Below are 113,202 nucleotides of genomic sequence, written 5' to 3'. Positions count from 1 at the left end.
ATACCGCCCGTGCGGGCCCGCACGGCCGGTCTCGCGGGCCAGCGGCCCGCAACGACGACGGATCAGGGCTTCGCGCCGGCGGCGCCGGCCGGCGGCACGTCGGTCACGAAGCCGATCCGCGTGAGGCCCGCGGCCTGCGCGGCGCCCATCACCTGCGCGATCACGTCGTAGCGCGTCGCGCGCGACGCGCGCAGCCGCAGTTCGGGCGGCGCGGCGCCCGCGGCGGCGGCCCGCAAGCGCGCGGGCAGCGCGTCGATCGCGACGGGCGCGTCGTCCCAGTAGAGCTTGCCCGCGTCGTCGATCGACAGCGTGACGGATTGCGGCGTGTCGCGCGCGACGCCGGCCGCGACCTTCGGCAGGTCGAGCCGGATCGCGTGCGTCATCAGCGGCGCGGTGATGATGAAGATGACGAGCAGCACGAGCATCACGTCGATCAGCGGCGTCATGTTGATTTCCGCCATCGGCGCGGACGTCTTGTGGTGCTCGAGCCCGCCGAATGCCATGATCGTTCCTCCGGAGCCGGCGCGTCAGGCGCCCTGTGCGCACACGAATACGTGCAGATCGCGCGCGAAACCGTCGAGTTCCTCGGCGAGCTGCCGGACGAGCCGGCCGAGGATGTTGTACGCGAGCACCGCGGGAATCGCGACGACCAGCCCGAACGCGGTCATGATCAGCGCCTCGCCGACCGGCCCCGCGACGTTCTCGATCTGCGCCTGCCCGCTCGCGGCGATGCTGCCGAGCGCGTGATAGATACCCCACACGGTGCCGAGCAGGCCTACGAACGGCGCGGTGCTGCCGATCGACGCGAGCAGCACCTGGCCGAATTCGAGGCGCCGCTGCGAGCGCAGCATCGCATGACGCAACGCGCGCAGCACGCGCTCGCCGCGCTCGACGCGCGCGGCCAGCGCGGTGGGATCGTGGTCGCCGGCCGCGTCGCGCGCGGCTTCGGCGAGCGGCACGAACACGCGCTCGCGATCGGCGCCGGCGAGCGCGGCGATCCCCGCGTCGAGCGACGGCGCGCGCCAGAACGCGGCGAGCGCGCGCGGCCCCTGCCGCTTCGCGCGGACCAGCAGCCAGGCTTTCATGACGAGGAAGCACCAGCTGGCGACGGACATCGCCAGCAGCACATAGGAGACGGCGTGCGTGATCGCATCGCCGCTTTCGAGGTAGTGGACAACGCCGGTGGGAATCGCCATCGGAGTTTCCTCGCGGGGTCAGCGCAGGCCGAGCACGTCCTGCATGTCGAACAGGCCGGCGCCGCGCGCCGACAGGAACCGGACCGCGCGCAGCGCGCCCTGCGCGTACGACACGCGGCTCGACGATTTGTGCGTGATCTCGATGCGCTCGCCGATCCCGGCGAACAGCACGGTGTGGTCGCCGACGATGTCGCCGCCGCGCACCGCGGCAAAGCCGATCGACGACGGATCGCGCTCGCCCGTCACGCCGTGGCGGCCGTACACCGCGCAGTCGTCGAGCGAGCGGCCGAGCGCGCCGGCCACGGCCTCGCCCATCATCAGCGCGGTGCCCGACGGCGCGTCGACCTTGTGGCGGTGATGCACCTCGATGATCTCGATGTCGTAGCCGTGCGAGAAATGCTTCGCCGCGAATTCGAGCAGCTTCAGCGTGACGTTCACGCCGACGCTCATGTTCGCCGCGAACACGATGCCGAGCTTGGCCGCAGCGGCCTGAAGTTCGGCCTTCTGCTCGGCGGTGAAGCCGGTCGTGCCGATCACGAGCTTCACGTCGTGGCGCAGTGCGGCCTCGATGTGGGCCATCGTGCCTTCCGGCCGCGTGAAATCGATCAGGTAGTCGGCCTGCGCGAACACGGCGTCGAGATCGTCGGTCAGCTTGACGCCGGTGTCCTTGCCGAGGAACGCACCGGCGTCCTGGCCGAGGAACGGCGAACCGGCGCGGTCGAGCGCGCCGACGAGCTGCGCGTCGGCGTCGTTGAGAACGGCTTCGATCAGCATCCGGCCCATTCGGCCCGATGCGCCGGCAATCGCAATCTTCATGGCTTTCTACACGACAGGTCTAAAGGCGGGCGGCGCATGCCGCCCCGTTTCCGCACGCCGGCCGCTTACTGGGCCGGTGCGGTGAGCGGCTGGTTCTGCAGGTTGTCCGAGCCTTGCGGGCCGACCGGCGGCGACGCCTCGTTCGACACGTTCGGCTGCGGCGGACGATGGAACTGGAACTGCGGCTGGATCGCCGGCGCAGCGCCCGGCGGCTGGCCGCCCGGCACCGGCGCGCCGCCCGAAGCCTGCGCGGCCGGCGTGAACCGGCGCGAACCCGAACCCTGACCCGACACCTGGTTGGTCGCGCGGTTCGCCGCGCGCGCCGCCTGGGCGTTCGCATCCTGGTCGACCGCCGCGCCGGACGCCGGCACCGTGGCCGGGCTCGCGGCAGCGGCAGCCTCCGCGGCGCTCGCGGCGGCGGCTTCGGAAGCCTTCTTCGCCGCGGCAGCGGCCTTCGCCTTCTTGCCGCCGCGGTCGCCGTCGATGTCGGCCAGCAGGTCGAGCTCGGACGGCAGGTTGTCGGCGCCGGTCCAGCTCGCCACGCGATCGCCCGAGAAATTGACCACGAGGTCGCGCTGCTGGACGATCGACGTCGAGCCGCGCTTGAAGTAGAAAAGGTAATCCCAGCGATCCGCGTGGAACATGTCCGCCAGCAGCGGCGTGCCGAGCAGCGCGCGGACCTGCTCGCGCGTCATCCCGACCTGCAACTGTGCGGCCTTCTCCTGCGACACGAAGTTGCCTTGCACGACGGTGATCCGATACGGCGTGATGCTCTGCGCAATGCGCTGCGTCACGCTGTCGTACGACGAACAACCCGCCAGCGCGACAACGGCGGCGGCAGCGATGATGGCACTTCGCATGCGACTCCTCTGAAAGTGCGAAAGCGATTCTGGGATCATTTCCTTCACCGTGCTGGCCCGCGTGCAGGCCGCGCGTATATCTGGAACGGCGAAAAGCCGGTAACATTGAAGCCCTGCATTGTACTCTAGGGATGCCTAGCCATGACCAATCCGACGGATCTCAAGAATATCGGGCTAAAGGCCACCCTACCGCGCCTCAAGATTCTCGAGATCTTCCAGCAGAGCCCCGTGCGCCACCTGACGGCCGAAGACGTCTACCGCAACCTGCTCAACGAGCAGCTCGACATCGGGCTCGCCACCGTCTACCGCGTGCTCACGCAGTTCGAGCAGGCCGGCCTGCTCACGCGCAGCAACTTCGAATCCGGCAAGGCGGTGTTCGAGCTGAACGAAGGCTCGCACCACGACCACCTCGTGTGCCTCGATTGCGGCCGCGTCGAGGAATTCTTCGACGCCGAGATCGAGAGCCGCCAGCAGGCGATCGCGAAGGAGCGCGGCTTCCGGCTCCAGGAGCATTCGCTCGCGATGTACGGCTCGTGCACGACCGAGAACTGCCCGCACCGCAAGCACTGACTCGCGCCACCGGCGCACGCAGCACGGCCCGGCCGGCATCTCGCCGCCCGGGCCGTCTGCTTTTTTGGGCGAGCGTGCCGCGCGCCCGGGATGCTTACGAAAGCCCTTCGACGCCCGCGCAGGCCGACTCGAAATCGAGCGCCCACGCACGTTCCAGCGGAATCTCGTCGCAGTTCGGCTGCGGGCCGCCGCGATCGACGATCACGAAATCGCTGACCGCGTCGAGCGCGAGCAGCGGATGGTGCCAGACGCCCTTCGCATAATTGACGCCCTGCCAGCCCTCGGCCAGGAACGCACGCATCGCGTCGGGCCGGAATTCGCCGGCCGGCGCGACGACGATCGCGTAGCGCGACACCGCCGCGAGCGGAATGAACGCCTGGCTGCCGTGCGGGTGACGCTCCATCAGCGTGACCGCGACCGGCAGCGCACGCGGCTGCGCGCGAAACACGCTGACGAGCGGCCGGCCGCCGTCCGCGCACACGTCGATCGTCGCGAGATCGTGAAAGCGCTCGGTCGTGCCGCCGTTGATCGGGAAATGCCGCGCGCCTTCGAGCGCGATCACGTCGCCGAACGGCGCGAACGCTTCGCGGGTCAGGCGCTCGACGCGCAGAGTGGGAGTTCCGCTCATGCCGCCGCCCTCCTTCAAGCCGGCTCGCCCCACAGACGCAGGCGCGACACGCCGCCGTCCGGGAAGATGTTGAACCGCACGTGCGTGACGGGGCCGAGCGCCGCGAGCGAGTCGAACGTGTGCACGTGATCCATCTGCAGCTTCTGCTCGCCGAGCAGTTCGGCCCAGAACATCGCCTGCGTGACGAGCGAATCGTCGGTGCCGCCCGTCACGTGCGCGGCCTGCAGCGAGCAACGATCGGGGAAATTGCCCTTGAAGAACGCCGTATCGACCTCGACGCGCCGGATGACGCCCGGCCGCGCGAGCGCGACGATCGCCCAGTCGTTGCCGGGCTCGCGGCGGCGCCGCGTTTCCCACCCGTCGCCCATGTTCGCGCCACGCCCCGGCATCAGCATCTGCGACGCCGGCCCGAAATGCTGGTTGTTCGCGGCCACCAGGTAGCCGCCGTTCTCGATCGCCGCGAGATCGACGAGCTCGCCGGCCGGCACGTGGCGCCAGTCGCGCTGCGGCTGGCCGTACACGCGCAGCCGCGCGAGCCCGCCGTCCGGATACAGGTTCACGCGCAGATGCGTGACCGGCCGCGCATCGTCGACGCTCACGTAGTGATGCGCATTGCCCTGCAGCGTCGTCGCGGGAACGATCGTGCGCCATTCAGCGTCGTCCGGCGGCGTGTCGCCGTCCACCGCGCAGGCCTCGATCGACGCGGCCGGCGGAAAGTTGCCGGTGAAGTGGCTCGTATCGAGATCGACGCCATGGATCACGCCCGGCCGCGCGAGCCGGACCACGCAGAAGTCGTGGCCGGTCGTACGCTTGCGGCGGGTTTCCCAGCCGTCCATCCACTTGCCGTGGTCGTCGTACTTGCCGGGAATGAAGACGGCCGGCTCGGGATCGAGCATGCGCTCCTTCGGCGCGAAGAATTCGTCGCTGGCGAAGAGCGCCTGCGCGCCCAGGCGCGGGTCGGCGAGGTTCATGTAGCGCCGCGTGAAAGCCGGCGCGTTCGGATCGAGGATGGGGGCTGCCATGTCGTCTCCATTTTTTGACAAGCGCCGGCGCATCGGCGCGCCGGTCGCATGAAGTGCGCTCGCGCGGTGCGGCCGGGGAAGCCGCGCCGCGCGAGCGGCGTGTTCAGAGCGCGTGAGCCTGGTCGCCGGCGACCGGTGCGGCGCTGCCCGGCGCATCGGCCACGTAGCGCAGCTCGCGGTTCAGCACGCGCTGTGCGCGGGCGCGGTCGATGTCGTTCTCCCACACGGCGACCACCACCGTCGCGACGCAGTTGCCGATCAGGTTGGTCAACGCGCGGGCGATGCCGACGAACCAGTCGACCGGCAGGATCAGCACGAGGCCGAGCACCGGAATCGCGGGAATCGCCGACAGCGTCGCCGCGAGAATCACGATCGCCGAGCCGGGGATGCCGTGCGCGCCCTTCGACGTGACGAGCGACACGAGCAGCACGACGATCAGGTCGTGCGTGGACAGCGGCGTGTTGGTGGCCTGCGCGATGAACAGCACCGCGAGCGTCAGGTAGATCGAGAAGCCGTCGAGGTTGAACGAATAGCCGGTCGGAATCACGAGGCCGACGGTCGAATCCTTGATGCCCATGTATTCGAGCTTGCTCATCACCTGCGGCAGCACCGCGTCCGACGACGCCGTGCCGAGCACGATCGACAGTTCCTCGCGCAGATAGCGGATCAGCTTGAACACGGAGAAGCCCGCGAGCCGCATCACCGCGCCGAGCACGACCGTGACGAACACGAAGCAGCTCAGGTAGAACACCGCGACAAGGTAGCCGAGCTGCTTGAGCGACGCGACGCCGTACTTGCCGGTCGTGAACGCGATCGCGCCGAGCACGCCGAGCGGCGCGAGCTTGATGATGAAGCCGATGATCCGGAAGAACACGTGCGACAGCTCCTCGATCAGCGAATTGACGCGCTGCGCCTTGTCCCCGAGCAGCGACAGCGCGGAGCCGAACAGCACCGCGAACACGAGGATCTGCAGGATGTCGCCCTTCGCGAACGCGTCGATCGCCGTCTCGGGGATGATCTTCATCAGGTAGCCGGCCGTGTCCTTCAGGCTTTCGGCATTCTTCGCGTACGTCGACAGCGACGCCGCGTCGAGCGAGCGCAGGTCGATGTTCATCCCGACGCCGGGGCGCGTGACCCACGCGAGGACGAGCCCGATGCCGAGCGCGAGCGTCGTCATCACCTCGAAGTAGACGACCGCCTTCAGGCCGACCCGGCCGACCTTCTTCAGGTCGCCCGCATTGGCCATGCCGCTGACCACGACGCAGAACACGATCGGGCCGATGACCATCTTGATGAGCTTCAGGAAGCCGTCGCCGAGCGGACGCAGCGACTCGGCGAAGTGCGGAAAGAACGCACCGAGCGCCACCCCCAGGATTAATGCGACGACTACCCGGCCAAACAGCGAATTGAGGAATTTCGACACGGCGCTCTCCCGATCCAACGGTTGCAGTTTCGTCTGTTCATACTGGTAAGACCAGTGATGTTATGGGGGATAGTAGGAAGCCGATATAGTGGCGTCAAGGACGAACAAAATAGGGATTTCCCGCCCCCGCGCACGGGCTTGCGGCGCCCCGGAAAGGGGCGGATCGTGGCTTTCCCGCAGGCGGTCGTGCACCACTCGCGGGCGGATTACAATGCCGGTCAGACCGGCCATCGTTCACACCATGAAAAATGTTCCGCATACCGTGACCGACACCGCCATCGCGACGATCCGCGACCGGATCGAGACAGGCGTGTACCCGGTCGGCAGCCTGCTGCCGGCCCAGCGCCAGCTCTCCGAGGAGTTGGAAATCAGCCGCGCGTCGCTGCGCGAGGCGCTGTCGACGCTCGAGGCGCTCGGGATGCTGCGCATCCGCGCGGGCAAGGGCGTGTACGTCGAAAGCGCGCAGGCGTCGGCCGCGCATCCGTGGCAATTCGCCGAGCAGTCGTCGCCGCCCGACACCTACCAGATGCGCTATGCGCTCGAAGGCTTCGCCGCGCGGATGGCCGCGCGCGTGGTCAGCGACGCCGACATCGCGTGGTTCGAGGACAACCTCGCCGACCTGCACGTCGCGCTGACGGAGAACGCACTCGAAGAAGCCTCGCGGCTCGACTTCGACTTCCACATGCGGATCATCCATCTGGCCGGCAACGCAGCGATCGAATCCATCCTGCGCAGCAGCGCGGACATCATGAAGGAAAGCCAGCGCATGCCGTTCTACCGCCGCGAACTGCTGCTGTCGACCTGGCACGAGCACCGTGCGATCGTCGACGCGCTGATCGCGCGCGATGCGGCCGCCGCCGGCATCGCGATCGAAACGCACATCGCGAACGCCGCACAGCGCGCGGGCGTATTCTTCCCGACGCCCGGCACGTAATTCCCCCCGCGCCGCCGTCTGCCCGTCCGGCCGGCCGCGCCGGTCACCGTTCCGACGAATCGCGATAGGCGAGCACGCGCTCGATGAATGCGCGCGCCGCGACGCTGCGGTACGCGCCCTTGCGCGTGAGCAGCGCGGCCGTGCGCGTCGGCAGCGGCGGATCGATCTCCAGTGCGCACAGGTCGCCGCTCTCGCGCGCGACCGCGTCGGGCAGCACCGTCGCGAGCCGGCCGCACCGTACGAGTTCCAGCACCGCGCTGACCGTATTCGTCTCGATCGCGATCGACGGCCGCGCGCCGTGCTCGACGAAATACCGGTCGATGTGCTCGCGCGTCGCGAACGCACGGCTCAGCAGCACCAGCGGCTCGCCGCCGAGCTCGGCCGGCGTCAGCGCGCGGCGGCGGCGCGCGAGGCGGTGCGTGCGCCCCGTCACCAGCGCGAGCGGCTCGTCCCACAGCGGCAGTGCGTCGATGTCCGGCGCGCGCGGCGGCATGAACGCGAAGCCGGCGTCGAGCCGGTCGTCGGCGAGCAGCGCCTCGATGCGCGCCTGCGGCATCGCGTCGATCGTCAGCGCGACGTTCGGATGGTCGGCATGGAATGCGTCGATCAGCGAGCCGCTCAGGTAAGCCGCGAACGTCGGCATCATCGCGAGCCGCAGCGAGCCGCTGCCGAGATCGGCGACGTCGTGCAGCGCGCGCTGCCCGGTATCGAGCGCGTGCAGTGCGGCGCGCGCATGCCGCGCATAGACCTCGCCGAATTCGGTGAGCTGCACCGTGCGGCCCGAGCGGTCGAACAACTGCACGCCGAGCGTTTCCTCGAGCTGGCGGACCTGCTGCGACAGCGTCGGCTGCGACACGTGCAGCGCATCGGCCGCGCGCGTGAAACTGCGCTGCTCGGCGACGGCCAGGAAATAGCGGATGTGGCGGAGAAGCATCGCAACCAACGTATTGGTTTTGCCAATAGAGACCATAACGATCCAGTCTTGGACGCTATGGGTCGATACCCGCATCATACGCACATCCGCTTCCGTGCAGCGCCGCTGTCGCCGCATGAAAGCGGCACGCCCGGGCCCGCCCTGCTTCCGCCCGCCGCACGGCGATCCGCCGCCCGCCCGATCCGGGCTCGGCCGCGGTCCGCCCGGCGCGCTTCGGCTCACCGCCGATCCGCCGACGCCGGCCCCCGATTTCCTTCACCCCGCGCAACCGACGGCCCGTGCCGCCGGCCGGCGCCGCCGTTTTTCGCGATCATGGAACCGCATCACGACAACCACCCTCCCCTCACCCGCGGCATGACGCTGCTGTTCGCGTGCGCGTGCGGCATCGTCATCGGCAATATCTACTACGCGCAGCCGCTGCTCGCCGCGATCGCGCACAGCTTCGGGCGCGCGCCGACCGAGCTCGGCTATCTCGTCACGCTGACGCAGCTCGGCTATGCGGCCAGCCTGCTGCTGATCGTCCCGCTCGGCGACGCGGTCAATCGCCATACGCTGATCGTGCGGCTGCTGATGCTCAACGTCGTCGCACTGATCGCGGTCGCGTCCAGCACGAACTTCACGATGTTCGTCGTCGCGAACGTCGCGGTCGGCTTCGTCACCTGTTCGACGCAGCTGCTCGTGCCGTTCGCGGCGTCGCTCGCCGATGCGCGCTCGCGCGGCCGCGCGGTCGGCACCGTGATGAGCGGGCTCCTGCTGGGTATCCTGCTCGCGCGCGTCGCGGCCGGCGCGATCGCCGACTGGCTCGGCTGGCGCGCGGTGTACGGCATCGCCGCCGCGATGGTGCTCGCGCTGACCGCCGTGCTCGCCGTGAAGCTGCCGAAGGACCGCCGCGACGTGCGCGTCGACTACGCGGCGCTGATGAAGTCGCTCGTCGCGCTGGTGTGCGCGCAGCCGCCGATCGTGCTGCGCTCGACCTACGGCGCGCTCGTGTTCGCGTGCTTCAGCCTGCTGTGGACAGGCCTCACGTTTTTGCTGAGCCAACCGCCGTACAGCTATTCGGAAGGGCAGATCGGCCTGTTCGGGATCGTCGGCGCGGTCGGCGCGCTCGCGGCGACGTCGGCCGGCCGGCTCGTCGATCGCGGTCACGGCAATGCGGCCACCGGCCTGTTCGCGGCGGCCGTGCTCGCGTCGTTCGCGCTGATCGCGACCGGCTCGCATTCGCTCGCGGCGCTGATCGCGGGCATCCTGCTGCTCGACGTCGGCGTGCAGGGCATGCACATCTCGAACCAGAGCGTGATCTATGCGCTCGCGGGCAACGCACGCAGCCGCGTGACGACGATCTACCTGACGAGCTATTTCATCGGCGGCGCGTTCGGGTCGTTCGCGGCGAGCGTCGCGTACGGCCTCGACGGCTGGCGCGGCGTGTGCATCGCGGGCGCCGCGCTGTCGGGTGCGCTGATCGCGCTGTGGCTCGCATCGCAACGTGTCGGCACGCGACGGGTCACGCAGTGATGCGGCAGGCCGGCGATCCGTTTGCACCGCACGACGAGAAAGGCACGCTGCGCGCATCGCGGGCGTGCCTTTTCACCAGGGATGCCGCAGCCGTCGCGACGCGCCGACGCCGCACCGTCACGCGGCCTCGTTCGCGAAATCGATCAGCACCTTCATCGCACGCTGGCGGTCGCCCGCCAGTTCGAACGCGAGGTTCGCATCGCGCATCGGGAACACGCGCGTGACGGCCGGCCGCAGGTCGACGCGCCCCGCGTTGATCAGCTGCACCGCCAGCGCGAATTCCGCATGAAAGCGAAACGACCCGCAGATCGACAGCTCCTTCGCGACCACGACGTTCTGCGGCAAGCTCACGTCGCCGCCGAGCCCGAGCTGTACGACGACGCCGCGCGGACGCATCACGTCCAGTCCGTCGCGCAACGCGCGCGCATTGCCCGAACATTCGATCATCACGTCGAACGTGCCCTTGTCGGCGCTGTAGCGTTCGACCCAGCCGGCATCGGCCGCCGCGTTGATCGTGCGGTCCGCGCCGAGCGCGCGCGCCACGTCCAGCGGCGCGTCGACGACGTCGGTCGCGACGATCTCCGCCGCGCCGTGCACGCGCGCCGCCGCGATCGCCAGCACGCCGATCGGCCCGCAACCCGACACGAGCACGCGCTTGCCGATCAGCGCGCCCGCGCGCGACACCGCATGCAGCCCGACCGCGAATGGCTCGGCGAGCGCCGCGAGCGACAGCGGCACGTGATCGGCGACCTTCACGCACTGCACCGCGTCGCACACGAGCGCGTTGCGGAACGCGCCCTGCACGTGCGGCATGCGCATCGCGCTGCCGTAGAAGCGCATGTCCAGGCACTGGTTCGGCAGCCCGTCGAGGCAGTAGCGACATGCGCCGCACGGCCGGCTCGGATTGACCGCGACGCGATCGCCGACCTTCACCGACGTCACGTCCGGCGCCACTGCCGCGACCGTGCCGGCGACCTCGTGGCCGAGCACCATCGGCTGCTGCAGCCGGATCGCGCCGAAACCGCCATGCCGGAAGTAATGCAGATCGGAGCCGCAGATGCCGCCCATCGCGACGTCGACGCGCACCTGGCCCGGGCCGATCTCGCCCGCGTCCTGCTCCTCGACCCGCAGGTCGTTCGGCCCGTGGATCACGACACACATGCAACGCATACGCATGACACGCTCCTTGTCAGACGGCACTGGTCAGCCCGCCATCCACGAACAGCGTCTGGCCGTTCACGAAATCGGACGCGGCCGACGCGAGGAAGATCGCCGCGCCGCACAGCTCGTCGACCTGCCCCCAGCGGCCGGCCGGCGTGCGCTTGCACAGCCAGTCCGAAAACGCCGCGTCGTCGACCAGCGCGCGATTCAGCTCGGTTTCGAAATAGCCAGGCGCGAGGCCGTTGGCCTGGATGCCGTGACGTGCCCAGTCGGCGCACATCCCCTTGGTCAGCATCCGCACCGCACCCTTGGTCGCCGCATACGGCGCGATCGTCGGCCGCGCGAGCTCGCTCTGCACCGAACAGATGTTGATGATCTTCCCGCGGCCGCGCGCGATCATGTGCCGCGCGACGGCCTGCGCGACGTTGAACACGCCGTCGAGATTCACGCGCATCAGCGCATGCCAGTCGTCCGGGTCGAATGCGTCGAGCGGCGCGCGACGCTGGATGCCCGCGTTGTTCACGAGGATGTCGATCGCGCCGACGCGCGCCTCGACATCGTCGATCGCCATGCGTACCTGCGCGTGCTCGGTCACGTCGAACACCGCATGGTCGGCCGCGAAGCCTTCGTCGCGGAAACGGCGCGCGAGCGTCGCGGCCTTCTCTTCATTGCGATCATTGATGACGATCGCCGCGCCCGCTTCCGCGAGCCCGCGGGCAAGCGTCAGCCCGATCCCGCGGCCGGAACCGGTAATCAGCGCGCGGCGGCCGTCGAGGCGGAACCGGTCAAGCGCGTCAGTCATGGATGTCTCCTCGTACCCGACGAGCCGGCTGCCCGTCGCGGCCGGTCTCGTGTGAACGGTATCTTCCGTCGCAACCGGGGCGCCGCGCCAATGGTCTTTCTTGATCCGGTTATCATGAAAATTGATTACCGTCCTTTCGTGCCCGCCGCCCATGGAACTCAAGCAATTGCGCGCCTTCGTCACGCTCGCGGAAGAGCTGCATTTCGGGCGCGCCGCGCAGCGCCTGTGCATCGTGCAGCCCGCGCTGAGCATGCAGATCAAGGCGCTCGAGGCGGAACTCGGCGCACGCCTGTTCGAGCGCGACCGGCACAAGGTCGAGCTGAGCGACACGGGGCGCGTGTTCCTGCCCGAAGCGCGGGCGACGCTGCAGCAGGCTGCACGCGCGGAACAGATGGCGCGGCTGTCGAGCCGCGGCGAAATCGGCACGCTGCGGATCGCGTTCGTGTCGTCGGTATTGCCGGCGCTGCTGCCGGCCGTGCTGCGCGCGATGCGCGAGCGCTATCCGCTGATCGCGCTCGAGCTGAAGGACATGCCGACGCCCGACCAGATCGCCGCGCTGCGCGACCGGCGGATCGACTTCGGCATGATCCGGCTGCCGGCCGCGTATGCGGGCATCGATATCCGCGTGGTGCTCGAGGAAGGCTTCGTCGTCGCGCTGCCGCTCGGCCATCCGCTCGCCGCGCGCGATGCGATTTCGCCCGCCGCATTGCGCGGCCACCCCGCGTTCGTGCTCGCGCGCCGCTACGCGCCCGGCTTTCACGACGACATGCTGCTCGCGCTGAGCCGCGCGGGCACGACGCTCGAGATCGCCCAGGAGTTCGGGGAATTCACGACGATGCTCGCGCTCGTCGCGGCGGGAATGGGGATCGGGCTGATTCCGGCGGAAGCGGCCAGCGCGCTGCCGCCGAACGTGCTCGCGCGGCCGCTCGACCTGCCCGGTCATCGCAGTGGCATCGGCCTCGCGTGGACCGATCTCGACAGCCCGCTGAAGCGCGCGTTCGTCGCCGCGATCGAACATGCGACAGCGAACGGCGGGCAATAAAAAACCCGGCCGGGAAACCCGGGCCGGGTTCGTCCGCCACGCCGGCCGCGTTGCGGCGGCCGCGCGACGTGCGGGATTACTTCGCGTTCGCGAATGCGACGGCCGTATCCAGCATGCGGTTCGAGAAACCCCACTCGTTGTCGTACCAGCTCGACACCTTCACGAGGCGGCCCGACACCTTGGTCAGCGTCGCATCGAACGTCGACGAAGCCGGGTTGTGGTTGAAGTCGATCGACACCAGCGGTGCGTCGTTGTAGCCGAGGATGCCCTTCAGCGCGCCTTCCGATGCTTCCTTCATGATCGCGTTGACTTCCTCGACCGTCGTGTCGCGCTTCGCGATGAACGACAGGTCGACGATCGACACGTTGATCGTCGGGACGCGGATCGCGTAGCCGTCGAGCTTGCCGTTCAGTTCCGGCAGTACGAGGCCGACAGCGGAAGCCGCGCCCGTCTTCGTCGGGATCTGGCTGTGCGTGGCCGAACGCGCGCGGCGCAGGTCTTCGTGGTAGACGTCCGTCAGCACCTGGTCGTTCGTGTACGCGTGGATCGTCGTCATCAGGCCGGTTTCGAGGCCGATCTTGTCGTTCAGCGGCTTGACGAGCGGCGCGAGGCAGTTCGTCGTGCACGATGCGTTCGAGATGACCGTGTGCTCGGCCTTCAGCACGTCGTGGTTCACGCCGTAGACGATCGTCGCGTCAACGTCCTTGCCGCCCGGCGCCGAGATGATCACCTTCTTCGCGCCGCCCTTCAGGTGCGCGCTCGCCTTTTCCTTGGTCGTGAAGAAGCCCGTGCACTCCATCACGACGTCGACGCCCAGCTCGCCCCACGGCAGTTCGGCCGGGTTGCGGTTCGCGAGCACGCGGATCTTGTCGCCGTTCACGACGAGGTAGTCGCCGTCGACCGACACTTCGCCCGGGAACTTGCCGTGTGCGGTGTCGTACTGGGTCAGGTGCGCGTTGGTCTTCGCATCGCCCAGGTCGTTGATCGCGACGATCTCGATATCGTGCTTCTTGCCGTTTTCATAAAACGCGCGCAGCGTGTTGCGGCCGATACGGCCGTAGCCGTTGATTGCGACGCGAATCGTCATGGTCTATCTCCTGATGGCTGAAAAAATTCGTTTCGTGCAGCTTCACGGTGCGACGCGCGCATCGGGCGGCGCGCGTCGCGTATGCTTTTAGGCCAGCACGGCCTTCGCCGTCTCGACGACGTGCTCGACGGTGAAGCCGAAGTACTTGAACAGCACGCCGGCCGGCGCCGATTCGCCGAACGTGTCGATCCCGACTACGCCGCCTTCGAGGCCGACGTACTTGTGCCAGAAGCTCGTCACGCCCGCTTCGATCGCGACGCGGCGCACGCCGTGCGGCAGCACGCGTTCGCGGTATTCGGCGTCCTGGCGGTCGAACACGTTGGTCGACGGCATCGACACGACGCGCGCCGCGATGCCCTGCTGCGCGAGCGGCTCGACGGCCTTCATCGCGAGTTCGACTTCCGAGCCCGTCGCGATCAGGATGATCTTGCGCGCAACGATCTCGTCGTCCCAGTCCTTCAGCACGTAACCGCCCTTCTCGATGTTCGCGATCTGCGCATCGGTACGCGGGTTGAACGCGAGGTTCTGGCGGCTGAAGATCAGGCTCGACGGACGATCCGCGGCGATCGCCTGGGTCCATGCGACGGCCGTCTCGACCGTGTCGGCCGGGCGCCAGACGTCGTGGTTCGGGATCAGCCGCAGGCTCGACACGTGCTCGATCGACTGGTGCGTCGGGCCGTCTTCGCCGAGGCCGATCGAATCGTGCGTGAACACGAAGATCGACGGCACCTTCATCAGCGCGGCCACGCGCAGCGCGTTGCGGCTGTAGTCGGAGAACGTCAGGAACGTGCCGCCGAACGGCTTGTGGCCGCCGTGCAGCGCGAGGCCGTTGATCGCGGCGCTCATGCCGAATTCGCGCACGCCGTAGTTGATGTGGTTGCCGAGCCGCACGCCCGCGCCTTCCGGATTCGCGCGCACGGCCTTCGACGCCTTCCAGTTGGTCAGGTTCGAGCCGGTCAGGTCGGCCGAGCCGCCGAGCAGCTCGGGCAGCGCGGCGGCGAGGCCCTCGATCGCCTGCTGCGACGCCTTGCGGGTCGCGACCGTCTCGGCGCGCTCGTTCGCGCCGGCGATGATCGCGGCAGCCTTCTCGGCCCAGTCGGCCGGCAGCTTGTTGGCCATCCGGCGCTCGAATTCGGCCGCTTCCGCCGGGTACTTCGCGCGATAGGCCGCGAACGTCGCGTCCCATTCGGTCTCGGCGCGCTTGCCGGCTTCCTTCGCGTCCCATGCCGCATAAACTTCCTGCGGAATCACGAACGGCTCCCACTTCCAGCCGAGCGCTTCGCGCGTCTTCGCGATTTCTTCCGCGCCGAGCGCGGCGCCGTGCACGTCGTGGCCGCCGGCCTTGGTTGCCGCACCCTTGCCGATCACCGTCTTGCAGCAGATCAGCGTCGGCTTGTCCGACAGCTTCGCCTTCGCGATCGCCGCGTCGACCGCGTCGACGTCGTGGCCGTTCACGTTCGGGATCACGTTCCAGCCGTACGCTTCGAAACGCTTCGGCGTGTCGTCGTGGAACCAGTTCACGACGTCGCCGTCGATCGAGATGCCGTTGTCGTCGTACAGCGCGATCAGCTTGTTCAGCTTCAGCGTGCCCGCGAGCGAGCAGGCCTCGTGCGAGATGCCTTCCATCAGGCAGCCGTCGCCGAGGAACACGTACGTGTGGTGATCGACGATCTTCGCGCCGTCGCGGTTGAACTCGTCGGCCATCAGCGCTTCGCCGAGCGCCATGCCGACCGCGTTCGCGAGACCCTGGCCGAGCGGGCCGGTGGTCGTCTCGACGCCCGGCGTGATCCCGTATTCCGGGTGGCCCGGCGTCTTCGAGTGCAGCTGGCGGAAGTTCTTCAGCTCTTCGATCGGCAGGTCGTAGCCGGTCAGGTGCAGCAGCGAGTACAGCAGCATCGAGCCATGGCCGTTCGACAGCACGAAACGATCGCGGTCGGCCCAGTGCGGGTTCGCCGGGTTGTGCTTCAGATGGCGCGACCAGAGCGCCACGCCGATTTCGGCCATGCCCATCGGCATGCCGGGGTGACCGGAGTTCGCTTGCTGGACGGCGTCCATCGCGAGCGCACGGATCGCGTTGGCCATCAGGGTGGTGGAGGCGGGAGACGAAGTCGTCATGTCGAGTCCGGAGAACGAGTCGAGGAAACGGGAGCACGGCGGCATCCGGAAGCTCGAGCGTCAATCGTTCCCGGCGCGCGGTGCGGCGCCTGACGGACGCGAAGCGGACGGAGCCAACGGACGGGGCTGCAAAGCTCGTCATTTTAACAGATGGGCCGACATTTCCCTTGTCGGCGCGTCGTGTTCCGGCACGGTTTTCCGCCAAACCGGCCGCCGCCTATAATTCAGGCGTCGGAACTGCCCCAGCGGCCTGCCCGTGAGTACCACCCTTCTCTTTCACCCGACGCCCGACGCCACCTACGGCTTCCCGAATGCGCGGCGGCTCGCGCACGTCGCGTCCCCGCACCAGCAGATCGAAGTCTGGGACACCCCGCAGCTCGGCCGCCTGTTCACGCTCGATGGCCGGCCGATGACGTCGGTCGGCGACGAGTACGTCTATCACGAGTGCATGACGCACCCGGCCGCGCTCGCGCATCCGTCGCCGCGCAAGGCGCTCGTGCTCGGCGGCGGCGACGGCGGCGCCGCGCGGCAGTTGCTCAAGCACGCATGCATCGAACGGATCGTGATCGCCGAACTCGACGACGAGGTGGTCGGGATGGCGCGCCGCTATCTCGACGACGTGCACCAGGGCGCGCTCGACGACCCGCGTGTGGAAGTGGTGATCGGCGACGCCGCGCATTTCGTCGCGTCGACCGTCGAGCATTTCGATCTCGTGGTGTTCGACCTCACGCCGCCCGATTCGCCGGCGGCCGGCCTCTACACGCGCGCGTTCTACGCCCGACTCAAGCGGATCCTCACGCCGCGCGGCGCGATCTCGATGCATCTCGGCTCGCCGGTGTTCCACGCGACGCGCATCGCCGCGCTGCTCGACGACCTGCGCGCGAGTTTCGCGTTCGTCGATCCGTTGTCCGCCCATGTGCCGCTGTACGGCTCGCAGTGGCTGATGGCGATCGCGAGCGACACGCTCGACGCGGCCGCGCTGTTCGCGCACGACGTCGACGAACGGCTCGCTGCGCGCCGCGTGCAGGGATTGCGCTATTACGATGCACGACTTCATGCGGCCCTCTTTGCCCTGCCCCGCGCGCTGCGCGATACACTGGGCGTTCGCCGCTGAACGTCCGGACGGCCGCATCGCTCCGTTTTCCTTCGAGGCTTCGCATGGTTCGCCTGCGAAACGCGGAGCCGGAACGACCGGATGCAGCGAACGCCATTCGACCGACCGCGCCGCAACGCACCGTTCGACCGCGAAAACAGGAGATTTTCATGACCGATCCACGTCCGGCCGACGTGCCTTGGTTGACGCCGTACCTGACCGTGCGCAACGTGCGCGCGGCCATCGATTTCTTCAAGGCCGCATTCGGCTTCGAGCTGCGCGACGTGCACGACGAGGACGGCGCGATCATGCACGTCGAGATGACCTATCGCGGCCAGTTGATCGTGATGTTCGCGCCCGAGGGCGCGTTCGGCTCGAAGGCCCTGACGCCGAAGCGCGCAAACGCCGTCGCGCCGCAATCGTTCTATCTGTATGTCGACGACGTCGACGCCACCTGGCAGCGCGCGCTCGACGCCGGCGCGAAATCGCTGAGCGAGCCGCAGGATCAGTTCTGGGGCGACCGGTTCGCGCAGATCGAGGATCTCGACGGCTACCGCTGGGCGCTCGGGTGCCGCCTCGACGCATGACCGACACCGCCACACGCATGAACGAAGCCACCACCACCGCGGCCGTGCCGCGCTTTTTCGTCGACGCGGCATTGCGCGCCGACACCACGCTCGCGCTGCCGGCCGAGGTCGCGCGCCACGCGCAGGTGCTGCGGCTGCAGCCCGGCGACGTGCTCGCGCTGTTCGACGGCACGGGCGGCCAATACCGCGCGCGGCTCGTCGAGATCGACAAGCGCAACGCAATCGCACAGATCGAGGCGTTCGAACCGGTCGAAGCCGAGCCGCCCTATCGCGTGACGCTCACGCAAGGCATCGCCGGCGGCGACAAGATGGACTGGGTGATCGAGAAGGCCGTCGAGCTCGGCGTCGCGGCGGTCGTGCCGCTGTCGACCGCGCGCGGCGTCGTGAAGCTGTCCGGTGAACGGGCGGACAAGCGCGTCGCGCATTGGCGCGGCGTCGTGCGCGCGTCGTGCGAACAGTGCGGACGCAACCGCGTGCCGGACGTCGCGGCAGTACGCGGCTTCGGCGCATGGCTCGATACGCTGCCTGCCGCGCCGGGCGACGGCGAACTGCGGCTGCTGCTGTCGCCGCGCGCGAGCATTCCGTTTTCGTCGTTGCCTGATGCGCCACCCGCGGCATCGGTCACGCTGCTGATCGGGCCCGAAGGCGGGCTGTCGCCCGATGAGGAAAACGCGGCCCGTGCGCGCGGGTTCACCGCGCTGTCGCTCGGGCCGCGCGTGCTACGCACGGAGACGGCCGGCGCGGCCGTGCTCGCGGCGCTGGCGGCGCGCTGGGGTGGGTGGTGAAGCGCGTCAGCGCGCCGCGTTGAACGGCTCGATGTCGATGACGCCGGAACCCTTGAGCGCCAGCGCAAGCGCATCGATGCTGGCCGGATCGAACGAGAAGGTCGTCGCGGTGACCCGCAACGGCGGCGTCGCCTGGATCGCCTCGATCAGTGGGCCGCGATAGCGCAGGTTCATCAGCATCGGCACGACCTGTGCGATACCGACCGGCCGGCCGCCGTGCTGCACCGTGGCGGCATCGACCGTATCGTTCCAGCCCTGGATGAAGCCGCCGGCGTCGATCCGCGTGTTCAGCTCGATCCAGCGCCGCTTCTTCTCGTCCGGGCTGTCGCCCGATGCGCGCAATGCGGCGGCTTCGCGGCCGACATCCGTATCGTGCTTCGCGCGCCACGCCATGTAGCCGAGCGCGAAGACCATGTTGTCCGGCAGGATGTCGTCGTCATGCACGACGTGGGACAGGCGTCGCGGCGCCTGACTGTCGACGAAGGCCGGCGTCAGGATCCAGACGCTCCCGTTGCGCAACGCGCCGGATGTCCTGCCGAGAGCGGGTTCGCCGCTGTCGACCGCGATGCGCGTCAGCAGCCCCGCATCGACCAGTTCGTTCAACTGGCCGGCCAACGCCGCCGACGCGTGAATCGCGCCGGCCACTGCCGCGTATTGGCCGGGCGTCGAGCGCGTGCGCAAATCGGCCAGCAGCCGCTCTACCGCCGGATACGCAGCCGGCGTCGACGCCGGTTCGGCCGCGACGGCATTCGCGGCCGCCGCGCCCCCCATCGAAACCACGGCTGCAGCAACCAGCAGCCCTCGCGTGAAAGCGTTCATCGTTGATGCCCCCCGTTCGAATGTCCGGCGCGCCGGCGACGTGCACGACAGCCCGGACGCTGCCGATTACTTGCCGGCGTCGCCGTCCGCGTCCCGCATCTGGCTCATCAGCGCGTTGACGACCGGCCGCAGCACCTGAGCGGGGGAATCCATGATCCAGCCCTTGCCGTCCGCGCCATGCAGGTCGATCCGGCCCGTCATCGGCCGGCTCGTCTGCGCGTGGTCGAACACGGGTACCATGCCCTTCAGGAACGTCGCGAGGTATGCCGCGCGCGCGTTGTCGTCCTCCGAGCGCGGCTCGTCGACCTTCTCCCGCAGCGCCCGCAAGCCAGGCTCCACCTCGGCGACGCGGCACGCGAATTCGACCGTCGCGATCGATTCGCCTTCCACGGATTCGTTCGGTTTCCGCGTCGAGCCGGTGGCCTTGCACTCGGAACGCGCGAGTGCATGCTGAAACGACTCGATCGCCGCGGTGGCCGGCCCGCTCACCGTTGCGCGCACCGTCGCCGGCACCTTGTTCAGGATGGAGGCGACGATAGCCTCGCTCACCTTGTCGGCGAGCTTCGCAATTTCCGCCACGTCGAGCACACCCTTGCCGTCGAAGTGCGTGCGCGTTGCCTTGTTGAACTGCTCAGCCTTCGACGCGTCGCCATTGACGAATGCGCCGAGATACAGGTCGGCGGTTTGCTCGGGGGTCAGCAGCGCGGCCTGCGCGGCCGGCGGGATGCCGAACGACAGCGCGCACAGGGTCAGCGCGCATGCGAGCGGACGACGCGCACGCGTGCGCGCCGCAAATCGGGTAGCGGTCATGGGAAGACGGCCCTCTCTCGAATGATTGGTGTTGTGCGCCCGACGCGTCGTCCGCAGCCCGGGCCGACCGATTGTCGCGGAAAAAAGTGTGCGATGAAAGGCTTGTGTCGGGTCGCGTACCGCGCGCGACACGTGCAGACGCAAAAAAGCCCGCTCGAAGCGGGCTTTTGACGGGCGGTTCGGCGAATCGGCCGCAGGCCGATGCGCTTACGCGAACGAGTAGAACACGCGGAACGCGACCTTGCGCTCGGCCCAGAATTCGGCCGCCTCGCGGAACACGTCGAGCAGCGTCTCGCGCCCTTCCTTGTCGAATTTCTGCGCGATCGGCAGCCCTTCGAGGACGATCACGAAACCGGGCTGCGCGCCGGCCTTCGCGACGAGGTCGGTCAGGCAGTCGTACAGCGCGTCGTAGTTCTTCCCGAAATGCTTCGGAAACAGGAACGACGTCGCGATCGTTTCCATCACTTCCTGCTTCGACTGCGCGGCGCCGCAATACGCATACAGGAAATGCTGGCCGAGCCGACCGGCTTCGTCGGCGAGATCCTGCACGCGGAACGCGCGGATCGACTGCACGAGATTGGGTCGCACGGTCGTGAAAAGGCTCATAGGCTCCTCGTTCGATGAAAGCCCGGGCTCGGCTTCCTGTTGCTCCGGCGTGCCGCCGGCCTGCGCCGCCGCGTGCAACTGAATCACACGCTGAAACAGATTACCGTCGCCGGCCGCGAACAGTTCCGCCGCCGCCGTATCGTGCGCGTAGATGGAGTCGCTCATGCCATTCGTCCCGAAGTCATTCAACAATACGTTTAAAACTGTTGTAGTGGTCGCCCGTGTAATAACAGTTGTCGATCCGGCGCAACGGCCCGCCACAGACGATCCGGCGCGCGCCGCGATTGCGCGCACGCGGCGTCGGCACCGTGTACTCATGGTAGTAGCCGCGCTTCGCCTTCGGCAGGATCCGCTCGCGATTGCCGAATACGACGCCGTCTTTCTCGTACGGATAGGGGCCGCCGGCGGCGATCAGGCCCAGCGTGGTCACGGCTTCGCGCGGAAGACGGGCGGCCGGGATCGTATCGAGCCCGCTCGCGGCCACGTCGGCCGGAACGGCCTCCCGTGCGTAAGCGGCGGAAACCAGACTGCCCGTCGGCGTGCCGACGATACCCATCGCGAACATCGCGAAGACGGACGCGAGCGCGCCGTTGCGGAGCCACTTGCGTGCCATGAACCAGGGTTCCCGCTGTTAAATCAAGTAGTTGACGACCAACAAAGGCGTTAGCGTAGCGTTATTGGCCGCGCGAATCAATGTCCGTTTGGGAATCGAAAGCCGCGCGACACCGGTAATGCCGTATTTCTTACCGAATTTGCACTACATTTAACTTACATGGGATAAAATACGACCGGCATCTTTCATATGGCAAGACCCTGCCTCCTTGCCACACTTGCTACCCGGAGTGGAAAGATGCTGCTGTTGCTTATGGGAAGCGCGATTGCGCCCTGCCCGCGGCGTGCCCATTGCGGGCACGCCTCTTTTTGCTTTTGTTTACAATTTCGCCCGACGCGCGGCACCGGTTCGACCGGCGCCGCGTCGTTTCGCCTCAGCGCGCGGCGTTGACGTCGGCGACCAGCAGCGCCGCCATGTTGACGATGCGGCGAACGGTCGCCGATTCGGTCAGCACGTGCACCGGCTCCGCGGCGCCCAACAGGATCGGCCCGATCGCGATGTTGTTGCCGGCGGCCGTCTTCAGCAGGTTGTACGCGATGTTCGCGGCGTCGATGTTCGGCAGGATCAGCAGGTTCGCGTCGCCTTCCAGCGTCGATTCCGGCAGGATTTCCTTGCGCAGCGCCGCGTCGAGCGCGACGTCGCCGTGCATCTCGCCGTCGACCTTCAGCTCCGGCGCGGTTTCCTGCAGGATCGCGAGCGTATCGCGCATCTTCTTCGCCGAAGGTGCATTGCTCGTGCCGAAATTCGAGTGCGACAGCAGCGCGACTTTCGGCTCGATGCCGAAGCGGCGCACTTCTTCCGCGGCCATGATCGTGATCTCGGCCAGTTGCTCCGGCGTCGGATCGACGTTCACGTGCGTATCGACGAGGAAAATCTGGCGGCCCGGCAGCACGAGCCCGTTCATCGCCGCGTACACGCTGCAGCCCGGGCGCTTGCCGATCACCTGGTCGATGAAGTGCAGGTGGCGGTGCGTGGTGCTGATCGTGCCGCAGATCATCCCGTCCGCTTCGCCCTTCTTCACCAGCATCGAGCCGATCAGCGTCGTGCGGCGGCGCATTTCGACGCGCGCGAGCTGCTCGCTGATGCCCTTGCGCGCCATCATCTTGTGATACGTCTGCCAGAAGTCGCGGTAGCGCTCGTCGTGCTCGGTGTTGACGACCGTGAAATCGGCGCCGGGCGTGAGGCGCAGGCCGTAGCGCTGGATGCGGTGCTCGATCACCGACGGGCGGCCGATCAGGATCGGCTTCGCGAGTTTTTCGTCGACGATGATCTGAACGGCGCGCAACACGCGCTCTTCTTCACCTTCCGCGAACACGACGCGCTTCTTCTCTTCCGGCGCGGCGCGCGCGATCTGGAAGATCGGCTTCATCGTCGTGCCGCTGTGATACACGAACTGCTGCAGATGGACGCGATACGCCTCCATGTCCTCGATCGGGCGCGTCGCGACGCCGCCGTCCATCGCCGCCTGCGCGACGGCCGGCGCGATCTTCACGATCAGGCGCGGATCGAACGGCTTCGGAATCAGGTATTCGGGCCCGAACGACAGATCCTGGATGCCGTACGCGGTCGCGACGATGTCGCTCTGCTCGTGCTGCGCGAGTTCGGCGATCGCATTGACGGCCGCGATCTCCATTTCGCGCGTGATCGTCGTCGCGCCGACGTCGAGCGCGCCGCGGAAGATGAACGGGAAGCACAGGACGTTGTTGACCTGGTTCGGGTAATCGGTGCGGCCGGTGGCCAGCACGGCGTCGGGGCGCACTTCGAGCGCGAGTTCCGGCAGGATTTCCGGCGTCGGGTTCGCGAGCGCGAGGATCAGCGGGCGCTCGGCCATGCCCTTCACCATCTCCTGCTTCAGCACGCCCGCGGCCGACAGGCCAAGGAAGATGTCCGCACCGTCGATCACTTCGGCGAGCGTGCGGGCGTCGGTTTCGCGCGCGAAACGCTCCTTGTCCGGATCCATCAGTTCGGTGCGGCCCTTGTAGACCACGCCGGCCAGGTCGGTCACCGTGATGTTCTCGAGCGGCAGGCCGATGTCGACCAGCAGGTCGAGACACGCGAGCGCGGCCGCGCCCGCGCCGGACGCGACGAGCTTGACCTTCTTGATGTTCTTGCCGACGACCTTCAGGCCGTTCGTGACGGCCGCGGCCACGACGATCGCGGTGCCGTGCTGGTCGTCGTGGAACACCGGGATCTTCATCCGCTTGCGCGCTTCGCGCTCGACGATGAAGCAGTCCGGCGCCTTGATGTCTTCGAGGTTGATCCCGCCGAAGGTCGGCTCCAGCGCGGCGATCACGTCGACGAGCTTGTGCGGGTCCGATTCGTTCAGCTCGATGTCGAACACGTCGATGCCCGCGAACTTCTTGAACAGCACCGCCTTGCCTTCCATCACCGGCTTCGACGCGAGCGGGCCGATGTTGCCGAGACCGAGCACCGCCGTGCCGTTCGTCACGACGCCGACCAGGTTGCTGCGCGCGGTGAAACGCGCCGCGTTCAGCGGGTTCTCGACGATCTCCTCGCACGCGTACGCCACACCCGGCGAATACGCGAGCGCGAGGTCGCGCTGGTTGATCATCTGCTTGGTCGGAGCGATCGCGATTTTGCCGGGGGTCGGAAATTCGTGATAGTCGAGCGCGGCTTCGCGGAGCTTGGCTTTGGAGGAGGCTTGGGTGGACATGTGTCTCGTGACGTGCGGATTAGAATAACTGTTCGACGGCATTGTAGCGCCAATCATCGGCCGCCAGACCGGCGATTCGGGTGCAACAGCCGCGACCAAAATGTACTGGATGGTGCAGGAGCACCGCCGGTCGCCTCGTACAATGCCGTTCCTTCAACCGTTTCGGACCGCCCGCCGTGCCAGCCGCCCTCTCCGAGTTTTCGCTGATCGAACGCTTCTTCACGCGCCGCGCCGCGCAGGGCGCCCGCGCGTCGACGCTCGGCATCGGCGACGATTGCGCACTGATTGCGCCCCGATCCGGGAAATTGCTGGCCATTTCGACGGACATGCTGGTGGAAGGCCGCCACTTCTTCCCCGATGTCGCGCCCGACGCGCTCGGCCACAAGACGCTCGCGGTCAACCTGTCGGACCTCGCGGCGATGGGCGCCGAGCCGCGCGCATTCACGCTCGCGTGCGCGCTGCCGCGGGCCGACGCGGCGTGGCTCGAGGCGTTCAGCGACGGCCTCTTCGCGCTGGCCGAGCGATACGGCTGCGAGCTGATCGGCGGCGACACGACGAGCGGGCCGCTGAACCTGTGCGTGACCGTGTTCGGCGAAGTCGCGCCCGACGCGGCGCTGCGGCGCGATGCCGCGCGCGACGGCGACGACGTGTGGGTGTCCGGCACGCTGGGCGATGCGCGCGCGGGCCTTGGCGTCGCCCGCGGCGAATGGGCGGCCGGCGCGGATGAAGCCGCCGCGTTCCGGCGCGCGCTCGAGCGGCCCGAACCGCGCGTCGCGCTCGGCCTGGCGCTCGCGGGCGTCGCGCACGCGGCGCTCGACCTGTCGGATGGCCTCGCCGGCGATCTCCAGCACATCCTGACGCGCTCGAACGTGCGCGCCGAGATCGACGCCGACGCGGTGCCGCGCTCGGCCGCGCTCGCGACGCTGCCGGCCGACGTGCAGCGCCGCTGCACGCTGGCCGGCGGCGACGACTACGAACTGTGCTTCACGGCGCCGGTCGCGGCCCGCGCGGCGGTCGCGGCGGCGGGCGCCACGGCCGGCGTGCCGGTCACGCGAATCGGTACAATACGCGCGTTGTCCGCGCCGTCGGCGCAACCCGCCATCGCGTGGCGCGACGCGGCCGGCGCGCCCCTCGCTCTCACGTTGCACGGCTTCGACCACTTCCATGCAGACTGATCCGACGCCCACGCACGCCGCGCCCGAGCCCGGCGCCGCGCAGCCCGCGCCGACACGCGTGACGGCCCGCTTCATGCTGTCGCACCCGGCGCATCTCGTGTCGCTCGGCTTCGGCAGCGGGCTCGCGCCGATCATGCCCGGCACGTTCGGCTCGCTGTTCGGCTGGCTCACGTTCGTCGTGCTCAACCGCTACCTGACGGTGCCCGAATGGTGGGCGCTGATCGCCGTCGGCTTCGTGGCGGGCACGTGGGTCACCGGTTTCACCGCGAAGAAGGCCGGGATGGCCGACCCGGGCGCCGTCGTCTGGGACGAGATCGTCGCGATCTGGCTCGTGATGCTGTTCGTCACACCCGCGACCTTCGTCGGCCAGCTGTGGGCGTTCGTCGCGTTCCGCTTCTTCGACATGCTCAAGCCGCCGCCGATCCACTACTTCGAGCGCCGCCTGAAAGGCGGGCTCGGCATCATGGTCGACGACCTGGTAGCCGCGTTCATGACGCTGCTCGTGATCGCCCTGTGGCGCTCCATCGCCGGCTGACCGATTTTCCGACCGCTTCCCCGACTGTTTCCCGACGCGTATGCCAACCGATTCCGTCGTTCACCAGCTTGCGATCCGCGCTGGCAACAAGCTGCGTGACGAGCACCTCACGCTCGCCACCGCCGAATCCTGCACCGGCGGCATGATCGCCGCGGCGATCACCGACATCTCCGGCAGCAGCCAGTGGTTCGAGCGCGGCTTCGTCACGTACTCGAACCAGGCCAAGATCGAGATGATCGGCGTGCCGGCCGACCTGATCGACAAGCACGGCGCCGTCAGCGAGCCCGTCGCGCGAGCGATGGCCGAAGGCGCGCTGCGCAATAGCCGCGCGCAGGTCGCGCTGTCCGTTACCGGCATCGCGGGCCCGGCCGGCGGCAGCGAGAAGAAGCCGGTCGGCACCGTATCGTTCGGCTGGAGCAACCGGCTGCATACCGACGTCGAGACGTTAGTGTTCAAGGGCGACCGCGAACAGATCCGCACGCAGGCGGCCGCGCATGCGCTGCGCGGGCTGCTGAAGCTGCTCGACGAGCGCGAGCGCTGACCGGGCGGGGCGTGCCGCCCCGCCGCGCGCTTATTGAATCGCGTCGGGCTTCACGACGATCCAGTTCTTGTCCGCCGTCACCGGCAAGCCGAGCGACTTCTGCTTCGCGGCCGATTCGTCCGACCACGCGCGGATCTGCGCCATCTGCTTGTCCTTCTTGTCGACCCACACACGCACGCCGCCGCGCGCGACGTCGGTCGCGTTCAGCAGCATGTAGCCGTCGGACGTCGGCGTGTCGCCCGCGACGAGCACCGGCTTCTTCCACTGGTCGATCCAGCCGACGATCGAACCGAGCTTGCCTTCGTACCACGTCATCGGGTTCATCAGGAACGGCGTGATCACGAGGTGGCGGTTCGCGGCCTCGTCGTACTTGCCGGCCTTGATCTGCAGCCGCGACGTCGTCAGCGTGCCGGTCGCCGGGTCGCGCAGCAGCGTCGTCACGCCGATCACGTTCTGCGGCTTCACGTTGTAGCCGTACTTCGGATCGGACAGCACGAGCCGCGCGAGCTCCTCGTGCGCGGCCGTCATCACGTAGACGTCGATGCCGTTCTCGCGCAGCGCGTTGTACAGCTCCTGCATCCCGCGGAAGAAGCGCGGCGGGTTCACCGTGCCGTCGACGATCTTGTCGCCGTGCCAGTAGCGGATCGGAATCGGCTTGCCGTCGGCGAGCATCGCGTCGACGTGGCGCTTCAGGTCGGCGAGCGACTGCCCGGCGAACGCCTGCGCGATCCATGGATAGCAGACCAGATCGTCGATCTCGCACAGCCGGTAGTAGTAGCTCGTCAGCGATTCCTTGTAGTCGGCGGCATCCTTGAACGGGATCAGCTTCAGCGACGGGTCGAGCGAATCGCGCGTGAGCACGCCGCGGTTCTCGAGATACGGCAGCAGCGCTTCCTCGAGGTCGTAGCGGTAGGTCGTGTTGTCGGCGTCGAACACCGCGTAGTCGCCGCGGTTCGCGTGCGCGGCGATCATCGCGTTCAACGCCTTCGCGCTGTCGGCCGGCCAGTGCGACAGATCCGCCGCATGGGCGAACGTCATGCACAGCGACGCGGCGAACGCGCTCAGAAGACGGCGGGACAGCTTGGGCATGGCGTCGCTCCTTTTCTTGACATTTTCGTGACGGATCGATGACAAGAGGCAGCATCGCGCGAATAAATTAGCGACATGCGGTGCGGAAGCGACGGGAAGTTGTCGGCGTGCGCCAGGGACGATCGGGGAACGCGGAGGGGAACGGGAGGATGCAGCGCGGCCCGCGGGCGCGGGGCGGGCACCAACCGCCCAGCGGGCGGCCGGGCGGTGTGGTGCGATACGGTACAGCGATACGGTGCGGCGATACGGCGTCGCGCGATTCGATCAGCGATGCGCGTTGATCGCGTCGCGCGTCTTCTGCGCGGCGAGCGCCGCGGCTTCGACGAAATCCTCGCCCTTGCTCGCATACAGGATCGCGCGCGACGAGTTGATCATCATCCCGGTGCCGTCGGCCGTGCGCCCCGCGTTGACGGTCGCCTGCACGTCGCCGCCCTGCGCGCCGATGCCGGGAATCAGCAGCGGCATGTCGCCGACGATCCCGCGCACGATCTCGATTTCGTTCGGGAACGTCGCGCCGACCACGAGGCCGAGCTGGCCGCTCTTCGCATTCCACTTGTTCGCCGCAAGGTCGGCGACGACCTGGTACAGCGGCCGGCCCGGATGGCCGGCGCCGTTCGTGTCGAGGAACTGCAGATCCGAGCCGCCCGGGTTCGACGTGCGGCACAGCACGATCACGCCCTTGCCTTCGTGCTCGAAGTACGGCTCGACCGAGTCGTAGCCCATGTACGGGTTCACCGTGACGGCGTCCGCGCGATAGCGCTCGAACGCTTCGCGCGCGTACTGCTCGGCGGTGCTGCCGATGTCGCCGCGCTTCGCGTCGAGGATCACGGGCAGGCCCGGATGCTGGAGATGGATGTGCGCGATCAGGCGCTCGAGCTGGTCTTCCGCGCGGTGCGCGGCGAAGTATGCGATCTGCGGCTTGAACGCGCTCGCGTACTGCGCGGTCGCGTCGACGATCTGCCGGCAGAACTCGAAGATCGCGTCGGGCTGGCCGTCGAACTGCACGGGAAAGCGCGACGGCTCGGGATCGAGGCCGACGCACAGCAGCGAATTCGTGCGTTGCCACGCGGCGCGCAGCGATTCGATGAAAGTAAGCGGGGAAGACATGGCGGGTACTCGCGGCAAACCGTTGGTAGACCGCGTATTTTACCCGCGTCGCGGGCGGGCCTCGCGTGCCGCGGCGCTGCCGCGCGCATCGGCGCGCTCGACGGTGAACGCGAAGCGCCGCGTGAGCCGCTCGCCGGGCGCGAGCAGCGTCATCCCGTGCGCGGCCGCGCCGCCCGGCAGGTTCACCGCATTGATCGGATGATCGACCGGCTCGAAGCAGAAGAAATCCTCGCCCGGCGGCGTATAGAGCACGTACGCGTCGGCGTCGGCCGAGACGGTCAGCGACAGCCGGCGGCGCGGCCAGCTCACCGTCGCGTGGCCGCCCCAGCCGGTGAACGCGTGATTGACGAGCGTGGCCGGCAGCGGATACGCGACGCCGAACTGCCAGGCCGGCGGCACGCTGACGTGCCGCACCGGCAGGAAATCGGCGCCCGACAGCCACAGGCCGCCCGCCGCCGCGGCCAGCTCGGTCGCCGCATCCCGCACGAGGAACGGATGCACGCCGAGCCCGAACGGCAGCCGCGCGCGCCCCGCGTTCTCGATCGTCAGCGCGATCGACAGCGTCGCGTCGTCGAGCTCGAACGACTGGATCGCGCGGAACGCATACGGCGCGCCGGCGGCACGGTCGAGCGACAGTTGCAACGACGTGTCGGTCGCATCGTCCACCTGCCACGGCGCGAGCCAGCCATCGCCGTGGATCGGCAGCGGCTCGTCGCGGCGGTTGCGCGGCACCGCGACCTTGCGCCCCTCGCATTCGAAGCGCCCGTCGCCGATCCGGTTCGAGTACGGCAGCAGCGGATAGCACGCGAGCTCGTTCGGGTCCGTCGCCGTCTCCGGGTGCTCGCAACGACGGAACACCGGCATCAGCACGCCGTTGTCGCCGCGCCAGTCGAAGCGCGCGATGCCGCCGCCGAGGTGCGGCAGCACGTCGAGCCGCAGCGACGCGTTCGACAGCGTGACGGCCGCCGCATGCGCGGCGCCGACGCCCTGCGCGAACGCGGCCGTCTGCGGGCCGGGGCTGACCGGCTGGGCGGCGGCGGCCAGGCGCGCGCGGCGCGACTGGCTGGTGGACGACGATGCGCGCGAGGACGTGGCGGTCATGGTGAGCTCCTTTCCTTCGTCGAAGAAACGATGCAGGTCGTGCGAACGATCAGGCCCAGCCGCCGTCGACGATCACGTCCTGCGCGGTGATCATCCGGCTGTCGTCGGCCGCGAGAAACAGCGCCATCCGTGCAAGATCGGCCGGCAGCAGCTCGGCATCGATGCACTGGCCGGCCTTGATCGCCGCGCGGCCCGCGTCGTCGAGCCACAACCGGCGCTGCTTGTCGGTCAGCACCCAGCCGGGCACCAGCGAATTCACGCGGATGCCGAACGGGCCGAGCTCGCGCGCGAGGCCGCGCGTCAGGCCCTGCACGGCCGCCTTCGCCATCACGTAGACGGGATAGCCGCCGTTCTTCAGCATCCAGCTGATCGAGCCGAGATTGATGATCGCGCCGCCGCCCTGCCGCTTCATGTCGTCGATCACCGCCTGCGCGGCGAAGAACTGGTGACGCAGGTTCACCGCGATGCCCGCGTCGAACGACGCGGGCGTCACGTCGCCGATCGCATGGCGCGTGTCGTTCGCCGCGTTGTTCACGAGCACCGCGATCGCGCCGATGCGCGCGCGGATCGCGTCGATCGCCCGGCGCAGCGCGTCGATGTCGGTCAGGTCGCACGACAGGAACAGCGGCGCATGTCGCGCATGCGCGAAGCGCTCGGCGAGCGCGGCGCCGGCCGCCGCGTCGAGATCGACGAATGCGACGCGCGCGCCCTGTTCGGCGAAGTGCTCGACGAACGACGCGCCGATGCCGGTCGCACCGCCCGTGATCAGCACGGTGCGATCCTCGAGGCTCGGGTAGCGCGCGAAGCGCGCGTCGCTCGCGGCGTGCGGATCGGGCGCGGAAGTGTCGATGGTCATGCGGATCGTCTCCGTGGGAACAGGTCGGTCAGTCGCGTACGCCGCGGTTCTTGAGCTGGTCGAGCAGCACGGCCGCGAGCAGGATCGCGCCGCGCACGAGGTACTGGTAGAACGCGTCGATGTTCAGCAGGTTCATCACGTTCTCGACGGTGCCCATGATCAGCACGCCGATCACGACGCCCGAGATCGTCGCGCGGCCGCCCATCAGCGACACGCCGCCGAGCACGCACGCGGAGATCACGTTCAGCTCGAAGCCCTGCGCGGCGTTCGGCTGGCCCGACGTGATGCGCGACGCGAGAATCACGCCCGCGAGCGCCGTCACCGCGCCCTGGATCAGGAAGATGTACACGCGCGTGCGTTCGACGTTGATCCCCGCGAGCCGCGACGCTTCCGGATTGCCGCCGATCGCGAGCGTGTTGCGGCCGTAGACGGTCTGGTTCAGCAGCACGCCGAACCCGATGAAGCACAGCAGCGTGACCCAGATCGGCAGCGACACGCCGAACATCGACAGCCCGCCGAGCGCGATGAAGGTGTCCGACGACACGCCGACCGCCTGCCCCTTCGACACGATGAAGCCGAGCCCGCGCACGATCTCCATCGTCGCGAGCGTCGTGATCAGCGCGTTGATGCGCAGGTACGCGATCACCGCGCCGTTCACGAAGCCGATCGCGGCGCCGGCCGCGACCGCCGCGACGATCGCGACGAACGTGTTGTCGGTCGCGTTCAGCACCATCGCGCACAGCACGCCGGAGAACGCGACGGTCGAGCCGATCGACAGGTCGAAGTCGCGCGACGCGAGACAGAACATCATCGTGCACGCGACCATGCCGATCTGCGAGATCGACAGCGCGAGGCCGAGCATGTTGTCGATCGAGAAGAAGTGATCGACGGTCAGCGACATCGTGATGAACATCACCGCGAAGATCGCGATCAGGCTGTATTCGGTCAGATGCTGCCACCACTTCTGGCGGTCGCTCTGCTGCGGCACCAGCGCGTCGGCCGACGGCTTCGCGGCGGCGCTGGCAAGATTTTCGTTGACTTGCATGGTGTATCTCCTGCTCCTGCATCGCGCGGCCCACGCCGCGCGTGTTCGATTCGAATGTCGTATGCCGCGTCAGGCCGCCTCGACCGCACTCGTCTGCGGCAGCGCGAGGTTCAGCACCGCGTGCTCGTTCGCCTGCGCGCGCGGCAGCTCGCCGGCGATCCGGCCTTCGCGCATCACGACGACGCGGTCGGACACGCCGAGCACTTCCGGCAGTTCCGACGACACCATCACGATCGCGCAGCCACGCTCCGCAAGCCGGTAGATCACGTCGTAGATCTCGTGCTTCGCGCCGACGTCGATCCCGCGCGTCGGCTCGTCGAGGATCACGACCTTCAGGTCGGGCTCCGCGAGCCAGCGCGACAGGATCGCCTTCTGCTGGTTGCCGCCCGACAGGAAGCGGATCTTCTGGCGCCGGTTCGGCGTCTTGATCTTCAGCCGCTGGATGAAGCGGTCGGCCGTTTCGCTTTCGGTCTTGCCGTTGATGAAGAGCCCCGCGCGCAGCGAATGGCGGCGGCAGCTGATGTTGATGTTCTCGGCGACCGACGCGATCGCGATGATCCCTTCTTCCTTGCGGTCCTCGGGGCACAGCACGATGCCGTGCCGAATCGCGTCGCCGGTGCGTTTCACGTCGATGCGCGCGCCGTCGAGCGTCAGCACGCCCGCGCGCCGGCGGTCCGCGCCGTACACGAGCCGCATCAGCTCGCTGCGGCCCGCGCCGACGAGCCCGAAGAAACCGACGATCTCGCCCGCGCGCACCGAGAAGCTCGCGGGTTCGCGCAATGCCGGGCCGTCGACGCCTTCGGCGGAAAACCGCACGTCGCCGAGCGCGCGCGGCGCGTAATGGTAGATGTCCGAAATCTCGCGCCCGACCATCTCGGCAACCAGCCGCTCGCGCGGCACGTCGGCCAGCGATTCGTGCGACGCGATCTTGCGCCCGTCGCGAAAGATCGTGCACGCATCGCACAGCCGGTAGATCTCGTCCATCCGGTGCGAGATGTAGATCAGCGCGCGGCCTTGCGCACGCAGATCGTCGACCAGCTTGAACAGCACTTCGGTCTCGCGATGCGACAGCGAGCTCGTCGGTTCGTCGAGCGCGATCACGCGCGCGTTGCGCATCAGTGCCTTGCAGATCTCGACCATCTGCCGCTGCGCGATCGACAGCCGCCCGAGCCGCGCGTCCGGATCGAGATCGACGCCCATCTCGCCGAGCCGCTCGCGCACGTAACGCTTCGCCTCGCGCTTCCTCACCCAGCCGAACGCGTTCGGCAGGCGGCCGAGCAACAGGTTTTCCGCGACCGTCAGGTCGGGCACGTACTGCAATTCCTGGTGAATCACCGCGATGCCGGCCGCGATCGACGCGGCCGCACTCGCGAACTGCACGGGCTGGCCGTCGACCAGCACGCTGCCCGCATCGGGCTGGTATTCGCCGCCGAGAATCTTCAACAGCGTCGACTTGCCCGCGCCGTTCTCGCCCATCAGGCCATGCACCTCGCCCGCATGCACGTCGAACGAAATGCCGTCGAGTGCGCGCACGCCGGGAAATACCTTGCCGATATTGTCAAAACGCAGTGCCGCTGACACGTCGTCTCCCCACTTCCAGATCGATCGACCGCCGGCCGCCGCGTCGCCGCGGCAGCCGGCGGGCCGCTTACTTCGACGCGAGCCCCATCTCCTCGCGCACCTTCGCCACGTTCTCGCGCGTCGCGAGCATGCCCGTCGTCAGCGTCAGCGGCGGCGGCGCCTTGCCCTGCGTGATCCACGCGTACATCAGGTCCGAGGTTTCCTCGCCGTGGCGCTTCGGGCTGATGATCACGGTGCCGTAGAAGCCCGTCGGCTGCGGCTTCTTGAACTCGTTCAACGCCGAATCGGAACCGCCGATGCCGATGCCGATCATGTTGTCGGCCTTGAAGCCGCGCCCTTCGGCCGCGCGCACCGCGCCGAGCACGGCCTCGTCGTTCAGGCCGTACGCGACCCAGTGCTTGAACTGCGGATTCTTCGTGAGCGCGATGTTCGCCGCGTTGAACGCGTTTTCGGTGTCGGTCTTCGCCTGCGGCGCCGCGATCACGTTCGCCTTCGGGAAGCCGGCGGCGACCAGCGCGTCGGTCGCGCCGCTCGTGCGGTCGTGCGCGGTCGGCAACTGCTCGTAGGTGATGTCGATCGCGCCGACGTCCTTCATGTCCCAGCCGCGCTTCTTGATCTCGGCCGCGATGCCGTCGCCGACCTGCTTGCCGATGTTGTACGCGGAGATCCCCATGTGCGGCACCGCCTCGATCGGCTTGCCCGCGCCGTCGACGAGGCGGTCGTCGACCGTCATCATCTTCAGGTTGTGCGACTTCGCCTTCGCGACGATGCCCGGCCCGAGCTTCACGTCGGGCGTGCAGATGATGAAGCCCTGCGCCTTCTGCGCGGACAGGTTGTCGATCGCGCTCATCACCTTCTCGCCGGACGGCGCGCCGATCTTCACGAGCGTGAAGCCCTTCTGCTTCGCGGCGATCTCGGCGAATTTCCATTCGTCCTGGAACCACGGCTCTTCAGGCTGCTTCACCAGGAAGCCGATCTTGACCGGGTCGGCCGCGTGCGCGACCGGGCTGCCCATCACCACCGCGGCCGCAGCGGCCAGCGTTACGAACGTTCTGCGTTTCATCTCCAGTGTCTCCTTGTTTTCATCGAACAGGATGCAGCCGCTTGTTGGTTTCGACGCAGCATGCGCGCGGCCGTCGCACGTGCGGTCTTTCGAATCGTTGCGTCAGTCGTGATACAGCGCCGCGCGCCCGCCATCGACGGTGATGCACGCGGCATTGATGAACGGCGCCTCGTCGGACGCCAGGAACACGGCCGTCATCGCGACCTCCTCCGGGCGGCCGATCCGCTTCATCGGCTGCAGCGCGAGCGTCTCGGCGCGCGCGGCGGCCGGATCGGGCTGCGCGTCCCACCAGTCGCGCGTCAGCTGCGTCTCGATGTAGCCCGGCGCGATCGCGTTCACGCGCACGTTGCGCGCCGCGTATTCGATGCCGAGCGCCCGCGTGAGCCCCAGCACGCCGTGCTTCGCGACCGGGTACGGAAAGCAGCCCGGGATGATCCTGAATGCATGCGTCGACGCGATGTTCACGATGCTGCCGCACCCGCGCTCGACCATGCCCTCCAGCGCCGCGCGGCAGCCATGCCATACGCCGTCGAGATCGACCGCGAAGCAGCGCCGCCAGTCGTCGTCGGTCATCGTCAACGGATCGGCGAACACGTTGATGCCAGCGTTGTTCACGAGCACGTCGAGCGGGCCGAACGCCGCTTCGGTCTGCGCGAGCGCGTCGCGCACCGCCTGCTGCCGCGCGACGTCCGCCTGCAGCGGCAGCACGCGCGCGCCCTCGCATTCGTGTGCAATCGCGGCGGCCGTGTGCTGCGCCTGCGGGAAGTCGAGATCGACGAGCGCGACGGCCGCGCCTTCGCGCACGAACGCGCGCGCGATCGCGGCGCCGATGCCTCGGCCCGCGCCCGTCACCATCGCGACCTTGCCCGCGAGGCGGCCCATCATGCGGCTCCGCCGCGCGCGACGCGCAAGCCGGCCTGGAACGCACGCGCATTCGCCGCGGTCGTGTCGGCCGACTGGCCGGGGCGATACAGCGCCGAACCGAGCCCGAAGCCATTCGCGCCGGCGTCGAGGAACGGCCGCATGTTGTCCGGCGCGATCCCGCCGACCGGAATCAGCGGCACCGCGCGGTCGATCACCGCGCGCCACGCCTTCACGACCGTCACGCCGAGTTGCTCGGCCGGGAACATCTTCAGCACGTCGGCGCCGTTCGTCAGCGCCGCGAACGCTTCGGTCGGCGTCGCGACGCCCGGCGCGCTCGCCAGCCCGCGCTCGCGTGCGCGGCGGATCACGGCTGCGTCGCTGTGCGGCATCACGATCAGCGCGCCGCCCGCGTCCTGCACGCGGTCGACGTACTCGGCGCGCAGCACGGTGCCCGCACCGACGATCGCGTCGTCCGGCAACGCGCGCCGCAGCGCCGCGATGCTGTCGAACGGGTCCGGCGAGTTGAGCGGCACCTCGACGATCCGGAAGCCGGCGTCGTACAGCGCGCGGCCGTGATCGGCCGCTTCGGCGGGCGTGATGCCGCGCATGATCGCGATCAGCGGACACGCGTCGAACGCGCGCATCAATGCGGCGTGGGGCGTGTACGGCGCGGGCAATGTCAGGTCGGACGGCATCGAGGATTCCTCTGCAAGCGGTTCAGTGTTCAGTGGTCGGCGCAGACGGGTTTGCCGTCCGCGCGCACGAGCCCGGCGCGCGACGCGATCCGCCACAGGCCGAGCTCGGTCGCATGCGCGGCGACGCGCGCATGCGCATGGCCGAATACCTGGAGCGCATCGACGTAGCGCGAGCACAAGCCGTCGTCGCCGATCAGCAGCAGCGGCTGGTTCGCGAGCGCGATGCCGCGCTCCGCGAGCATTGCATCGAGCGCATTCAGCTCGTGGCCGATCAGCAAGCCGGACAGGTAGTCGCCCTGCGCATCGGGCGCGAGCCGGTCGGTCAGCCCCAGCGTGCGCGTGCTGAAAATCGTCGCGAGCAGCCCCGTGTGTTGCGCGCCGCGTGCGACCGATACGCCGCGCACGAACGCGTCGCGGTCGGGCGACGCGCCCGTTCGCATCGTGCGGCCGAGGATCGTGTGATCGCGCAGCACCGCGAACAGCTCGCCGGTCATGAAGGTCTGGAAGCGCTCGATCAGCCCGTCCTTCACCCACGCCCATTTCGCATGCGTGCCCGGCAAGCCGATCAGGACCCCTGAACGATCGGCGCCAAGCGTCGGGTCGCTCGCGAGCGCGCCGACGATCTGCGTTTCTTCACCGCGCATCACGTCGGGCAATTCGCCCGTCGCGATCACGCCCGGCACGATCGAGACCGTCGCGCCGCGCGCCGTCGTCACCGTGATGAGGCCCGCGACGAGCGCGTCGGCGCCGGCCGGCACCGCGACGTACGGCGCCTCGCGCCAGCCCTGCGCGCTGCCGACCATGCCGGCGGCGAGCACCGGCAGGCCGGGCGCACGGTCGAGCCAGTCGCCGCACGCTTCCTCGAACACCGCGTCGAACGCACGCGCGCCGCCGCCCGGCACGTGCATCACGCCGGCCGCCCGGCTGCGCGTGTCGATCGGCACGCCGTGCGCGTCGAACAGATACGCGCGCAGCGACGTGGTGCCCCAGTCGAGCGCGATCAGCGACGGGGAGGCGGAGCTGGCATCCGGAACGGGCCGGGTCGAAGTCGTCATCGTTTGATCCTGCGGGTACCCTGCGGCGGGCTCCAGCCCAGCTCCGCGGAAATGGCTCGCGCTTCGCGCTGCACGAGCGGAATCAGTTCGTCCATGCGGTCGTGCGGCATGTACGGAATCGTGCTCGCGACCGACACGGCCGCGACGATCGCGCCCGACGCATCGCGGATCGGCGCGGCCACGCAGCGGATCGACGCCTCGTTTTCCTCTAGATCGAACGTATAGCCGCCGGCCGCGTAATGGGCCATGCGCTGCAGGAACGCGCTCGTCTCGGGCCGGTTGTCGGGCTTGAAGTTGACGCCGGCCAGCGCGCGCCGCGCGGCTTCGAACAGCGAGCGCCACAGGTCCGGATCGAGGTCGAGCATCATCGCCTTGCCGATGCCGGTCGACGCCAGCGGCATCCGGTGGCCGACGCGCGAGCGCATCTCGAGGCCGCGCGTGCCGGGAATCTTGTCGATGTACAACACGTCGTCGCCGTCGCGCACGCCGAGGTGAATCGTGTCGAGCGTCGCTTCCGCGAGCGCTTCCAGATGCGGACGCGCCACCGCGGTGAGCGGCATCTGCTCGAGCGCGATCGTGCCCAGCTCGATCAGCTTCGGGCCGAGCAGGTAGCCGCCCTGCACCTGGCGCAGATAGCGCGCCTGCACGAGGCTGCTGACGAGCCGGTGCGTCGTGCTGCGCGTCGTGCCGAGCGCGGCGCCGATCGCGCGCATGTCGCGCGCGCCGTTGGCGATCGCCTCGAGGATCGCGAGGCCGCGCAGCAGCGTCTGCGTGCCGGCCTGCTGCGCGGCGAGGTCGAGCGGCGTGCTGGTCGCGCCGATGCTGTCGGTCAGCGACGCATTGACCGGCATCGCGCGCCGGGCGTCGAGGGCAAGGGAATCTGGCATCTTGGTCATGGGGCGGGCTTCTTCAACGGAATCGGTGAAGCCGCACGCGCGGCGCCGGAACTGCGTCCGGTGCTGCGGCGTGGCGGCGGTCGATGCACCGAGTAAAGCGCCCGGCGAACTTCATGGAAGGTGTCTCCGTGTGCGACGGGCGCCGCGCGATGCGTGGGTCCGAAGCTGTCGATGTGCTTCGGATTGTAGGAGCGCACGCACTCGTCTCCAATATTTGAATGCGTTGTCCAGATAATGAGATTGGGACGAAATCGGCCGCGGGCTCGACGCGGCGGCCACGCCATGCGCACGGGGGCGGAAAACCCGCCGCGTCGCAGGCTCCGCCCCCGTTTGTCCGACGCGTCCCGCGCTTACTGCTGGCTCGTGTCGCGCGTCTGCATGTAGCGCTGCACGTCGGCAAACGACACGCGACCGTTGCCGCCCGCGTCGATCTGCCGGAAGTGGTTCGCGACATAGCCGAGGCCGGCCGCGCGCGCCTGCGACTCGGTGATCGAACCCGTGTTCTGCGTATCGGCCGCGCTGAACTGCCGCGCGAGCTTGCGCACCACCTGCGCATGCAGCGCGGCGCCGGTCGTTTGCGTGCCGGCGGTCGGATGGCGGGCGGCCGGCGGCACGTACGGATCGCCGAGCTGCGCCTGGCGCGCACGCGCCGGCGCGGCGGCGTCGCTCGCCTGCGCGAACGCGGAGAGGGATGCTGCGGCGCCGACGCATGCGAGCGCCGCGGCAACGACGATGAAACGATTCTTCATGTCAGGCTCCAGTCTGGAATGAGGTCGACGGCCGGCGAGCGGCGCCGCCGGGGGCGCCCGTCGCCGACGTGGCGCAATCAGTGCGCGGCCGCGCTGTAGAAGGTCACGAGATCGGCTTTCTCCTGCGGACGCGACGTATCGTCGAGATAAACCATGTGCCCGCCCTGATAGTCCTTGATCGTCAGGTTCGGTTGCGTCCCGAGCCGCGCGAGGTCGAGCTCGGTCTGGTAGAACGGCGTCGCGATGTCGTGATACCCGTTCAGCGACAGCACCTTCAACTGCGGATTCAGTGTCAGCGCCGCGGCCAGATCGGGGATCGTGTCGGGCATCGCCAGACCGTCGTGCGTCCAGTCCCACGTGTTGATCGCATTGCTGCTCACCGAGTAGGCCGACTGCGCGGTGTACTTCAGCTCGTTCGGCAGGTAGCTGCCGATCGTGTCCGTGAACGGCTTCGTGATGAACGAACTGGACGGATCGCCGTCGGCCGCGAGCGGGCTCGACACGGGCACGTTCACGCGTGCGTCGTAGCGGCCGATCAGCGTGCCCGGGACCAGCGACAGCTGGAAGCTGTTGTCGAAGAAGGTCGGGACCACGTTGAAGTCCGCATTCCACAGCGCCCGCTTCACGCCGGTCGAATTCGCCATCGTCGTGACGAGATTCGGCGGCGGCGGCGTGTGGCTCGCCAGATACGCGTTCACGGCAGGCGCGTAGCTGCCGGCCGTCAGCAGGCGCATCTGGTCCGCATACTGCGGCAGATTCGACGGATTGGGGTTGTCCAGCTGGTAATACGCGCCGACCGTGCCGTACGACGGCACGAAGCCGGCGCAGCTCACCGGGCTCGCGCCGTTGTTCGAGTTGCCGACATAGTCGCTCGCCATGTCGCAGTTCGTGTTGTAGTTCAGGATCGACGATTGCAGCACGATGCCGTCGAGCTTCACGCCGGCCGTCTCGAGCAGGTTCGCGAGCACGTCGGTGCGCGGCGTGCCGTACGATTCGCCGAACAGGTATTTCGGCGAATCGTTGCGCTGGTTCACGCTCAGGTAGCGCGTCACGAAATCGCGGAACGCGCCGGCATCCTGGTCGACGCCCCAGAACGTCTGGTTCGTGTTCGGCGCGATCGCTTCCGAGAAGCCGGTGCCGATCGCATCGACGAACACGAGGTCGGTCGTGTCGAGCAGCGTTTCCTGGTTGTCGACGAACGGGAACGTCGACGTGTTCGCGTTCGGGTCGCCGGTCTGGATCCGGCGCGGGCCGAACGAACCGAGGTGCAGCCACACCGAGGCCGAGCCCGGGCCGCCGTTGTACAGGAACGTGACGGGCCGCTTCGCCGCGGGCTGGTTGTCGGCCGTGTACGCGACATAGAAGAATGACGCTTCGGGCGCGCCCGTCTGCGGATTGTGTGCGACGAGGTGGCCGGCGGTGGCCGTGTAGCGGATCGTCTTGCCGTTCAGCGTGATCTGATGGTGCGTGACGGCGGCTTTTTCGACCGCGGCGGATGCGTCGAGCGACGCGTTCGCGCTCGACGAATAACTGTTGGGATCGTTGTACGCGCGGTCGACCTGACCGGCGGGATCGGCCGAATTGGCGGCGCTTGCAGCAGCGGACGACGTCACGTCGTCGTTGCAGGCCGTCAGAATCAGCGAAGAACACACCACCCCCAACAACAGCTTCGCTTTGCTCGCTGGCATCGTTGCGTTCCTTCTCTCGGATGTTTTTTGTGTCGAGCAGCCGGATAAGCCGCCCCCCGCCTCGATTGCGGCCGATAAGCCGAGGCGCTGGCCAATATACGCGAGCCCGTCAGCTTTGAAAAATTTTGAAATATTTGGCGCGTGGGCGGTGCGGCGCACACCTTTCAGGAATGCTTCGATTCGCGAAACGTTGCATTTCACGTCGCTTTCATCGACTTTCGCGTTGACCCGCGAAGACTCGAAAAGCATGGATTTCATGCGCTGCGGGCCAACAAAATCGCACGGTCGCCGGCATTGCTCAGTCGAGAGAAATAGACGGATTCGTCTAAAGGATGCGGCCCGAAATGGCGGCGACACGAATCCGCTGCAGCGCACCAATCGCGCGTCGGCGGCGAAACGGACAATGCAGCGGCGCGGACGCGCCGCTTACTCGGATTGCGGCAGCTCGGCCGCGCCCATCCGGCGCGCGATGACTGCCGCACGCTGCGCCTGGTACGCCGAGCCGCGATGCGCATCGAACCAGCGCGGCTTCGGCAGCATCACCGCGAGACGCGCCGACTGCCACGCGCCGAGCCGGCTCGCGGGAATCCTGTAGTAATAGCGTGCGGCCGCTTCGGCGCCGTACACGCCGCGCCCCCACTCGACCGAATTCAGGTAGATCTCGAAGATGCGCTCCTTGTCGAGCACCGTCTCGAGCATCCACGTGATGATCAGCTCCTGCCCCTTGCGGATGTAGCTCTTCTCGCGCGACAGGAACAGGTTGCGCGCGAGCTGCTGCGTGATCGTCGAGCCGCCCGCGACGATCCGGCCGCGCGCCTTGTTCTTCTCCCACGCCTGCAGGATCGCGTCGACGTCGTAGCCGTTGTTGGTCGCGAAGGTCGAATCTTCGGACGCGATCAGCGCACGCTTCAGGTTGCGCGAGATCTGGTCGTACGGCACCCACTGGTGCCGGATCTGCGCGGGCGGCGTGTCGCGCGACAGCCACCACGCGTCGGTGCGCATGAACGCGGTCGAGCCCGGGTTCACGAACGACCACAGCGCGATCTGCGCGAGATAGAACAGTTGCGTCGCGAGCCATGCGCCCGCGAACACCGATCCCGCATAGACGATCCAGCGAGCGAGGCTCGTCGTCCGCGTGCGCTGCGTGCCGCTCACCGCCGCCACGTGCCGCGCTCCGTTCAGCTCGCCGCGAGCGCCTGGCGCAGCGCGGCCAGCACCGGTGCGCCGTCCGGCCGCACGCCGCGCCAGATGAAGAACGATTCGGCCGCCTGCTCGACCAGCATCCCGAGCCCGTCGGCCGTGCGTGCGCCGAGCGACGCCGCGTGCTGCATGAACACGGTCGGCTGCGCGCCGTACATCATGTCGTACGCGAGCGTACCGGCGCCGAACGCGGCGGCGTCGCATTCCGGCAGCGCGGCGTCGAGGCTGCCGGCCGTCGCATTGATCACCACGTCGTACGGTTCGGCCCGCACGACGCCGGGGCCGCCGCCCGCGAGCAGGCAGCCCGCATCGTGCGCGGCCTGCATGAACTGGCCGACGAGCGCTTCGGCCTTGCTCGCGGTGCGGTTCACGATGTCGATCGACAGCGGCGCGCGGTCGAGCAGCGGCAGCACGACACCGCGCGCGGCGCCGCCCGCGCCGAGCAGCAGAATGCGCGCGCCCGCGAGCGACACGCCGAGATTCGCTTCGATGTCGCGCACGAGGCCGACGCCGTCGGTGTTGTCGCCGTGAAGACGGCCGTCGGCGTCGATACGCAGCGTGTTCACCGCGCCCGCCGCCGCCGCGCGCGGCGACAGCGTGTCGGCGAGCGCATGCGCGTCGAGCTTGAACGGCACCGTCACGTTCGCGCCGCGACCGCCTTCGGCGACGAACGCGCGCACGGCGGCCTCGAAACCGTCGACCGGCGCGAGCCGGTGCGTGTACTCGATCGGCTCGCCGGTCTGCGCGGCGAATTGCGCGTGGATGAACGGCGACTTGCTGTGCGCCACCGGGTTGCCGAACACGACATAGCGGTCGACGCCGCTCGACGACGCCGCTGCGTTCATGATGCGCGCCCCTCTTCGCCGTCGTTGCCGCTCGTGGCTTCGCCGCCCTCCGCCGCCGCATCGTCGCCCGATTCGGCCAGCGCTTCGGCCTCGGCTTGCGCCGACGCGTCTTCCGCGTCGACCAGCGTATCGTCGCCGCCCTCGGCGTCATCCTCTTCGTCGGCCGCGTCGCCGCTCGTCACGGTCGGCGCGTCGAGCACGTTCAGCAGGCGCACCGACGCCTCGATCGTCAGCTCGTCGAGCGACATCACGTCGAGCAGCACGCGCGTGCCGCGCGCATGCACGCCGAGCCCCGGCACGTGCAGCAGCAGCGGAATTTCCTCGAGGCGCACGAGATCGCCCTTCACGACGCTCGCGACGACCTGCTTCTTCTGCTCCTGCGCGAGCCAGCGCAGGCACCAGAAGTACTCCATCCGGCGCTGGTAGTCGGCGTAAGCCGTATACGTATCGTCGAAACCCTGCACGACCGCGTACAGGTCGGCGTCCTTCGGCTTGAACGGCGCCGCGAGCTTCGCGGTGACGCCGTGCTGCACGCACGCGAGCAGTTGCCATTGATTCACGAGGTCGACGTAGCGGCGCAGCGGCGACGTGCTCCACGCGTATTGCGCGACGCCGAGGCCTTCGTGCGGCGCGGCCGTCGTCTGCATCCGCGTGCGCTTCGGGCCCGGCGCGCCGAAGCCGCGCTGCGAACGATAGATGCCCGGCACCGTGTGATCGTGCAGGAACGCGCCCCAGGTCGAGTTCGCGAGAATCGCGAGCTCCGACACGATCAGGTCGAGCGGCGAGCCGCGGCGGCGCGGCGTGATCGTCACGTGCTCGCCTTCGACGTAGAAGTTGTAGTCGGTGTTGCGCTGCACCTCGCGCTTCAGGCCGTAGCCCGCACGCGCGACCTGGCGCTTCTCGAACAGCGCCTGCGCGAGCGGCCACAGCACGGCGATGTCGTCCTTGTGCGGATAGTCGCCGGTGCCGGCCGCGAGCGTCTCCTCGGTGACGAGCTCGTCGAGCGTGTTGTGGCGCAGGTTGTTCTTCACGAAGACGAGCTCGGCGCGCGTCTCGTTCGCGACGATGTCCTGCGTCTCGCGGTTGACGATGATGTACAGCGACAGCGCCGGGCGGTAATCGCCCTCTTTCAGCGTGAACACGTCGACGACGTCGTCCGGCAGCATCGTGATCTTGTCGCCCGGCATGTAGACGGTCGACAGGCGCGCGCGCGCGATCGCATCGACCGGATCGCCGCGCACGATGCCGAGCGCAGGCGCCGCGATGTGCACGCCGATCCGCACCCGGCCGTCGGACAGGTGCTCGACCGAAAATGCGTCGTCGATTTCGGTGGTCGTGATGTCGTCGATCGAGAACGCCTCGACGTTCGCGCGCGGCAGGTCGTCCGGCAGCGGGCCGACCGTGACGGGCGGAAAGCCCGTGCCGTGCGGGAAGAATTCCGCGAGAAAGCGCGCTTCGTGCAGCGCCCGCGGCGACTCGATGCCGCCGCAGTCGAGCATCAGCCGCGCCGGCGATACGCCGCGCGCGCCGGCCGCTGCTTCCATCGCCTTGTATTCGATCGAATTCTTGTCCGGCCGCGTCAGCAGCCCGAGCACCTTGCCCGCGAACGCTTCCGGCAGCTTGCCGGCCTTCAGTTCCTCTTCATACTGCGCCTGCACGAGCGCCTGCTGGCGCTTGCGCTCGAGCGAGGCGAGCGCCATCTTGAGCTGCTCTTCCGGCGCGCGCTGGTACTGGCCGCGCCCCTTGCGGCGGAAATAGACGGGCGAGCCGTGCAGCCGCAGCACGAGCGCCGCGCGCTCGACCGGGCCGTACGTCGCGCCGAAGTACTCGGCGGCGAGCGCCGTGTACGCGAACTCGTCGGCCGGCGCGCATTCCCACAGGAAGTCCAGGTCGATCTGCTGCGCGGCCGTGTCGGCCTCCTGCATCAGCTCGCCCGCTGCCGGCTTGTCGAATTCGATCAGCACGTCTTTCGCGCGCACCTTCGCGCGCCGCCCGCCGGGCAACTCGACCTGAAATGCGTCGCCCTGGCGCGACAGCACGCTGCCCGCCTTGAAACTGCCCGATTCCTCGAAGAAAACGTTCACTCAGTACTCTCGTTCAGACTGCCGGGCGCCGCGTCGGCGGCGCCGCATGATGATGGGAATTCGATCGGCACACGGCCGGTTTATGACGTCTTTCCGTCGCAAAACGCGAGAACGTCGTCGACATAGTCGGCAAATTCGCTGATTCCGTGATCGCTGCCGTCGATCACGCGGGTTTTCGCGCCCGGGTAATGGGCAAGCATCTCGCGATAATCGAGCACTTCGTCGCCGGTCGCCGCGAACAGATAGTAGCGGTCGGCGCGCGTGATCGCCGGCACGCGCAGCGCGTCGAGTTCCTGCAGGTGGCGACGCTCGACGACGATCGTGCCACCGCCGTGCCACAGCGGCTGTTCGCCGAGATACTGTTCGAGGTCGCGCTGCGGGACGATGGCCGGATTCAGCAGCACCGCCTTCCACCCGTGTTTTTCCGCGAGCCACGTCGCGTAATAGCCGCCGAGCGAGCTGCCGATGACAGTGACGTCGGCCGCCCCCGCGACCTCGGCCTCGGCGACCGCGATCGCCTCGAGCGGCGACACCGACAGCGACGGGCACCGCCACTCGCCGGCGCGGCCGAGTTCGGCCATGCGCGCGGCGAGCAGCCGCGATTTCTGCGATTCCGGCGACGACCGGAAGCCGTGCAGATACAGGATCACGTGCGGCTCCCGAGCGCGTCGAGCAGCTTCTGGTGCACGCCGCCGAAGCCGCCGTTGCTCATCACGAGCACGTGGTCGCCCGGACGTGCGGCCTCGACCACCGCCTTCACCAGGAGATGCAGATCGTCGAATGCGCGCGCGCGCTCGCCGAGCGGCGCGAGCGCCTCGGCGAGATTCCAGCCGAGCGCATCGCGCCCGGTCGGCGCGCCGTAGCCGAACACGAGATCGGCATCGGCAAGGCTCGCCGGCAATTGCGACTTCATCACGCCGAGCTTCATCGTGTTCGAGCGCGGCTCGAGCACCGCGAGGATGCGCGCGTTTTGGCGACCGATCCGCGCACGAAGCCCGGCGATCGTGGTGTCGATCGCGGTCGGGTGATGCGCGAAGTCGTCGTAGACGGTCACGCCGTCGACGCTGCCGCGCACTTCCATGCGCCGCTTCACGTTGCGGAACGATGCGAGCGACGCAGCCGCCTGCGCGGGCGGCACGCCGACGTGGCGCGCGGCGGCGATCGCCGCGAGCGCGTTCATCCGGTTGTGCTCGCCCTGCACCTGCCACGCGACTTCGCCGACGCGCTCGGCGCGGGAATACACCGCGAAGCGTTCGTCGACCGGCACGCCGTCCTCCGCCGGCAGCGCCTGCCAGCCGCCGTCGACGCCGAAGCGCTCGACCTCGCTCCAGCAGCCGCGCGCCAGCACGCGCTCGAGCGCATCCGACCGACCGTTGGCGACGATCCGCCCGACGCCGGGCACGGTACGCACGAGATGATGGAATTGCGTCTCGATCGCGGCGAGATCGGGGAAGATGTCGGCGTGATCGAATTCGAGGTTGTTCAGCACCGCGGTGCGCGGCCGGTAGTGCACGAATTTCGAGCGCTTGTCGAAGAAGGCCGTGTCGTACTCGTCGGCCTCGATCACGAAGAAGCTCGAATCGGTGAGCCGCGCGGACACGCCGAAGTTCAGCGGCACGCCGCCGATCAGGAAGCCCGGGTTCAGCCCCGCGTCTTCCAGCAGCCACGCGAGCATCGACGACGTGGTCGTCTTGCCGTGCGTGCCCGCGACCGCGAGCACCCATTTGCCGGCGAGCACGTGCTCGCCGAGCCACTGCGGGCCCGACACGTAAGGCAGGCCGCGATCGAGGATCGCCTCCATCAGCGGATTGCCGCGCGTGACGACGTTGCCGATCACGAACAGGTCCGGTTTCAGGTCGATCTGCTCGGCGCCGTAGCCCTCGGTCAGCGCGATGCCCTGCGCCTCGAGCTGCGTGCTCATCGGCGGATAGACGCCCGCGTCGCAACCCGTCACCGTGTGGCCCGCCTCGCGTGCGAGTACGGCGAGACCGCCCATGAAGGTGCCGCAGATGCCAAGAATGTGGATGTGCATAGATGAATGCTTTCGCGCCGCCGGGCGCCGTCGATTCGGAAAGGATGCGTGTGCGGCGCGCCGGCGAGGCCGTGCGGCCGGCGCCCGGCCAACGACCTGGCCGCGACACAAAGAGCAGTATTGTAACTGACGGCTTGCGATGCCCGGCGGCCCGAACGATGCACGCGAACGGTGCCGGCGCCCTCGGGCGGCGGGCCGCCGCACCCGTGCTCGGGCGCCGCGACGATCGAGTATGATTGCCGGATCATGTCTCGCAAACCTCTTGTCGACCCGCGGCGCGTCCGCGAGGAAATCGCCCAGTCAGCCGCCCGCCTGATCGCGGAGGATGGCCAGGACTACGCCGGCGCGAAGCGCAAGGCCGCGCGCCAGTTGCTGGGCGATTCGCGCGTTGCCGGCGAATGGCTGCCGGATAACGACCAGATCGAGGAAGAACTGCGCGAGTACCTCGCGCTGTTCCAGAGCGACACGCAGCCGGACGAACTGCGCCGCCTGCGCGAGATCGCGCTCGACTGGATGCGCCGGCTCGCCGAGTTCCATCCTTATGTGACGGGCGCCGTGCTGAACGGCACCGCGAACGCGCATTCGGATATCCATTTGCAGGCATTCACCGACAACCCGAAGGACGTCGCGATCTACCTGCTGAACCAGAACGTCCAGTACGACGTGTCGGAGACGCGGCATTTCGCGGGCCGCGGCGACGTCGAGACGCTCAGTTTCCTGTGGCGCCCGCGACGCGACATGGACGCGATCGGCATCCATCTCGCGCTCTATGCGAGCGACGATCTGCGCGGCGCGGTGAAGGCCGACGCGCGCGGGCGCGTCGCCCGCGCGGATGCCGCCGCGCTGCGCGCGCTCGTCGACGCGAGCCAGGCCCCTTCCGAACCGGAATGATTCAACGATGATGATGAAACGCATGTTGGCGCTCGCGGTGGTCGCGGCCGCCGCCGTCGCCGGCGGGATTGCCGCCGGCCACTGGTTCCGCGGCACTGCCGACGACGGCGTCGCCGTCGCGGCGCCGGCCGCCCACGGCAACCCGGTCGACCAGCTGTGGGCGTCGTCGCTCACCGGCATCGACGGCAAGCCGGCCACGCTGGCCGCGTTCAAGGGCCAGAAAGTCGTCGTCAACTTCTGGGCGTCGTGGTGCGGCCCGTGCGTCGAGGAGATGCCCGAGCTCGTGGCGCTGTCGCACCAGTACAAACAGAAAGGCATCCGTTTCGTCGGGATCGGCGTCGATTCCGAGCAGAACGTGAAGAACTTCCTGCAGAAGGTGAAGGTTGACTATCCGGTCTTCGTCAGCGGCTATGCGGGCGCCGATCTGGCCCGAAATTTCGGAAATACCGCCGGTGCGCTGCCGTTTACCGTCGTCATCGACGAAACCGGCAAGGTGCGCGAGACAAAATTGGGACAAATCCAGCCGGCCGAGCTGAAAAAGACGCTCGACGCGCTGTAATCGGCGCGAATGGCGGCCTGCGCGTTGACGGCGATTTGCAGGTCGATCGCCGCAATTTCGCGTGAATTCGCCGATCCTGCGCATCGACACCGGTAATTCTTGCAGGGCCCGCGCGCCCGGCCGTTCGGCAAAACTAGACAAATTTCTCTAAATAGCGCTAAAGTTCGCGCAATTCCGCAGAAATAGAAGCGACCATGACACGATTGCTGGTGCTGCACGGCCCCAACCTGAACCTTCTCGGCACCCGGGAACCGGAGGTGTATGGCCGCGTCACGCTCGCGCAGATCGATCAGGCGCTTGCCGCGCGCGCCCGGGAAGCCGGCGCCGAACTGTCGTCGTTCCAGAGCAACCATGAAGGCGCGCTGGTCGACCGCATCCAGGCCGCGCGGGAGGAACAGACCGATTTCATCCTGATCAATCCGGCCGCGTATACGCATACGAGCGTTGCGATCCGGGACGCGATCGCCGGCGTCGGCATCCCGTTCGTCGAGGTTCACTTGTCGAACGTGCATCGCCGCGAAGCGTTCAGGCACCACTCCTACTTTTCCGACCAGGCCGAAGGCGTGATCTGCGGGCTCGGCTGGAAAGGTTATCTGTACGCGCTCGAGTACGCGCTGGACAAGCTGCAAGGCGCGTCGCGCGGCTGATTTCGCGATCTAGATTCAGCGCCGGCCCCTAACCGGCGCTTTCACGTATTGAAAGGGGAATTCCCGATGGATCTTCGTAAGCTGAAAACTCTGATCGACCTCGTTTCCGAATCCGGCATCTCCGAGCTGGAAGTGACGGAAGGCGAAGGCAAGGTGCGCATCGTCAAGAACGCGCCGCCGGTCTACGTGCAGCCGACGGCTGGGTATGCCCCGCAAGTCAGCGCGCCGGCGCCGTCGGCCGCGCTGCCGACCGATGGTGCAGCGGCGGCGCCGGCAGCCGGCGCCCCGGCCGCACCGGCCGCCCCGCAGGGCCACGTCGTGACGTCGCCGATGGTCGGCACGTTCTATCGCGCGCCGTCGCCGGGCGCCGACCCGTTCGTGCAGGCCGGCGACACGGTCAAGGAAGGCCAGACGATCTGCATCATCGAAGCGATGAAGCTGCTCAACGAGATCGAGTCGGACAAGGCCGGCGTGATCAAGGAAATCCTCGTCGAGAACGGCCAGGCCGTCGAATACGGCCAGCCGCTTTTCGTGATCGGCTAAGCCCGCCGCGCGGCCCTGCCGCCGCGCGCCGCCGATGCTCGCCAGGCGCCGCTCGCGCGCCCCTCGAAGAGACGAATACTCGCTATGTTTGAAAAAATCCTCATTGCCAACCGCGGTGAAATCGCGCTGCGCATCCAGCGCGCGTGCCGCGAACTCGGCGTCAAGACGGTGGTCGTCTACTCGGAAGCCGACAAGGAAGCCAAGTACGTGCGCCTCGCGGACGAAGCCGTCTGTATCGGCCCGGCCCCGTCGAACCTGAGCTACCTGAACATGCCGGCGCTGATCAGCGCCGCGGAAGTGACCGATGCCGAGGCGATCCACCCCGGCTACGGCTTCCTGTCGGAGAACGCCGATTTCGCGGAGCGCGTCGAGCAGTCGGGCTTCACGTTCATCGGCCCGCGTCCGGAAACGATCCGCATGATGGGCGACAAGGTCACCGCGAAGCAGACGATGATCAAGACCGGCGTGCCGTGCGTGCCGGGCTCGGAAGGCGCATTGCCGGAAGATCCGAAGGAGATCGTCAAGATTGCGCGCGCGATCGGCTATCCGGTCATCATCAAGGCGGCGGGCGGCGGCGGCGGGCGCGGGATGCGCGTCGTGCACACCGAGGCCGCGCTCGTCAACGCGGTCAACATGACCCGCGAGGAAGCCGGCCGTGCGTTCGGCAACCCGCAGGTGTACATGGAGAAGTTCCTCGAGAACCCGCGCCACATCGAGATCCAGGTGCTGTCGGACGCGCACAAGAACGCGATCTGGCTCGGCGAGCGCGACTGCTCGATGCAGCGCCGCCACCAGAAGGTGATCGAGGAAGCGCCGGCGCCCGGCATTCCGCGCCGCCTGATCGACCGCATCGGCGACCGCTGCGCAGACGCGTGCAAGAAGATGGGCTACCTCGGCGCGGGCACCTTCGAATTCCTGTACGAAAACGGCGAGTTCTACTTCATCGAGATGAACACGCGCGTGCAGGTCGAGCACCCGGTATCGGAACTGATCACCGGCGTCGACATCGTGCAGGAACAGATCCGCATCGCAGCCGGCGAGAAGCTCGCGCTGCGCCAGCGCGACATCCAGTTCCGCGGGCATGCGATCGAATGCCGGATCAACGCCGAAGATCCGTTCAAGTTCACGCCGTCGCCGGGCCGGATCACGTCGTGGCATACGCCGGGCGGCCCCGGCGTGCGCGTCGACTCGCACGCCTACAATGGCTATTTCGTGCCGCCGAACTACGATTCGATGATCGGCAAGCTGATCACCTACGGCGCGACGCGCGAGCAGGCGATCCGTCGGATGCGCATCGCGCTGTCGGAAATGGTCGTCGAAGGCATCCAGACCAACATCCCGCTGCATCGCGAGCTGATGATCGACTCGAAGTTCGTCGAAGGCGGCACCAGCATCCATTACCTCGAAAACCGGCTCGCACAGAAGCAGCAGGTCGCACCGGAAGAAGCGTAAGCATGGGTTATCGCGAACTCGTCGTCGAACTGGCCCGCGAGCATGCGGAGGCCCTGTCCGACGCACTGCTCGAGCTCGGCGCGCTGTCGGTGTCCGTCGAAGATGCCGACGCCGACACGCCCGACGAACAGCCGCTCTTCGGCGAGCCGGGCCTCGTGCCCGATCGCACTGCGTGGCAGCACTCGCGCGTGGTCGCGCTGCTGTCGGCCGACCATGAACCGGCCGTGCTGCTCGCGGCGGCCGCGAACGAAATCGGCATCGCCGAGACACCGGCGTTCGTCGTGCGCGACGTCGAGGAGCAGGACTGGGTGCGGCTCACGCAATCGCAGTTCGAGCCGATCCCGATCGGCGAGCGGATCTGGGTCGTGCCGTCGTGGCACGATGCGCCCGATCCCGATGCGCTCGTCCTCGAACTCGACCCCGGCCTCGCGTTCGGCACCGGCAGCCACCCCACCACGCGCCTCTGCATGGAATGGCTCGAACAGTCGGTGAAGCCCGGCCAGTCGGTGCTCGACTACGGCTGCGGCTCGGGCATCCTCGCGATCCTCGCGAAGAAATGCGGGGCGAACCCCGTGATCGGCATCGACATCGATCCGCAGGCGGTCGAATCGGCGCGCCAGAACAGCGAACGCAACCGGGCGGAAGTCACGTACGGGCTGCCCGATGCATGCCCGGACGGCGAATTCGACATCGTCGTCGCGAACATCCTGTCGAATCCGCTGAAGCTGATGGCATCGATGCTCGCGTCGAAGGTCAAGCCGGGCGGCCGCATCGCGCTGTCGGGCGTGCTCGCGCGCCAGGCGGACGAGGTTGCGGCCGTTTATGCGCGCTACGTCGACATCTCGGTCTGGCGCGAACACGAAGGTTGGGTATGCCTCGCCGGAACCCGCCGCGAAAGCCATTAGAATAGCGCTGTCCTTCACTCTGGCCAGCAGGCCGCCCGGCTCGACATGCTCCTTGCGACGCGCTGCCCTCATTGCGAAACCGTCTTCCGGCTGCAGCAGGAACAGCTCTCGCTGCATCAGGGGCTCGTGCGCTGCGGGCATTGTCACGAAGTCTTCAACGCTTCCGAATCGCTCGTTCCCGAGTACGCGCAGCAGCCCGAACCGGCCTTGACGGAACCGGCTGCCGCGCCGCATGACAGCGACGCACGCCAGCAGGCCGCCCCGGTTCGACTGTTCACCGCCGATGCGCCGGCCGGATTGCCGACCGGCACCGATTACAAGTCGGAAGGCTGGGACATGTGGGCGCCGTGGCTCGACGCCGGCGTCGATCCGTCGCTGCAGCACAGCGCCGAAACCGTGCGCACCGAGCCGCTGATACCGCTCGCGCTCCCGTCCACGGAAGCCGGCGTCGTCCACCTGTCGGGTACGCCCGCGCCGTTCGCGACCTCTCCGGCCGAGCTCGATTCATCGGCTGCCGTCGAGCCACAGGCCGAACCGCATTCGCCGCAAACGCGGCACGAACCGCACGAAACCGAAGCAGCCGGGCCCTCGCTCGTCGAGCGCGACCCGCGCGAGCCCCGCTTCGTCGCCCACCGTCCGTCGGAAACGGAAATCGCCGCCGAACCGGCCGAACCCGTCGGCCACGCGCACTTCGCCGTGCCGGACGACGAACGCGCGCCGCGCGAACCGCGCTTTGCGTTCACGCCCGCACCGGCCGTCGCCGAAGCCGAAGCCGAAGCCGCATCGGAATCCGACACCCTCGCCCGACACGACAAGGCCCCGGCCGCAGCGGCAACCGATGAACCGGCCGTCCAACCGGCCGTCCCGTTCCCCGCCGCACCGACCGACGACGATCGTCCGCACTTCGCCGTCACGCGCGAGACGCGCGCGCCGCAGCGACGCGGAATACTCGGCGGCTTTTTCGGCGGCCTCGTCGCGGCCGCGCTGGTCGGCCTGCTCGTCGTGCAACTGGCGTGGTGGCAGCGCGAAGCGCTGATGATCTACTGGCCTGTCACGCAGAGCTGGTTCCGGCAGGCCTGTGCGCCGCTCGGCTGCACGGTCGCGCCGCCGCGCGCAATCGACGGGCTGCGGCTCGACGCGACCGACCTGCGCCAGCTCGACGGCCCGCGCAAGCTCGAACTGAAGGTGCCGCTGACGAACCGCTACCGCGTCGCGCTCGCGTACCCGTCGCTCGAACTCACGCTGCTCGACGACACCAATCACGTCACCGTGCGCCGCGTGCTCGCGCCGCGCGACTACGTGCGCCCGGGCACGCCGATCGACGCCGGGCTGCCGCCCGGCACGACGCAGACGATGGTCGTCCGCCTCGACACGAACGGCACGCCCGCCTCGAATTTCCGCGTCCAGATCTTCTATCCGTGACGCGCCGCGGCGCGCTTGCGCGCCCGTCTCAACCCGCGCGCCCGAGCGGCGCGCTATTTCGGAGCACGAACATGAGCAAAGTTACGCTGGGTGGCAACCCGATCGATCTCGCCGGCACGTTCCCGGCCGTCGGTGCGCAAGCCGCCGATTTCAAGCTGGTCGGCAAGGACCTCGCCGATCTGTCGCTCGCCAGCTTCGCCGGCAAGCGCAAGGTGCTGAACATCGTGCCGAGCCTCGACACGCCGACCTGCGCGACGTCGACCCGCAAGTTCAACGAAGCCGCGTCGTCGCTCGACAACACGGTGGTGGTGGTCGTGTCCGCCGACCTGCCGTTCGCCGCCACGCGCTTCTGCACGACCGAAGGCCTCGAGAACGTCGTGACGGCATCGACGTTCCGCACCGGCCGCGCGTTCGCGAACGCGTACGGCGTCGACGTGACGAGCGGCCCGCTGAACGGCCTGACCGCACGCGCGGTGGTCGTGCTCGACGCGCAGGACAAGGTGATCCATGCGGAACTCGTCAGCGAAATCAAGGACGAGCCGAACTACGATGCAGCGCTCGCCGCACTGAAGTAAGCTTTCTTCCGCTTTCCCCTGCCGCGCCGCGCCCTTCGCGCGGCGTTGTCGCGCAGGGCCCCTCATTTCTACAGGAACGCACACCTTGGCTACGCTGATTTGCGGCTCGATCGCCTACGACTCCATCATGACCTTCGAAGGGCGGTTCCGCGAGCACATCCTGCCCGACCAGGTGCACCTCATCAACCTGAGCTTCCTCGTGCCGACGATGCGTCGCGAATTCGGCGGCTGTGCGGGCAACATCGGGTACGCGCTGCACCTGCTCGGCGGCGACGCGCGCATCATGGGCACGATGGGCGCGCTGGATGCGCAGCCGTATCTCGACCGGTTCGACGATCTCGGCCTGCGTCGCGACCACGTTCGCGTGCTGCCCGATACGTACACCGCGCAGGCGATGATCACGACCGATCTCGACAACAACCAGATCGCGGCGTTCCACCCGGGCGCGATGATGCAATCGCACCTGAACCACGCGGGCGACGCGCCGGACATCAAGCTCGCGATCGTCGGCCCGGACGGCTTCGACGGGATGGTGCAGCACGTGGAAGAGCTGGCCCAGGCCGGTGTGCCGTTCGTGTTCGATCCGGGCCAGGGCCTGCCGCTGTTCGACGGTGCGACGCTGCGCCGCAGCATTGAACTTGCGACCTATGTTGCGGTCAACGACTACGAGGCCAAGCTGGTGAGCGACAAGACGGGATGGTCCGAAGATGAAATCGCCAGCCGGGTCGACGCCCTCGTCATCACGCGTGGCGAGCACGGCGCGACCATCCGCCACAAGCAGGGTGCGGAACAGATTCCGGTCGTGCCGGCAGAGCGCATCGCCGATCCGACCGGCTGCGGCGACGCCTTCCGGGGTGGCCTGCTGTACGGCATCGAGCAAGGCTTCGACTGGGCAACCACCGGCCGCCTTGCGAGCCTGATGGGCTCGCTCAAGATCGCCCATCAAGGGCCCCAGACTTACGTACTGACGCGCGCCGAAATCGACGCACGCTTCGAGACTGCATTCGGTTACAGTCTCAAATGAATATTGTGGGAGAGCAAAGATGTTGACGAAAAAAACCCTCACGCTTGCGGCCATGCTGACGGCCACGCTGACCCTCGCCGGCTGCTTCACGGCGCCCGGTTCGGCGGATGTCTATAGCGTCGGCCAGGCGCAGCGCGAACAGACGGTCCGCATGGGCACGGTCGAAAGCGTCCGTGCGGTGCGCATTCAGTCCGACGGCGGCGGCAGCGCGATCGGCACGCTCGGCGGCGGCGCGCTCGGCGCGGTCGCGGGCAGCGCGATCGGCGGCGGCAAAGGCTCGATCCTGACGGCGATCGCCGGCGGCCTCGTCGGTGCGGTCGCGGGTAACGCGGTCGGCGAAAACCTCAGCACGGCGAACGGTGTCGAAATCACCGTGCGCCTCGACAACGGCGATCTGCGCTCGATCACGCAGGCGGCAAGCGGCGAAGCGTTCCGCGCCGGCGAGCGCGTACGCCTGCTGTCGAGCGGCGGCGTCACGCGCGTCACGCACTGACGGGTATCCTCAGCACGCGGCGCAAGCCGCAGTCGAACGCATGTGCGAAGCCGCACATGCGTTTTTTTTCGTCCGCCCGTTCTCGTCCGCGCTCGCGTCGGACAGCCCACCGGCGCCCCATCGGCGACCAGACGGACGAAAAAAATCCCGCCACCTGAGCCAGATGGCGGGATTGATTGAGTAGCGCTACTCAACCCACGGACACCACGTGAGTGTCCGGGTGATGCTGCTCAGCCGCGATTACGGACGGCTGCCGGTCGGGAACGGCCATGCCGCTGCCGGGTTGAGCGCGGTCTTCACGCCCGATGCCGGCGCAACCGATGCGGTCGACGCGGTCGTTGCCGGCGCAGCCTTCTTCACGACGGCCTTCTTCGGTGCAGCAGCCTTCTTCGCCGGTGCGGCGGCCTTCTTCGCAGGGGCAGCCTTCTTGGCGGGCGCGGCCTTCTTCGCGGCGGCCTTCTTCGCCGGCGCGGCCTTCTTCGCGGCAGCCTTCTTCGCCGGCGCGGCCTTCTTCGCAGCAGCCTTCTTCGCCGGTGCGGCCTTCTTCGCAGCAACCTTCTTCACTGCGACTTTCTTCGCTGCAACCTTCTTCGCAGCGGCCTTCTTGGCCGGTGCTGCCTTCTTCGCAGCAACCTTCTTCACTGCGACTTTCTTCGCTGCAACCTTCTTCGTTGCGACCTTCTTGGCTGCGACCTTCTTTGCAGCGGCCTTCTTCGCCGGTGCTGCCTTCTTCGCGGCAACCTTCTTCACCGCGACCTTCTTCGCAGCAACCTTCTTCACTGCGGCCTTCTTCGCCGGAGCAGCGGCCTTCTTCGCAACGGTCTTCTTGGCAGCAACTTTCTTAGCAGCCGGTTTCTTCTTGGCAGTAGCCATGTTGTTCTCCTTCAGGTTCAGATGAGAGTCAGTTCAAACTACACCCTTCGTCAAAACCCGCTTCCCGCGGACGCTGTTCAGGACGTGCGCTTCGAAGCGGGCTATTCATCGGCGTACGCAGATACCGCGCGCTTACGCTAATGAATACGGTATGGCGCGCGTGACCCCATGGCCTCGCGCGCCAAATCAAGTCGGTAGCCGGCGCACCTCGCGCCGCTACCCCTAATCGCTTGATCAAGCGGACCGCCACACGGCCGCCCGCTTTTTCCGGAGGGAAGTTTGCCCATCCCACTGAAGGGTTCGCAAAGTGCCTGTCGTATCGTTGGGCCGTTAAGGCACCGGGCATGCTTTGCATCAGGCGTTCTTGCTCCTAAACCTTGGGCCGGGGCCGAGAGGCCACCGGCTGCTCCATCATGTAACGGGTTCGCTGCTGCGGGTCATTCCCAGGACAGCGCGCCCCCCGTCTGATACTCGATCACACGCGTCTCGAAGAAGTTGCGTTCCTTCTTCAGGTCGATCATCTCGCTCATCCACGGGAACGGGTTCTCCTCGTTCGGGAACAGCGGGTCGAGGCCGATCTGCTGGCAACGGCGGTTGCTGATGAAACGCAGATAGCTCTTGAACATCGACGCGTTCAAACCCAGCACGCCGCGGGGCATCGTGTCTTCGGCGTAGCGGTATTCGAGTTCGACAGCCTGCTTGAACAGCTCGCGGATCTCGGCACGGAATTCCGCGGTCCAGAGATGCGGGTTTTCGAGCTTGATCTGGTTGATCAGGTCGATGCCGAAGTTGCAGTGCATCGACTCGTCGCGCAGGATGTACTGATATTGCTCTGCAGCACCCGTCATCTTGTTCTGGCGGCCGAGTGCGAGGATCTGCGTAAACCCGACATAGAAGAACAGGCCTTCCATGATGCAGGCGAACACGATCAGCGACTTCAGCAGCTTCTGATCCGCTTCGAGCGTGCCGGTCTTGAAGGCCGGGTCCGTCAGCGTATGAATGAACGGGATCAGGAATTCGTCCTTCGCGCGGATCGACGGTACCTCGTGGTACGCGTTGAAGATCTCGCCTTCGTCGAGACCGAGCGATTCGACGATGTATTGGTACGCGTGCGTGTGGATCGCTTCCTCGAACGCCTGGCGCAGCAGGAACTGCCGGCACTCGGGCGCCGTGATGTGGCGATACGTGCCGAGCACGATGTTGTTCGCCGCGAGCGAATCGGCCGTCACGAAGAAGCCGAGGTTGCGCTTCACGATGCGGCGCTCGTCCTCGGTCAGACCGTTCGGGTCCTTCCACAGTGCGATGTCGCGGGACATGTTGATTTCCTGCGGCATCCAGTGGTTCGCGCAACCGGCCAGATACTTTTCCCACGCCCACTTGTACTTGAACGGCACCAGCTGATTGACGTCAGTCTGGCCGTTGATGATGCGCTTGTCGGCGACATTGACCCGCGCTTCCGAACCGCCGGCGGGAACAGCCGATGCTTGCGGCGGCACCGCAAGATCGCCTTCGAAAATGTCGCGGACCTGATGGGCGGCAGGCGTTGCAGCCTGCATTCCGACAGCCATCCCGGCGGAGGTGCGCATCGCGTTTTGCTGCGCTCCGCTCGCGGGGGTTACGGCAGTCTTCTCGTCATCCCAGTTGAGCATAAATTCTCACCATCAATTTAGAACGGTTTGTACCATCTTTTCCTGAGCGATAAAAGGGTTCGCTCACGAAAAATCCTTTTTTCGATTCGCGTTGCGACCTCGATACAACACTTTGAGCAACGCATCGTCGTTCATGCAGTGCGCGATGTGCGTCGCGCTTGTATCGCGAGGTGCGCTCGACGCATCGAACGCCGATCGAAACGCGACGCCGTCGGGGATGTTTCGATCGCTTGTCGCTGCCTGCAACGCAGGTGTCGCGTTACAGATTCCTTATCATTTTTTTAGTTGAGAGCGGCGCACACTTCAACCTCGATCGGTCGTCGTGTGCGCCGCGCCGCCCTGCTTTCTCAGATCAGGCGCACTGCGTTACTGGCACGCTTCGCATTCGTCGAAGCCGGGATCGCCCGGACGCATCGTGCACACCGGACCGTCTGCTTCGACCGGCGCGAGTGCCGGCGCCGCGTTCACCACGCCCGACGACGCATCGCCGCCTGCCGCACCGAAGCCGCCCGCTGCACCTTGCGCGCCGCCGCCCGAGCCGCCGCTGCCTGCACCGCCTGTCGGCACTGCGTTCAGCGCGCCGTGTGCGACCGTCGACTTCTCGACGTGCGTCGCCGCCATCGTGCGGAGGTAGTAGGTCGTCTTCAGGCCGCGCAGCCATGCGAGCTTGTAGACCTCGTCGAGCTTCTTGCCCGATGCGCCGCCCATGTAGATGTTCAGCGATTGCGCCTGGTCGATCCACTTCTGGCGACGCGATGCCGCTTCGACCAGCCACGTCGGGTCGACCTCGAACGCGGTCGCGTAGATCGCGCGCAAATCGGCCGGGATGCGGTCGATGCGCGACAGCATGCCGTCGAAGTACTTCAGGTCGGCGACCATCACTTCGTCCCACAGGCCGCGTTCCTTCAGGTCGCGGACGAGATACTCGTTCACCACCGTGAATTCGCCCGACAGGTTCGACTTCACGTACAGGTTCTGGAAGGTCGGCTCGATACAGGCCGACACGCCGATGATGTTCGAGATCGTCGCCGTCGGCGCGATCGCGACGCAGTTCGAGTTGCGCATGCCGTGCGCGGCGATCCGCGAACGCAGCGTCGTCCAGTCGAGCGATTCCGACGTGTCGACCTCGACGTAGCCGCCGCGCGCTTCCGTCAGCAGCTTCAGCGTGTCCTGCGGGAGGATGCCGCGATCCCACAGCGAGCCGCGGTAGCTCGAGTAGCGGCCGCGCTCTTCGGCCAGCTCGGTCGACGCGTAATACGCGTAGTAGCAGACGGCTTCCATCGAACGGTCGGCGAACTCGACCGCCGCTTCCGACGCGTACGGCGTGCGCAGCAGGTGCAGGCAGTCCTGGAAGCCCATGATGCCCAGGCCCACCGGGCGGTGCTTCAGGTTCGAGTTACGCGCCTTCGGCACCGCGTAGTAGTTGATGTCGATCACGTTGTCGAGCATGCGCATCGCGACGCTGATCGTGCGCTTCAGCTTGTCGTGGTCGAGCGCGTAGCTGCCGTCGGCCTGCTTCACCAGGTGGGCGACGAGGTTCACCGAGCCCAGGTTGCACACCGCGATTTCGGTATCGCTCGTGTTCAGCGTGATTTCCGTGCACAGGTTCGACGAGTGGACGACGCCGACGTGCTGCTGCGGCGAGCGCACGTTGCACGGATCCTTGAACGTGATCCACGGGTGGCCCGTCTCGAACAGCATGCCGAGCATCTTGCGCCACAGCTGCTGCGCCGGGATCTTCTTGAACAGCTTGATCTCGCCGCGTGCGACCTTGTCTTCGTAAGCCGTGTAAGCCGCCTCGAATTCCGCGCCGAACTTGTCGTGCAGGTCCGGGCAGGTCGACGGCGAGAACAGCGTCCACTCGCCGCCTTCCATCACGCGCTTCATGAACAGGTCGGGAATCCAGTTCGCCGTGTTCATGTCGTGCGTACGGCGGCGGTCGTCGCCGGTGTTCTTGCGCAGCTCCAGGAACTCCTCGATGTCGAGGTGCCACGATTCGAGGTACGCGCAGACCGCGCCCTTGCGCTTGCCGCCCTGGTTCACCGCGACGGCCGTGTCGTTCACGACCTTCAGGAACGGGACCACGCCTTGCGACTTGCCGTTCGTGCCCTTGATATGCGAGCCGAGTGCGCGCACGCGCGTCCAGTCGTTGCCGAGGCCACCGGCGAACTTCGACAGCAGCGCGTTTTCCTTCAGCGCTTCATAGATGCCGTCCAGATCGTCCGCGACCGTCGTCAGGTAGCACGACGACAGCTGCGAGCGGTGCGTGCCCGAGTTGAACAGCGTCGGCGTCGAACTCATGAAGTCGAAGCTCGACAGCACGTTGTAGAACTCGATCGCGCGCGTTTCGCGGTCGATCTCGTTCAGCGACAGGCCCATCGCGACACGCATGAAGAATGCCTGCGGCATTTCGATGCGGGTGCCTTCGACGTGCAGGAAGTAGCGGTCGTACAGCGTCTGCAGGCCGAGATAGCCGAACTGCAGGTCGCGGTTCGCGTCGAGGGCTTCGCCAAGGCGCTTCAGGTCGAACTGCAGCAGCTTGTCGTCGAGCAGGCCGGCGTCGACGCCGCGCTTCAGGAACTGCGGGAAGTATTCGGCATAGCGGGTCGACATCTCGGCCTGCACGACTTCCTCGCCGAGAATCTCGCGGCGGATCGTGTGCAGCAGGATGCGGGCCGTGACCTGGCTGTATGCCGGATCCTTCTCGATCATCGTACGCGCCGCGAGGATCGCCGAGTCGTAGACCTGGCTCATCGGCACGCCGTCGTACAGGTTCTTCACCGTCTCCGCGACGATCGGGTCAGGGTTAACCGCAGCGCCGAGGCCGTCGCACGCCGACACGATCAGCGCGCGCAGCGCGTTCAGGTCGAGCGGGCGCGTGACGCCGTTGTCGACCACGTTGATGCCGGTGGTCGACTCGCCGCCCGCGGCCGCCGCTTCCTCGCCCGCATGCTGGCGCTCGAGGTGGCGCTTCTCGCGATACAGCACGTACGCACGCGCGACGTTGTGCTCGCCGCCGCGCATCAGCGCGAGTTCGACCTGGTCCTGGATGTCTTCGATATGGAACGTACCGCCGTTCGGGCGGCTGCGCACGAGCGCGCGCACGACGTTGTGCGTCAGTTGTTCGACCTGCTCGCGTACGCGCGCCGATGCCGCGCCCTGCCCGCCATTGACGGCCAGGAAAGCCTTGGTCACCGCGATCGCGATCTTCGACGGTTCGAACGACACGACGCTGCCGTTGCGGCGGATCACCTTGTAGTCGGCGAACGTGGCCTGCGGCGCGAGCGCCTTCGCGCCCTGTTCGGTCCCGCCGAGCGGACGGCTCGAGGCGCTCTCGTACTGGGACGTCGCGTTGTCGGTGGTTTGCATGTGCAAAGCTCCTGGTGTTGGATGGTGCGGAGAGAACCGCGGATTAAAACGAACGCCGCGCCATGCGGTGCGCGAGCGGTAAGAGGCGAGCGATGCGCCGGGGAAGCCGGTTCGGTCGATGCGCGACAACCCGGCCGGTCGTGTGCTTCGTCATGTATACCCTGCCCCGTCGATATTCGCTGCGCTGGTCGCGACGCCCGGACCGCCCGGCCTGACGCGCCGCCTTGAGAACCCTGTCCGCCGGCGTTGCCCGCCGGCCGGTGCCGCTCGGGTTTTCCCCTGCGACACACACTATATCTAGTGCAGAACTGCTCAACTGGCACCAAGTATAGTGGACATTCGGAGGACGTCCAAACGGATAATTTGCGATAGAGGTCTTGACATCGCTCACGCGCAGACACGGCAAGGCATTGATCGGAGAAAAAACTTTCTCCGATCAAAAAACCCCGCGATCAGTGCTGACGGAAAGGAAAGTATTCGGCGGAAAAACCGGCATCGCTCGCGAAGCGTTGCCAATCGAAGTGCGGGCCCGGGTCGGTCTTGCGGCCCGGCGCGACGTCCGAGTGCCCCGCGAACGCGTCGACCGGGTAGCGCGCGGCGAGCGCGCGGGAGAGCGCGGCGAGCACGGCGTATTGCGCATCGTCGAACGGCACGTCGTCCGCCCCTTCGAGCTCGATGCCGATCGAGAAGTCGTTGCAGCGCGTGCGGCCGAAGAACTCGGACGAGCCCGCGTGCCACGCGCGCTCGTCGCACGACACGAACTGCACGAGCTCGCCGTCGCGGCGGATCAGGAAATGGGCGGACACGCGCACGCCGCGCAGGTGGCTCCGGTAATAGGGGTGCGCATCGCAGTCGAGGCGATTCAGGAACAGCGCCTCGATCGCGTCGCCGCCGAATTCGCCGGGCGGCAGGCTGATGTTGTGGACGACCACGAGCGTCGGCACTGCACCCGCGGGCCGCATCTCGAAGTTCGGCGACGGCGCATGGCGCGCTTCGCGCACCCAGCCGTTCGCATCGAACGACAACACCGGCGCGTCGCTCATCGGGCGTCGTGACCGTTCACGCGCGCGGCGTGGCGCCGCGCATGCTCGGCGCTGCAGAAGTATTCGCCGCTCGCGGCGACGGCGTCGCCCTTCGGCGCATGCACGCCGCATTCGGCGCAGCGCACCATCGGCTCGGGCAGCGATCGCGCGTCGCCGTTCGGGCGCGCGGCGCCGGCGCCGGGCGCGCCGTCGTAACCGGCGCCGCGGCCGGCGCGCGCCTGCGCCTGTTCCTGCGCATGGCGCAGTTTGCGCGCGAGCCACGAACCCGCGAAGACGAGGAGGATCAGGAGAAGAATCTGTCGCATCGGAAACCTGCGGTCAAACCACGGAGCGGTGCAGCAGCACCTCGAAAACGAACCGGCTGCCGACATACGCGAGCAGCAACGCGGCGAACGACACGAGCACCCAGCGCGCGGCGCCGCGGCCGCGCCAGCCCGACGTCTTGCGGGCGATCAACAGGCCGCCGAACATCAGCCACGACAGGATCGCGAACACCGTCTTGTGGTCGAGCCGCAACGCGCGCGCGTCGACCTGCTCGCTGAACAGAATGCCCGACGCGAGCGTCAGCGTCAGCAGCACGAAGCCGGCGCCGATCAGGCGGAACAGCAGCTTCTCGAGCGTGAGCAGCGGCGGCAGCGTTTCGAGCCAGCTCGCGATCCAGCCCGTCGAGCCGTCGCGCCCGCCGCTGCGCAGCGACTGCAGGCGCCGCTCGACCATCAGCATCAGGATCGCGTGCAGCGCGGCGATCGCGAACAGCCCGTATGCGATGTTCGCGATCAGGAAATGCAGCTTGAACAGCGGCGCCGCGGCATAAGGAAGCACCCGCACGCCGCCGAACACGAGCGGCAGCAGCGACGCGCCGCACGCGAGCGGCAACACCAGCAGGCGCAGGCTGTCGAGCGGGAAGAAGAAACTCTCGATCCAGTAGATGCCGGCGCCGAGCCAGAACATCGCGGACAGCGCGAACGCGAAGCCGAACACCATCGCGTCGTTCGGGAAGATCGTCATGTGGAGCAGCACGCCGTGCGCGACCAGCGCGGCGAACAGCAGCGCGCGGCCGGCCCCGCTCATCCCGGACGCGGCGGACGCGGGGACCGGCACGGCCGGCACGCTCGCGACGAGCGGCGTCGCACCCTGGCGGTGCGCGCGCCAGCCGGCGACGGCGAGGCCGCCGTACAGGAATGCGGTGAGGGCATACAGTACAATATCCATGTTCGAAGTTTACACTAGGCCCCCTTCCCGCGACGGCTCCCTTTGTTCGGTTCCGCCGCGCCTTCGGGCCCCACTGTCCATCGCTCCCCATGCTCGACAATCTCACTCAACGGATGGCGCGCGTCGTCAAGACGCTGCGCGGCGAGGCCCGGCTCACCGAGGCGAACACGCAGGAGATGCTCCGCGAGGTGCGTCTTGCGCTGCTGGAAGCCGACGTGTCGCTGCCGGTCGTCCGCGAATTCATCGCCAAGGTCAAGGAAAAGGCGCTCGGCGAAGAAGTGATCAGCAGCCTGTCGCCGGGCCAGGCGCTCGTCGGCGTGGTCCAGAAGGAACTGACCGCCGTGATCGGCGGCGACTACGAAGGCAAGGCCGCCGAGCTGAACCTCGCGGTCACGCCGCCCGCCGTAATCCTGATGGCCGGCCTGCAGGGCGCGGGCAAGACCACGACCGCCGGCAAGCTCGCGAAGCTGCTGCGCGAGAAGTACAAGAAGAAGGTGCTGACCGTGTCGTGCGACGTGTATCGCCCGGCCGCGATCATGCAGCTGAAAACGGTGAGCGAACAGGTCGGCGCCGACTTCTTCCCGTCCACGCCGGACCAGAAGCCCGTCGACATCGCGCTCGCGGCCGTCGACTGGGCGAAGCGCCACTACCACGACGTGCTGATCGTCGACACGGCCGGCCGTCTCGGCATCGACGAAGCGATGATGCAGGAAATCGCCGCGCTGCACCGTGCGCTGAAGCCGGCCGAAACGCTGTTCGTCGTCGACGCGATGCTCGGCCAGGACGCGGTCAACACCGCGAAGGCGTTCAACGACACGCTGCCGCTCACCGGCGTCGTGCTGACCAAGCTCGACGGCGACTCGCGCGGCGGCGCCGCGCTGTCGGTGCGCCACATCACGGGCAAGCCGATCAAGTTCGTCGGCGTCGCCGAGAAGCTCGACGGCCTCGAGGTGTTCCACCCCGACCGGATGGCCAACCGGATTCTCGGCATGGGCGACATCCTCGCGCTCGTCGAGGAAGCGCAGCGCGGCGTCGATGTCCAGGCCGCGCAGAAGCTCGCCGACAAGGTCAAGAAGGGCGGCGACTTCGACCTGAACGATTTCCGCGCGCAGATCTCGCAGATGAAGAACATGGGCGGCCTGTCGTCGCTGATGGACAAACTGCCCGCGCAGTTCCAGCAGGCGGCGGCCGGCGCCGACATGGGCCAGGCCGAGAAGTCGATCCGCCGGATGGAAGGCATCATCAGCTCGATGACGCCCGCCGAGCGCGCGAAACCCGAAATCATCAAGGCGACGCGCAAGCGTCGCATTGCAGCCGGCGCGGGCGTGCCGGTGCAGGAAGTCAACCGGATGCTGAACCAGTACGACCAGATGCGTACGATGATGAAGAAGCTGAAGGGCGGCAACATGCAGAAGATGATGCGCGGCCTGAAGGGCATGATGCCTGGCATGCGCTGATTTCGCCCGTCGGCCGGCGCGCGGGTTTTTGCCGTAGCGCGCGCCTGCCGTTCTGCTTCATCCTTATTTGTATACCGACTGCCCGCCAGAACACATGAACCGCGAAGAAGCCCTCCACATTTTCGACCACTCCGAAGAGATCGTCTCGGCCGACGCCGTCAACGCGTCGATCTCGAAGATGGCCGACGCGATCCGCGCCGAGATCGGCGACGCGTTCCCGCTCGTTCTCTCGGTGATGGGCGGCGCCGCGGTGTTTACCGGGATGCTGCTGCCGCATCTCGATTTCCCGCTCGAATTCGACTACATCCACCTGACCCGCTACCGCAACACGACGCAGGGCAGCCCGGAGATGCACTGGCGCGTCGCGCCGCGCGAATCGGTGAAGGACCGCATCGTGCTCGTGCTCGACGACATCCTCGACGAAGGCGAGACGATGGCAGCGATCCGCGACCGCATCCTCGACATGGGCGCGCAGCGCTTCATGTCGGCCGTGCTGTGCGAGAAGACGCTCGCGAAGGCGAAACCGCTGCACCCCGACTTCTGCGGCTTCTCGGTGCCGGACCGCTACGTGTTCGGCTGCGGGATGGACGCCAAGGGCTACTGGCGCAACCTGCCGACGATCCGCGCGCTGACCGCGGACGTCTGATCGCCGCCCCGCCGGCTATATAAATAGAAAGCGGCGCTCCGGTTTCCCGGAGCGCCGCTTTTTTCGTCGACCGCACCGCCCGCGCTACGGCTGCAACTGGTGCACGAACGCGCGAATGCCTGCCAGCAGCATCTCGACCGAGATCGCGACGAGCACGAGGCCCATCAGACGCTCGAACGCGGCGACGGTCCGCTCGCCGAGCCAACCCTGAATCCTTTCGGCCAGCACCAGCGTGATCGCGCAGACGACCATCGTGACCGTCAGCGCACCGACCCACTCGAACATCTTCCCGGGCGCCTGCGACGTCAGCAGCATCACCGTCGCAAGTGCGGACGGCCCGGCCAGCGCCGGAATCGCGAGCGGCACGATGAACGGCTCGCCGCCCGCGCGCGGATCGCTGCCGAGCGCGCCGTCCGGATGCGGAAAGATCATCCGCAGCGCGATCAGGAACAGCACGATCCCGCCGCCGAGCCGCAGCGACAGGTCGGTGAGGCTCATCATCCGCAGGAAGCGATCGCCAACCAGCATGAAGAACAGCAGGATCACGAACGCGATTCCCACTTCCCGCAGGATCAGCTTCACGCGCCGCTCGCGCGGCACGTCGCGCATCGCCGTGATGAACAGCGGGATATTGCCGAGCGGATCCGTAATCAGCACGAGGAGCACGGTGGCCGACAGGAACGTGTATTCCATCGTGTCCCCCGGTCGCCGCGCTTAGTGCGCGAGCGCGGCGCGGATCTTCTCCGCGACCGTCGCCGCGGCCGTGTCGGCCGGCAGCAGCGTCGCTTCGGTGTCGCGGCGGCCCTGGTACTCGATCTTGCCTTCCTTCAGGCCGCGCTCGCCGATCACGAGACGATGCGGCACGCCGATCAGCTCCCAGTCGGCGAACATCACGCCCGGGCGTTCGCCGCGATCGTCGAGGATCACGTCGATGCCGGCCGCGACGAGTTCCGCGTACAGCTTGTCGGCCGTCTCGCGCACCATGTCGCTGCGGTCATAGCCCATCGGGCACAGCACGACCTCGAACGGCGCGATCGACTCGGGCCAGACGATGCCGCGATCGTCGAAGTTCTGCTCGATCGCCGCGCCGAGAATACGCGTGATGCCGACGCCGTAGCAGCCCATCAGCATCGGCTGCGGCTTGCCCGACTCGTCGAGGAACGTCGCGCCCATCGCTTCCGAGTACTTGGTGCCGAGCTGGAACACGTGGCCGACTTCGATGCCGCGGCAGATGTCGATCGCACCCTTGCCGTCCGGCGACGGGTCGCCCTTCTTCACGTTGCGCACGTCGGCGACTTCGGGCTCCGGCAGGTCGCGGCCCCAGTTCACGCCGGCGATGTGATAGTCGACCTCGTTCGCGCCGACGACGAAGTCGCTCATGTTCGCGACCGTGCGGTCCGCGATCACCTTCACCGGCTTCTTCGTGCCGACCGGGCCGAGGTAGCCCGGCGGCGTGCCGAACCACTCGACGATTTCCTGCTCGGTCGCGAAGCGGTGGTTCTTCAGGCCCGGCAGCTTCGACACCTTGATCTCGTTCAGGTCGTGATCGCCGCGCAGCATCACGAGCCAGATGGTCGGCTCGGCGCCTTCGTTGTCGGTCGCGAGCACGATCGACTTGATCGTGCGCTCGAGCGGGATGCCCAGCAATTCGGCGACGGCCTCGCACTTCGCCTTGCCGGGCGTCGCGACCTTTTCCATCGCTTCGGCCGGCGCCGCGCGCTCGGCAATCAGCGGCAGCGCTTCGGCCGCCTCGACGTTCGCCGCGAATTCGGACGTCGGGCAGTACGCGATCGCGTCCTCGCCGGTATCGGCGATCACGTGGAATTCGTGCGAGAAGTTGCCGCCGATCGAGCCGCTGTCGGCCGCGACCGCCCGGAACTCGAGGCCGAGGCGCGTGAAGATGCGCACGTACGCGTCATACATCTTGCGGTACGACTCGTTCAGGCCCGCCGCATCCTTGTCGAACGAATACGCGTCCTTCATGATGAATTCGCGGCCGCGCATCACGCCGAAGCGCGGACGGATCTCGTCGCGGAACTTCGTCTGGATCTGGTAGAAATTCACCGGCATCTGCCGGTAGCTCTTGATCTGGTTGCGCGCGATGTCGGTGACGACTTCCTCGTGCGTCGGCCCGATCACGAAATCGTTGTCCTTGCGGTCCTTGAAGCGCAGCAACTCGGGGCCGTACTGCTCCCAGCGGCCCGACTCCTGCCACAGCTCGGCCGGCTGCACGGCCGGCATCAGCAGCTCGATGGCGCCCGCCCGGTTCATTTCCTCGCGCACGATCGCCTCGACCTTGCGAATCGAACGCAGGCCGACCGGCAGGTAGTTGTAGATGCCGCCGGCGACGCGGCGGATCATGCCGGCGCGGACCATCAGCTTGTGGCTGACGATCTCTGCGTCGGCGGGTGCCTCTTTCAGGGTGCCGATAAAGAAACGGGAAGCTTTCATGCGGACGGTTCCAAAAACGGCGCCCCCAGGCGGGGCGCCCGAAAAAGTTTCAAGGTGAAAAAGCTGCGCGCCGTGAACAGCGATGGCGCAGATGACGTAGCAGACTAATCAGGGACAATTCAGCCGGTGTGCCCCGTGCGGATTCGCTCCGTCACGGTGCGCAGCGCCCGTTATCTGTTTATAATCAAAGCAATTTTAAAGGATTCGAAGGTGGTTGTATGCTGGATCGTGAAGGCTTTCGCCCGAACGTCGGCATCATCCTCTTGAACGCGCGCAACGAGGTGTTTTGGGGCAAGCGGCTCCGCGAGCATTCCTGGCAGTTTCCTCAAGGTGGGATCAAGTACGGCGAGACCCCCATGCAGGCGATGTACCGGGAACTGCACGAGGAAACGGGCCTGCATCCGGAACACGTCAAGATAATCGGCCGCACCCGCGACTGGTTGCGTTACGAGGTGCCTGACAAGTTCATCAAACGCGAAGTACGCGGTCATTACCGCGGCCAGAAGCAGATCTGGTTCCTGCTCCGAATGGTCGGACGCGATTGCGACATTTGCTTGCGCGCGACCGACCACCCGGAGTTCGATGCGTGGCGCTGGAACGAGTATTGGGTGCCGCTCGATGCGGTGATCGAGTTCAAGCGGGATGTCTATCAGTTGGCGCTGACGGAACTGTCGCGCTTCCTGCGCCGCCCGGCGCAGCGAGCCGAGAAGCCGCGCGGGCCGCGTGTGTCGCGCTATCCGCGCGTCATTGGCGCACCGGCCCAGACGCTGACGATTGTCGACACATCGGTGGTCTGTTCGGAGATCGAAGTGGAGGCGAGCTCGCTCGACGAGATGCCGCCCCGCGTGATCGTCGGCAAATGACGAGTTGGACTGCATGACCGGGCGCGACCTTGGTGTCGCGCCCTTTTTTTACGAGGAATGCATATTGAAAGCGATTGCTCTCGCGCTCGCATCGATCGCCGCGATGGCCGCCCTGGCCGGCTGCGCGAACTCGAAAGCGCCGTCCAATAAGGATGACAGCGAGTTCGTGTACCTGCTCGACCGTCAGGGGACCTGGAAGGAAAACGCCGTCGACACGCTGCCGCCGCTGCCGCAAACGGGCGATCTGCTGCCGTTCAACGTGTCGCAGAACACGCCGCTGAAGTTCTTCGTCGATGCGAAGTCGCTCGACGTCGGTACAGACGGCGTCGTGCGCTACGCAGTCGTCATCACGAGCCCGGCCGGTGCGCGCAACGTGAACTACGAAGGCATCCGCTGCGATACCTACGAATGGCGCCAGTACGCCGGCCTGAACTCGGACCACGACGGCTGGGATCGCACGGTCGAAAACGACTGGCGGCGCATCGAGAACGGCGAGCTGAACGCCTACCACTCCGCGCTCTACCAGGACTACTTCTGTTCGAACAAGATGCCGCAGGGCTCGACCCGGCAGATTCTCGAAAACATCCGGTTCCACCGCACCGCGATGACGCAGTTGCGCTGACGGCATGCGATGCGGGTTGCCCGCATCGTCCCGCGCATGAAAAAGCCCGCATCGCGCGGGCTTTTTCGCTTGAACGACGGAACCCGGCCGGCGATCACACCAGCACGAGGTTGTCGCGATGAATCAGTTCGGGTTCCAGCATATAACCGAGCACGGTCTCGATCTCGCCGCTCGGCTTGCGGTGAATCAGCTTCGTTTCCGCGCTGCTGTAGTTCGTGAGCCCGCGCGCCACCTCGCGCCCGTCCGGGCCGACACACGCGATCACCTCGCCGCGCGCGAACGCGCCCTGCACGTCGGTCACGCCGATCGGCAGCAGGCTCTTGCCGCCGGCCGTCAGCTTCTCGACCGCCCCCGCGTCGATCACGACATGGCCGCGCACCTGCAGATGGTCGGCCATCCATTGCTTGCGCGCCGCCATCCGCGCGGTCCGTGCGATCAGTTGCGTGCCGATCGCCTCGCCGGCCGCCAGACGCACGAGCACGTCGGCCTCCCGGCCGCTCGCGATCACGGTATTCGCGCCGCTGTGCGCCGCACGCTTCGCCGCGAGGATCTTCGTCAGCATCCCGCCGCGACCGAGACTCGAGCCGGCCCCGCCTGCCATCGCCTCGAGCTCCGGCGCGCCCGCACTGGCCTCGCCGACGAGCGTCGCATTCGGGTCCTTGCGCGGATCGGCCGTGAACAGCCCGGACTGGTCGGTGAGGATGATCAGCGCATCGCCTTCGATCAGGTTCGCGACGAGCGCGCCGAGCGTGTCGTTGTCGCCGAACTTGATTTCGTCGGTGACGACCGTGTCGTTTTCGTTGATGATCGGCACGACGCCGAGCCGCAGCAGCGTGAGCAACGTCGATCGCGCATTCAGGTAGCGCTCTCGATCCGCCAGATCGGCGTGCGTGAGCAGGATCTGCGCAGTACGGATGCCATGCTCGGTGAAGCGGCTTTCGTAGACTTGCGCGAGCCCCATCTGGCCGACCGCGGCGGCGGCCTGCAGCTCGTCGATTTCCCGTGGCCGCTTGCTCCAGCCGAGCCGTTGCATGCCTTCGGCAATTGCGCCCGAACTGACGAGCACGACTTCCTTACCCTGCGCACGCAGCGCAGCGATCTGAGCCGCCCAGCGGCCGATCGCAGCATGATCGAGCCCCTTGCCGTCGTTGGTCACGAGGCTGGAGCCCACCTTCACCACCAATCGCTTCGAATCCGCGATGATCGAACGCATCCTGCACTGTCTCCTGTATCTGATGCCTGCCCGGCCGGGCGCGATTGAACGCCAACGCCGGGCGGCACGCCCGGCGCGTTACCGTTCAGGCGGCGTCGTCCGGCGCCGAACCGCCCTTCGCCGGCGGCGCATCGCGGAAACGCACGTCCGCCGCGAGATCCTCCGCCTCCGCCACGCGATGCGCGTCCGAATGTTCGGAGAGATAGTCGTAGATCGCGTAGCACAGCGCTTCGCAGCCCTGGCCCGTCAGCGCCGAGATCTCGAACACGGGGCCGTCCCAGCCGAAGCGGTCGAGGAAATCCGCGACGCGCGCCTCGCGCTCGTCTTCCGGCACCATGTCCAGCTTGTTGAGCACGAGCCAGCGCGGCTTCTCGTAGAGGGCCTCGTCGTACTTGCGCAGCTCGCCAACGATCGCCGTCGCTTCCGCGACCGGATCGACGCTTTCGTCGAACGGCGCGAGATCGACCAGATGCAGCAGCACGCCGGTACGCTGCAGGTGGCGCAGGAATTGATGCCCGAGGCCCGCGCCTTCGGCCGCCCCCTCGATCAGCCCCGGGATGTCGGCGATCACGAAGCTCTTGCTCGGGCCGACACGCACCACGCCGAGATTCGGCGCGAGCGTCGTGAACGGGTAATCGGCGATCTTCGGCTTCGCGTTCGACACCGACGAGATGAAGGTCGACTTGCCCGCGTTCGGCATGCCGAGCAGGCCGACGTCGGCGAGCACTTTCAGCTCGAGCTTCAGCATGCGCCGCTCGCCCGGCTTGCCGTCCGTCTTCTGGCGCGGCGCGCGGTTCGTACTCGACTTGAAATGCAGGTTGCCGAGGCCGCCGGCACCGCCCTGCGCGAGCATCACCCGCTGGTCGTGCTCGGTCAGATCGGCGATCAGCTCGCCCGTCTCCATGTCGCTGATGATCGTGCCGACCGGCATGCGCAGCGTGACATCGTCGCCGCCCTTGCCGTAGCAATCCGAGCCGCGACCGTTTTCGCCGTTGCGCGCGAGGTGCTTCTTCGCGTAACGGTAGTCGATCAGCGTGTTGATGTTGCGGTCGGCGATCGCGTAAACGCTGCCGCCCCGGCCGCCGTCGCCACCGTCCGGCCCGCCGAACGGGACGAATTTCTCACGGCGCATCGACGCGCTGCCATCGCCTCCGTCGCCGGCGATGACTTCGATTCGTGCTTCGTCAATGAACTTCATTCGTCACTCCGCCCAGTATTTCCGCTATTGTGCCGCGCGCCGGCGCGCTTGAACAATCTGCCGTTCGGCCGATCGCACGCCGGTTGCGCGAGGGTCGCCGGCACGCACATGCGCCCGGCGACCCAATAAAAAAGGCCCCGCGAAGACTGCGGGGCCTTTCGGCTACGAAGCCCGTGGGTGCCTGACTTAGGCAGCCGCCGGGACGACGATGACCAGATGCTTCTTGTCCGCGCCCTTCGTCGCGAACTTGACGTGACCGTCGACCAGCGCGAACAGGGTGTGATCCTTGCCCATGCCGACGTTCTCGCCAGCGTGCATGCGCGTACCGCGCTGACGCACGATGATGCCGCCGGCATTGATCGCCTGGCCGCCGTACACTTTCACGCCGAGACGTTTCGACTCGGAGTCGCGGCCGTTCCGGGAAGAGCCGCCTGCCTTTTTGTGTGCCATCTGATTGCTCCTTTACCGAGGCGCTTACGCGTTGATCGCGTCGATGCGCAGCTCGGTGTAGTTCTGGCGGTGGCCGCCGTGCTTTTGGTAGTGCTTCCGGCGACGCATCTTGAAGATGGTGACCTTGGCATGACGACCGTGCGACACAACGGTGGCCTTGACGGAAGCCCCACTGACCAGCGGCGCACCGAACTTAATCGATTCGCCTTCGCCCACTGCGAGAACCTGGTCGAGCGTGATTTCAGCGTCAATGTCAGCCGGTATCTGTTCTACTTTGAGTTTTTCGCCAACGGCAACCTTGTACTGCTTGCCGCCGGTTTTTATGACCGCGTACATTGAGAACCTCACTCTGGATCCAATTTTTCCGCACACCACGCGCGGAAAACACGTGATTATACATGGGGTTAGCACCCAAGTCAAAGCCGATCGACGATTGCCGGGCGCGGGCCTCGGCCGGACGGCCAAAAATCGCGCTGCCGGTACGTCTGACAGACCGGCATATCGCGGATTCGACTTATAATCCGCGGCATCACCCAATTCCATCATCATGTCGTCGTCCACCGCCTCCCCCACCCTCAGCGCCGCCCACCTGCTCGCCCCGATCGCCAGCGACATGGAGCAGGTGAATCGCGTTATCCGGCAAAGCCTCGCGTCCGACGTGCTGCTGATCAACCAGATCGCCGAGTACATCATCGGCGCGGGCGGCAAGCGGCTGCGTCCGGCGCTGCTGCTGCTCGTCGCCGGCGCGCTCGGCGAAACGTCGCACCAGCGGCACGTGCTGGCCGCCGTCGTCGAGTTCATCCACACGGCCACGCTGCTGCACGACGACGTCGTCGACGAATCCGAACTGCGCCGCGGCCGCCAGACCGCCAATGCGCTGTTCGGCAACGCGGCGAGCGTGCTGGTGGGAGATTACCTCTACTCGCGCTCTTTCGAGATGATGGTCGGCGTCGGCAAGATGCGCGTGATGGAGATCCTGTCCGAAGCGACGACGATCATTTCGGAAGGTGAGGTGCTGCAACTCCTCAACATGCACGACGCGGACGTCGACGAAGCGCGCTACATGCAGGTGATCCGGTACAAGACGGCGAAGCTGTTCGAGGCGTCGGCCCGTCTGGGCGCCGTGCTCGCAGGCGCCGATGCGCCGACCGAGGCCGCCGCAGCCGAATACGGCCGCCGGATCGGCACCGCGTTCCAGATCATGGACGACTGGCTCGACTATGCAGGCACCGCCGAGGCGATGGGCAAGAATGCCGGCGACGATCTCCGCGAAGGCAAGCCGACGCTGCCGCTCATCTACCTGATCGAGCGCGGCACGCCCGAACAGTCGGCACTCGCACGCGAAGCGATCGAACAGGGCGGCACCGATCGCTTCGACACGATTTTCGAAGCGATCACGCGCTCGGGCGCGCTCGATCACACGCTCGAATGCGCGCGTCAGGAAGCGCAGGCGGCAGCAGCGGCGATTGCCGCGTTCCCCGATTCGATCTACAAGGAAAGCCTGCTCGGGTTGTGCTCATACTCGACGTCGCGACAATCGTAAACACGCGGCGTTCGGGGAGCGATGCCTTGTCCCGAAAAATTTCTTCATCCAAGTATTCCCTTTTAGAAAAAACATCGTTATAGTTACGTTCTTGCTTGAGACGACGCAGCGATCTTCATGAAGACGGCGAAGTCCGAAGAGCAAAAATCGGGGTGTAGCTTAGCCTGGTAGAGCGCTACGTTCGGGACGTAGAGGCCGGAGGTTCGAATCCTCTCACCCCGACCAGATTTAAAAAAACCGTGCACCGCGTGCACGGTTTTTTTTCGTCCGGCAGCCGCAGGCTCCCGTATCGCGCGCGACACATCGCGGTCGCCGGCCTCTGCTATATTTCCCCCATCCCTGTCCTTCACTGCTCTTTCCAACGCGTGGACCAAATTCCCTTATGGGCGCAAATCGGCGCCGTCTTCCTGCTTCTCCTCTGTTCCAGCTTCTTTTCCATTTCCGAGACCGCGATGATGGCGCTCAATCGCCATCGGCTGAAGCATCTCGCCGGCCAGGGCGTACTCGGCGCGAAAACCACGCAGGGGCTGCTCACGCGCACTGACTTGCTGCTCAGCGTGATCCTGATCGGCAACAACCTGTTCAACACGATCATCCCCGTCCTCACGACCTCGCTCGCGCTCCATACGTTCGGCCGCAACAACCTCGCGCTGTCGATCGCGACCGGCGTCGTCGCGTTCCTGATCATCGTGTTCGCGGAAATCGCGCCGAAGATCGTCGGCGCGACGTTCCCCGAACGCATCGCACTGCCCGCGAGCCTCGTGATCGCCCCGCTGATGCGCGTGTTCAAGCCGGTCGTCTGGTTCGTCAATGCGCTCGCGAACGGCGTGCTGTGGGTGCTGCGCATCAACACGAAGAAGGGCCGCGACCAGCGGATGTCGGCCGACGAGCTGCGGGCCATCGTGCTCGAATCGAGCAGTTTCATGCCGACCAAGCACCGCAGCATCCTGCTCAATCTGTTCGACCTCGAGAACATCACGGTCGACGACGTGATGGTGCCGCGCCGCCAGATCGAGTCGCTCAACTTCTACGCGCCGCTCGACGACATCCTGCATCAGCTCGAAACCTGCTATCACAACCGGCTGGTGGTCTACGAAGGCGACATCGACAAGGTGCTCGGCGTGCTGCACGTGCGCAAGACGCTCACCGCGCTGCACAACCAGGATTTCGACCGCGAGACGCTGCGCACGCTGCTCACCGAACCGTACTACGTGCCGTCGGGCACGCCGGTGGTCCAGCAGCTCCAGTTCTTCCAGGAAACCCGGCATCGCACCGCGCTCGTCGTCAACGAATACGGCGAACTCGAAGGGCTCGTCACGCCCGAGGACATCATCGAGGAACTGATCGGCGAATTCACGACGTCGATGCCGCGCAGCGAACGCGCGGGCGGCTGGGACGAGAACGGCGAATGCATCGTCTCGGCCAGCATGCCGCTGCGCGAACTGAACCGCTGGCTGCACCTGAAACTGCCGACCGACGGGCCGAAGACGCTGAACGGACTGGTACTCGAGATCCTCGAGGAAATTCCGGAAGACGACGTGTGCTTGAAAATCGGCGACGTGATGCTCGAAGTGATGCGCAGCGACGATCAGGCCGTACGTACCGTCAAGCTGTTCAAGCCGCGCGGCACACGTACCGGACGCGGCGCCGCGCGCTAGGGCCTGTTCACGCTAATAACGGGCTTGCGAACGTGCCTTTCCGCCCGCAGGGCAAGAAGAGAGGAGGCGCAATAGCCGTCGCTATCGCAACGACGAACGACGCCGCAATGCGGGCGGAAAGGCACGTTCCCCTTTGGAAAACATTCGTTCGTGGGGCTGGCCCGCTATTAGCGCGAACAGGCCCTGGCCGAACGGCCGACTGCCGGCGCCGCACGCGACGCGCGATCATCTGCGCATCACGGTCAACAGGCGGCCAGCGTGCCGGCTCACATGCATTTCCCTTCCTCCGGGGCGCCGCTGCGCACGCAGTCGTCGCCCGCGCATTCCGACGCTCCGCCCGCCGCCGCGCCCCATGCACTCGATGCAGCCCAGCTCGACGATGCCCCCGCTGTACGCCTGCTGACGGACACACTGCATGCGGCGCGCGTGCGCGACGCATCGGATATCCACGTCGAGCCGTTCGAAGCCGGCTGGCGCATCCGTCTGCGCGTCGACGGCGTGCTGCATGAACTGGCGCGACCGCCACTGCACCTGCGCGACGCGCTCGTCACGCGGATCAAGGTGCTCTCGCGCATGGACATCGCCGAGCGACGGCTTCCTCAGGACGGCCGGCTGCGCATCGCGATCGACGGCGGCACGCGCGGCGACTACCGCGTCAGCTCGCTGCCCACGCTGTTTGGCGAAAAGCTCGTGCTGCGGCGGCTCGAAACGCTGCCGCCCGATCTCACGCTTGCCAACCTCGGCTTCGACGCGCGGCAGGCGGCCGCGATGGAGGCCGCGATCCGTGCGCCGCATGGCCTCGTGCTCGTCACGGGCCCGACCGGCAGCGGCAAGACGCTGTCGCTCTACTGCGCGCTGCAGATGCTCGATCGCGACGCGCGCAACGTCTGCACGGTCGAGGATCCCGCCGAGATCCAGCTCGACGGAATCAATCAGGTCGGGGTCGCCGACAAGGCGGGGCTCACGTTCGCGACGGCGCTGCGCGCGCTGTTGCGGCAGGATCCGGACGTCATCATGGTCGGCGAGATTCGCGATGCGGAAACGGCCGATGTCGCGATCAAGGCCGCGCAGACCGGCCATCTCGTGCTGTCGACGCTGCACACGAACGACGCGCCGGCCGCCGTCGCGCGGCTGCTCGACATCGGCGTCGCGCCGTACAACCTCGCCGCGGCGCTCCACCTCGTCACCGCGCAGCGTCTCGTCCGGCGCCTGTGCGTCGCCTGCCGCGTGCATTCGGACGCATCGGCACGCGCGCTGCGGGAAGCCGGCTGCGACCCGGCGGCGCTGGCAGCCGGATGGCGGCCGTTCGTCGCGCGCGGCTGTGCCGCCTGTCACGGGATCGGCTATCGCGGCCGCATCGGCCTGCACCAGACGATGCCGGTATCGCCCGAGCTGGCCGAGCGCATCGTCGCGCGGGCGAGCGTCGGCGAACTCACGCAGTGCGTGGCGACCGAAGGCGTGCGCACCCTGCGCGACGCGGCATTCGCGCGCGTCATGGACGGCACGACGAGCATCGCGGAAGCCGTCGCCGCCACACCCGCAGCGTGAACATGCGCACGCCGCCGCGCGAAACCCGCTTTGCATGGCGCGGCCGCCATCGCGACGGCTCGCCGCGCCGCGGGATCGTCATCGCCTTTGACGCCGCGGCCGCGCGCGCCACGCTCGCGCGCGACGGCATCGCGGTACTGTCGCTCGACGTCCGCGGGCCGGCCCGTCCGCCTGCGGCGGCCGCACGCGACATCACGCGCTTCACGCGCCAGCTCGCGAGCCTGCTGCAAGCCGGCCTGCCGCTTGCGCCGTCGCTCGAGATGCTCGCGCGCACCCGCACGCGCGACGGCGTGCCGCGCATCGCCGCGGGGCTCGCGCGCGAGATCGTCGGCGGCCGGCGCTTCGCCGATGCGCTCGCACGCTATCCATCGCAGTTCGGCACGCTGTATCGCCAGTTGATCGAAGTCGGTGAAGCGTCCGGTTCGCTCGGCATCGTGCTGACACGGCTCGCGGAACACCGCGAGCGTGCCGATGCGCAATGGCGCAAGCTGCGCGCGGCACTCGCGTATCCGGCTGCCGTCATCCTGTTCGCGCTCGCGATCTCGGCAGCATTGATGGTGTGGGTCGTGCCGACCTTCCGGCAGATCTTCGACGGTTTCGGCTCCGCCCTGCCCGCACCGACTCGCGCACTGCTCGCGCTGTCCTCCGCGCTGTCGGCGTGGGGCGGTGTGCTTCTGGCCGGCGCGGCCGCCACGGGGATTGCCGCGCAGCACGCGCTTCGGCGCTCGGCCTCGCTGCGTCATGCGCTCGCGCGGCGCCTGCTGCGCGCCCCGCTCGTGGGCAGCGCGCTGGAGCGGTTCGCAGCCGCACGCTGGTGCCGCTCGCTGGCGACCCTGCTCGGCGCCGGCGTGCCGCTCGCCGATGCATTCGCCACGCTCGAGCGCACGGCCGGCCATCCGGTGTTCGCGCACGCCACCGCGCACATCGCCGCACGCGTATTGCGCGGCGTGCGTCTGGCCGATGCGATGCATTCGGCCGGCTGCTTTCCGGACGACGTCGTGCAACCGATCGCCGTCGCCGAGGAATCCGGTGCGCTCGACACGATGCTGGCCGACATCGCCGCGTCGTGCGAACGTCAGCTCGACGCGCGTCTCGATGCGCTCGCGGCGCTCGGCGAACCGTTGATCGTGATCGTCCTGGGCGCCCTCGTCGGCGGCCTCGTGATCGCGATGTACCTACCGATCCTTCAACTCGGCAACGTGGTGTAGCATCGCAACCGATTCTGTCGCCTTTTTGTCCGAACCTCGAGCCTCATGACGCCAGCGCCCCTGTCCGCCGTTTCCGATTCGCCCGAGAGCGCGCTGCTCGCGCTGGCGTTGCTGCCGCCCGCGCTGCAGTATGCGTTCGCGGTCGTCATCGGCCTTTGCATCGGCAGCTTCCTGAACGTGGTCGCGCACCGTTTGCCCGTGATGATGCAGCGCGCGTGGCAGGCAGAGATCGCCGAAGCGACGGGCGCCGCGAGCGCCCCGCCCGACGACGGTTATCCGCCGCGCTACGATCTGTGGCGCCCGCGCAGCGCCTGTCCGCACTGCGGCCACGTATTGCGCGCGTGGGAAAACATCCCGCTCGTCAGCTACCTGATGCTGCGCGGGCGCTGCCGGCGCTGCGGCCATGCGATCGGCGTCCGCTATGTGCTCGTCGAACTCGCGTGCGCGCTGCTCGCCGCCGCCTCGCTCGCGGCGTTCGGCCCGACCGTCGCCGCGCTTGCCGCGTTCGCACTGTGCGCGGCGCTGCTCGCGATGAGCGCGATCGATATCCGGACCGGCTACCTGCCCGACTCGATGACGCTGCCGCTGCTGTGGGCCGGGCTCGTCATGAACCTCGGCGGCACCTTCGCGTCGCTGCGCTCGGCCGTGATCGGCGCAATGGCCGGCTACCTGTTCCTGTGGTCGATCTACTGGCTGTTCAAATGGCTGCGCGGCATCGAAGGCATCGGTTTCGGCGACCTGAAGCTGCTTGCTGCGCTCGGCGCGTGGATGGGCTGGGCCGCACTGCCGCAGGTCGTGCTGTTCGCGGCGGTGACCGGTGCGATCGTCGGACTCGTCGCGACCTGGCGCGGCCGCATGCGCTTCGAGGAGCCGATTCCGTTCGGCCCGTTCCTCGCGGCCGGCGGCGTCGCCACGTTGTTTTTCGGCACCCCTTTCTATGCGGCGCTCGGAGGCTGACATGTTTTCCGTAGGACTCACGGGCGGTATCGGCAGCGGCAAGACGACCGTCGCCGACCTGTTCGGCGCCCGTGGCGCATCGCTCGTCGATACCGACCTGATTGCCCATCGCATCACCGCACCGGGCGGCCTCGCGATGCCGGCGATCGAGCAAGCTTTCGGCCGCGACTTCGTGGCCGCCGACGGCTCGCTCGATCGCGCGAGGATGCGCACGCTGATCTTCAGCGACGACGACGCGCGCCGGCGCCTCGAAGCGATCACGCATCCGCTGATCCGCGCGGAGACCGATCGCGAGGCGCACGAAGCACAGGGCCCGTACGTGATGTTCGTCGTGCCGCTGCTCGTCGAATCGGGCACCTGGAAGGCGCGCAGCGATCGCGTGCTCGTCGTCGACTGCCCGGTCGAAACGCAAATTGCGCGCGTGATGCGGCGCAACGGTTTCACGCGCGAACAAGTCGAAGCGATCATCGCGCGACAGGCGACGCGCGAAGCGCGCCTCGCGGCGGCCGACGACGTGATCGTCAACGACGCGGTCACGCCCGCCGCGCTCGCCGCGCAGGTCGATGCACTGCACCAACGTTATGTCGGATTCGCGGCCGCCGCGCACTGAGCGTCGCGCGCGATCGTGATGGTGTACGAAATTGGTGCGTTGCTAGGGTAGAGAGGGGGCATTAGAATGTCCTTCATTGTTTCAATCCCTACCGACGAGGCGAGCGCGCTTGATTCTTTACGAGTATCCGTTCAACGAGCGAATTCGCACGCTGTTGCGTCTCGAAGATCTGTTCGAGCGCTTCGCGTTCTTTTTGGCTCAGGAGGACCCGCGTGAACACCACGTCGCGTTGACGACGCTGTTCGAAATCGCCGAGGTAACGGGCCGCGCGGACCTGAAATCGGATCTGATGAAGGAGCTCGAACGTCAACGCCAGACGCTCGCCCCCTTTCGCGGCAATCCGGGCATCGAGCAGAACGCGCTCGAGGCCGTGCTCGGCGAAATCGAGCAGACGCTCGCGAATCTCGCGCAGATGCAGGGCAAGACCGGGCAGCACCTCGTCGACAACGAGTGGCTCGCCAGCATCCGCAGCCGCGCGGTGATTCCGGGCGGGACGTGCAAGTTCGACCTGCCGTCGTACTACGCGTGGCAGCAGTGGCCCGCCGAGCAGCGGCGCCAGGATATCGCGAAGTGGATCCTGCCGATGCTGCCGTTGCGCGACGCCGCAGCGATCGTGCTGCGGCTCGCGCGCGAATCGGGTCAGGCGTCGAAGGTCATGGCGATGCAGGGCAGCTACCAGCAGATGCTGTCCGGCCGCACCTACCAGCTGATGCAGGTACGGGTGCCGCCGGAGCTGCGCGTGATTCCCGAAGCGAGCGCCAACAAATACATGTTGTGGGTGCGGTTCACCATGCAGGACGGCGATGTGCGGCCGCGCGCGGTGGACATCGACGTGCCGTTCCATCTGACACTGTGCAATCTGTAACGGCCGCGTGCCGGATCGATGCTTTCGTATGACTACCGTCGTGAAATGTCCGTCGTGCGGCGCCGAAGTGCGCTGGACGCCTGAAAATCAGTTCCGCCCGTTCTGTTCGGCCCGCTGCAAGCAGCTCGACCTCGGCGCATGGGCCGCGGAAAAGTACCGGATCGGGGGCGCCTCCGACGAGGGCCCGTCGTCGGAAGAGGACGGCGCCGACGGCCGTCGCGACAGCTGACCGGCACCACGCCGGCCGCCGGCGATATGGCCCGCCTTTCCGGCAGGCCGCCTCGGCGTCAATGCGACGCCGCTTCCTTCTCGAGCAATTCCAGCACCGGCAGCGCCGCCGGCAACAGCGGCGCGACTTCGACCGGCAGTTGCTGCCACACGAACGCCTGCCCTTCCTTGCTGTGCGGCTCGCCCGTCCAGCCCGTCACCTTGCAGAAATAGAGCCGCACATACGCGTGCGGATAATCGTGCTCGAGCGTGTGCCAGCGGTGGCTGGCCGTGACTTCGATGCCGAGTTCCTCGTGCAGCTCGCGCGCAAGCGCGTCCTCGACGCTTTCGCCGGCCTCCAGCTTGCCGCCAGGAAACTCCCAGTAACCTTCATACGGCTTGCCCTGCAGGCGTTGCGCGAGCAGATAACGGCAGCGGCCCATCGGGCCGTCCGGCTGTACCATCACGCCGACCGCGACTTCCGTCACCTTGCGGCCGTCCGGCGCCCGCACGGCGCCCTGTGCCAGGTCCGCGCTCATGCCTGCTCCTTGCGGCCCGACCAGTCGCGCGCGAACTGCCATGCGACGCGGCCCGAGCGCGAACCGCGCTCGAGCGCCCACACCAGCGCGTCGCCGCGCGCCGTCTCGATCTCCGCATCCGGGCAGCCGAAGTGACGCAGCCAGTGCGCGACGATGTCGAGGTAGTCGTCCTGCTTGAACGGATAGAAGCTGACCCACAGACCGAAGCGCTCCGACAGCGAGATCTTCTCCTCGACGACTTCGCCGGGGTGAATCTCGCCGTCCGGCAGATGCTTGTACGACTCGTTGTCGCTCATGTACTCGGGCAGCAAATGGCGGCGGTTCGACGTCGCGTAGATCAGCACGTTGTCCGATTGCGCGGCGATCGACCCGTCGAGCGCGACCTTCAGCGCCTTGTAGCCCGATTCGCCGTCCTCGAACGACAGGTCGTCGCAGAACACGATGAACCGCTCCGGACGCTGCGAAATCAGGTCGACGATGTCGCCGAGATCGTGCAGGTCGTCCTTGTCGACTTCGATCAGGCGCAGCCCGTCGTTCGCGTACGCGTTCAGGCACGCCTTGATCAGCGACGACTTGCCGGTACCGCGTGCGCCGGTCAGCAGCACGTTGTTGGCCGGCTTGCGCTGCACGAACTGCCGCGTGTTCTGGTCGATCAGCGCTTTCTGGCGATCGATGTTGTGCAGATCGTCGAGTGTGATCGACGACACGGCCGGCACCGGCTGCAGGTAACCGCGCCCTTGGCGCTTGCGCCAGCGGAACGCGTGGGCCGCGTTCCAGTCGATGGCCGCCGGTGCGGGCGGCAGCATCCCTTCGAGACGGCCGAGCAGCGCTTCCGCGCGCGTCAGAAACTGTTCAAGCTTGTCCATGTCGTTCGAGCGCTCCCGATCAGGAGCGGTAATCCGCGTTGATGCTCACGTAATCGTGCGACAGGTCGCACGTCCAGACGGTGGCCTGTGCATCGCCGCGGCCGAGCAGCACGCGGATCGTGATCTCGCTCTGCTTCATCACCCGCTGGCCGTCCTCTTCCTGGTAGGCCGGATTGCGGCCGCCAGCCTTCGCGACAAGCACGTCGTCGAGATAGAGATCGATCTTGCCGACGTCGAGATCCGCGACGCCCGCATAGCCGATCGCCGCGAGAATCCGGCCGAGGTTGGGGTCGGATGCATAGAAGGCCGTCTTCACGAGCGGCGAATGGCCGATCGCGTACGCGATCTGGCGGCATTCGGCGACGCTCTTGCCGCCATCGACCTGCACCGTCATGAATTTCGTCGCGCCTTCGCCGTCGCGCACGATCAGCTGCGACAGCACCTGTGCGACTTCCGTCACCGCGTCGCGCAGCGCCGCATAGGCAGGCGAATCGGTCGACGTGATCGCGGGCAGCGTGCTCTTGCCCGACGCGATCAGGATGAACGAGTCGTTCGTCGACGTGTCGCCGTCGATCGTGATGCAGTTGAACGAGCGGTCGGCCACTTCCTTCACGAGCGTGTCGAGCACCGGCTGCGCGACGTTCGCATCGAACGCGAGGAAGCCGAGCATCGTCGCCATGTTCGGCTTGATCATGCCCGCGCCCTTGCTGATGCCCGTCAGCGTGACCGTGTGGCCGTCGATCGTCACCTGGCGCGACGTCGCCTTCGGCAGCGTGTCGGTCGTCATGATCGCCTGCGCGGCGTCGAACCAGTTCGCGGCCTTGCGGTTCGCGAGCGCGGCCGGCAGGCCGGCCTTCAGGCGGTCGATCGGCAGCGGCTCGAGGATCACGCCGGTCGAGAACGGCAGCACCTGCGCCGGCTCGATGCCTGCGAGACGCGCGAGTTCCGTGCAGGTCTCGCGGGCGTTCACGAGGCCCGGCTCGCCGGTGCCCGCATTCGCATTGCCCGTATTCACGACCAGCGCGCGGATGCCCGCGCCGCCGGCCCGTACCTTCGCCAGATGCTCGCGGCAGACGGTGACCGGCGCCGCACAGAAACGGTTTTCGGTGAACACGCCCGCGACCGTCGCGCCTTCGTCGACGGAGATGACCAGCACGTCCTTGCGATTCGGCTTGCGGATGTTCGCTTCCGCCCAGCCGAGCGTGACGCCGGCGACGGGATGCAGTTGGGCGGGATCGATCGACGGAAAATTGACAGCCATGGGGCACACCTGCCGGATGGAAAATGCCGGCACGTGCCGGCATCGATTGGAAGAACCGGCGGCCGCACGCGCGGGCCGCCGCAACTCACATCACTGACTCGAAGCCACGAACGACGCGGCACGCGTGACGCGCGCCGCCGCCGATCATGACAACTTCCCGTGACATTGCTTGTACTTCTTGCCGCTGCCGCACGGGCACGGGTCGTTGCGGCCGACCTTCGGCATTTCGCCGCCGGGGCCGCTGTGCGTCATCGCGCTGCCGACCATGTCGGCCGTCGCGGTGGCCGTCGCGGTGGCCGCCGCGGCTGCCGTGACGTTCGCCACCGGCGCGCCGGCGTCCGCGTAGTCGGCGTGCTGGTATTCGACGTTCTCGAGATGACCGCCGCGCTCCTCGATCTGCTCGGCAGCCTCCTCGAGCTGTTCCGGCGACTGGATCTGCACGTTCATCACGATGCGCGTGACTTCCTGCTTGATCGCGTCGAGCATCGCGGCGAACAGCTCGAACGCCTCGCGCTTGTATTCCTGCTTCGGGTTCTTCTGCGCATAGCCGCGCAGGTGAATACCCTGGCGCAGGTGGTCGAGCGCCGCGAGGTGTTCGCGCCACAGGCGGTCGACCGTCTGCAGCATCACCGAACGCTCGAACGCGCTGAACGATTCGCGGCCGACCATCGCGACCTTCGCCTCGTACTGCTCGTCGGCGGCCGTCATCACCGCGTCGAGAATCTCCTCGGCCGTGATCGACGACGACTCGTTCACCATTTCCTGGATCGCCAGGTCGAGCTGCCAGTCGTTGCGCAACGCTTCCTCGAGCTCGGGCACGTCCCACTGCTCTTCGATGCTGCCTTCCGGTACGAACTGGCGGACGACTTCGGCGATCACGCCGTGACGCATCGCGGTGATCGTCTCGGTGATGTCGTGCGCCTCGAGCAATTCGTTGCGCTGCTGGTAGATCACCTTGCGCTGATCGTTCGACACGTCGTCGTATTCGAGCAGTTGCTTGCGGATGTCGAAGTTGCGCGCTTCGACCTTGCGCTGCGCCGATTCGATCGACCGCGTGACGATGCCCGCTTCGATCGCCTCGCCTTCCGGCATCTTCAGGCGATCCATGATCGAGCGCACGCGGTCGCCCGCGAAGATGCGCAGCAGCGGATCGTCGAGCGACAGGTAGAAGCGCGACGAGCCCGGATCGCCCTGGCGGCCCGCACGGCCGCGCAACTGGTTGTCGATCCGGCGCGATTCGTGGCGCTCGGTGCCGATGATGTGCAGGCCGCCCGCGGCCTTCACCTGCTCGTGCAGCGTTTCCCACTCGTCGTGCAGCTTCTGGATGCGGCGCGCCTTTTCGTCGGCCGGGATCGCGTCGTCGGCCTCGATGAACGCGGCCTGCTTCTCGACGTTGCCGCCGAGCACGATGTCGGTGCCGCGGCCGGCCATGTTGGTCGCGATCGTCACGCGGTTCGGACGGCCGGCTTCCGCGACGATCGCCGCTTCACGCTCGTGCTGCTTCGCGTTCAGCACTTCGTGCGGCAGCCCGGCCTGCTTCAGCAGGTGCGACAGCAGTTCGGAGTTCTCGATCGACGTCGTGCCGACCAGCACCGGCTGGCCGCGCTCGTAGCAGTCGCGGATGTCGCGGATCACCGCGTCGTAGCGCTCCTTGGCCGTCTTGTAGATCTGGTCCTGCTTGTCGATCCGCTTCGGCGGGCGGTTGGTCGGGATCACGACCGTCTCGAGGCCGTAGATCTCGTTGAATTCGTACGCCTCGGTGTCCGCGGTACCGGTCATGCCGGCCAGCTTCGCGTACATCCGGAAGTAGTTCTGGAACGTGATCGACGCGAGCGTCTGGTTCTCGCTCTGGATCTTCACGTGCTCCTTCGCCTCGACGGCCTGGTGCAGCCCGTCGGACCAACGGCGGCCCGCCATCAGGCGGCCCGTGAATTCGTCGACGATGACCACTTCGCCGTTCTGCACGACGTAGTGCTGATCCTTGTGGAACAGCGTGTGGGCGCGCAGCGCAGCGTACACGTGGTGCATCAGCGTGATGTTCTGCGGCGCGTACAGGCTCTCGCCCTCGCCGATCAGGCCCCATTCGGCGAGCAGGCGCTCGGCCTTCTCGTGGCCCGATTCCGTCAGGAACACCTGGCGCGCCTTCTCGTCGAGCGTGTAGTCGCCCGGCTTCTCGACGCCCGTGCCGTCGGCCTTCTCTTCGCCGATCTGGCGCTCGAGCAGCGGCGGCAGTGCGTTCATCCGCACGTACAGTTCGGTGTGATCCTCGGCCTGGCCCGAAATGATCAGCGGCGTCCGTGCTTCGTCGATCAGGATCGAGTCCACTTCGTCGACGACCGCGAAGTTCAGCGCCCGCTGCACGCGCGCGTCGGTCTCGTAGACCATGTTGTCGCGCAGGTAGTCGAAGCCGAATTCGTTGTTCGTGCCGTACGTGATGTCCGCCGCGTAGGCCTGCTGCTTCTGTTCGTGCTCCATGCCGGACAGGTTGATGCCGACCGACAGACCGAGGAAGTTGTAGAGCCGCGCCATCCATTCGGCGTCGCGCTGCGCGAGGTAGTCGTTGACGGTCACGACGTGCACGCCGCGGCCGGCCAGCGCATTCAGGTACACGGGCAGCGTCGCGACGAGCGTCTTGCCCTCGCCCGTGCGCATTTCCGCGATCTTGCCGTAGTGAAGCACCATGCCGCCGATCATCTGCACGTCGAAGTGCCGCATCTTCAGCACGCGGCGGCTCGCCTCGCGACAGACCGCGAAGGCCTCGGGCAACAGCTTGTCGAGCGACTCGCCGGCCGCGACCCGCTGGCGGAACTCGTCCGTCTTGCCGCGCAACTGGTCGTCCGTCAGCTTCTCGATCTGCGTTTCGAGCGCATTGATCGTCGCGACGGTCTTTTGGTATTGCTTGACGAGCCGCTGGTTGCGGCTGCCAAAAATTTTCTGGAGAAAACCGGTTGTCATCGGATCGGATCCTGCGTCGCAGCACCGGCGCCCGGCGCGTGTTGCGCGCCCCGGCGCCCGAGCCTCGGCGGCTTAGCGAATTAGTGGACTCAAACGTCGAATTTTAGCACGCGGGGACGCATGCGCCTGCGTCCCGGCCGGACGGGGCACTGCGGGCCCAAGCCGGGCGGACACGGGCGAAAGCTCCCCGTGCGCAGGCCGGCGCGGGTACAATCGGCTGCAACGTCCGCGCGCGTACGCGCTCGAAAAATGCCTCGATGAACCGATTTTCCAAGCGTTTCGGCCCGCTCGCCGCCTATCGCCCGCAACCCGTGTCGGAAGTGCTCGGTCGGACCGACGCATTCGCGGCACTGCGCGCCGGCGTCGAGCAGATCGCGTCGCTGCAGCGCGACTTGGGCGCGTGCCTGCCCGACTATCTCGCGAATCACGTCGAACCGGGTTTCATCAAGGACGGCACCCTGACCCTCTTTGCCGCGCACAATGCGCTGGCCGCACGGCTGCGGCAGGTCGAAATGCGGCTGCTCGGCGATCTCCAGAAGCGCGGCTGGCCGGTGACGACGCTGCGCGTGCGCGTGCGGCCGAAGGACGCGCCGGCGCCGCCGCCCGTGAAGCAGGCGCGGATGACGTCGACCGGCGCCGCCGCGCTGCGCGATCTCGCCGACCATCTCGAACCGTCGCCGCTGCAGGCCGCGCTCGCGCGGATGGCGGCACGGCATGGCGCGAAGCCGCGTTGACCGCACTGTCGCAGACAGCCGCCAGCCCATAAAAAAAGCGACCCGATGGGTCGCTTTTTTATTGCTTGCGCCGAACGCCGGTCACGCGAAAGCCGTCTGCGCGTCGAATGCAAACCCTTTCGGCGCAGCCTGCGGATCGTCGAACGTCACGATCTCGTACGCGTCTTCGTGTGCGAGCAACTCGCGCAGCAACGCGTTGTTCAGGCCGTGGCCCGACTTGTACGCGGTGTACGAAGCCAGCAGCGGGTGGCCGATCACGTACAGGTCGCCGATCGCGTCGAGCATCTTGTGCTTCACGAACTCGTCGTCGTAGCGCAGCCCGTCGTTGTTCAGGATCCGGTACTCGTCGAGCACGATCGCATTGTCCATGCTGCCGCCGCGCGCCAGGCCGATCTCGCGCAGCATCTCGGCTTCGTGCGCGAAACCGAACGTGCGCGCACGCGCGATCTCGCGCACGTACGACGTGGTCGCGAAATCGACTTCGAGCTCCTGGCCCGTCTTGTCGACGGCCGGGTGGCGGAAATCGATCGAGAACTTCAGCTTGAAGCCGAAATACGGATCGAGACGCGCGAACTTGTCGCCATCGCGGATTTCGACCGGCTTCTTCACCTTGATGAAGCGCTTCGGCGCGTTCTGCTCCTCGATGCCGGCGGACTGGATCAGGAACACGAACGTGGCCGCACTGCCGTCCATGATCGGGATTTCCTCGGCCGTCACGTCGACATACAGATTGTCGATGCCAAGGCCCGCACACGCGGACATCAGGTGCTCGACCGTCGACACGCGCACGCCATCCTTCTGCAACACCGACGCGAGTCGCGTGTCGCCGATCGACATCGCCGATGCGGGAATGTCGACCGGCGTCGGCAGGTCGACGCGTGAAAAGACGATGCCCGTGCCGGGCGCGGCGGGACGGAGCGTCAACTCGATCTTGCGGCCCGAGTGGACACCGATACCCACGGTCTTCACGATGGATTTGATGGTGCGCTGCTTCAACATGGTCTTCTTCGTCTTGATTGAAGATATCAATCAGGAGTTATATTCGATAGGCGGGATTATAGCGTAATTCCCTATTCGACGCTGTCCGAAACTGCGTATCAATCTGTTTCGACAGTTTACCCGCGCCGATACGGGACGGGCCGATGCCCGGAACGGAGGCGTTTCCGGTCATCAGCCCGTGTTACAACTGCCCTGAGGCCGGCGAGCAGCGTTGCCGGAAGGCAACGGCGCACCGCACGATCAGGACGTCAACGTCGCGAGAACACTCGCCGCATCGCTCACTTCGAACTTGCCCGGCGCCTCGACGGCCAGCGTCTTGACCACACCGCCGTCAATCACCATCGCGTAGCGCAGGGAACGAATTCCCATGCCACGCGCGGACAAATCCTGCGTCAGCCCCAGCGCATGAGTGAAAGCCGCGCTGCCGTCCGCCATCATGCGCACCTTGCCCGCGGTGTGCAGATCACGTCCCCATGCGCCCATCACGAATGCGTCGTTGACGGACACGCACCAGATCTCGTCGATCCCCGCCGCGCGCAATTGCTCGGCGTGCTCGACGTAGCCCGGCACATGCTGCGCCGAGCAGGTCGGCGTGAACGCGCCCGGCAATCCGAAGATCACCACCCGCTTTCCCGCAACCTGGTCGCGCACGCTGTAGGCGTTCGGCCCCAGCGTGCACCCTTCGCGCGCGTCGTCGACGAACTCGAACAATTGCGCGTCGGGCAGCGCGTCGCCCACTTGAATCATGGCTGGTCCCTCATAGCGATACGGTTTTTCAGCGTGTTGCGGACAGCACGGCCCATCCCGCCCCGCTCGAGCGAAGAGGGCATCTTTCCCGGCCCGGCGTCGCATCCGACGCGGCCTGTCGTGGTCCGTAGCATCCGTCACGCCGGCGATACCGCGGCGGTGTCGCCGCGGCTTCGCCTGTGTTTGCGTCAGTCAGCCTGCTTGCGCAGGAAAGCCGGAATGTCGTACGTGTCGACACCCTTCTCCTGCAGCGCCTGCACGTGCGATGCCGCGGTTTCGCGCGAATTGCGCCACACCGCCGGCGTGTCGAGCGCGCCGTAGTCGGCCGTGCTGACGTGATGCGGCTGCGCATAGCCGTGCGACACCGCGCTGACCGGCTGGTTGTCCGTACCCGTGCGCAGCAGCGTCATCGGAGCCGACTGCTGCTTCTTCGCCGCACGGCCCAGACCCGTCGCCACGACCGTCACGCGCAGTGCATCGCCCATCGCGTCGTCGTACACCGCACCGAAGATCACCGTCGCATCTTCCGCCGCGTAGCTCTTGATCGTGTTCATCACTTCGCGCGTTTCCGACAGGCGCAGCGAACGGCTCGACGTGATGTTGACCAGTACGCCGCGCGCACCCGACAGATCGACGCCTTCGAGCAGCGGGCTCGCCACGGCCTGTTCCGCCGCGAGGCGTGCGCGATCGACGCCGGCGACCGTCGCCGTGCCCATCATCGCCTTGCCCTGCTCGCCCATCACCGTCTTCACGTCTTCGAAGTCGACGTTCACGAGGCCGTCGACGTTGATGATTTCCGCGATACCTGCCACCGCGTTGTTCAACACGTCGTCCGCGCACTGGAAGCACTTGTCCATCTCGGCGTCGTCGCCCATCACGTCGAACAGCTTGTCGTTCAGGACGACGATCAGCGAGTCGACGTGATCCTCCAGTTGCTGCGAGCCTGCTTCGGCGACGCGCATGCGCTTGCCGCCTTCGAACTCAAACGGCTTGCTGACGACACCGACCGTCAGAATGCCCATCTCCTTCGCGATCTGCGCGACCACCGGTGCCGCGCCCGTGCCCGTGCCACCGCCCATGCCGGCCGTGATGAACACCATGTGCGCGCCGCGCAGTGCGTCGGCGATGCGCTCACGCGCTTCTTCCGCTGCCGCACGACCCATTTCCGGCTTCGCACCGGCGCCAAGACCCGTGTTGCCAAGCTGGATCACCGACGATGCGCGCGAACGCGACAGCGCTTGGGCGTCCGTGTTCATCACGATGAAGTCGACGCCCTGCACGCCGCGGTTGATCATGTGCTGGACGGCATTGCCGCCAGCGCCGCCAACGCCGACCACCTTGATGATGGTGCCGTTGGTTTCGGTTTCCAGCATTTCGAATTCCATTGTTGCCTCCGTCAAGAGAATGACTGCTACTCGGCCGTTATTCGGCAGGAGATCGGGCAACCCCCTGTCGCGCGCCAGCCGCCGGCACCAGCGCGAATTTCGATTCGGTTTGTCAGAAGTTGCTCAGGAACCATTCCTTCATCCGCGAGAACACTTGCCCCGCGTTGCCGGACTGCACGGCGACCTTGCGGCCGCGCATGCGCTGAGCACTGCCTTCGACGAGCAGCCCCATCGCCGTCGAGTAGCGCGGATTGCGCACGACGTCGGCGAGGCCGCCTGCATATTCCGGCGCGCCGATGCGCACCGGTTTCAGGAAAATGTCCTCGCCGAGTTCGACCATGCCCGGCATCATCGACGCGCCGCCGGTAATGACCACGCCGGAGCTCAGGAGTTCTTCGTAACCCGATTCGCGCACGACCTGCTGCACGAGCGAGAACAGTTCCTCGACGCGCGGCTCGATCACGGCCGCGAGCGCCTGACGCGACAGCGTGCGCGGGCCGCGTTCGCCAAGGCCGGGCACTTCCACCATTTCGTCCGGATCGGCGAGCGCCTGCTTCGCGATCCCGTAGCCGACCTTGATGTCTTCCGCATCCGGCGTCGGCGTGCGCAGCGCCATCGCGATGTCGCTCGTGATCTGGTCGCCGGCGATCGGAATCACCGCCGTGTGGCGGATCGCGCCTTCGGCGAAGATCGCGATGTCCGTCGTGCCGCCGCCGATGTCGACCAGCACCACGCCGAGATCCTTCTCGTCTTCGGTCAGCACCGCGAGCGACGACGCGAGCGGCTGCAGGATCAGGTCGTTCACTTCCAGCCCGCAGCGGCGCACGCACTTGACGATGTTCTGCGCGGCGCTCACCGCGCCCGTCACGATGTGCACCTTCACTTCCAGCCGGATGCCGCTCATCCCGATCGGCTCGCGCACGTCTTCCTGGCCGTCGATGATGAATTCCTGCGTGAGGATGTGCAGCACCTGCTGATCGGTCGGGATGTTGATCGCCTTCGCGGTCTCGATCACGCGCGCGACGTCCGTCTGCGTGACCTCCTTGTCCTTGATCGCGACCATCCCGCTCGAGTTGAAGCTGCGGATGTGGCTGCCCGCGATCCCCGTGAACACGTTGGTGATCTTGCAGTCGGCCATCAGCTCGGCTTCCTCGAGCGCGCGCTGGATCGACTGCACGGTGGCCTCGATGTTCACCACCACGCCTTTCTTCAGACCCTTCGACTCGCTCTGGCCGAGACCGATCACCTCGTAGTGGCCCTCGCCCTTCAGCTCGGCGACGATGGCCACCACCTTCGACGTGCCGATGTCGAGGGAAACCAGCAGATCCTTGTAGTCTTTGCTCATAAAGTGCTCTTGCGTGTGATCTCTCGTTACTTCTTGCGCTTGTCGGTATCGGTCAGGAACCGCATGCCCGCCGCGCGAATCGCGAATCCGTTCGGATAACGCAGATCCGCGTACTCGATGTCGTTGCCCCAACGCTCCGTGACGGCCGGCCACGCGGCCACCAGACGCTGGCTCCGGTCATGCAGCGTGTCGCTGTTGCGCTCCTTGCCCAGCTCGACCTGCATGCCGTTCGACAGCTTCACCGTCCACGCGTACCGCGCCGACAGCGTCACCTCTTCCGGCGCCGCCTTCAGCGGCGCAAACCATTTCCCGAAGTCGCGATACCGCGCGACGACTTCCTTCGCACTGCCTTCCGGGCCGTCGAACGCCGGCAGCTCCTGCTCCAGCTCGCCCTGGTTCGCGGTGAACAGCTCGCCGTCCACGCTCACGAGCTGATCGCTGCCCCAGGTCCCGAGCGGTTTGTACTCCTCGAGCGTGACAGCCAGCGCATTCGGCCACACCCGACGCACGCTCGCGTGACGCACCCACGGCATCTGCTCGAACGCGGCGCGCGCCGTGTCGAGATCGACCGTGAAGAAATTGCCCTTCAGCCGTCCAACCACGCCCGCGCGCACCGTCGGCGAATTGATGTGCTCGGTGTCGCCGTCGATCCGGATTTCCCGCAGCGCGAACGTCGGGCGCTGGATCAGCCAGTAGCAGCCGGCCGCCGCCAACACGAGCAGCAGCAGCGCATACAGCGCGCTGGCGGCAAGGTTGAGTTGGCGAACGTTGTTCCACATACGTCGTTCCGTTCCTGCGTCAGTCGTTGAGCGTGAGCGACAGCACCTTCACGACCAGCTCCGAATAGCCGATGCCGACCGCGCGCGCGGCCTTCGGCGGCAGCGAGTGGTCGGTCATCCCGGGGGCCGTGTTCACTTCCAGGAAATACGCATTGCCGGCCGCGTCGAGCATGAAATCCGCTCGGCCCCAGTCGGTGCAGCCGAGCACGTCGAACGCACGGCGCGCGATGCGCTTCAGCTCCGCTTCCTGTTGCGCCGGCAGGCCGCACGGGATCAGGTACTGCGTATCGTCGGCAACGTACTTCGCGTGGTAGTCGTAGAACTCGCCGGCCGGCACGATCTTGATCAGCGGCAGGTCGAGATCGCCGGCGATGCACGCGGTGTATTCGCCGCCGCCTTCGATGCTCTTCTCGACGATCACGATCTTGTCGTGCGTCGCGGCTTCCTCGAGCGCGGCCGGCAGCGCGTCCGCCGTCTTCACCTTCAGCACCGCGACACTCGAGCCTTCGCTCGCCGGCTTCACGAACAGCGGCAGGCCGAGCTTCGCGACGATGTCGGTCGCGCGCGCGGCCAGGTCGTCGCCGCGCATCACCGTCTCGAACGGCGGCGTCGGCACGCCCGTCTGCTGCCACACGAGCTTCGTGCGGAACTTGTCGAGGCCGAGCGCCGAGCCGAGCACGCCACTGCCCGTGTAGCGAATGCCGTAGAAATCGAGTGCGCCCTGAATCTGGCCGTTCTCGCCATAGCCGCCATGCAGCGCATTGAACGCGCGCACGAAGCCTTCGTCCTTCAGTGCCGACAGCGGCCGCTCGGCCGGGTCGAACGGATGCGCGTCGACGCCAGCGTCGCGCAGGCCCTGCAGCACGAGGCGGCCCGAGGTGAGCGACACCTCGCGCTCGGCGGATTCGCCACCGAACAACACCGCCACCTTGCCGAAACGTTTCGGATCGATCCCGCTCATGTCATGCCTTCTGTTGAATGTGTTGCGCGAGCTTCGCCGGCACGCCGCCGATCGAACCCGCGCCCATCGTGATCACCACGTCGCCGTTCTGCGCGACCTTCGCCAATGCCTCCGGCACGTCGTCGACCGTCGCGACGAACACCGGGTCGACCTTTCCCGCCGCGCGCAGTGCACGCGACAGCGCGTCGCCGCTGGCCGTCGGAATCGCGGCCTCGCCGGCCGCATAGACTTCCGTCAGCACCAGCGCATCGACCGTCGACAGCACGTTGACGAAATCGTCGAAACAGTCGCGCGTGCGCGTGTAGCGGTGCGGCTGGAACGCCAGCACGAGGCGGCGGCCCGGGAACGCACCGCGCGCGGCCGCGATCGTCGCCGCCATCTCGACCGGGTGGTGACCGTAATCGTCGATCAGCGTGTACTGGCCGCCGTCCGCGCTCGGCACTTCGCCGTAACGCTGGAAGCGCCGGCCGACACCGTTGAATTCCGCCAGCGCCCGCTGGATCGCGTCGTCCGCCACGCCGAGGTCGGTCGCGATCGCGATCGCCGCGAGCGCATTCTGCACGTTGTGCAGGCCCGGCATGTTCAGCACGACCGCGAGCGGCGCGCGACCTTCGCGGATCACCGTGAAATGCATCCGGCCGTCGCGCGCGTCGATGTCTTCCGCGCGCACCTGCGCGTCCGGCGACAGGCCGTAGCGCACGACCGGCTTCGAGATGAACGGGATGATCTGCCGCACGTTCGGATCGTCGACGCACACGACCGCGCTGCCGTAGAACGGCAGGCGCTGCGTGAATTCGATGAACGCCTGCTTGAGCCGCGCGAAATCGTGGCCGTAGGTGTCCATGTGGTCGGCGTCGATGTTCGTGATGACTTCGATCACCGGATAGAGGTTCAGGAACGACGCATCCGACTCGTCAGCCTCGGCGACGATGAAATCGCCCGTGCCGAGCCGCGCGTTCGCGCCGGCGCTGATCAGCCGGCCGCCGATCACGAAGGTCGGGTCCAGCCCGCCCGCCGCGAGCACGCTCGCGACGAGGCTCGTCGTCGTGGTCTTGCCGTGCGTGCCGGCGATCGCGATCCCCTGCTTCAGGCGCATCAGCTCCGCGAGCATCACCGCGCGTTGCACGATCGGCACGCGCTTCGCGCGCGCGGCCAGCACTTCGGGGTTGTCCGAGCGCACGGCCGTCGACACGACGACCGCGTTCGCGCCCTCGATGTTCGCCGCATCGTGGCCGATTGCGATCCGCGCGCCCAGCGCCTCGAGACGATCGGTCACCGCATTGCGCGACAGGTCCGAGCCGCTGACCGCGTAGCCGAGGTTGACGAGCACTTCGGCGATGCCGCTCATGCCCGCGCCGCCGATCCCGACGAAATGAATGTGTTTGACGATGTGTTTCATTGCAGTTGTTCCAGGTTCGCGCCGGCCGCCTTCGCGCAGACGCGCGCGACTTCGTCGGTGGCCTCGGGCTTCGCGAGCGCGCGCGAACGTTCCGCCATGGCCGCGAGCGATGCCCGCGACTGGCCGCGCAGCCAGTCGGCGAGCAGTTCCGCCGACAGGTCGCGTTGTTGCACCAGCACGGCCGCGCCCGCATCGGCGAGGAACGCGGCGTTGGTCGTCTGATGATCGTCGACCGCGTACGGGAACGGCACGAACAGCGCCGCCACGCCCACCGCCGCGATCTCCGACACCGTCATCGCGCCCGACCGGCAGATCACCAGATCCGCTGCCGCATACGCGGCCGCCATGTCGTCGATGAACGGCACGAGCCGCACGTCTTCGCCGGCCGCGAAACCGGCCGCTTCGTAATTCGCCTTCAATGCGTCGATGTGCTTCACGCCGGCCTGGTGCACGACGCGCGGGCGCTCGCCCGGCGTCAGCCGCGCCAGCGCGCGCGGCACGACTTCGTTCAGCGCGGCCGCCCCGAGGCTGCCGCCGACCACCAGCACGTTGAGCGGGCCGCTGCGCGACGCATAGCGTGCCTGGGGCGATTCGATGTGCGCAAGTTCCGCGCGAATCGGGTTACCCGTCCATTCCGCGTGCGGCAGCGCGCCGGGGAACGCAACGAGCACGCGCTTCGCGAGTTTCGCGAGCACCTTGTTGGTCAGGCCCGCGATCGAATTCTGCTCATGCAGCACGAGCGGGCGCCCCGACAACGCGGTCATCACGCCCGCCGGGAACGTGATGTAGCCACCCATCCCGAGCACGACGTCCGGTCGCACGCGGCGCAGCGCGCCGAGGCTCTGCCAGCATGCACGCAGCAGGTTGACCGGCAGCGTCAGCTTGGTCTTCAGGCCCTTGCCGCGCAGCCCGCCGAACCGCACGTACTCCATCGGAATACCGTGCTTCGGCACGAGCGTCGCTTCCATCCCGGCCGGGTTGCCGAGCCATACGACGCGCCAGCCCGCCGCTTCCATCCGGTGCGCGACCGCGAGCCCGGGGAACACGTGGCCCCCGGTGCCGCCTGCCATCACCATCAGCGTGCGTTGCGACGCGGTCATACCTTCCCTCCGCGCATCAGTACGCGATTTTCGTAATCGACCCGCAGCAGCACCGCGAGCGCGACGCAGTTCAGCAGGATGCCCGAACCGCCGTAGCTCACGAGCGGCAGCGTCAAGCCCTTCGTCGGCAGCAGCCCGAGGTTCACGCCCATGTTGATGAACGTCTGCGCGCCGAACCAGATGCCGATGCCCTTCGCCATCAGGCCCGCGAACGTGCGATCGAGCGCGAGCGCCTGACGGCCGATCTCGAACGCGCGACGCACGATCCAGTAGAACAGCAGGATCACGACCAGCACGCCGACGAAGCCGAGCTCCTCGCCGATCACCGCGAGGATGAAGTCGGTATGCGCTTCCGGCAGGTAATTCAGCTTCTCGACGCTGCCGCCGAGGCCGACGCCGAACCATTCGCCGCGCCCGAACGCGATCAGCGAGTGCGTGAGCTGGTAGGCCTTGCCCTGCGCGTAGCGCTCGTCCCACGGATCGAGGTACGCGAAGATCCGCTCGCGACGCCACGGCGACAGCCACACGAGCATCGTGAACGTGCCGACCGCCGTCGCGACGAGGCCGCCGAACAGTTTGCCGTTCACGCCGCCGAGGAACAGCACGCCCATCGCGATCGCGGCGACCACCATGAACGCGCCCATGTCGGGCTCGAGCAGCAGCAGCGCGCCGACTAGGCCGACCGCGAACGCCATCGGCAGGAAGCCCTTCGCGAAGCTCTGCATGTATTCCTGCTTGCGCACCGTGTAGTTCGCCGCGTAGATCGTCACCGCGAGCTTCATGATTTCCGACGGCTGCATGTTGGTGATGCCGAGCGGAATCCAGCGGCGCGCACCGTTCACACCCTTGCCGACGTGCGGAATCAGCACGATCACGAGGCCGACGAGCGCGATCAGGAAAAGATGCGGCGCGTACTTGTCCCAGGTCGACACCGGCACGCGGAACGCGATCACCGCCGCGACGAACGCGACGGCGAGCGACACGCAGTGACGCATCAGGAACGCGTAATCGTGATACGACGCGTATTTCGGCGAATCGGGCATCGCGATCGACGCCGAATACACCATCACGACGCCGAGCCCGAGCAGCGCGATCGCGACCCACAGCAGCGAATAGTCGAAATCGAGCATCCGCGAACGGCTCGGGCGCACGCCGTTGACGACGCTCGCGAGGCCGCCCGTCGCGGCGCGCGTGGCCGATGCGACGCGGCCGCCCGCGGCATTGCCGCCGGTGTCGCGCCGGTCGTTGAAACGGGAGACGAGGCGATCGGACCAGCTCATGGCGTCGCTCCTTTGTCGATGGCGATTTCGTCGACCGCCGCGCGGAACACTTCCGCGCGATGGGCGTAGTTCCGGAACATGTCGAGGCTCGCGCACGCGGGCGACAGCAGCACCGCGTCGCCCGGCTCGGCCAGATCGGCCGCCGCGCGCACCGCGCCTTCGAGCGTCGCGTGGTCGGCGAGCGGCACGCCCGTTTCGGCGAGCGTGTCGCGGATCGCGGGCGCGTCGCGGCCGATCAGCATCACCGCGCGGCACCAGCGTGCGACTGGAGCAACGAGCGGTGCGAAATCCTGGCCCTTGCCGTCGCCGCCGGCGATCAGCACGATTTTCTGCGCGAGGCCATCGAGTGCGGCAACCGTCGCGCCGACGTTCGTTCCCTTGCTGTCGTCCACATAATCGACGTCGTCGATCGTCGCGATCACTTCGACGCGATGCGCTTCGCCGCGGTATTCGCGCAGCGCGTGCAGCAGCGGCGCGGCCGGCAGGTCGATCGCACGCGCGAGCGCGAACGCGGCCAGCGCGTTCGCCGCGTTGTGCAGCCCGCGGATGCGCAGCGCGTCGGCCGGCATCAGGCGCTTCTGCGCGATGTCGGGCGTATGCGCGGCGTCGCGCTTGCGCCGGCGCGTCGTCGCCGCTTCATCCGGCGCGTCGCGATCGACGGCTTCCACCAGCCATGCGATACCGTTGTCGCGCGACAGCCCGTAGTCGCCGTCCTGCGTCGGTTCGTTCAGGCCGAACGTGACCGTGCGCGGCGCGTCGGCCGCGCCGGCTGCCGGCGCGAACTTCATCACGGCCGCGTCGTCGCGGTTCAGCACGCGCGTCGTCGTCGCGCCGAAGATCCGGCCCTTTGCCTGCGCGTACGCGTCGAAGCTGCCGTGCCAGTCGAGGTGGTCCTGCGTGATGTTGAGGATCGCGGCGGCATCGGGCGCAAACGTGCGCGCGGTCTCGAGCTGGAAGCTCGACAGTTCGAGCACCCATACGTCGGGCAGCGCGGTGTCGTCGATCGCGCTCGCGAGCCGGTCGAGCATCGCCGGGCTGATGTTGCCCGCGACGGCGACCTTCTTGCCCGAGCGCTGGCACAGCAGGCCCGTGAGGCTCGTCGTCGTGGTCTTGCCGTTGGTGCCGGTAATCGCGAGCACCTTCGGCTGGTAGCCGCTCGTGCCGAGCGCGCGCAGCGCCTGCGCGAAGAACTCCAGCTCGCCCCACACCGCGATACCGCGCTCGTTCGCGGCCGCGACCAGCGCCGCGAGTGCCGGCTCCAGCGGCGACAGCCCGGGGCTCAGCCCGACGAGCTCGATGCCGCCGTCGAGCAGCGCGGGCGTGAACGCGCCGCCGACGAATTCCGCATCGATGCCTTCGGCCTGCAGCGCGGCAAGGTTCGGCGGCGCCTCGCGGGTATCGGCAATGCGCAGCCGGCACCCGTGCCTCGCGCACCATCGCGCGATCGCGAGACCCGATTCCCCGAGCCCCAGTACGAGCACCATCGGCCGTTGCCGATCTCCAAACATCTCGCCAGACATCCTTGTTACCTTTCCTTTACCGCAGCTTGAGGGTGGTCAGACCGAACAGGCACAGCATCAGCGTGATGATCCAGAAACGCACGACCACCTGCGTTTCCTTCCAGCCGGACAATTCGAAGTGGTGATGCAGCGGCGCCATCTTGAGCAGCCGCCGCCCTTCGCCGTAACGCTTCTTCGTGTACTTGAACCACGACACCTGCAGCATCACCGACAGCGTTTCCGCGACGAAGATGCCGCCCATGATGAACAGCACGATTTCCTGGCGCACGATCACCGCGACCGTGCCGAGCGCGCCGCCCAGCGCCAGCGCGCCGACGTCGCCCATGAACACCTGCGCGGGGTGCGTGTTGTACCAGAGGAACGCGAGCCCGGCCCCGCCCATCGCGGAACAGAAGATCAGCAGTTCGCCCGCGCCCGGAATGTGCGGGAACAGCAGATATTTTGAATAGACCGCGCTGCCCATCACGTACGCGAACACACCGAGCGACGCGCCGACCAGCACGACCGGCATGATCACGAGGCCGTCGAGGCCGTCGGTCAGGTTCACCGCGTTGCTCGCGCCGACGATCACGAAGTAGGTCAGCACGATGAAGCCCCAGACGCCGAGCGGGTAGCTGATCGACTTCAGGAACGGCAGCATCAGGTCGGCGCGCGCCGGCAGCCCCATCGACAGGCCGCTCCTCACCCACGCCATGAACAGGTCGAACACGCGCACGTTATTCGCCTCGGACACGCTGAACGCGAGGTAGACGGCCGCGAACAGCCCGATCACCGATTGCCAGAAATACTTCTCGCGCGACGACATCCCGCGCGGGTCCTTGTGGACGACCTTGCGGTAATCGTCGACCCAGCCGATCACGCCGAAACCGAACGTGACGAGCATCACGATCCAGATGAAACGGTTCGTCAGGTCGCCCCACAGCAGCGTCGCGACCGCGATGCCGATCAGGATCAGCACGCCGCCCATCGTCGGCGTGCCGGACTTGACGAGGTGGGTCTGCGGGCCGTCCTTGCGCACGGCCTGCCCGACCTTCATTTGCGTCAGCTTGCGGATCACCCACGGTCCGCACACGAGCCCGATCCCGAGCGCGGTGATGGTGGCCATCACCGCACGGAACGTGAGGTACGTGAACAAGCGCAAAAAGCTTGCGTCTCCTTGCAGCCATTGCGCCAGCGCCAGCAGCATGCTTCCTTCCTTCTACTCAGTGTGCGGCGGGCACGGTGCCCGCCGCGGGTTGGTTCGTCAGCGCGTCGACCACGCGCTCCATCTTCATGTACCGCGAGCCCTTCACGAGCACCGTCGCCTGCGCGCCGTAACCGGCCGCGAGCAGCACCGCCACGAGCGCGTCGACGTCGCCGAAATGGCGCGCCGTGTCGCCGTATGCGGTGCACGCGTCGCGCGATGCGTCGCCGAGCGCGAACAGCGCATCGATTCCGCGTTCGCGCGCATACGCACCGATTTCGCGGTGGAATGCCGGCCCTTCGTCGCCGACTTCGCCCATGTCGCCGATCACCAGCACGCGCGGCGCCGGATGCGCGGCGAGCACATCGATCGCGGCACGCATCGAATCGGGGTTCGCGTTGTACGTATCGTCGACGATGGTTGCGCCCGCAAGGCTGCCGACGCTCGCCTGCCTCACCTGCAGCCGGCCCTTGACCGGCTCGAACGATTCGAGGCCCTGCCGGATCGCCGACAGCTCGACGCCGGCGCCGAGCGCCGCGGCCGTCGCGGCCAGCGCGTTACGCGCGTTGTGCTCGCCGAGCGCACGCAGCCGCACCGTGACCGCGCCGACCGGCGTGTCGATCGCGAGTTCGCCGCTGTGCACGCGCCCGACGACCTGCGCGTCGCTCTGGCGTTCGGCGTCGTGCAACGCGAAATCGAGGATCCGGTTGCCGGTCGCCGCGACGCGCCAGATGCCCGCGTACGCGTCGTCGGCCGGGAACACCGCGACGCCGTCCGGCGGCAGCGCGTGGATCACGGCCGCGTGTTCGAGCGCGACGGCCTCGACCGTCGCCATGAATTCCTGATGCTCGCGCTGCGCGTTGTTGACGAGCGCGACCGTCGGCGCGGTGAGGCGCGCGAGGACTTCGGTTTCGCCCGGATGGTTCATCCCGATCTCGATCACCGCGAGGCGATGCGCGGCCGACAGGCGCAGCAGCGTCAGCGGCAGGCCGACGTCGTTGTTCAGGTTGCCGGCCGTCGCGAGCCGCGCGTCGGCGCCGACCGCCGCCGCGAAGATCGACGCGATCATTTCCTTGACGGTCGTCTTGCCGTTGCTGCCCGTCACCGCGACGAGCGGCAGCGGGAATCGCATCCGCCAGCCGTGCGCGAGCGCGCCGAGCGCGGCGCGCGTTTCGCCGCCTTCGATCAGCGGCATCGCGATGCCCGCCGGCGCATGCGCGACGAGCGCCGCGGCGGCCCCGCGCGCGGCGACGTCGCCGAGGAAGTCGTGCGCGTCGAAACGCTCGCCCTTCAGCGCGACGAACAGGTCGCCCGGGCCGACCGTGCGGCTGTCGGTCGACACGCGGTCGAACGTGACGCCCGCGTCGCCGCGGACGGTGGCGCCGGGAATCAGGCGGGCGGCTTCGCCGAGACTGAGCATCGTCATTCGGCGCCTCCCTTGCCGTGCGTCGCGCGCGCTGCGAGCGCGAGCCGCGCGTGATCCTGATCGGAGAACGCGCGCTTCTTGCCCATGATTTCCTGCGTGGCCTCGTGGCCCTTGCCGGCCAGCACGACGACATCCTCGCGTGCGGCGCCGCGCACCGCCTGCAGGATCGCGCTCGCGCGATCCTCGATACGGCGTGCGCGATCGGGCGCGGTCATGCCCGCGACGACCTGGTCGATGATGCGCTGCGGATCTTCGCTGCGCGGGTTGTCGCTCGTGACGACGACTTCGTCGGCGAGCCGCTCCGCGATCGCGCCCATCAACGGACGCTTCGTCGCATCGCGATCGCCGCCGCAGCCGAACATGCAGACGAGCCGGCCGCCGCGCGCTGCGGCGATCGGGCGCAGCGCGTCGAGCGTCTTTTCGAGTGCGTCGGGCGTATGCGCATAGTCGATCACGACGAGCGGTTCGTCGTTCTGCAGCCGCCCGCCAAGCCGCTGCATCCGGCCGTTGACCGACTCGAGCCGCTCGATCTCGGCGAGGGCCGCCGCGAACGGCACGTCGGCCGCGAGCAGCGAGCCGAGCACGGCGAGCAGGTTGCTGACGTTGAACGTGCCGAGCGTGCCGACCTCGACGTCCGCGTCGCCCCACGACGAACGCAGGCGGAATGCGGTACCCGTCGCGGTCGCGCGCACGTCGAGCGCGACCAGTTCGCGATCGGCGTCGGGCGCCTGCACATCGCCGATCCCGTACGCGATCGTGCGCACGCGGCCGGCCAGCTTCTCGAGCAGGCGGCGGCCGGCTGCGTCGTCGCGATTGATCACCGCCGCGCGCAGGCCGCGCCATGCGAACAGCTTCGCCTTCGCGGCCTCGTACGCGTCGAACGTGCCGTGATAGTCGAGGTGATCCTGCGTGAGGTTCGTAAACACCGCGATGTCGAACGCCGTTCCGTTCACGCGCCCCTGGTGCAGCGCGTGCGACGACACCTCCATCGCCACGGCCTGTGCGCCCGCGTCGCGCAATTGCGCGAGGCTGCGCTGAAGTTGCGGCGCGTCGGGCGTCGTGAAGCCGGTCGGCACGAGCTGGCCGGGCATCCCGCTGCCGAGCGTGCCGATTACCGCGCACGGCTGGTGCAGCGCCGTCAGCGCGGCGGCGATCCATTGCGTGCACGACGTCTTGCCGTTCGTGCCCGTGACACCGACCGCGAGCAGGCTGTCGCTCGGATCGCCGTACCAGCCGCTGGCGATCTCGCCGGCGAGCTGGTCGAGCGCCGGTACCGCGAGCGCGACGGGTACGGTCTGCGCGTCGGTCAGCCCTTCCGGCTGATACAGCACGGCGGCCGCACCGCGTGCGACGGCATCGGCCATGAAAGCGCGGTTGTCTGCCCCGTCGACCGCATACGCGACGAACACGTCGCCAGCGTTGAGGCTGCGCGTGTCGGCATGCAGTTGCGCCGCGGGGGCCACATGCTGACGCAGCCACGCGAGCGCGGCTGCGATCTGCTGATGCGCCGGATGGGAACTGCGGGCGGCGCTCATCGAACAACTCCTGGTGAATTACGCGTCGTGCTGGACACGATCATATGCTTTGCGCCGCTCCCCGCGGCCAGCTTTTGCGGGCCCTTTGCGGGAGCGGATTCCGGCGAATCGTCGGACACGACGAGCTGCTTGATCGGCATGTTCGGCGGGACGTTCAGCGCACGCATCGTGTCGCCGGCGATCGCCGAGAATACGGGGCCGGACACCTGACCGCCGAAGTGGCTGCCGGCGGTCGGCTCGTCGACCGACACCGCGATCACGACGCGCGGATTCGGCATCGGCGCCATCCCGACGAACGACGCACGGTACTTGCGCGTGTAGCCGTGACCTTCGTGCTTGTATGCGGTACCGCTCTTGCCGCCGACGCGGTAGCCCGGCACGGCCGCATCCGGCGACGTGCCGCCCGGCGCGACCACCGTCTCGAGCATCGCACGCACTTCGCGCGCGGTGGTCGGGTTGAACACCTGCGTGCCCGCGACCGGCTGATTGGGGTCGGTCTTGAAAATGGTCACGGGCATCAGCTCGCCGTCGTGTGCGATCGCCGTGTACGCCCGTGCGAGCTGGAACAGCGACACCGACAGGCCGTAGCCGTACGACATCGTCGCCTGCTCGATGCGGCGCCAGCTCTTCCACGGACGCAGACGGCCGGCCACCGCGCCCGGGAACCCGACCTTCGGCGCCTGACCGAGGCCGATGCTCGTATACATATTCCACATTTCCTCGGGCCGCATCGTCATCGCGATCTTCGTCGCGCCGATGTTGCTCGACTTCTGGATCACGCCGCCGACCGTCAGCGTACCGAAACCCGCGTCGTCGGTGATCGGCGCGCCGTCGAGCACGAAATGCCCGTTGCCCGTCTCGACGAGCGTGTTCGGCGTCACGCGGTGCAGGTCGAGCGCGAGCGACACGGTGAACGGCTTCATGATCGAGCCCGGCTCGAACACGTCGGTCATGATCCGGTTGCGCAACTGCTCGCCCGTCATGCGCGAGCGGTCGTTCGGGTTGTACGTCGGGTAGTTGACGAGCGCGAGCACTTCGCCGGTACGCACGTCGACGACCATCGCCGCGCCGGCCTTCGCCTTGAACTTCTCGACGGCGGCCTTCAGGTTCGCGTACGCGATGTACTGGATCTTGCTGTCGATCGACAGGTCGACGTCGGTGCCGTTGTGCGGCGGAATCTGCTCGGCGACGTCCTCGACGATGTGCCCCATCCGGTCCTTGATCACGCGACGCATGCCCGACGTGCCGGACAGCATCTTCTGGTCGCCCAGTTCGACGCCTTCCTGCCCTTCGTCCTCGACGTTCGTGAAGCCGATCAGGTGAGCGGTGATCTCGCCTTCCGGATAGAAGCGCTTGTATTCGTTGCGCTGATAGATGCCGGGAATGTCGAGCGCGGCGACCTTGTCGGCGACGTCGATCGGCACCTGGCGCTTCACGTAGACGAAACCCTTGTCCTCCGACAGCTTCACGCGCAGCTCCTTCGACGTCATGCCGAGGAGCTTGCCGAGCTGGTTGATCTTGTCCGCGTCGAGATCGTCCGGCACCGCGTCCGGAATCGCCCAGATCGCGCGCACCGGCAAGCTCGTCGCGAGCACGAGCCCGTTACGGTCGAGAATCTTGCCGCGCGTCGCCGGCAGTTCGATCGTGCGCTGATAGCGGCTTTCGCCCTGCTTCTGATAGAACGCGTTGCCCGGCCCCTGGATCCAGAACGCGCGAGCGGCCAGCGCGACGAACGCCATGAACAGCAGGAACACGACGAGCTTCGAGCGCCACATCGGCAAATGGACGCCAAGCACTGGGCTCGACGAGAACTTCACGTTCTGGCGCTTCGGAGACGGCTTCATCGCGCGCCCCCCTTGCCCTTGCCGGTCGTGTCGGCCGATGCCGCGATCGGCGCGTCGATCGCCTTCGCGGCGCCGGGCGGCAGCGTCAGGTATTGCGTGCGGCCGGTCGAGATCGGCTGCATTTTCAGCGAATCGTTCGCGAGCTGCTCGATGCGCGACGTCTTCGAGAGCGCGCTCTGCTGATATTGAAGCTGCGCATAGTCCTGCTGGAGCTGACGCTCCTGCGACTGCGCGCGCTGCAGCTGGATGAAGATCTGGCGTTGCTGGTTCGTCGAGTTGACGACCGACAGCGCGCAACCCATCACGATGATCAGCAGGAAGATGTTGAGGCGGCTCATGGCGTGACGCGCTCCGCGATGCGCATCACGGCCGAGCGGGCGCGCGGATTCGCGGCGACTTCCGCTTCGCTCGGAAACTGGCGGCTGATGATCTTGAGCGGCGGGCTCGGGAGATCGACGGCGCGAATCGGCAGACGACGATCGACCGCAGGCGCGCTCGCGTGCGCCTGCATGAATCGCTTGACGATCCGGTCCTCGAGTGAATGAAAGCTGATGACCACCAGCCGCCCCCCTTGCTCCAGCAACGACAATGCCGCGTCTAGTACGACTTGCAGGTCCGCAAGCTCTTGATTGACGTGAATCCGTATAGCCTGAAAGGTGCGGGTTGCCGGATCCTTGCCCTTCTCACGGGTTTTGACGACGTGACCCACGATTTGGGCAAGCTCGCCCGTGGTGTCGAGAGGCCCAAGACGGTCGGACTCTGCCCGGCGAGCAACAAGCGCCTTTGCAATCTGAAAAGCAAACCGTTCTTCCCCATAATCCCGTATCACCTCCGTCAATTCCTGCACCGAAGCCCGCGCGAGCCATTCGGCCGCCGACTCGCCACGCGTCGGATCCATTCGCATGTCCAGCGGACCATCGGCGCGGAAGCTGAAGCCGCGCGCCGGATCGTCCACCTGCGGCGAGGACACGCCCAGGTCCAGCAACACCCCTGACACCTTCTCGACGCCGCGCGCCGCAAGCGCGTCGCGCATCGATGCAAAGCTGTCGTGCACGATCGAGAAGCGCGCATCCTCGATGCCCTGCGCCGTCTCGATCGCCCTCGGATCCTTGTCGAACGCGATCAGCCGCCCGGCCGGCGCCAGCCGTGCGAGCACCGCGCGGCTATGGCCGCCGCGCCCGAACGTGCCGTCGACATACACGCCGTCCGGCCGCGTCACGAGCGACTCGACCGCTTCATCCAACAGCACCGTCCGATGCCGCAATTCATTTCCCATCGCGGGCGTCTCCGTCACCGCAATCAGAACGTGAAATTCTTCAGCGCGTCGGGCATGCCCTGCGCCATCGCTGCCTGCTCCTTCGCGTTGTAGGTCTGCGAATCCCACAGCTCGAAGTGACTACCCATTCCCAACAACATGACTTCCTTTTCCAGTCCGGCTGCCATGCGCAGCTCGGGCGATACAAGAATCCGGCCCGCGCTGTCGAGATCGACGTCCATCGCATTGCCGAGAAAAATTCGCCGCCACCAGTGGGCGTCCATCGGCAGCGCGGCGATCTTGGCGCGGAACACTTCCCATTCGGGGCGCGGAAACAGCAACAGGCAGCCGTCCGGGTGCTTGGTCACAGTCACCCGTCCTTCTGCCTGTCCTTGCAGCGCTTCGCGATAGCGAGCCGGCACCGACATCCGCCCTTTCGCATCGAGCGTCAGCGCCGACGCCCCTTGGAACACTTTCCGCTCTCCCGTTCAGGGCACCGAAGCACCCGCTCAATGCTGAGAATTTAGCCGGAATAGCCTGCCAAATCACACAAAAATACACTTTCTCACACTGTCTCCCACTTTAGAGGAAGGGTGTGGCACGGTCAAGGGAGCGGCCCGCTTTTTTGACGAATTTTGTTAGTTAGAACAAGGACTTACGCGCGCATGCTCATGCGACCCCTCATTCCAAAAACCGTTATAAATGAATGAGCTAGTGCAACTTGTGAAGGTGATACGTGAGAAAGGCTGGCCAGACGGGCGTGCGGACGGGGCTTTCGGGGGCGGGAAAACGAGGAGTGAGCGGACGGTATCGGGGGCGGCGAACCGGGGCGGCGTCCCACGCCACCCCGGCGCAAATCTCAGAGATAGTACGCAGTGCTCGTCATGACTTTCGACGCGGCGCGCATCAGCATCCGCGCAGGCAGCGGGAGTTCGATACCGCCTGCGTCGGTCGCTGCCTTGCCGTGCTTGACCTCGTCGATCCGCATCTGGTCGACGATCGCGCGCGACGCGGTGTCGGTCGCCGGCAGCTCGGACATATGGCCTTCGAGGTGGCTCTCGACCTGCCGCTCCGTCTCGGCCATGAAGCCGAGGCTGACCTTGTCACCGAGCGCGCCGGCCGCCACGCCGATCGCGAGCGCGCCGGCATACCAAAGCGGGTTCAGCAGGCTCGGGCGCGAATCGAGTTCCTTCAGGCGGTGCGCGGTCCACGCGAGGTGATCCTCCTCCTCGCGCGCGGCCTCCTCGAACATCGCCTTCGCCGATGCCGTGCGCGCGGTGAGCTTCTGCGCCTGGTAGAGCGCCTGCGCGCAGACCTCTCCGACGTGATTCACGCGCATCAGCCCGGCCGCGTGCGTGCGTTCGGCGGGCGTCAGTTCGACGTCGGGCGTATCGGCCGGCACAGGCACCGGCCGGCTCATCCGGCTAATGCCGGTCAGCGATCGCAGGCCGCGATCGAATTCGCTGATCAGTTCATCCAACACCATCCTGTTCTCCTGGCTGCAGGTGCCGCTGCGCGCGGCAAAGGCACGAGTCCGCCGCGTAACCGACTTGATTATTCAGCGGAAATTGCGGTTAACCCGTGATTTTAACCATTGTTGCATAAAGGAAACATAGCGGCGTTGAGCTGCAGCATTTCGCTTTGTGGCAAAAAACGGCTTTGCTACATTACGTGCGACTTCTTGCGAAGTTGATGGGGCCCGTCAACAGAACATAACTATCCGCCCCGCCAAAAAAATTCAGTGATTCTTGGAGATCCGTTAATGAAAAAGTCGCTTCTCGCGCTCGTCGCGCTGGGCGCGTTCGCTGGCGCTGCCCATGCGCAAAGCAGCGTGACGCTTTACGGCATCATCGATGAAGGCCTGCTCTTCAACAACAACGCAGGCGGCAAGCACCTGTACAGCATGGCCAGCGGCGTGATGCAAGGCAGCCGCTTCGGCCTGCGCGGCACCGAAGATCTCGGTGGCGGCCTGAAGGCGATCTTCACCCTCGAAAACGGTTTCGACGTGAACAGCGGCAAGCTCGGTCAGGGCGGCCTGATGTTCGGTCGTCAGGCTTACGTCGGCCTGTCGAGCCAGTACGGTACGGTCACGCTGGGTCGTCAGTACGACTCCGTCGTCGACTTCGTCGGCCCGCTCGAGGCAGGCGACCAGTGGGGCGGCTACATCGCCGCTCACCCGGGCGACCTCGACAACTTCAACAACGCGTATCGCGTGAACAACGCGGTCAAGTACACGAGCCAGAGCTACGGCGGCTTCACGTTCGGCGGCCTGTACAGCTTCGGCGGCCAGGCTGGCCAGTTCTCGAAGAACCAGGTCTGGTCGCTCGGCGCAGGCTACAACAACGGCCCGCTGGTCCTTGGCGTCGGTTACTTGAACGCACGCACGCCGAACCAGTTCGGCGGCATGTTCAACAACGGGTCGACGTCGTCGTCGGTCTCGTCGCCGATCTACGGTGCGTACGCGAACAACGCGAACACGTACCAGGTCATCGGTGCAGGCGGCGCATACACGTTCGGCGCAGCGACGATCGGCGCGACGTACTCGAACACGAAGTTCAAGGGCTTCTCGGCAGGCCCGTTCGTGAACCAGACCGCGACGTTCAACAACGGCGAAATCAACTTCAAGTACCAGTTGACGCCGGCGTTGATCCTCGGCGCAGCGTACGACTACACGCAAGGCAGCAAGATCAACGGCAATTCGGCAGCCAAGTACCACCAGGGCTCGCTGGGCGTCGACTACTTCCTGTCGAAGCGCACCGACGTCTACGTGATCGGCGTGTACCAGCACGCATCGGGCAACGTGCTCGATTCCAACGGCAACGTCCTGAAGGCAACGGCAGCGATCAACGGTCTGGCCGGGTCGAGCACCAGCAACCAGGTTGCAGCACGCGTCGGTATCCGTCACAAGTTCTAATCAGCTTGTCTGACAAGCCGCAGCATATTGAAGGCGCCTTCGGGCGCCTTTTTCTTTTCTGACGGGGCGGGACGTTGGCGGGTCGGCGGGTCGCGTACGCCGCCCCGAGCCGTCAGCCCGAAAACAAGGCCTGCCGCCGCCTCCGCACGAAACGAGCGCTCCGCCGCAGCCGCAAACGAAAAACCCGGCAACAGGCCGGGCTTTGCGTTCAACCGTATCGTTGCGTGCGTTACGCGCGTCCGTCGCGCAATTCGCGTCGCAGGATCTTGCCGACGTTCGTCTTCGGCAGCTCCGTGCGGAACTCCACCAGCTTCGGTCGCTTGTACCCGGTGAGCCGCTCCTTGCAGTAAGCAAGGATGTCTTTGTCGGTCAGCGCCGGATCCTTTTTCACGACGAACAGCTTCACGGCTTCGCCGGAATGCTCGTCCGGCACGCCGACTGCCGCCACTTCGAACACACCCGGATGCGAGGCCACCACGTCCTCCACTTCGTTCGGATACACGTTGAAGCCCGACACGAGAATCATGTCCTTCTTGCGATCGACGATCTTCACGTAGCCACGCGCATCCATCACGCCGACGTCGCCCGTCTTGAAGAAGCCATCCGCGAACATGACCTTCGCGGTCTCGTCCGGCCGGTTCCAGTAGCCGGCCATCACCTGCGGCCCGCGGATGCAGATCTCGCCGGGTTCGCCGAGCGCGACGTCATTGCCGGCATCGTCGCGAATCGCAACTTCGGTCGACGGCAGCGGCAAGCCGATCGTCCCGCTGTATTCGGTGGCCGTCACGGGGTTGCAGGTCGCCACCGGCGACGTTTCGGACAGCCCGTATCCTTCGATGATCGCAGTGTGGGTCTTTTCATACCACCGCTTCGCGACACCTTCCTGGATCGCCATGCCGCCGCCGTTGGCGATCACGAGCTTCGACAGGTCGAGCTGATCGAATTCGGGATGGTTCAGCAGTGCGTTGTATAGCGTGTTGACGGCCGGAATCGTCGAGATCTGGTAACCCTTCAGTTCCTTGATCATGCCGGCGATGTCGCGCGGGTTCGGGATCAGGACGCCCATGCCGCCCGTGCGCATCGTCAGGAAACCGCAGACGGTCAGTGCGAACACGTGATACAGCGGCAGCGCGACAACCGTCACGAATTGTTTCACGTCGGGGTACTTGTCGTGGGCCGGCTGATGCCAGGCGCCGGCCTGCAGCACGTTCGACACGATGTTCCGGTGCAGCAGCGTCGCGCCCTTCGCAACGCCGGTCGTGCCGCCCGTGTACTGCAGGAACGCGATGTCGTCGGGGCCGATCTTCTGCGGCTTGAACGCCTGTCGTGCGCCCTCCGAGAGCGCGGCCTTGAAGCGCGTGAACGACGGCAACTGCCACGCAGGCACCATCTTCTTCACGTGACGCACGACGTAATTGACGATCCATCCCTTGATGCCCAGCAAGTCGCCCATCGATGCGACGACCACGTGCTTGACGGCCGTATTGGCGATGACGGCCTGCAACGTCGACGCGAAATTCTCCAGGATGACGATCGCCTCCGCACCGCTGTCCTTCAGCTGATGCTCGAGCTCGCGCGGCGTATAGAGCGGATTGACGTTGACCACGGTATAGCCGGCGCGCAGGACCGCAGCGATCGTCAGCGGGTACTGCAGCACGTTCGGCATCATGATCGCGACGCGCGCCCCGCGAGCCAGGCCGCGGGACTGCAGCCAAGCGCCGAACTGACGCGACAGCCTGTCGAGTTCGCCGTACGTGATGCGCTTGCCCATGCAAACGAACGCGGTACGGTCGCGATACTGCCGGAAGCTTTCGTCGAGCAGGTCCGGGACGGACGGATAAGGAGAGGGGTCGATTTCGGCTGGAACGCCGGGTGGGTACGATTTCAGCCAAATTTTGTCCATACCGCGCGTCTCCTCACAGATTTTCGAATGGTCGTGCTAAAACGCATCGTAACGGCTCCCCCGCCCCGAGACAACAGGGTTAGATGTCCACTTCGAACTTGCGTGTCAATTTCGTCTGATCATACGGCGATATTCGATCAAATTCGCTCAACTTCCACAAGACAATCGTAAAACGTCGCCGAATTGCCCAGATCGGTCAGCGCCTGGCTCGTCACCTCATTCGCGTTCTTGCCGTCGGGTGACAGTTTCTTCCACCAGATCGACAGCCCGACGACGAGCCCGGCACGCGCGCGATCGGTGATTCGCGCGCGCGCCTGCATCGAGCCGCGGTCGTTGAAGATGCGGACGACGTCGCCCTCTGCGATGCCGCGAGCGCTGGCGTCGGACGGATGCATGTCGAGGTGCGGCTCGCCTTCCGTCGAACGCAGGCTGTCGACGTTTACGAACGTGCTATTCAGGAAGTGGCGGGCCGGCGGCGAAATCATCGCCAATGGATAGCGTGCGGCGAGCTCGGGCGCGGCTTCGGTGGATTCGAACGGCGGCAGGTAGTCGGGAACGGGATCCATGCCCATCTGCTCGAGCCGCGGGCTGTAGAACTCGCACTTGCCGGAGGGCGTGCGGAAACCGCCATTCGCGAACGGCGCCTCCGGCAGCTTGAGCTTCAGCCAGCCGGCCCGCTTCAGCGTGTCCCAGTCGCTGTCGAGCGCCGGATCGTCCCAGCGAAGCGCCGCGCGCGCGACCTCTTCGTCGCTTTGATAGAGCGCGGGCTCGTCAAGGCCCATGCTGCGCGCGATCCCGCGAAAGATCTCCGTGTTCGGCCGCGCGTCCCCCACCGGCGGAATCGCCGGCAGGTTCGCCATCACATAGGTATGGCCATACGATTTATGGACATCCAGATGTTCGAGCTGCGTGGTCGCCGGCAATACAATATCGGCGAAATCGGCTGTATCTGTCTTGAAGTGCTCGAGAACGACCGTGAACAAATCATCGCGCGCGAAGCCCGCGGCGACTTTCGACGAGTCCGGCGCAACCGCCACCGGATTCGAGTTGTACACGATCACTGCTTCGACTTTCGGCCCGAACGTCGCGTCTCCCGGATGCAGCAGCGCGTCGCCGATCGCGTTCATGTTGATGATGCGAGGCAGCTTGTGCGGCCAACCCGGCATCAGGTCCGGACGCAGCAGCGCCGCCTGATTGACGGGCGCCGATTCCGACGACGACAGCAGCAGGCCGCCTGCCCGATCGCGCCACGCCCCCGTCAGCGCCGGCAGGCTGGCAATCGCGCGCACGGCATTGCCGCCGCCGCGAACACGCTGCATGCCGTAGTTGAGGCGGATCGCTGCCTTCCGGGTAGCGCCGTAGCGACGCGCAAGATCGATCAGCACCGACGCGTCTATGCCGCAGATCTTCGCCACGCGTTCCGGCGGATAGGACATCGCGCGCGCCTTGAGCGCGTCGAAGCCGAGCGTGTGGTCGGCGATGTAATCGTGATCGAGCAGGTTTTCGGTAATCAGCACATGCATCATGCCGAGCGCAAACGCACCATCGGTACCGGGTTTCAGTGCGATGTGCTGATGGCATTTCTCTGCGGTCAGCGAACGATATGGGTCGATCGCGACAAGACGCGCGCCACGGCGCTTCGCTTCCTGCGCGCGGGTCCAGAAATGCAGGCTCGATGCAATCGGATTCGCTCCCCATATCAGAATCAGCTCGCTTTCCTCGAAGTATTCAAGGTGCATGCCGACACTGCCGCCGTATGTGTATCGCAGCCCCGCTGCGCCGGCTGCCGCGCAGATCGTCCGCTCCAGCCGCGAGGCGCCGAGCGTGTGGAAGAAGCGCTGGGCGATGCCTTCGCCTTGCACGAGCCCCATCGTTCCCGCATAGCTGTACGGCACGATCGCTTCCGGCGCGCGTGTGGCGATTTCACCGAGGCGGCGTCCGATCTCGTCGAACGCCTCACTCCAGCTGATCGGCATGAAGCGCCCTTCTCCCTTCGGGCCGACCCGCTTGAGCGGGACAGTGAGGCGATCGGGGTGATGAACGCGATCCGCGTATCGGCTGACCTTCGTACACAACACACCCTGCGTCGGCGGATGGTCGGGATCGCCCGTGACCTTGATTGCCTTGCCGTTCTCGACGGTCACTCGCATGGCGCACGTGTCCGGACAATCATGCGGGCAAACAGCCCGGGCTACCTGGGTGGCGGCGTTCATCGTTTTGAATGCAGAGATGGGGATTCGCAAATTTTACGTGGCCCCGCCGAATAAAGCGCCCATTTCGCACCGATTTTGGATTACCTGACCGAAGACGGGGCGAGGTGCCCGGCTCCAGGAAGTGGAGCTGGTCGCACAATCGCGCTTGACGATACGTTGCGGAGGGCAAGTTGCGATCTTGATCGAAGATGCGATCAATAATCGATTGAATCGCTGGAGATAGGGGCGATTGAGGGGATTTGATGTTGCGATTGATGCGGTAGTGATTTCCGCCGCACAAATGCAAAAACCCCCGCCTGATCGGGCGGGGGTTTCTGTCTTGAGAGGAGCCTGACGATTACCTACTTTCACACGGGAATCCGCACTATCATCGGCGTGGAGTCGTTTCACGGTCCTGTTCGGGATGGGAAGGGGTGGGACCGACTCGCTATGGTCATCAGGCAAAGGGGGTTGTTGCGTTGCTTCGCAGCGCAACCAATCTTGGAAGAAGCAGTAATCAGGTTGTGTGTATCGCACACGAGAATCAACAAGTTCTGCTAAGACAGACTTGTTATAGGATCAAGCCTTACGGGCAATTAGTATCGGTTAGCTGAACGCATTACTGCGCTTACACACC

Annotated in this window: 106 protein-coding genes, 1 tRNA gene and 1 rRNA gene; 35 read left to right on the top strand and 73 right to left on the bottom strand. The window is 67.0% G+C overall.

Translation table 11 applies throughout. The features are described from left to right. Positions 1-62: 62 nt before the first annotated feature. The 4 genes from WS61_RS13730 to WS61_RS13715 form a co-directional block, all read right to left on the bottom strand. Positions 63-503 (bottom strand): biopolymer transporter ExbD, encoded by a 441-nt coding sequence (locus tag WS61_RS13730; protein WP_059500973.1) that lies wholly within the window; start codon positions 501-503, stop codon positions 63-65. A gap of 24 nt (positions 504-527) precedes the next feature. Next, on the bottom strand, positions 528-1,196 hold the full coding sequence (locus tag WS61_RS13725) for a MotA/TolQ/ExbB proton channel family protein (protein ID WP_059500972.1): 669 nt from the start codon (positions 1,194-1,196) through the stop codon (positions 528-530). A gap of 18 nt (positions 1,197-1,214) precedes the next feature. After that, entirely contained in the window at positions 1,215-2,012 is a 798-nt protein-coding gene (gene dapB / locus WS61_RS13720; RefSeq protein WP_059500971.1) for a 4-hydroxy-tetrahydrodipicolinate reductase, read from the bottom strand. 65 nt (positions 2,013-2,077) lie between these two features. Beyond that, positions 2,078-2,872 (bottom strand): outer membrane protein assembly factor BamE, encoded by a 795-nt coding sequence (locus WS61_RS13715; RefSeq protein WP_059500970.1) that lies wholly within the window; start codon positions 2,870-2,872, stop codon positions 2,078-2,080. Between the two features lie 141 nt (positions 2,873-3,013). Here WS61_RS13715 and fur point away from each other — a divergent pair, with 141 nt between their 5' ends. Beyond that, the gene (gene fur, locus WS61_RS13710) at positions 3,014-3,442 is read left to right on the top strand and encodes a ferric iron uptake transcriptional regulator (RefSeq protein ID WP_006753314.1); all 429 of its coding nucleotides are present in this window, start codon (positions 3,014-3,016) and stop codon (positions 3,440-3,442) included. Between the two features lie 94 nt (positions 3,443-3,536). Here the strand turns inward: fur and WS61_RS13705 are convergent, their stop codons facing one another. From WS61_RS13705 to WS61_RS13695, 3 genes are all read right to left on the bottom strand, one after another. Then, positions 3,537-4,070, bottom strand: coding sequence for an ureidoglycolate lyase (locus tag WS61_RS13705; RefSeq protein ID WP_059501112.1), 534 nt, complete (start codon positions 4,068-4,070; stop codon positions 3,537-3,539). Positions 4,071-4,084: 14 nt separating this feature from the next. Further along, positions 4,085-5,092, bottom strand: coding sequence for an allantoicase (gene alc / locus WS61_RS13700; protein ID WP_059500969.1), 1,008 nt, complete (start codon positions 5,090-5,092; stop codon positions 4,085-4,087). A gap of 103 nt (positions 5,093-5,195) precedes the next feature. Beyond that, complete coding sequence (locus WS61_RS13695; protein WP_059500968.1) at positions 5,196-6,515, bottom strand: C4-dicarboxylate transporter DctA; 1,320 nt, start codon at positions 6,513-6,515, stop codon at positions 5,196-5,198. A gap of 211 nt (positions 6,516-6,726) precedes the next feature. Here WS61_RS13695 and WS61_RS13690 point away from each other — a divergent pair, with 211 nt between their 5' ends. Then, the gene (locus WS61_RS13690) at positions 6,727-7,449 is read left to right on the top strand and encodes a FadR/GntR family transcriptional regulator (protein WP_179949386.1); all 723 of its coding nucleotides are present in this window, start codon (positions 6,727-6,729) and stop codon (positions 7,447-7,449) included. A gap of 43 nt (positions 7,450-7,492) precedes the next feature. On the opposite strand, the gene cynR is transcribed toward WS61_RS13690, so the two are convergent. Then, complete coding sequence (cynR, locus tag WS61_RS13685) at positions 7,493-8,383, bottom strand: transcriptional regulator CynR (protein ID WP_059500966.1); 891 nt, start codon at positions 8,381-8,383, stop codon at positions 7,493-7,495. 312 nt (positions 8,384-8,695) lie between these two features. Between cynR and WS61_RS13680 the strand changes: the two genes are divergently transcribed. Next, positions 8,696-9,895, top strand: coding sequence for an MFS transporter (locus WS61_RS13680; RefSeq protein WP_059500965.1), 1,200 nt, complete (start codon positions 8,696-8,698; stop codon positions 9,893-9,895). Between the two features lie 117 nt (positions 9,896-10,012). Here WS61_RS13680 and WS61_RS13675 read toward each other — a convergent pair whose 3' ends face one another. Continuing rightward, positions 10,013-11,071, bottom strand: a complete 1,059-nt coding sequence (locus WS61_RS13675) for an L-idonate 5-dehydrogenase (protein WP_059501111.1) — start codon at positions 11,069-11,071, stop codon at positions 10,013-10,015. Positions 11,072-11,084: 13 nt separating this feature from the next. After that, positions 11,085-11,858 (bottom strand): SDR family NAD(P)-dependent oxidoreductase, encoded by a 774-nt coding sequence (locus WS61_RS13670; RefSeq protein WP_059500964.1) that lies wholly within the window; start codon positions 11,856-11,858, stop codon positions 11,085-11,087. A 151-nt stretch (positions 11,859-12,009) separates the two neighbouring features. Between WS61_RS13670 and WS61_RS13665 the strand changes: the two genes are divergently transcribed. Continuing rightward, positions 12,010-12,900, top strand: coding sequence for a LysR family transcriptional regulator (locus WS61_RS13665; RefSeq protein ID WP_059500963.1), 891 nt, complete (start codon positions 12,010-12,012; stop codon positions 12,898-12,900). 76 nt (positions 12,901-12,976) lie between these two features. On the opposite strand, the gene gap is transcribed toward WS61_RS13665, so the two are convergent. Beyond that, complete coding sequence (gene gap / locus WS61_RS13660) at positions 12,977-13,987, bottom strand: type I glyceraldehyde-3-phosphate dehydrogenase (protein WP_059500962.1); 1,011 nt, start codon at positions 13,985-13,987, stop codon at positions 12,977-12,979. An 87-nt stretch (positions 13,988-14,074) separates the two neighbouring features. Next, the gene (gene tkt / locus WS61_RS13655; protein WP_059500961.1) at positions 14,075-16,147 is read right to left on the bottom strand and encodes a transketolase; all 2,073 of its coding nucleotides are present in this window, start codon (positions 16,145-16,147) and stop codon (positions 14,075-14,077) included. A gap of 211 nt (positions 16,148-16,358) precedes the next feature. Between tkt and speE the strand changes: the two genes are divergently transcribed. The 3 genes from speE to WS61_RS13640 all read left to right on the top strand — a co-directional run bounded on the left by speE (position 16,359) and on the right by WS61_RS13640 (position 18,567). Continuing rightward, positions 16,359-17,216, top strand: a complete 858-nt coding sequence (speE, locus tag WS61_RS13650) for a polyamine aminopropyltransferase (RefSeq protein ID WP_034206387.1) — start codon at positions 16,359-16,361, stop codon at positions 17,214-17,216. A gap of 149 nt (positions 17,217-17,365) precedes the next feature. Then, complete coding sequence (locus WS61_RS13645) at positions 17,366-17,782, top strand: glyoxalase/bleomycin resistance/extradiol dioxygenase family protein (RefSeq protein ID WP_059500960.1); 417 nt, start codon at positions 17,366-17,368, stop codon at positions 17,780-17,782. Positions 17,783-17,799: 17 nt separating this feature from the next. Further along, positions 17,800-18,567 carry a 16S rRNA (uracil(1498)-N(3))-methyltransferase gene (locus tag WS61_RS13640; protein WP_059501110.1) on the top strand — a complete coding sequence of 256 codons (768 nt, stop codon included), beginning with the start codon at positions 17,800-17,802 and terminating at the stop codon, positions 18,565-18,567. 6 nt (positions 18,568-18,573) lie between these two features. Here the strand turns inward: WS61_RS13640 and WS61_RS13635 are convergent, their stop codons facing one another. The 5 genes from WS61_RS13635 to WS61_RS13615 all read right to left on the bottom strand — a co-directional run bounded on the left by WS61_RS13635 (position 18,574) and on the right by WS61_RS13615 (position 24,131). Continuing rightward, a complete protein-coding gene (locus WS61_RS13635) occupies positions 18,574-19,386 on the bottom strand; it encodes a hypothetical protein (RefSeq protein WP_059500959.1) in 813 nt (270 codons plus the stop codon). 66 nt (positions 19,387-19,452) lie between these two features. Continuing rightward, positions 19,453-20,196 carry a hypothetical protein gene (locus WS61_RS13630; RefSeq protein ID WP_059500958.1) on the bottom strand — a complete coding sequence of 248 codons (744 nt, stop codon included), beginning with the start codon at positions 20,194-20,196 and terminating at the stop codon, positions 19,453-19,455. A gap of 207 nt (positions 20,197-20,403) precedes the next feature. Then, positions 20,404-20,967 (bottom strand): barstar family protein, encoded by a 564-nt coding sequence (locus tag WS61_RS13625; protein WP_006476945.1) that lies wholly within the window; start codon positions 20,965-20,967, stop codon positions 20,404-20,406. Between the two features lie 16 nt (positions 20,968-20,983). Beyond that, a complete protein-coding gene (locus WS61_RS13620) occupies positions 20,984-21,415 on the bottom strand; it encodes a ribonuclease domain-containing protein (RefSeq protein WP_059500957.1) in 432 nt (143 codons plus the stop codon). A 373-nt stretch (positions 21,416-21,788) separates the two neighbouring features. After that, a complete protein-coding gene (locus WS61_RS13615; protein WP_306459556.1) occupies positions 21,789-24,131 on the bottom strand; it encodes an NADP-dependent malic enzyme in 2,343 nt (780 codons plus the stop codon). A gap of 134 nt (positions 24,132-24,265) precedes the next feature. Here WS61_RS13615 and thiL point away from each other — a divergent pair, with 134 nt between their 5' ends. Genes thiL through WS61_RS13600 form a run of 3 tightly spaced genes read left to right on the top strand, consistent with a single transcriptional unit; the run spans position 24,266 to position 26,340 of the window. Beyond that, entirely contained in the window at positions 24,266-25,264 is a 999-nt protein-coding gene (thiL, locus tag WS61_RS13610; RefSeq protein WP_059500955.1) for a thiamine-phosphate kinase, read from the top strand. Further along, on the top strand, positions 25,254-25,799 hold the full coding sequence (locus tag WS61_RS13605) for a phosphatidylglycerophosphatase A (protein WP_059500954.1): 546 nt from the start codon (positions 25,254-25,256) through the stop codon (positions 25,797-25,799). The genes thiL and WS61_RS13605 overlap by 11 nt, the downstream gene beginning before the upstream one ends. A 40-nt stretch (positions 25,800-25,839) precedes the next feature. Then, a complete protein-coding gene (locus WS61_RS13600) occupies positions 25,840-26,340 on the top strand; it encodes a CinA family protein (protein WP_027783514.1) in 501 nt (166 codons plus the stop codon). A 30-nt stretch (positions 26,341-26,370) separates the two neighbouring features. Here the strand turns inward: WS61_RS13600 and WS61_RS13595 are convergent, their stop codons facing one another. From WS61_RS13595 to mpl, 18 genes are all read right to left on the bottom strand, one after another. Next, a complete protein-coding gene (locus WS61_RS13595) occupies positions 26,371-27,429 on the bottom strand; it encodes a hypothetical protein (RefSeq protein WP_059500953.1) in 1,059 nt (352 codons plus the stop codon). 264 nt (positions 27,430-27,693) lie between these two features. After that, on the bottom strand, positions 27,694-28,536 hold the full coding sequence (pyrF, locus tag WS61_RS13590) for an orotidine-5'-phosphate decarboxylase (RefSeq protein ID WP_059500952.1): 843 nt from the start codon (positions 28,534-28,536) through the stop codon (positions 27,694-27,696). Between the two features lie 39 nt (positions 28,537-28,575). Then, entirely contained in the window at positions 28,576-29,637 is a 1,062-nt protein-coding gene (locus WS61_RS13585; protein ID WP_059500951.1) for an aldose 1-epimerase, read from the bottom strand. Positions 29,638-29,686: 49 nt separating this feature from the next. After that, on the bottom strand, positions 29,687-30,493 hold the full coding sequence (locus tag WS61_RS13580) for an SDR family NAD(P)-dependent oxidoreductase (RefSeq protein ID WP_059500950.1): 807 nt from the start codon (positions 30,491-30,493) through the stop codon (positions 29,687-29,689). Positions 30,494-30,521: 28 nt separating this feature from the next. Continuing rightward, positions 30,522-31,538 (bottom strand): L-arabinose ABC transporter permease AraH, encoded by a 1,017-nt coding sequence (gene araH, locus WS61_RS13575; protein WP_059500949.1) that lies wholly within the window; start codon positions 31,536-31,538, stop codon positions 30,522-30,524. 69 nt (positions 31,539-31,607) lie between these two features. Beyond that, positions 31,608-33,119, bottom strand: coding sequence for an L-arabinose ABC transporter ATP-binding protein AraG (araG, locus tag WS61_RS13570; protein ID WP_059500948.1), 1,512 nt, complete (start codon positions 33,117-33,119; stop codon positions 31,608-31,610). 67 nt (positions 33,120-33,186) lie between these two features. Further along, positions 33,187-34,182: an arabinose ABC transporter substrate-binding protein gene (locus tag WS61_RS13565; protein ID WP_059500947.1), complete on the bottom strand. Its 996-nt coding sequence runs from the start codon at positions 34,180-34,182 to the stop codon at positions 33,187-33,189. 102 nt (positions 34,183-34,284) lie between these two features. After that, on the bottom strand, positions 34,285-35,064 hold the full coding sequence (locus WS61_RS13560) for an SDR family oxidoreductase (protein WP_059501109.1): 780 nt from the start codon (positions 35,062-35,064) through the stop codon (positions 34,285-34,287). Further along, positions 35,064-35,741 carry a 2-dehydro-3-deoxy-6-phosphogalactonate aldolase gene (locus WS61_RS13555; protein WP_059500946.1) on the bottom strand — a complete coding sequence of 226 codons (678 nt, stop codon included), beginning with the start codon at positions 35,739-35,741 and terminating at the stop codon, positions 35,064-35,066. Before WS61_RS13555 ends, WS61_RS13560 begins: the two co-directional genes overlap by 1 nt. Before the next feature lie 29 nt (positions 35,742-35,770). After that, a complete protein-coding gene (locus tag WS61_RS13550; protein ID WP_059500945.1) occupies positions 35,771-36,796 on the bottom strand; it encodes a 2-dehydro-3-deoxygalactonokinase in 1,026 nt (341 codons plus the stop codon). Next, positions 36,793-37,692, bottom strand: a complete 900-nt coding sequence (locus WS61_RS13545) for an IclR family transcriptional regulator (protein ID WP_034206368.1) — start codon at positions 37,690-37,692, stop codon at positions 36,793-36,795. Before WS61_RS13545 ends, WS61_RS13550 begins: the two co-directional genes overlap by 4 nt. Positions 37,693-38,042: 350 nt before the next feature. After that, positions 38,043-38,441 (bottom strand): EF-hand domain-containing protein, encoded by a 399-nt coding sequence (locus WS61_RS13540; protein WP_059500944.1) that lies wholly within the window; start codon positions 38,439-38,441, stop codon positions 38,043-38,045. 77 nt (positions 38,442-38,518) lie between these two features. Continuing rightward, positions 38,519-40,129 (bottom strand): S10 family peptidase, encoded by a 1,611-nt coding sequence (locus WS61_RS13535; protein ID WP_059500943.1) that lies wholly within the window; start codon positions 40,127-40,129, stop codon positions 38,519-38,521. 426 nt (positions 40,130-40,555) lie between these two features. Further along, entirely contained in the window at positions 40,556-41,293 is a 738-nt protein-coding gene (gene mtgA, locus WS61_RS13530) for a monofunctional biosynthetic peptidoglycan transglycosylase (protein WP_059500942.1), read from the bottom strand. Between the two features lie 14 nt (positions 41,294-41,307). After that, positions 41,308-42,174 carry a shikimate dehydrogenase gene (gene aroE / locus WS61_RS13525; RefSeq protein ID WP_059500941.1) on the bottom strand — a complete coding sequence of 289 codons (867 nt, stop codon included), beginning with the start codon at positions 42,172-42,174 and terminating at the stop codon, positions 41,308-41,310. After that, complete coding sequence (locus WS61_RS13520; protein ID WP_059500940.1) at positions 42,171-44,258, bottom strand: ribonuclease catalytic domain-containing protein; 2,088 nt, start codon at positions 44,256-44,258, stop codon at positions 42,171-42,173. The genes aroE and WS61_RS13520 overlap by 4 nt, the downstream gene beginning before the upstream one ends. Positions 44,259-44,338: 80 nt before the next feature. Beyond that, on the bottom strand, positions 44,339-44,908 hold the full coding sequence (locus tag WS61_RS13515) for a YqiA/YcfP family alpha/beta fold hydrolase (protein ID WP_059500939.1): 570 nt from the start codon (positions 44,906-44,908) through the stop codon (positions 44,339-44,341). Further along, a complete protein-coding gene (gene mpl / locus WS61_RS13510) occupies positions 44,905-46,290 on the bottom strand; it encodes a UDP-N-acetylmuramate:L-alanyl-gamma-D-glutamyl-meso-diaminopimelate ligase (protein ID WP_059500938.1) in 1,386 nt (461 codons plus the stop codon). The genes WS61_RS13515 and mpl overlap by 4 nt, the downstream gene beginning before the upstream one ends. Before the next feature lie 246 nt (positions 46,291-46,536). Here mpl and WS61_RS13505 point away from each other — a divergent pair, with 246 nt between their 5' ends. The 10 genes from WS61_RS13505 to WS61_RS13460 all read left to right on the top strand — a co-directional run bounded on the left by WS61_RS13505 (position 46,537) and on the right by WS61_RS13460 (position 54,801). Beyond that, the gene (locus WS61_RS13505; protein WP_059500937.1) at positions 46,537-47,181 is read left to right on the top strand and encodes a hypothetical protein; all 645 of its coding nucleotides are present in this window, start codon (positions 46,537-46,539) and stop codon (positions 47,179-47,181) included. A 7-nt stretch (positions 47,182-47,188) separates the two neighbouring features. Further along, the gene (locus WS61_RS13500; RefSeq protein WP_059500936.1) at positions 47,189-47,740 is read left to right on the top strand and encodes a TlpA disulfide reductase family protein; all 552 of its coding nucleotides are present in this window, start codon (positions 47,189-47,191) and stop codon (positions 47,738-47,740) included. Positions 47,741-47,934: 194 nt separating this feature from the next. Then, positions 47,935-48,387, top strand: coding sequence for a type II 3-dehydroquinate dehydratase (gene aroQ, locus WS61_RS13495; protein ID WP_027783493.1), 453 nt, complete (start codon positions 47,935-47,937; stop codon positions 48,385-48,387). 66 nt (positions 48,388-48,453) lie between these two features. Further along, entirely contained in the window at positions 48,454-48,930 is a 477-nt protein-coding gene (accB, locus tag WS61_RS13490; protein WP_034206358.1) for an acetyl-CoA carboxylase biotin carboxyl carrier protein, read from the top strand. An 84-nt stretch (positions 48,931-49,014) separates the two neighbouring features. Beyond that, positions 49,015-50,382, top strand: a complete 1,368-nt coding sequence (gene accC, locus WS61_RS13485) for an acetyl-CoA carboxylase biotin carboxylase subunit (RefSeq protein ID WP_059500935.1) — start codon at positions 49,015-49,017, stop codon at positions 50,380-50,382. Between the two features lie 2 nt (positions 50,383-50,384). After that, positions 50,385-51,287 (top strand): 50S ribosomal protein L11 methyltransferase, encoded by a 903-nt coding sequence (gene prmA / locus WS61_RS13480; RefSeq protein WP_059500934.1) that lies wholly within the window; start codon positions 50,385-50,387, stop codon positions 51,285-51,287. A 45-nt stretch (positions 51,288-51,332) separates the two neighbouring features. Further along, positions 51,333-52,709 (top strand): zinc-ribbon and DUF3426 domain-containing protein, encoded by a 1,377-nt coding sequence (locus WS61_RS13475; protein WP_059500933.1) that lies wholly within the window; start codon positions 51,333-51,335, stop codon positions 52,707-52,709. A 71-nt stretch (positions 52,710-52,780) separates the two neighbouring features. Then, positions 52,781-53,284, top strand: coding sequence for a thiol peroxidase (gene tpx, locus WS61_RS13470; protein ID WP_059500932.1), 504 nt, complete (start codon positions 52,781-52,783; stop codon positions 53,282-53,284). An 85-nt stretch (positions 53,285-53,369) separates the two neighbouring features. Beyond that, on the top strand, positions 53,370-54,308 hold the full coding sequence (locus tag WS61_RS13465; protein ID WP_059500931.1) for a carbohydrate kinase family protein: 939 nt from the start codon (positions 53,370-53,372) through the stop codon (positions 54,306-54,308). A 19-nt stretch (positions 54,309-54,327) separates the two neighbouring features. Beyond that, complete coding sequence (locus WS61_RS13460) at positions 54,328-54,801, top strand: glycine zipper 2TM domain-containing protein (protein WP_006476977.1); 474 nt, start codon at positions 54,328-54,330, stop codon at positions 54,799-54,801. A 240-nt stretch (positions 54,802-55,041) separates the two neighbouring features. Here the strand turns inward: WS61_RS13460 and WS61_RS13455 are convergent, their stop codons facing one another. From WS61_RS13455 to WS61_RS13425, 7 genes are all read right to left on the bottom strand, one after another. Next, positions 55,042-55,674 (bottom strand): histone H1-like repetitive region-containing protein, encoded by a 633-nt coding sequence (locus WS61_RS13455; RefSeq protein ID WP_034206353.1) that lies wholly within the window; start codon positions 55,672-55,674, stop codon positions 55,042-55,044. A 28-nt stretch (positions 55,675-55,702) separates the two neighbouring features. Then, positions 55,703-56,029: a hypothetical protein gene (locus tag WS61_RS33325; protein WP_082741881.1), complete on the bottom strand. Its 327-nt coding sequence runs from the start codon at positions 56,027-56,029 to the stop codon at positions 55,703-55,705. Between the two features lie 82 nt (positions 56,030-56,111). After that, positions 56,112-57,323: a ribonucleotide-diphosphate reductase subunit beta gene (locus WS61_RS13450; RefSeq protein ID WP_059500930.1), complete on the bottom strand. Its 1,212-nt coding sequence runs from the start codon at positions 57,321-57,323 to the stop codon at positions 56,112-56,114. Between the two features lie 366 nt (positions 57,324-57,689). Beyond that, positions 57,690-60,692 (bottom strand): ribonucleoside-diphosphate reductase subunit alpha, encoded by a 3,003-nt coding sequence (locus WS61_RS13440; protein ID WP_059500928.1) that lies wholly within the window; start codon positions 60,690-60,692, stop codon positions 57,690-57,692. 452 nt (positions 60,693-61,144) lie between these two features. Further along, positions 61,145-61,735, bottom strand: a complete 591-nt coding sequence (ampD, locus tag WS61_RS13435; protein WP_059500927.1) for a 1,6-anhydro-N-acetylmuramyl-L-alanine amidase AmpD — start codon at positions 61,733-61,735, stop codon at positions 61,145-61,147. After that, entirely contained in the window at positions 61,732-62,040 is a 309-nt protein-coding gene (locus tag WS61_RS13430) for a PP0621 family protein (protein ID WP_059500926.1), read from the bottom strand. The genes ampD and WS61_RS13430 overlap by 4 nt, the downstream gene beginning before the upstream one ends. A 13-nt stretch (positions 62,041-62,053) precedes the next feature. Beyond that, positions 62,054-62,947: an inner membrane protein YpjD gene (locus WS61_RS13425; RefSeq protein WP_034206348.1), complete on the bottom strand. Its 894-nt coding sequence runs from the start codon at positions 62,945-62,947 to the stop codon at positions 62,054-62,056. A gap of 89 nt (positions 62,948-63,036) precedes the next feature. Between WS61_RS13425 and ffh the strand changes: the two genes are divergently transcribed. Both ffh and WS61_RS13415 read left to right on the top strand, forming a co-directional pair. Next, positions 63,037-64,404, top strand: a complete 1,368-nt coding sequence (gene ffh / locus WS61_RS13420) for a signal recognition particle protein (RefSeq protein ID WP_059500925.1) — start codon at positions 63,037-63,039, stop codon at positions 64,402-64,404. Positions 64,405-64,498: 94 nt separating this feature from the next. Then, positions 64,499-65,050 (top strand): hypoxanthine-guanine phosphoribosyltransferase, encoded by a 552-nt coding sequence (locus tag WS61_RS13415; RefSeq protein WP_059500924.1) that lies wholly within the window; start codon positions 64,499-64,501, stop codon positions 65,048-65,050. Between the two features lie 84 nt (positions 65,051-65,134). On the opposite strand, the gene WS61_RS13410 is transcribed toward WS61_RS13415, so the two are convergent. Both WS61_RS13410 and WS61_RS13405 read right to left on the bottom strand, forming a co-directional pair. Then, positions 65,135-65,743, bottom strand: a complete 609-nt coding sequence (locus WS61_RS13410; protein WP_059500923.1) for a MarC family protein — start codon at positions 65,741-65,743, stop codon at positions 65,135-65,137. Between the two features lie 21 nt (positions 65,744-65,764). Further along, positions 65,765-67,501, bottom strand: coding sequence for a proline--tRNA ligase (locus WS61_RS13405; protein ID WP_059500922.1), 1,737 nt, complete (start codon positions 67,499-67,501; stop codon positions 65,765-65,767). A 218-nt stretch (positions 67,502-67,719) separates the two neighbouring features. Between WS61_RS13405 and WS61_RS13400 the strand changes: the two genes are divergently transcribed. Both WS61_RS13400 and WS61_RS13395 read left to right on the top strand, forming a co-directional pair. Beyond that, entirely contained in the window at positions 67,720-68,364 is a 645-nt protein-coding gene (locus WS61_RS13400; protein WP_059500921.1) for an RNA pyrophosphohydrolase, read from the top strand. 13 nt (positions 68,365-68,377) lie between these two features. Beyond that, positions 68,378-68,986 (top strand): CNP1-like family protein, encoded by a 609-nt coding sequence (locus WS61_RS13395; protein ID WP_059500920.1) that lies wholly within the window; start codon positions 68,378-68,380, stop codon positions 68,984-68,986. A 94-nt stretch (positions 68,987-69,080) separates the two neighbouring features. Here the strand turns inward: WS61_RS13395 and proB are convergent, their stop codons facing one another. The 4 genes from proB to rplU all read right to left on the bottom strand — a co-directional run bounded on the left by proB (position 69,081) and on the right by rplU (position 72,183). Continuing rightward, the gene (gene proB, locus WS61_RS13390; RefSeq protein WP_059500919.1) at positions 69,081-70,199 is read right to left on the bottom strand and encodes a glutamate 5-kinase; all 1,119 of its coding nucleotides are present in this window, start codon (positions 70,197-70,199) and stop codon (positions 69,081-69,083) included. 85 nt (positions 70,200-70,284) lie between these two features. Continuing rightward, on the bottom strand, positions 70,285-71,397 hold the full coding sequence (gene obgE / locus WS61_RS13385; protein WP_059500918.1) for a GTPase ObgE: 1,113 nt from the start codon (positions 71,395-71,397) through the stop codon (positions 70,285-70,287). Between the two features lie 186 nt (positions 71,398-71,583). Beyond that, complete coding sequence (rpmA, locus tag WS61_RS13380) at positions 71,584-71,847, bottom strand: 50S ribosomal protein L27 (RefSeq protein WP_006476999.1); 264 nt, start codon at positions 71,845-71,847, stop codon at positions 71,584-71,586. Positions 71,848-71,871: 24 nt separating this feature from the next. Further along, a complete protein-coding gene (gene rplU, locus WS61_RS13375) occupies positions 71,872-72,183 on the bottom strand; it encodes a 50S ribosomal protein L21 (protein WP_027783472.1) in 312 nt (103 codons plus the stop codon). 211 nt (positions 72,184-72,394) lie between these two features. Here rplU and WS61_RS13370 point away from each other — a divergent pair, with 211 nt between their 5' ends. From WS61_RS13370 to WS61_RS13330, 9 genes are all read left to right on the top strand, one after another. Continuing rightward, positions 72,395-73,390, top strand: coding sequence for a polyprenyl synthetase family protein (locus WS61_RS13370; protein ID WP_059500917.1), 996 nt, complete (start codon positions 72,395-72,397; stop codon positions 73,388-73,390). A gap of 148 nt (positions 73,391-73,538) precedes the next feature. Then, positions 73,539-73,615, top strand: a tRNA-Pro gene (locus tag WS61_RS13365). A gap of 140 nt (positions 73,616-73,755) precedes the next feature. Then, positions 73,756-75,048, top strand: coding sequence for an HlyC/CorC family transporter (locus tag WS61_RS13360; RefSeq protein WP_059500916.1), 1,293 nt, complete (start codon positions 73,756-73,758; stop codon positions 75,046-75,048). Between the two features lie 270 nt (positions 75,049-75,318). Continuing rightward, positions 75,319-76,596, top strand: a complete 1,278-nt coding sequence (locus tag WS61_RS13355; protein ID WP_059500915.1) for a GspE/PulE family protein — start codon at positions 75,319-75,321, stop codon at positions 76,594-76,596. Positions 76,597-76,598: 2 nt separating this feature from the next. Beyond that, the gene (locus tag WS61_RS13350) at positions 76,599-77,804 is read left to right on the top strand and encodes a type II secretion system F family protein (protein WP_059500914.1); all 1,206 of its coding nucleotides are present in this window, start codon (positions 76,599-76,601) and stop codon (positions 77,802-77,804) included. 45 nt (positions 77,805-77,849) lie between these two features. Continuing rightward, a complete protein-coding gene (locus WS61_RS13345) occupies positions 77,850-78,761 on the top strand; it encodes an A24 family peptidase (RefSeq protein ID WP_059500913.1) in 912 nt (303 codons plus the stop codon). A gap of 1 nt (position 78,762) precedes the next feature. After that, on the top strand, positions 78,763-79,371 hold the full coding sequence (gene coaE, locus WS61_RS13340) for a dephospho-CoA kinase (protein WP_059500912.1): 609 nt from the start codon (positions 78,763-78,765) through the stop codon (positions 79,369-79,371). Positions 79,372-79,480: 109 nt separating this feature from the next. After that, positions 79,481-80,236, top strand: a complete 756-nt coding sequence (gene zapD, locus WS61_RS13335; RefSeq protein ID WP_027783465.1) for a cell division protein ZapD — start codon at positions 79,481-79,483, stop codon at positions 80,234-80,236. 28 nt (positions 80,237-80,264) lie between these two features. Beyond that, positions 80,265-80,465: a DNA gyrase inhibitor YacG gene (locus WS61_RS13330; protein WP_059500911.1), complete on the top strand. Its 201-nt coding sequence runs from the start codon at positions 80,265-80,267 to the stop codon at positions 80,463-80,465. A gap of 58 nt (positions 80,466-80,523) precedes the next feature. Here WS61_RS13330 and WS61_RS13325 read toward each other — a convergent pair whose 3' ends face one another. From WS61_RS13325 to secA, 4 genes are all read right to left on the bottom strand, one after another. Then, the gene (locus tag WS61_RS13325) at positions 80,524-80,982 is read right to left on the bottom strand and encodes an NUDIX domain-containing protein (RefSeq protein ID WP_059500910.1); all 459 of its coding nucleotides are present in this window, start codon (positions 80,980-80,982) and stop codon (positions 80,524-80,526) included. Next, positions 80,979-81,848 carry an ATP-binding protein gene (locus tag WS61_RS13320; RefSeq protein WP_034206332.1) on the bottom strand — a complete coding sequence of 290 codons (870 nt, stop codon included), beginning with the start codon at positions 81,846-81,848 and terminating at the stop codon, positions 80,979-80,981. The genes WS61_RS13325 and WS61_RS13320 overlap by 4 nt, the downstream gene beginning before the upstream one ends. 19 nt (positions 81,849-81,867) lie before the next feature. Continuing rightward, positions 81,868-83,109 carry a bifunctional glutamate N-acetyltransferase/amino-acid acetyltransferase ArgJ gene (argJ, locus tag WS61_RS13315; protein ID WP_059500909.1) on the bottom strand — a complete coding sequence of 414 codons (1,242 nt, stop codon included), beginning with the start codon at positions 83,107-83,109 and terminating at the stop codon, positions 81,868-81,870. Between the two features lie 144 nt (positions 83,110-83,253). Further along, a complete protein-coding gene (secA, locus tag WS61_RS13310; RefSeq protein WP_059500908.1) occupies positions 83,254-86,064 on the bottom strand; it encodes a preprotein translocase subunit SecA in 2,811 nt (936 codons plus the stop codon). 257 nt (positions 86,065-86,321) lie between these two features. Between secA and WS61_RS13305 the strand changes: the two genes are divergently transcribed. Then, the gene (locus tag WS61_RS13305) at positions 86,322-86,798 is read left to right on the top strand and encodes a DUF721 domain-containing protein (RefSeq protein WP_059500907.1); all 477 of its coding nucleotides are present in this window, start codon (positions 86,322-86,324) and stop codon (positions 86,796-86,798) included. A gap of 81 nt (positions 86,799-86,879) precedes the next feature. Here the strand turns inward: WS61_RS13305 and lpxC are convergent, their stop codons facing one another. The 18 genes from lpxC to coq7 form a co-directional block, all read right to left on the bottom strand. Then, on the bottom strand, positions 86,880-87,797 hold the full coding sequence (gene lpxC / locus WS61_RS13300) for a UDP-3-O-acyl-N-acetylglucosamine deacetylase (protein WP_006487145.1): 918 nt from the start codon (positions 87,795-87,797) through the stop codon (positions 86,880-86,882). Positions 87,798-88,037: 240 nt separating this feature from the next. Continuing rightward, a complete protein-coding gene (locus WS61_RS13295) occupies positions 88,038-88,544 on the bottom strand; it encodes a peroxiredoxin (RefSeq protein WP_059500906.1) in 507 nt (168 codons plus the stop codon). 188 nt (positions 88,545-88,732) lie between these two features. Continuing rightward, the gene (gene ftsZ, locus WS61_RS13290) at positions 88,733-89,929 is read right to left on the bottom strand and encodes a cell division protein FtsZ (protein ID WP_006477012.1); all 1,197 of its coding nucleotides are present in this window, start codon (positions 89,927-89,929) and stop codon (positions 88,733-88,735) included. A gap of 112 nt (positions 89,930-90,041) precedes the next feature. After that, on the bottom strand, positions 90,042-91,274 hold the full coding sequence (gene ftsA / locus WS61_RS13285; protein WP_059500905.1) for a cell division protein FtsA: 1,233 nt from the start codon (positions 91,272-91,274) through the stop codon (positions 90,042-90,044). A gap of 26 nt (positions 91,275-91,300) precedes the next feature. After that, positions 91,301-92,053 (bottom strand): cell division protein FtsQ/DivIB, encoded by a 753-nt coding sequence (locus WS61_RS13280; protein WP_059500904.1) that lies wholly within the window; start codon positions 92,051-92,053, stop codon positions 91,301-91,303. Between the two features lie 19 nt (positions 92,054-92,072). Continuing rightward, positions 92,073-93,014, bottom strand: a complete 942-nt coding sequence (locus tag WS61_RS13275; protein ID WP_059500903.1) for a D-alanine--D-alanine ligase — start codon at positions 93,012-93,014, stop codon at positions 92,073-92,075. Position 93,015: 1 nt separating this feature from the next. Continuing rightward, on the bottom strand, positions 93,016-94,413 hold the full coding sequence (gene murC / locus WS61_RS13270) for a UDP-N-acetylmuramate--L-alanine ligase (protein WP_059500902.1): 1,398 nt from the start codon (positions 94,411-94,413) through the stop codon (positions 93,016-93,018). Continuing rightward, positions 94,410-95,513, bottom strand: a complete 1,104-nt coding sequence (murG, locus tag WS61_RS13265) for an undecaprenyldiphospho-muramoylpentapeptide beta-N-acetylglucosaminyltransferase (protein WP_059500901.1) — start codon at positions 95,511-95,513, stop codon at positions 94,410-94,412. The genes murC and murG overlap by 4 nt, the downstream gene beginning before the upstream one ends. Next, entirely contained in the window at positions 95,510-96,793 is a 1,284-nt protein-coding gene (gene ftsW / locus WS61_RS13260) for a putative lipid II flippase FtsW (RefSeq protein ID WP_059500900.1), read from the bottom strand. The genes murG and ftsW overlap by 4 nt, the downstream gene beginning before the upstream one ends. Further along, positions 96,790-98,301 carry a UDP-N-acetylmuramoyl-L-alanine--D-glutamate ligase gene (gene murD / locus WS61_RS13255; RefSeq protein ID WP_059500899.1) on the bottom strand — a complete coding sequence of 504 codons (1,512 nt, stop codon included), beginning with the start codon at positions 98,299-98,301 and terminating at the stop codon, positions 96,790-96,792. Before murD ends, ftsW begins: the two co-directional genes overlap by 4 nt. A 28-nt stretch (positions 98,302-98,329) precedes the next feature. Continuing rightward, positions 98,330-99,499 carry a phospho-N-acetylmuramoyl-pentapeptide-transferase gene (gene mraY / locus WS61_RS13250; protein ID WP_006477019.1) on the bottom strand — a complete coding sequence of 390 codons (1,170 nt, stop codon included), beginning with the start codon at positions 99,497-99,499 and terminating at the stop codon, positions 98,330-98,332. Positions 99,500-99,515: 16 nt separating this feature from the next. After that, positions 99,516-100,922, bottom strand: a complete 1,407-nt coding sequence (gene murF / locus WS61_RS13245) for a UDP-N-acetylmuramoyl-tripeptide--D-alanyl-D-alanine ligase (RefSeq protein WP_059500898.1) — start codon at positions 100,920-100,922, stop codon at positions 99,516-99,518. Next, entirely contained in the window at positions 100,919-102,457 is a 1,539-nt protein-coding gene (locus tag WS61_RS13240; protein ID WP_059500897.1) for a UDP-N-acetylmuramoyl-L-alanyl-D-glutamate--2,6-diaminopimelate ligase, read from the bottom strand. The genes murF and WS61_RS13240 overlap by 4 nt, the downstream gene beginning before the upstream one ends. Continuing rightward, positions 102,454-104,301, bottom strand: a complete 1,848-nt coding sequence (locus tag WS61_RS13235) for a penicillin-binding protein 2 (protein WP_059500896.1) — start codon at positions 104,299-104,301, stop codon at positions 102,454-102,456. The genes WS61_RS13240 and WS61_RS13235 overlap by 4 nt, the downstream gene beginning before the upstream one ends. Then, positions 104,298-104,639, bottom strand: coding sequence for a cell division protein FtsL (gene ftsL / locus WS61_RS13230; RefSeq protein ID WP_034206321.1), 342 nt, complete (start codon positions 104,637-104,639; stop codon positions 104,298-104,300). Before ftsL ends, WS61_RS13235 begins: the two co-directional genes overlap by 4 nt. Continuing rightward, positions 104,636-105,577 carry a 16S rRNA (cytosine(1402)-N(4))-methyltransferase RsmH gene (gene rsmH, locus WS61_RS13225; RefSeq protein WP_034206320.1) on the bottom strand — a complete coding sequence of 314 codons (942 nt, stop codon included), beginning with the start codon at positions 105,575-105,577 and terminating at the stop codon, positions 104,636-104,638. Before rsmH ends, ftsL begins: the two co-directional genes overlap by 4 nt. A 23-nt stretch (positions 105,578-105,600) precedes the next feature. Next, a complete protein-coding gene (gene mraZ, locus WS61_RS13220; protein WP_006487094.1) occupies positions 105,601-106,029 on the bottom strand; it encodes a division/cell wall cluster transcriptional repressor MraZ in 429 nt (142 codons plus the stop codon). A gap of 386 nt (positions 106,030-106,415) precedes the next feature. Continuing rightward, positions 106,416-107,042: a 2-polyprenyl-3-methyl-6-methoxy-1,4-benzoquinone monooxygenase gene (gene coq7, locus WS61_RS13215; RefSeq protein ID WP_059500895.1), complete on the bottom strand. Its 627-nt coding sequence runs from the start codon at positions 107,040-107,042 to the stop codon at positions 106,416-106,418. A 276-nt stretch (positions 107,043-107,318) separates the two neighbouring features. Between coq7 and WS61_RS13210 the strand changes: the two genes are divergently transcribed. After that, a complete protein-coding gene (locus tag WS61_RS13210; RefSeq protein ID WP_059500894.1) occupies positions 107,319-108,470 on the top strand; it encodes a porin in 1,152 nt (383 codons plus the stop codon). Between the two features lie 229 nt (positions 108,471-108,699). Here the strand turns inward: WS61_RS13210 and WS61_RS13205 are convergent, their stop codons facing one another. The 3 genes from WS61_RS13205 to rrf form a co-directional block, all read right to left on the bottom strand. After that, a complete protein-coding gene (locus WS61_RS13205; RefSeq protein WP_059500893.1) occupies positions 108,700-110,373 on the bottom strand; it encodes a long-chain fatty acid--CoA ligase in 1,674 nt (557 codons plus the stop codon). A 137-nt stretch (positions 110,374-110,510) separates the two neighbouring features. Then, positions 110,511-112,586 carry a molybdopterin-dependent oxidoreductase gene (locus WS61_RS13200; protein ID WP_059500892.1) on the bottom strand — a complete coding sequence of 692 codons (2,076 nt, stop codon included), beginning with the start codon at positions 112,584-112,586 and terminating at the stop codon, positions 110,511-110,513. A 328-nt stretch (positions 112,587-112,914) separates the two neighbouring features. After that, positions 112,915-113,027, bottom strand: a 5S ribosomal RNA gene (gene rrf / locus WS61_RS13195). Between the last annotated feature and the right edge of the window lie 175 nt (positions 113,028-113,202).

The sequence above is a fragment of the Burkholderia sp. ABCPW 11 genome, from assembly GCF_001523445.1.
Taxonomy (GTDB): Bacteria; Pseudomonadota; Gammaproteobacteria; order Burkholderiales; family Burkholderiaceae; genus Burkholderia.
The sequence above is the reverse complement of the archived record's forward strand: the minus strand, read 5'-3'. Positions and strand labels throughout refer to the sequence as shown.

Excerpts from the sequence above, each read along its gene's own strand:
- WS61_RS13635 (WP_059500959.1), bottom strand. The coding sequence starts at position 19,386 with ATGAACGCTTTCACGCGAGGGCTGCTGGTTGCTGCAGCCGTGGTTTCG.
- WS61_RS13370 (WP_059500917.1), top strand. The coding sequence starts at position 72,395 with ATGTCGTCGTCCACCGCCTCCCCCACCCTCAGCGCCGCCCACCTGCTC.
- WS61_RS13200 (WP_059500892.1), bottom strand. The coding sequence starts at position 112,586 with ATGAACGCCGCCACCCAGGTAGCCCGGGCTGTTTGCCCGCATGATTGT.
- WS61_RS13500 (WP_059500936.1), top strand. The coding sequence starts at position 47,189 with ATGATGATGAAACGCATGTTGGCGCTCGCGGTGGTCGCGGCCGCCGCC.
- WS61_RS13640 (WP_059501110.1), top strand. The coding sequence starts at position 17,800 with ATGAACGAAGCCACCACCACCGCGGCCGTGCCGCGCTTTTTCGTCGAC.
- ftsL (WP_034206321.1), bottom strand. The coding sequence starts at position 104,639 with ATGAGCCGCCTCAACATCTTCCTGCTGATCATCGTGATGGGTTGCGCG.
- WS61_RS13325 (WP_059500910.1), bottom strand. The coding sequence starts at position 80,982 with ATGAGCGCGGACCTGGCACAGGGCGCCGTGCGGGCGCCGGACGGCCGC.
- WS61_RS13475 (WP_059500933.1), top strand. The coding sequence starts at position 51,333 with ATGCTCCTTGCGACGCGCTGCCCTCATTGCGAAACCGTCTTCCGGCTG.
- WS61_RS13240 (WP_059500897.1), bottom strand. The coding sequence starts at position 102,457 with ATGAGCGCCGCCCGCAGTTCCCATCCGGCGCATCAGCAGATCGCAGCC.
- ftsW (WP_059500900.1), bottom strand. The coding sequence starts at position 96,793 with ATGAGCTGGTCCGATCGCCTCGTCTCCCGTTTCAACGACCGGCGCGAC.
- WS61_RS13425 (WP_034206348.1), bottom strand. The coding sequence starts at position 62,947 with ATGGATATTGTACTGTATGCCCTCACCGCATTCCTGTACGGCGGCCTC.
- WS61_RS13355 (WP_059500915.1), top strand. The coding sequence starts at position 75,319 with ATGCATTTCCCTTCCTCCGGGGCGCCGCTGCGCACGCAGTCGTCGCCC.
- obgE (WP_059500918.1), bottom strand. The coding sequence starts at position 71,397 with ATGAAGTTCATTGACGAAGCACGAATCGAAGTCATCGCCGGCGACGGA.
- pyrF (WP_059500952.1), bottom strand. The coding sequence starts at position 28,536 with ATGTCTTCCCCGCTTACTTTCATCGAATCGCTGCGCGCCGCGTGGCAA.
- argJ (WP_059500909.1), bottom strand. The coding sequence starts at position 83,109 with ATGGCTGTCAATTTTCCGTCGATCGATCCCGCCCAACTGCATCCCGTC.
- WS61_RS13595 (WP_059500953.1), bottom strand. The coding sequence starts at position 27,429 with ATGCCCAAGCTGTCCCGCCGTCTTCTGAGCGCGTTCGCCGCGTCGCTG.
- gap (WP_059500962.1), bottom strand. The coding sequence starts at position 13,987 with ATGACGATTCGCGTCGCAATCAACGGCTACGGCCGTATCGGCCGCAAC.
- WS61_RS13645 (WP_059500960.1), top strand. The coding sequence starts at position 17,366 with ATGACCGATCCACGTCCGGCCGACGTGCCTTGGTTGACGCCGTACCTG.
- accB (WP_034206358.1), top strand. The coding sequence starts at position 48,454 with ATGGATCTTCGTAAGCTGAAAACTCTGATCGACCTCGTTTCCGAATCC.
- WS61_RS13615 (WP_306459556.1), bottom strand. The coding sequence starts at position 24,131 with ATGCCGTCGAACAGTTATTCTAATCCGCACGTCACGAGACACATGTCC.
- WS61_RS13235 (WP_059500896.1), bottom strand. The coding sequence starts at position 104,301 with ATGAAGCCGTCTCCGAAGCGCCAGAACGTGAAGTTCTCGTCGAGCCCA.
- WS61_RS13620 (WP_059500957.1), bottom strand. The coding sequence starts at position 21,415 with ATGGCACGCAAGTGGCTCCGCAACGGCGCGCTCGCGTCCGTCTTCGCG.
- WS61_RS33325 (WP_082741881.1), bottom strand. The coding sequence starts at position 56,029 with ATGCAAAGCATGCCCGGTGCCTTAACGGCCCAACGATACGACAGGCAC.
- lpxC (WP_006487145.1), bottom strand. The coding sequence starts at position 87,797 with ATGTTGAAGCAGCGCACCATCAAATCCATCGTGAAGACCGTGGGTATC.
- WS61_RS13555 (WP_059500946.1), bottom strand. The coding sequence starts at position 35,741 with ATGCCGTCCGACCTGACATTGCCCGCGCCGTACACGCCCCACGCCGCA.
- WS61_RS13725 (WP_059500972.1), bottom strand. The coding sequence starts at position 1,196 with ATGGCGATTCCCACCGGCGTTGTCCACTACCTCGAAAGCGGCGATGCG.
- WS61_RS13405 (WP_059500922.1), bottom strand. The coding sequence starts at position 67,501 with ATGAAAGCTTCCCGTTTCTTTATCGGCACCCTGAAAGAGGCACCCGCC.
- ffh (WP_059500925.1), top strand. The coding sequence starts at position 63,037 with ATGCTCGACAATCTCACTCAACGGATGGCGCGCGTCGTCAAGACGCTG.
- tpx (WP_059500932.1), top strand. The coding sequence starts at position 52,781 with ATGAGCAAAGTTACGCTGGGTGGCAACCCGATCGATCTCGCCGGCACG.
- rsmH (WP_034206320.1), bottom strand. The coding sequence starts at position 105,577 with ATGGGAAATGAATTGCGGCATCGGACGGTGCTGTTGGATGAAGCGGTC.
- WS61_RS13585 (WP_059500951.1), bottom strand. The coding sequence starts at position 29,637 with ATGACCGCCACGTCCTCGCGCGCATCGTCGTCCACCAGCCAGTCGCGC.
- cynR (WP_059500966.1), bottom strand. The coding sequence starts at position 8,383 with ATGCTTCTCCGCCACATCCGCTATTTCCTGGCCGTCGCCGAGCAGCGC.
- WS61_RS13350 (WP_059500914.1), top strand. The coding sequence starts at position 76,599 with ATGCGCACGCCGCCGCGCGAAACCCGCTTTGCATGGCGCGGCCGCCAT.
- WS61_RS13395 (WP_059500920.1), top strand. The coding sequence starts at position 68,378 with ATGACCGGGCGCGACCTTGGTGTCGCGCCCTTTTTTTACGAGGAATGC.
- ftsZ (WP_006477012.1), bottom strand. The coding sequence starts at position 89,929 with ATGGAATTCGAAATGCTGGAAACCGAAACCAACGGCACCATCATCAAG.
- WS61_RS13715 (WP_059500970.1), bottom strand. The coding sequence starts at position 2,872 with ATGCGAAGTGCCATCATCGCTGCCGCCGCCGTTGTCGCGCTGGCGGGT.
- WS61_RS13330 (WP_059500911.1), top strand. The coding sequence starts at position 80,265 with ATGACTACCGTCGTGAAATGTCCGTCGTGCGGCGCCGAAGTGCGCTGG.
- prmA (WP_059500934.1), top strand. The coding sequence starts at position 50,385 with ATGGGTTATCGCGAACTCGTCGTCGAACTGGCCCGCGAGCATGCGGAG.
- WS61_RS13275 (WP_059500903.1), bottom strand. The coding sequence starts at position 93,014 with ATGAGCGGGATCGATCCGAAACGTTTCGGCAAGGTGGCGGTGTTGTTC.
- murG (WP_059500901.1), bottom strand. The coding sequence starts at position 95,513 with ATGACCGCGTCGCAACGCACGCTGATGGTGATGGCAGGCGGCACCGGG.
- murC (WP_059500902.1), bottom strand. The coding sequence starts at position 94,413 with ATGAAACACATCGTCAAACACATTCATTTCGTCGGGATCGGCGGCGCG.
- WS61_RS13675 (WP_059501111.1), bottom strand. The coding sequence starts at position 11,071 with ATGCGTATGCGTTGCATGTGTGTCGTGATCCACGGGCCGAACGACCTG.
- WS61_RS13690 (WP_179949386.1), top strand. The coding sequence starts at position 6,727 with ATGCCGGTCAGACCGGCCATCGTTCACACCATGAAAAATGTTCCGCAT.
- rplU (WP_027783472.1), bottom strand. The coding sequence starts at position 72,183 with ATGTACGCGGTCATAAAAACCGGCGGCAAGCAGTACAAGGTTGCCGTT.
- WS61_RS13705 (WP_059501112.1), bottom strand. The coding sequence starts at position 4,070 with ATGAGCGGAACTCCCACTCTGCGCGTCGAGCGCCTGACCCGCGAAGCG.
- WS61_RS13580 (WP_059500950.1), bottom strand. The coding sequence starts at position 30,493 with ATGACCATCGACACTTCCGCGCCCGATCCGCACGCCGCGAGCGACGCG.
- WS61_RS13460 (WP_006476977.1), top strand. The coding sequence starts at position 54,328 with ATGTTGACGAAAAAAACCCTCACGCTTGCGGCCATGCTGACGGCCACG.
- murF (WP_059500898.1), bottom strand. The coding sequence starts at position 100,922 with ATGACGATGCTCAGTCTCGGCGAAGCCGCCCGCCTGATTCCCGGCGCC.
- WS61_RS13505 (WP_059500937.1), top strand. The coding sequence starts at position 46,537 with ATGTCTCGCAAACCTCTTGTCGACCCGCGGCGCGTCCGCGAGGAAATC.
- coaE (WP_059500912.1), top strand. The coding sequence starts at position 78,763 with ATGTTTTCCGTAGGACTCACGGGCGGTATCGGCAGCGGCAAGACGACC.
- accC (WP_059500935.1), top strand. The coding sequence starts at position 49,015 with ATGTTTGAAAAAATCCTCATTGCCAACCGCGGTGAAATCGCGCTGCGC.
- tkt (WP_059500961.1), bottom strand. The coding sequence starts at position 16,147 with ATGCCGCCGTGCTCCCGTTTCCTCGACTCGTTCTCCGGACTCGACATG.
- secA (WP_059500908.1), bottom strand. The coding sequence starts at position 86,064 with ATGACAACCGGTTTTCTCCAGAAAATTTTTGGCAGCCGCAACCAGCGG.
- fur (WP_006753314.1), top strand. The coding sequence starts at position 3,014 with ATGACCAATCCGACGGATCTCAAGAATATCGGGCTAAAGGCCACCCTA.
- WS61_RS13565 (WP_059500947.1), bottom strand. The coding sequence starts at position 34,182 with ATGAAACGCAGAACGTTCGTAACGCTGGCCGCTGCGGCCGCGGTGGTG.
- WS61_RS13605 (WP_059500954.1), top strand. The coding sequence starts at position 25,254 with ATGCAGACTGATCCGACGCCCACGCACGCCGCGCCCGAGCCCGGCGCC.
- WS61_RS13560 (WP_059501109.1), bottom strand. The coding sequence starts at position 35,064 with ATGGGCCGCCTCGCGGGCAAGGTCGCGATGGTGACGGGCGCGGGCCGA.
- WS61_RS13545 (WP_034206368.1), bottom strand. The coding sequence starts at position 37,692 with ATGACCAAGATGCCAGATTCCCTTGCCCTCGACGCCCGGCGCGCGATG.
- WS61_RS13535 (WP_059500943.1), bottom strand. The coding sequence starts at position 40,129 with ATGCCAGCGAGCAAAGCGAAGCTGTTGTTGGGGGTGGTGTGTTCTTCG.
- WS61_RS13450 (WP_059500930.1), bottom strand. The coding sequence starts at position 57,323 with ATGCTCAACTGGGATGACGAGAAGACTGCCGTAACCCCCGCGAGCGGA.
- ftsA (WP_059500905.1), bottom strand. The coding sequence starts at position 91,274 with ATGAGCAAAGACTACAAGGATCTGCTGGTTTCCCTCGACATCGGCACG.
- aroE (WP_059500941.1), bottom strand. The coding sequence starts at position 42,174 with ATGAACGCAGCGGCGTCGTCGAGCGGCGTCGACCGCTATGTCGTGTTC.
- WS61_RS13665 (WP_059500963.1), top strand. The coding sequence starts at position 12,010 with ATGGAACTCAAGCAATTGCGCGCCTTCGTCACGCTCGCGGAAGAGCTG.
- WS61_RS13440 (WP_059500928.1), bottom strand. The coding sequence starts at position 60,692 with ATGCAAACCACCGACAACGCGACGTCCCAGTACGAGAGCGCCTCGAGC.
- WS61_RS13455 (WP_034206353.1), bottom strand. The coding sequence starts at position 55,674 with ATGGCTACTGCCAAGAAGAAACCGGCTGCTAAGAAAGTTGCTGCCAAG.
- WS61_RS13320 (WP_034206332.1), bottom strand. The coding sequence starts at position 81,848 with ATGGACAAGCTTGAACAGTTTCTGACGCGCGCGGAAGCGCTGCTCGGC.
- WS61_RS13680 (WP_059500965.1), top strand. The coding sequence starts at position 8,696 with ATGGAACCGCATCACGACAACCACCCTCCCCTCACCCGCGGCATGACG.
- WS61_RS13345 (WP_059500913.1), top strand. The coding sequence starts at position 77,850 with ATGACGCCAGCGCCCCTGTCCGCCGTTTCCGATTCGCCCGAGAGCGCG.
- WS61_RS13280 (WP_059500904.1), bottom strand. The coding sequence starts at position 92,053 with ATGTGGAACAACGTTCGCCAACTCAACCTTGCCGCCAGCGCGCTGTAT.
- rpmA (WP_006476999.1), bottom strand. The coding sequence starts at position 71,847 with ATGGCACACAAAAAGGCAGGCGGCTCTTCCCGGAACGGCCGCGACTCC.
- WS61_RS13305 (WP_059500907.1), top strand. The coding sequence starts at position 86,322 with ATGAACCGATTTTCCAAGCGTTTCGGCCCGCTCGCCGCCTATCGCCCG.
- WS61_RS13730 (WP_059500973.1), bottom strand. The coding sequence starts at position 503 with ATGGCATTCGGCGGGCTCGAGCACCACAAGACGTCCGCGCCGATGGCG.
- proB (WP_059500919.1), bottom strand. The coding sequence starts at position 70,199 with ATGCGTTCGATCATCGCGGATTCGAAGCGATTGGTGGTGAAGGTGGGC.
- mpl (WP_059500938.1), bottom strand. The coding sequence starts at position 46,290 with ATGCACATCCACATTCTTGGCATCTGCGGCACCTTCATGGGCGGTCTC.
- WS61_RS13600 (WP_027783514.1), top strand. The coding sequence starts at position 25,840 with ATGCCAACCGATTCCGTCGTTCACCAGCTTGCGATCCGCGCTGGCAAC.
- coq7 (WP_059500895.1), bottom strand. The coding sequence starts at position 107,042 with ATGGTGTTGGATGAACTGATCAGCGAATTCGATCGCGGCCTGCGATCG.
- alc (WP_059500969.1), bottom strand. The coding sequence starts at position 5,092 with ATGGCAGCCCCCATCCTCGATCCGAACGCGCCGGCTTTCACGCGGCGC.
- WS61_RS13210 (WP_059500894.1), top strand. The coding sequence starts at position 107,319 with ATGAAAAAGTCGCTTCTCGCGCTCGTCGCGCTGGGCGCGTTCGCTGGC.
- WS61_RS13625 (WP_006476945.1), bottom strand. The coding sequence starts at position 20,967 with ATGAGCGACTCCATCTACGCGCACGATACGGCGGCGGCGGAACTGTTC.
- WS61_RS13410 (WP_059500923.1), bottom strand. The coding sequence starts at position 65,743 with ATGGAATACACGTTCCTGTCGGCCACCGTGCTCCTCGTGCTGATTACG.
- mraY (WP_006477019.1), bottom strand. The coding sequence starts at position 99,499 with ATGCTGCTGGCGCTGGCGCAATGGCTGCAAGGAGACGCAAGCTTTTTG.
- WS61_RS13205 (WP_059500893.1), bottom strand. The coding sequence starts at position 110,373 with ATGGACAAAATTTGGCTGAAATCGTACCCACCCGGCGTTCCAGCCGAA.
- dapB (WP_059500971.1), bottom strand. The coding sequence starts at position 2,012 with ATGAAGATTGCGATTGCCGGCGCATCGGGCCGAATGGGCCGGATGCTG.
- aroQ (WP_027783493.1), top strand. The coding sequence starts at position 47,935 with ATGACACGATTGCTGGTGCTGCACGGCCCCAACCTGAACCTTCTCGGC.
- WS61_RS13430 (WP_059500926.1), bottom strand. The coding sequence starts at position 62,040 with ATGCGACAGATTCTTCTCCTGATCCTCCTCGTCTTCGCGGGTTCGTGG.
- murD (WP_059500899.1), bottom strand. The coding sequence starts at position 98,301 with ATGTTTGGAGATCGGCAACGGCCGATGGTGCTCGTACTGGGGCTCGGG.
- WS61_RS13550 (WP_059500945.1), bottom strand. The coding sequence starts at position 36,796 with ATGACGACTTCGACCCGGCCCGTTCCGGATGCCAGCTCCGCCTCCCCG.
- WS61_RS13670 (WP_059500964.1), bottom strand. The coding sequence starts at position 11,858 with ATGACTGACGCGCTTGACCGGTTCCGCCTCGACGGCCGCCGCGCGCTG.
- araH (WP_059500949.1), bottom strand. The coding sequence starts at position 31,538 with ATGCAAGTCAACGAAAATCTTGCCAGCGCCGCCGCGAAGCCGTCGGCC.
- ampD (WP_059500927.1), bottom strand. The coding sequence starts at position 61,735 with ATGAGCGACGCGCCGGTGTTGTCGTTCGATGCGAACGGCTGGGTGCGC.
- WS61_RS13630 (WP_059500958.1), bottom strand. The coding sequence starts at position 20,196 with ATGACCGCTACCCGATTTGCGGCGCGCACGCGTGCGCGTCGTCCGCTC.
- WS61_RS13415 (WP_059500924.1), top strand. The coding sequence starts at position 64,499 with ATGAACCGCGAAGAAGCCCTCCACATTTTCGACCACTCCGAAGAGATC.
- WS61_RS13540 (WP_059500944.1), bottom strand. The coding sequence starts at position 38,441 with ATGAAGAATCGTTTCATCGTCGTTGCCGCGGCGCTCGCATGCGTCGGC.
- WS61_RS13400 (WP_059500921.1), top strand. The coding sequence starts at position 67,720 with ATGCTGGATCGTGAAGGCTTTCGCCCGAACGTCGGCATCATCCTCTTG.
- WS61_RS13295 (WP_059500906.1), bottom strand. The coding sequence starts at position 88,544 with ATGATTCAAGTGGGCGACGCGCTGCCCGACGCGCAATTGTTCGAGTTC.